The organism is Salicola sp. AFF1, assembly GCF_056783195.1.
On the sequence record NZ_JBXAYL010000009.1, the window covers coordinates 1 to 113,871 of the forward strand.

A 113,871-nucleotide genomic window follows, 5' to 3' on the forward strand; every position below is an offset into this window, starting at 1 on the left:
GGAAGCAATCCCGGCTGGATACTGACCCACTCGACTCAAACCGGGACCTAAAATCTTCTGCCGCGCAGACTCCTAGGTAAGGAAAATGACTCACCAGAGTGGCGCGCTATTGGCACCTTAGATACAGGGCCATTTATATCCTCAACAGGGGTTTCGTCATAAACTCCAGCGGGATCTTTTTGGCCTTGAGGTTTTTCTTGCAAGAACCCAGATACGATGACCAAATTCTCGTCATCAATAGCCTTTTGAGCCTCTTCATAAGTGTCAAATTTTTTGCCTTCAGAGCGCTTTACTCGGAGATCGCATTTGACGTGTTTATACGTCCGCAAATGGGCAAAGTAGGCATCGCGTCCATTTGAAAAGTAGTCGGTTTCCTTCGGAACCCGGATCAGATTGGTGAAACAACCCGGGCAAAATATCTTGCCCTCCATATCCTGCGTATATTCAGAAGGCAGAACCTTTTCGCCAGTTCGCTTCAACTCAGACTGACTACCACTCTCATACGACCAACCTTCTAATTTATATGCTAATTTTATTCTTTGGTTTGGTTCGTACTTTGCCATTTACCCCCCTATAGAAAGACGCAAGGTCTACATAACAGAGATTAGACCGAATTCCGCACGATTGAATATACAAGCGTTCTGAATAACACCATCGTTGCGGGCCTCTGCCTGTGACGCTTTTGGTCCTCAAAGCAACAGCCTAGCCGATGGCCGGAGTTCGGTCTATGGAATCTGTTGAATTCCCCTTTTTCGCACAGACAACGGTAGGGTCGAACTCGAGGTGCCAGCGGTATAGCGTCAGTCCTGTTACAGCAGGTCCGCGCTAACATGCTCCGTCACAGCATCAGCCAGCCGGTCCAGCTCTGCCAATCTGTGCTGCTGATAATCAGTGATTGCTTGATCGTTTTGTAGGCCGGCCCATATCAGCAGGGTGTCGCAGGCGTTTGCGTCATCGAACACGCCATGGATGTAGCAGCCAGCGATGGCCTGATCCTGGCTAACCGCCCCATCCGGCTGCCCATCCAGTGACACCAACGGCCACTCCAACGCACTCCCGGTCGTCACCCCGTCATGAATCTCATACCCACTCATTGGCGTCCCGCTTTCCGCAAACACTCCGGTCACCCGCCGCAGCTGGTTCCCTTGCACCAGACGCGTCTCAAGATCCAGCAGGTTCAGCCCTTTGGTTTCGCCGGGCTCACCTTCGATGCCGTCCGGGTCGGCGATGGTTCGGCCCTGCATCTGGAATCCCCCACAGATCCCGACCTCCTTTCCACCATAACGCAGATGCCGCTGGATGTGTTCGTCCCAGCCCTGGGCTTTGAGCCATTCGCGGTCGGCTCAGGTGCTTTCGCTGCCGGGGAGGATGATGAGGTCGGCGCCGGGTTTCGGTTGATCGGGGCCGAGTCCCCCCTGCTCCACTTGACATTGAGGGTCAATCGGAAAACAATCTCGCAACTTTTGTTTTTGGTAGGGTCAGCCCGCCGGACAAATTTCAGCTACTGATCGACACCCCAAGGAAGGTAGACAGGCATGAAGGACGTGCTCATCCCAATCGTATTCCCCGATTACAAGATTTCCGTCGAGACTCCCAGCGCCAGTATTGATGCACTGCCGTATTTCGAGTTCGATAACGTCAAGATCGAAAAAAGTAGGCGGAAGCTCTCCAACCTCGGCCATGCAGGCATCCTCCTGATCAACGGCCGGAACGGTCTCACGAAATATTACGAGTACGGTCGCTACGATGCGGCCAACCGGGGTATCGTACGTCGGATTCGTCTTCCCGATGCACAGGTTAACCAGAACGGGGTCATCCCGAAATCACTGGTAGCACCTCTTCGAAAAATCTCACGAACCACCGGCAAGGGTGGGCGCATTCAAGGCGTTTTTCTCGAAGCTGAAGACGTCTTTGAAAAAGTGCACAAAAAGCTACACGCCCGCAAGCAGAAAAACGGCAAGCCGGACCGCACCCCGTACAGTGTCACTTCGAACAGCTGCATCCACTTCGTCAAACGAGCCGTTGAGGCTGCGGGCAAGGAAACTCCATGGATGGTCGACCCACGGCCCAATTCCTATATCGGCGAGTTCAGGGATGATTACCGGGATCTGGACTATTCACCAGAGACCCAAACCCTGAAGATCGAGGGAATCGGGGAGATTCAGAGATGAGATTCTGGGCGCTGTTATTGGCAGTTCTACTCGCGGCGTGCGACGTCCAATCCAACGGTGAGGCAACTCAAGCACCCCAAAAACCAGATACGGTTTCTGAAGAAGCAATCTGGGTGGGCGGCGCGGATGGCGGTGTCTTCGTTGAGCTCTCCGAAACCGATAACGATGGCATCTATACCGGTTCGATCCGCTACGGGCATAACGGCGGCCTCTGGTATCAGGGGAGGTTCAAGTATACCGGAGACGAAGCTTTTACTCTCGACAAGCGCTCCAGTTTCAAGAGCTGGGACGGGACAACTCTCTACCTAAGCAACCAGGAACAACTGGTTGCTATAGAGTTGGATAACTAAGTCCGCTTGAAACTATTGGGCGCTCAAAGCCTCTGTCATAAGATGCTCCTCCACAGCCTCAGCCAAGCGATCCAACTCCGCTAAACGGTGCTCCTGGTAGTCCGCTTCCGCGTGCTGGTTGGGCATGCCTGCCCAAGACAGCAGCGTGTCGCAGGCCTTCGCTTCATCAAACAGTCCGTGGATGTAACAGCCGGCTATGGCCTGATCGTCACTCGCTGCCCCATCCGGCCTACCCTCAACCGAGAGCAGAGGCCGCTCCAACGCACTCCCCGTCGTCACCCCGTTATGAATCTCATACCCACTCATCGGCGTCCCGCTTTCCGCAAACACCCCGCTCACCCGCCGGAGCTGCTTCCCTTCGACCAGCCGCGTCTCAAGATCGAGTAGATTCAGCCCTTCGGTCTCGCCGGGCTCGCCTTCGATGCCGTCCGGGTCGGCAATGGTTTTGCCCAGCATCTGGAATCCCCCACAGATCCCGAGCACCTTTCCACCATAACGCAGATGCCACTGGATGTGTTCATCCCAGCTCTGGGCCTTGAGCCATTCGCGGTCGGCCCGGGTGCTCTTGCTGCCGGGGAGGATGATGAGGTCGGCGCCGGGTTTGGGTTGGTCGGGGCCGATGAACTGGAGATCCACCTTGGGGTGGAGGCGCAGGGGGTCGAAGTCGTTGTGGTTGCTCATTCTCGGGAGCGCGGGAATGACGACCTTGAGGGCGTCTTCGTCGGCCTCGGTGCCGGTGAGGCCGACGCTGTCTTCAGCGTCCAGGATGAGGCCCTGGAGGTAGGGGAAGACGCCGACGACGGGTTTGCCGGTGTGGTCTTCGAGCCATTTGAGGCCGTCTTCGAGCAGGGCCGGGTCGCCGCGGAAGCGGTTGATGAGCAGGCCGGTGACGCGGTCGCGTTCGGACTGGGACAGGAGCTGGAGGGTGCCGACGAGCTGGGCGAAGACGCCACCGCGGTCGATGTCGCCGACGAGCAGTACGGGCAGGTCGGCGGCTTCGGCGAAGCCCATGTTGGCGATGTCGTTTTCGCGCAGGTTGATTTCGGCGGGGCTGCCGGCGCCTTCGACGATGATGACGTCGTAGCGGGCCTTGAGCGCTTCCCAGGCGGCCATGACGCTCTTGCGGGCTTCTTTCTTGAAGCCGTGGTAGTCGACGGCGTCCATGTTGCCGTAGACCTGCCCTCTCAGGATGACCTGGGCGCCACGGTCGGTCTGGGGTTTGAGGAGCACGGGGTTCATGTCGCTGTGCGGTTCGATGCCGCAGGCCAGGGCCTGGAGGGCGGTGGAGCGGCCGATCTCGCCGCCGTCTTCGGTGACGGCGCTGTTCAGGGCCATGTTCTGGGGCTTGAACGGGGCCACGGAGACGCCCTGGCGGTGGAGCCAGCGGCAGAGGGCGGCGACGATGGTGCTTTTGCCGGAGTCCGAGGTGGTGCCCATGACCATCAGCGATTGCATGTTACAGCTCCACTCCTTTCTGGGCGCGGACGCCGAGGTCTTTGAAGGCGTGCTTGACGATCTGCATGTCGGTGACGGTGTCGGCCAGTTCGATGAGTTCCTTGGGGGCGTTGCGGCCGGTGATGACGACGTGCTGCATCTCGGGGCGGTTCTGGAGGTCGTCCAGGACCTGGTCGAGGTCGAGGTATTCGTTGCGCAGAACGATGTTGAGTTCGTCGAGCAGTACCAGGCCGTAGCTGTCGTCCTGGAGCATGCGCTGGACTTCTTTCCAGGCGTTTTCGGCAGCTTCGACGTCTTTCTCGCGGTCCTGGGTGTCCCAGGTGTAGCCCTGGCCCATGACGTGGTAGTCGACGTTGGGCAGATCGCGGAAGAAGCGTTCTTCGCCGGTTTGCATTTTGCCTTTGATGAACTGGACGATGCCGACTTTCATGCCGTGGCCGAGGGCTCTGGCGGCCATGCCGAAGCCGGAGGAGCTTTTGCCTTTGCCGTTGCCGGTGGTTACGAGTAGCACGCCCTGGTCTTTCTGGGCGTTGGCCATGCGTTCTTCCATGACCTGTTTCTTTTTGGCCATGCGTTTGGCGTGGCGTTCGGGGTCTTTTGCGTTCTCTCGCATTGTGTTCTCTCCTAGCCTTTTGAGTCAGTGCCAGGGCGGGAGCCGGTAGTCCTGATCGGGAACCGCTATAAATCCATCCATGGACGCTACGCGGTCGCCATCCATGGCGACCGAGTTTCCCGCTCAGGACTACCGGCTCCCACCCTCATACCGTTTGGGTTTATCCAGCTTTGAAAAAAGCTGCTACTAGTTTCGGGGCCGAAGGGAAGTAGCCGTGGAAGTAGCTCGCGGTCAGTGAGCCTTGTTTGAACACGCGCTCCCCTTCACTGCCGTTTTTCTTGGTCGTTCTCATGGCCGGTTCCAGTTCCGTTTCGAGTTCGGAGTGGTGGAAGGTGTGGCCTCTCAGTTCGCCATTGTCGGTGTTGAGGGATTGGATGCCCAGGGCTTTGCGTTTGGGGGCCATGGAGACCCGGCCGGGCATGAGGGCGTAGAGGCTGTGTTCGGTGCCGTCTTCAGGGTCCACCAGGGTTTCGGTGCAGGCCATGAGGCCGCCGCATTCGGCGTAGATGGGTTTGCCGGCCTGGTGGTGGGCCTGGATGGCGGCTTTCATGGCGGTGTTTGCGGCCAGTGCGCGGCCGTGGAGTTCAGGGTAGCCACCGGGGAGCCAGAGGGCGTCGGCGTCCGGGAGTTCCTGATCCGCGAGGGGGGAGAAGAACCTTAGGGTGGCGCCCATGGCTTCGAGGAGTTCGGTGTTGCCCCGGTAGATGAAGGCGAAGGCGGCGTCCTGGGCGATGGCGATGGTGGTGCCTTCGAGCAGTTTCGGGGGTTGCTCCGGGACCGTGGCTTCCAGGGTGACCTGGGCCGGGAGTTGGTCGAGGCCGGCTTCTTTGAGGACGTCGGCGGCGGCGTCGAGTTGTTGGTCGAGGTCGGTGATTTCGTCGGCCTGGACGATGCCGAGGTGGCGGTCGGGGATGTCGAAGGACTCATTTCTTGGGATGGCGCCGAGGAGGCTGATGTCTTCCGGGAGGCTCTCCTTGCACAGGTGGGCGTGGTAGCCGCTGCCGGTGCGGTTGGCGATGACTTCCTTCACTTCCAGATCATCGCGGTAGCGGGCGAGGCCGAGGGCGATGGCGCCGAAGGTTTGGCCCATGGCGTTGGCGCCGATGACGGGCAGCGCGGGGATGCCGCAGGCGACGGCCATGTCGGCGGTGCTGGGGTCGCCGTCGAACAGGCCCATGGAGCCTTCGACCAGGATCAGATCGGCGGTCTGGGCGGCTTCGGCGAGGCGCCAGCGGACTTCGTCCATGCCGGTCATCCAGCCGTGGATCTGGTAGACGGGGTTGCCGGAGGCTCTTTCGAGGACCATGGGGTCCAGGTAGTCGGGCCCGTGTTTGAACACGCGCACGGTGCGGCCTTCGTTTTTGTGGAGGCGTGCCAGAGCGGCGGTGACCATGGATTTGCCGTGGCCCGATCCCGGTGCTGTGATCATCGCTGCCGCTGTTGTGCCTTTTATCGTCTGATCTGGATTGGTCATCGGTTTAACTCCGTGCTTTGTGAGGGAGCGGGGACCTGCTCCCTCACGCTTTGAATTGGTTACTGGCTGATGTTTTCAAGCCTGGCCTAACTGCCCTTCCCTCTTTCAGCCGCTGTTTGAAGATGGCTGGCCTCTTCGGGGAGTCCCTCAAAAATGAATGGATTGAGGAATTGGCGTCCCATGAACCGGGTGCGCTCAGCGGTCGGCAGTGCCGCTTCTTCGCATGTGCTTTCCCAATGCTCGCTGATCACGCGGATCTGGTGCTCCATGATGTTGAGTGCGTCTTCCCGGGAGAGCAGGTATTGGTGTGCAACATTCAGGCACAGGTTCAGCTGACTTGCGCGCTCGCTGTTGCGGATCAGCATGGCCTGGGTGGCTTCATTGCCGGTTCGGGGTTGGGGGCAGATGTCGTAGGCCGGAGTCAGTTCGAAGGTTTCGCCATTCCAGAACGCTGCGTGATTCCGTGCGTGGTCATCCGTGTTGCCGGTGAGGATGTTGAACACCAGCCGTGAGAAAAGTTCGCGCAGCATCGGTTCCGGATCATGGAAACGGTGGCGGATACGCTCGGCCAGGTCTTCGTAACTGGCGTAGCGGGCCATGAGTTCGTCGAGTTCGAACAAGGTCAGTGCCGAGATCACTGCATGACGTTGCCAGCCTTGTTCGCTCCTTGTTCGGTCAAAGCGCTCCACCAGAAGCACGTCCTTTCCAGCGGCCTGGACGAGCGAGACCGGTGCGACGTTCAATCCCGCCTGAGCTGCAAGCCTCATAGCGATGAATTCCGCTTTCACGATGCTGTAGAGGTCGGTGGAGGATGAGAACTTGGCAACGAACTTGCGATCGCCGTCCTCTATCAGTGCCTTGGGTCGTGCGCCGCCAATGGAGGTTCCGTGAAACAGTGCCTGGTCCAGCTCAGGGTTAAAAGGAAGCCCTTGCTCGACCCTTTCCGCCGAAGCCACGAGTTCCTCAAGCGCCGCATTGCGTGGACCCCGTGGTACGTATTCGGTGGCCGAGGACTGGAAGTCCAGTGCGCCGATCCGGTCCGAACCGGAGGCTAGCAGGTAGCCGAGTTCGTTAGGCTCACTTGAAAAACGGTTGATAATGATGCGGCGACCCCAGGCGTCGGGCGCGGCGTCCCGGAGGCAACCCGGCATCATCAGGCCAGACAGCGGCAGTTGCGGGCCGCGCTGCAGGGGCAATTCCTCCGGGAAAAGCGGGATGGCATCGGTGCGTTCCAGATAGCTTCTGGCATAGGTGAAGACAAGCTGCTTGCCGTCCTGATCCAGACGGCCGGCGACCACCGGTTCTATTTGGCCCGGAAGCCAGAACCAGACAAACGCGGTCGTTGCCTGCAGGATCTCAGAAGTCATCGTCGATCGACCTTCTGGGTGGTCGGACCCGTGCCGGGAGCAGGTCCAGCTTGTCTTCGGTCTGTTTCAGATGGCGTTGCCGTTCGGTTGGATCCTCGCTGAAAAGCGGAACCCCGACGATATGGGCGACTTCGAGGACGGCGCCGATGCGGCAACGGAGGTCGCCTTTTTCCATGCGCTGAACAAGGCCCCTGGATACGCCGGCACGGGTGGCCACTTCGCCAGCGGTCATGCCCTTCTCGGTTCGATACAGGCGGATCTGACTGGCCAGGAGTGCCATGGTTTCGCGGGTGGCGCGTGAATAGGGGTGTTGTTCAGTCATGCTATGTCTTATGTGTTTTATATATGGATCATTAAACCAGATAATGATCTATGCGTGAACCACTATTCCGGGGCGGCGGTGGTGCCCTTGATGATCTCTTGCTGCTGGCCTGAATTTGTCATTTCAGTTCCTGAGCGAAAGGTATGGCTTCGTGTGACCGAAACGTCTTTAGGCCAAACACAGGGAACGCGGTGTCAGGGAGCAGGCGGAGGAAGATGCAGCGGGAAGGTGCTGAAGAGAGTCCACCGGCCCGTCGTTGCCCACCGCAACCCATGGCGTTCCTGCAGGCCGGTCTACGGGCTGATGAGCAGAGATCATGGTCCCTGGGCGACCGCCTTCCCATGCGTTTTCAGCACAGTGGCGTGTGAGCCGCCTTCACTCAATCACCGTTGCGGGGGCAGCGCCGGAATGACCCTGTTGCTTGGCTGGGCGCACCGGCTTCCCGTTTCACCCCGCCCGACACGTTGGCGGAGCACCTACAAGGGATCTGGACAGTATCAAGGGGAATGAATCCGGTCAATCTGGGCCGCTCTTTGCAGGGCTGATGGTTCCAGACCGATCTTCTTTGGCAATTTAGCCCTCCACCCCGTTTTATTCGCCGGCGCCAGTGCAGTTGCGCCGGATCTCACGCGAGACTGTGCGACTGCTGCATCCGATCTTTCTGGCTATGGCTCGAAGACTGCACTGGTACTGCAATCTGCCTGAATTCAGCTTTACTGCTGCTAAGCCGGAACAAAAACCGGCGCCCCCTCCACCTCTGCCCTTGTGAGGGGTTGGCCGTATAGGTTTTCGAGGGCGCCGGGTTGGAGCATGCTTTCAGCCTCGCCCCAGCAGGCTTCGCCGTCCGGGTACAGGAGCAGGAGGTGGTCGCACCAGCGGGCGGCTAGGTTGAGATCGTGGAGGCACATCACAACGGTGTGCCCTGCCCTGGCCTGCCCGGAGAGCAGTTCCATCACGGCCACCTGGTGGCGGAGGTCCAGGTGGTTGGTAGGCTCATCGGCGAGCCAGATGTCCGGGTTCTGAGTCAGGGCCGTGGCCAGGGCCACCCGCTGTCGTTCGCCGCCGGAGAGGGTGCTCACGGGGCGATCCGCCAGGTCACTGAGTTCCAGGCGCTCCAGGGCCTTTTCGGCCATTTCGAGGTCGTTGCCGCCTTCGAGCTGCCAGGGTGAGAGGAACGGGTGGCGGCCGATGAGGGCCGTCTCGAGGACGGTGGCAGGGAAGCCGTCCTGGCGTTCCTGGAAGACGAGGCCCAGCTGGCGGGCGATGGTCCTGCGCCGCAGTTGCTGCAGGGGTGTGTCGTCGATCCGCACTTCCCCGCTCCTCGGGCGGTTAAGGCCGCCGAGGGTGTGCAGCAGGGTGCTTTTGCCGGCGCCGTTGGGGCCGAGGATGCCCCAAGTCTGACCGGGTTCCATACGCAGGTCCAGCGGGCGGCCGTCGGCGCGCTCGGGAATGTCGATGATGAGGTCACGGGTCTCCAGCGTGCTCATCAGCGGCTCCGGTACAGCAGCACGAGGAAGGTCGGCACGCCCAGCAGCGCGGTGATCACGCCCACGGGGAGCTGTTCCGGTGCGATGACGATGCGCGCGAGCGTGTCCGCCAGCGTGAGCAGTGCGCCGCCGGCCAGGGCGCAGGCCGGCAGGATGAGGCGTTGGTCATTGCCGAGCACGAGCCGGAGCATGTGCGGCACGACCAGGCCCACGAAACCAATGCTGCCGGCGGTGGTGACGGCCAGCGCGGTCAGCAGGCTGGCGAGGATGTAGATGGTCCATTCCAGCGGGCGCACGGCCACGCCCAGGGCGGCGGCCTGGAGCGGGCCCCGGGCGAGGACGTTGAGGCTGCGGCCGAGGGGGATCACCAACAGACAGGCCAGGACCAGCAGAACCAGCGCCGGCCACGGGCTCTGGGCGTAAGTGAGATCGCCCATGAGCCAGTAGAGCATGCCCGGGAGCTTGTCCTTGGGGCCGATGGCCAGCATCAGAGTGACGACCGCGCCCCAGCCTGAGGCCACCACAATGCCGGTAAGCAGCAACCGGGCCGGCGTCCAGCTGCCGCTGCCGTGGGCCAGGCCGAAGACCAGGAAGGTGGACAGCAGCGCCCCAACGAAGGCGGAGCCGGACAGAACAGCGGTGCCCATGCCCGCGAGCATGGCCGCCAAAGCGCCCACGGAGGCACCGCCGGAGACGCCGAGCACATAGGGGTCCGCCAACGGGTTGCGCAGCAGGATCTGCATCAGGGCGCCGGCCACCGCCAGCAGGCCGCCCGTGGCGAAGCCGGCCAGGGCCCGCGGGGCGCGGAGTTCGAAAATCAGGGTGCGATGCAGTTCGCTACCCTCGCCTGTGACCACCGCCCAGAAATCCGATGGCGCAATCGCCACGCTGCCGATCGCCACCGCCAACCCCAACGCCAGCAGGCCCAGGAGCCCCAGCCAGACCAGCGGCAGGAAGGGGCGCAAGACGGAAACGGCCATGGAGGCGCTGGCACGGTGGGCGACGGCGTCAGCGGCGTTCACGCGCGGTCTCCAGTCTCTCGCACAGGGTCTGCCCGCCCTTGAGCAACCTCGGCGTGGGGCGCTGGAGGGTGGACGGGGGCACGAAGAAGAGGTTGTCGCGTTCCGTGGCCGTCAGCGAGTCGTACTGTTTCCATTCCTTGAGCCAGTCGCGGTTTTCTTCACCCATGCCACCGGCGACGATGGCTTCTGGGTTCTTGTTCAGGACGGACTCCCGGTCGATGCGCGGCACCAGCCGGTCCAAGCCAGCATAGACGTTCTCGCCGCCGCAGAGCTCGATCACTTCGTGGATGAAATGCTTGCCGTTGACCGTCATGAGGGGCTGGTCCCAGACCTGGTAGAAAACGCGCACCGGTTCGGCATCGCCGTATTCCGCGCGCAGGTCGGCAATCCCATCACGGAAGCGCTCGGCTTCGCGGCGCCCGGCCTTTTGCGTATCCGCCAGCACCGAGAGCCGTTCGATGGAGCGGGCAATGCCCTCGAAATCCCGTGGCTCCAGGTAGTAAAGGGTCAGGCCCAGTTCTTCCAGCTGTTCGGTCTGGCTCTTGGGGTTCCCGGTGACCCAGGCGATGACCAGGTCCGGGGAGAGACTGAGGATCTTCTCAACATCCAGCCGCTTGAGGCTGCCGATAATGGGCAGTTCCTTGGCGGCCTCCGGGTAGTCGCTGTAGTTGACCACACCCGCCACGTCGTCACCGGCACCGGCGGCAAAGAGCAGTTCCGTGGCGCCGGGGGAAAGGCTGATGATGCGTTCAGCGGGCTCATCCAGACAGACCTCCCGGCCCTTGTCGTCCGTGGCACAGACTTCCGCATGGGCCGCCGTGGTGGCGGCCAGAGCGAGAATCACGATAGCGGTGAGTCCATGCAGCGTCCGGGTCACTGGCTGTTTCCTTTGTCGATCATGATCATGCGTCCGGTTTCCGGGTCCTGGTAGACCTGGCCCATGGGCTGGAAGCCTTCGCCGGATTCGCCGGCGCCCTTGGGCAGCTCGGGCATTTCGCGGCCGGCTTCCACGTCCACGCCGCTTTCCATGGGGTTGTCGGCCCTTTCGGAGGCGGCCAGTGCGACCATCAGGCCGACGGCGAAGACGAGCATGATGTCGGCCATGTTGGCGAGCGGGCCCATGGGGTCTTCGTCGGTGATGTCGAAGCGGCTGCGCCGGTAGCTGGGGATGCTCATGGCTGGGCCTCCTCCAGTTCGGCCATGGCGCCATCATACCAGCGCCGGCGGGCGCGTCCGAGCATGAAGCCGATGATGCCGGCGAGCAGGCCGAGGACGGTGGTGTTGAAGGCGACGGTGACGGCTTCGGCAAGGAGGTCGAGTTCGCCGCGGCCCAGGGCCGCCAGGCCGGGGCCCAGTGGGATGAGGGTGCCCATGAGGCCCAGCATGGGGCCGATTCTGGCGATGAGGTCAGCTCGGTCGATGCGGCGTTGGGCTCTTGCGGCGATTGAGTTGGTGTCGCCGTTTTGGATCATGCGCTGAAGGCCGCCGGTACGTTCGCCGATGGCCAGGCCGGTTTCATAGAGGGCCAGGGCTATGAGGGCCAGCAGGGAGATGATAACGGGCTCCAGTAGGAAGCTGACTATGGAGTCCATGATGTCGAGTGTTGCGGATGTGAACATTGCTGAATCTCCGCTTAAACTTTGGATTCTGTTTGGTCCGGGAGTTTTGGTCCCAGACTGATGATTAGTGACGGAGGGTGTGGGGGTGTTCTCCGGGAACCGCCACAAGTACGTCCGTGTAGGCTACCCGTCGCCCGTCGCGCTGCGCTGTCCTGCTTCACGCGCCGGTCCAGGGTTGCCTTCCATGGCAACCCGTTAGGCCTTTCGGCCTAACTCATGGCGAAAGAGTTTCCCTACGAACACCCCCACACCCTCCTGCATGCGGGCAGAGCTTTAACGGGCTCGTCGGCCCCGCACTACCCCTCCAATGAGCAAGGCCAGTACGGCAGCGCCGATTAGCCACGGGAGGAGGACCTGGCCGCCTTCGGCGGAGGCCTTTTCCTTCTTGGCTTTCTTGGACTGTTGTTGGGCCTGTTTCTTGGCCTGCTGTTGCTTGGGTTTCTGTTTCATTTCGACTTCGCGCATGCTGGCCGGGTCCGTTTTCTTGGACTTTTGGGCTTTCATGCGGGCCGCTTCGAGGACGGCTTTGAAGTCTTTTTTGAGTTCGGCGTCGCTCAACTGTTCCGCTACCCACTTCATGGTGGGGTGGTCGGGCCTGGTGTGGCCGCTGCCGGGAAGGCCGTTTTCAACCACAAGCTTGGCGAAGTCTTTCCGCAGCTTCTTAAGGGTTTCCTCATCCGGCTTCCAGAAGCCGCGGTGGGCGGCGACCAGGGTGATGGCCTGCATGTGGGTTTTGACGTGGACGTTGTGGTCCTTTTCGAGGAACTTGTCCAGCCCCAGGTTGTGGCGGTCCTCGAAGTAGACCTCGTTGATGTCGTCCCACACGGCGGATTTGACCACGTCCGGGCTTGTGACCTGCCAGCCCCAGAGGTTGTCGAGGAAGTCGGCGGACATGGTTCTGGCGCCGGCATAGCCCTGTTCCATCAGGGGTTTGATCCACTGCGGGTTCAGGTTCTGGCCGCGGAGTTCGCTGAGCAGGGCCTGTTGCAGGGATTCGACCCTGGGGTTGTCGGGGTCGGCGTGCATGAGGACGCGGTTGTCCGGGGCCTTGCCGGTTTCGTGTTCCACGGCCATGGAGAGGCCGCCCTGGAAATCGAAGCCGTCGTCGTTGTCGAGCAGGCCGTAGACGTGGCTGGCGCGGCCGAGATAGGTGCGGCCGACGTCATCCAGACGATCCTTGAACGCATCGTGCGCGGGACGGCCGCCCTGCTTGTCGCCACCGAAGGCGTAGCCCATGCGGCGAGTGTAGGCGTCGGCGACCTTGCCACGATTGTCCCAGGCGCCGGAGCGGTCCGCGAGGCGGTTGACGCCGGCGCCATAGGAGCCGGGGGCGGTGCCGAAGACGCGCAGGGCGGCGTCGGTGCCGGCTTTTTCGGCGTTGGCGCCGTTGGCCATCATGGCCTTGGTGTCGGCCACCCAGCGGGCGGCGACGTCGTTCTTGGCCAGACTTTCATTGCCGGGATCTCGCATGTCCTCGGGAAGCGGTTCCATGGCCGTTTCCAGGGCGCGGTCCAGCTGAGGGTGCTTTTCCATGATGGTCTTGTAGGCGCCATCCAGCGCCAGGCGGGAGGCCTGGTCGAGCAGTACCAGCTGGTCCTCGTAGAGGTCCCGGAACAGGCCGGAGGTGGTGAAGAGCGCATCGCGGCGACGGTGGCGGTCTTCCAGCGGCATGCGCTCGAGGCCTTCGACGATGCCCCGGGAGTTCCACTTGGGCTTGATGCCGAGCATGTCCAGGCCGAAGGCGATCATCACGCCTTCATCACGGACGGTGTCCGAGGCCCAGAGGACGATGGCTTCGCTGCCCTCGGCCTTGGGATCGCCCTTGGTGCGGGCGTCCTTGGCCATTTCCGCGCCCAGGGACCAGGCGACGCGGGTCGGGACCAGGTCGCTGGACAGGGCGTGGAAGTTGCGGCCCGTGGGCAGTACCGCTGGCGTGCGCACGGGGTCGTTACCCTCTCCCGGTGGGACGAAGCGGCCATCGAGGCCGGCCATCAGGTGGTCCATCTCTTCGCCGGGCGAGGCCTTAAGCTTCTCGCGCCACTCCGGCTCGGGTTCTTCGTCGTCGCCGGCCATGGAGCTGAGCATGGTCTCGATGCCTTCCTGTTCCCAGTCACGCCCGAAGACGTGCAGGCCCAGGGGCATGAAGCTTTCCTGCATGGTGGTCAGGTAGTGGCCCACCTCGTGCACCAGGAGTTCGTCGTCCACGTCTTCCAGGTGGACTTCTTCCTCGTGCTCGTCGTGGTGGTGTTCGTGGCCGTGTTGATCGCCATCGTCGTGGGCATGCTGATGGGCGTGCTCACCCTCTTCCGGGTGTTCCGCTTCTTCATGCTCGTGATGGTGTTCCTGCTCCTTGTGAGCCACTTCGCCACCGGCTTCATGGTGATGCTCGTGCTCGTGGTGGTCACCATCCTCGTGGTCATGATCATGGGCATGCTCGCCCCCGCCTTCGGGTGTCTCGGCGGTTTCATGCTCGTGATGGTGTTCTTCGCCTTCCTCGTGCTCGCCCTCTTCCTCGTCATGCGCTTCGCCATGATGGTGGCCGTGGGCCAGTTCCTTCTCGATGTCCTGGACCATGTCCAGTTCCTTGAGGCGCTTGCGCAGTTCCTTAACGGCACGGTCGCGGGCGGAGGAATCCGGGTCGTTGGAGGATTCCCAGGTTTCAACGAGCTGGCGCAGTTCCAGCAGGTTGTCGTAGAGCTTGGTGGTCTCCAGCGGCGGCGTGAGGTGGCTGATCATCACGCCCATGGCGCGGCGCTTGGCCTGGATGCCCTCGCCCACCCCGTCAACGATGTAGGGGTAGATGAGCGGGAGGTCCTTGCCCAGCAGTTCCGGGTAGTCGTCCTCGGCCAGGCCGGCGCGGCGCCGTGGCAGGAACTCGCGCGTTGAGTGGCGGCCCAGGTAGACGAGCGCGTCCGCGTTAAAGTCCTTGCGCAGCCACTGGTAGAAGCCGACGTACTGGTGCGTGGGCGGGAAGGTGGTGTTGGCGTGCAGCAGTTCCTCGCTCACTTCCCAGCCACGCGGCGGCTGCGGGCCGATGAAGACGTTGCCGAAGTGGATGCCGGGGAACAGCATCTCGCCTTCGTACACCATGGAACGGCCCGGCGCCTCACCCCAGCCGGAGAGGCCGGGAATGCCGGTGCGGATCAGGGCATCGCGGATGCTGGTGACCTTTTCCGTGGAATCCGTCTCGTTGCGGAGCACGGCGCGCCAGCCGGTCTGGTACTGGTCGAGCAGGTCCAGGGCGCGCTGGGTGGCGTCGTGCTCGTAGTTGCGCAGCATGTGGCGCAGGTCCTTCACGCCGCTCTTGAGCAGGTCGTTGCCAAGCTTGGTGTGGCCGTTGTTGGCGGCGTTTTTCAGCTGGGCGTGGAGGTAGCCCACCGGGCCGTGCTGCATTTCGGCCTGGACGGCTTCCGGCAGCTTCTTGAACCGCTCCAGGTAGGTTTCCTTGCTGACTGATGGCACCTTGCCGGCCAAGTCTTTCAGGCCGGATTGCTGGTCCGGCAGGTTAACGCCCCGGTCCTGGATTTCATCCAGTAGCGCCTCGGGGGATTCGGGCAGCTTGCCGGTCTTGTAGCCTTCCGCTTTCAGGCGCTGCAGGATCTCGAACAGGGATTCGGGGACGTTGAGCTTGTCCGCCCCGATGTTCTGCCGGCCGGGCGGGTGGTTGTAGTAGACCAGCGCGATGCGCTTCTCCGAGTTGTCCTTCTCCTGCAGCGTTACCCACCGATCCATGCGGTTGGCCAGAGCGTTGACGCGTTCGTCCACCGGGGTGGTGAGCGTGAGCTCCACGCCCGTCAGCTCATCAATGCGCGGCGGCTCGGCCACGGACAGCACCATGGGCTGGCTGATGCCCTGGAGTTCGGGCATGGCGAGCTGGTAGTGCACCGAATCCCAGGGCAGCCCTTCATCGGAGAGCAGCCACTCGGGCTTGGTCAGCTTGGAAATGCGGATGCCCTTGATAACGGGCACGTCCAGGTTGTTGAACGCCTTGGTCACGGCTTCACGGCCATCGCCGCCGCCGACGGTGAAGTACTGGAGGCTGACGATGCCGGACAGGGTCGCGGGCTGGATGCGTTCTTCGAGCGTTTTCACCGCCTCAACGCTCGCCCCGCCCCAGCGCGCCAGGATGGTGAAGCACTGGATGCCGCGCTCTTCCATCTGTTCGCAGGCGTCGTCGAGCAACGCCTTGTCGCCCGGGCGGTCGCCGGAGTCCAGGTCGAGCAGGGCGACGGCGGGCCCTTCCTCAAGATTCAGTGAATCCGGGTCGGAACTGGCTTCGCCGTTGCGGTAATAGCGGATGGCTTCACGGGGCTTGGGTTCCGGCACTTCGATGTCGTAACCCGCCTGGGCGAGCAACCAGCGGAAAAGCCCGTCCATGTGCTCGGGGCTTCGGCCCTGGTAGAAGGCGCGGCCCTTCAGCCATTCGGACTGCTCGGGGTAGGCCTTACGCTGGTCCGCCAGGTGGGCAGAAGGGTCCTCCCCCGGCTCGGGGTTGGAGACCATCTCGTTGATGGTCTTGTCCGAAAGCTCATCCATGACCGGTTCGCCATCCAGCCGCGACAGGCGTGTAATCCCGCGCTTGCTGTTCATGGCCATGATGGGCACATCCGCGCCCGGCCCCTGGTTCCGCACCAGCCGCCGGATACGACCGGATTCTTCACCGAAAACAGCAGCCAGGACCATGGCATCGGCATCCGCCCAAAGACTGGCAATCTTCTCATCGGAATAGTCTTTGAGCTGCTCGGGCGTGCGCAGCACGATCTCATGCTCCGGGAATGCTTCCAGGTGCTTTTCCGCCCCAGCCGCCATTTCCACCGAGGAGCGGTCGGAGACAATGCCCACAATGGTGGCGGCGTGGAGCATGGGCGCCACCAGTACCAGGAAGAGGATCCATATTCCTTGTCGCATTACTTCACTCCATAACGAATGCTGGCGTATACCGCCCTGCCAGCAGCAAGATAATCAAAGGACGGTGCAAAACTCCGGCTGGTTGTGCTGTAACGCCGATCCAGGGCGTTGTCGACATTCAGGCTGACCGACAAAAGAGACGTCACATCCATGCCGGCGCTCAGATCAAGCCGGCCAAACCCTGCAAGCTTCTTGCTGTTGGCCTGGTCGTTGTAACGGTCACCCTCGGCGACAAATGACGCGCCCAGGTGGTAGTTGGCTGGTGTGTAATCAGCATCCAGCCTCATGGTGCGCTTGGCACGGCGGGGCAACCGGTTGCCGGTGGACCGGTCTTCCGGGTCCTGGAACGTAAACGAAGCGTTCATTTCAACGTCCGAAACCTCAAAACCACCAGCCAGCTCCACGCCTTCAATGCGTGAACGCCTGATGTTATCCGGCTGGGCGCTGATCAGGTCATCAATATCGGTTCGGAAAACAGCCACATCCCAGAACAGCGCGTCATGGTCGGCCCTGAATCCAACCTCGAGTGTGTCCGAGGTTTCGGGGTCCAGATCCGGGTTGCCAAAGCCAGGGTAATAGAGGTCATTGAAGGTGGGCGCACGAAAGGCCGTTCCATAACTGGCCCGGGCGCTGTAGACGGATCCCAGGTCGTACCCGAGGGCGATAGAGCCGGTGGTTTCTTCGCCAAATGCCTCATTGTCATCCCAGCGCCCGCTGACCTGAAGACTGGCTGGCCCGAACTCACTCAGAAGCTGGGCAAACGCGGCCGTATTGTCCCGGCTGTCCTCGGCGTAGGCCGTGCTGCTGTCCACATCGTCGACGCGGTATTCAGCCCCCGCGATAAGCTCATGATCAGCCCATGCAAAGGAATTCTCCCAGCGGGCCGTGCGGCTGCGGGTATCAAAGAAGCTGGCGCCGGAATCCCGCTCATTATCCTGTTCGTCACGCGCCTCGCTCAGCTGGACGGATGTGGACCAGTGATCCATCACGGGGGTGCTCGCCTTGAGGCCCAGGGTCCGCATGTCGAAATCCGTCTCACCACCGAAGAACTCGGTATTGCCGCTGCTGTGAAGCCCAACAACGCCTACTGAGGCCCCATTATTGAATTCGTGGCTTAGGTTGAAGGTGCCGGCGGCATTCCGGAAGCCTTTGTCCTCACCACCGGGACGCAGGTTGGTTCCGTCCGTGTCCATGTAATGACCCTGAACACTATAGCGGGTGCCGCCGGATTGGCCGCTGATGCCGCCACCATATTGCTGGGTTGCGAAACTACCACCGCCGACCTCCAGCCACTGTTTGTCCTGATCGTCCCGTGGCGTGGTGAATCCCTGGATAACGCCTCCCACAGCATCCGAACCGTAAAGGGAGCCTCTTGCCCCGCGCACGACTTCAATGCGCTGCAGCAGTTGCGGGGGGATGTATTGCCAGGGGGCGCTGCCCAGCGTTGCGGAGCGGATCCGGATCCCGTCAAGCAGCAGTATGGTGGACTCACTGCCCGTACCCCGGGTAAAGACACTGGTGGCCTTGCCGAAACTCCCGCTGGAGGTGACGTTGATCCCTGCCTGACCCTGCAGGATCTGGCTCAATTCCTTGGGGTTGCGTTGCTCAAGCTCCTCGGAATCGATCACCGTTACGGAGGAAAGGCTTTCTTCTGTTGTTTCCACACCCAGGGTCGAGGTGACGACCAGAGGGTCCAGCGTCAGTGCGGCCACTTGGGTTGTGTCGGAACCCTGCTGGGCTGTCGCGTAGAGCGGCGCAAGACTGGCCGCCGCCAGACAGGTAAACAGAGGTAGACGATTCATAACTGGGACTCCCTGGTGCCCGCTGCGCTTCCCCGCACAGCATGACTGAAAGCGTTACGGGAGCAAGCTCGGGAGGACAGGCGGCGGAGAGCTGGAGACTGCGCGGCGCGAGCCGCGGGGGAAGATCCGACCGGCCTGTCGTTGCCCACCGCAACGCATGGCGTTCTTTCCAGGCCGGTCTACGGGCTGATGAGCGGATGCGGGCTGCATCCTGAACGACCGCCTTCCCATGCTTCTCCGGCACAGTGGCGCGATGGCCGCTTTTGACTCAATCACCGTTGCGGGGGCAGCGCCGGACTCACTGCTTGGCACAGCTCACCGACTTCCCGTTTCATCCCTTTTCAATAAGGGAAACCTGAAAGCGGCTCGAACCGTACCAATCCCCCCCTGTGGGGTCAAATCGGCTTGAGCCGCAAGCCAGGCGCAAAGCCGTACAACTACGGATAAGAGCTGGGTTGGATCCCCGAAACCGATTGCCTATTATGAAGTGGCAGATTATGAATCCTGACTATGAGGAAGAGTGGTTTGCAGAAAACCGGACTTGAAAGCGTTGGGCAACGACTGAGCTGGTGCGGCTGGTTCCTGCTCATCAACGGGGCTGTGACACTTCTGATCGGACTGCGCTACCTGCCCTGGATAACCGTCCCGGATCAGACAACAGGGCTTTACCTGAGCGTTCTGTACCTGAGCCAGTTCCCCCTGCTTGCCCTGGTTGTGGGCATGCCCCTGTTCGTGGCCGGCCTGATCCCCAGCCGGCGCCTGCTCATCGCCACGGGCACGGTGTACGCCACCGCGGCCCTGAGCCTGCTCCTGATCGACACGGTAACCTATGCCCAGTTCCGCTTTCACCTGTCCGGCTTTGTACTGGATATGGCGCTGAAAGGGGGCACCCAGGTGTTCTCGTTTCCCTGGCAGATGTGGGCTGTGGCCAATACGGCTGCGCTGGGGGTCCTTGTCGTGGAGTTTCTGCTGGCCGTGGGCCTGACGCGCTGGCGTCCCCGCCCGCGATGGCTGGCTCTCGCCATTTCCGCCATCCTGGCGGGGCAGCTCACGGTGCACGGCTGGCACGCCTGGGCGGACGCCCACCACGACAGCCGGATCACCGGTATAACGCGGACCATACCGCTGTATTACGGCGCAACGGCCAAGCGCTTCATGGCCAACAATGGGCTTGTTGACCCGAAGGTTGTACAGCAGAACCGTGCCACAAGTGCGCTTTCGGATAATAACGGGAGCGGCCAGCTTGACTACCCGCTGGAGCCACTCAGCTGTAGCCCGCCGGAGCAACGGCCTAATGTGCTCGTAATAGCCATCGACGGGGCCCGTGGGGACATGCTGGATCCGCGCTGGATGCCGACTATTCACGCCTTTGCCAAACAGAACCTGCGATTCACCAACCACTACAGCAATGGCAATGCGACCAAGCCCGGCATTTTCACGCTTTTCTACTCATTGCCCGCGGGTTACTGGGACGCCTTCACCAGCGAACAGCGCCCGCCGGTTATGCTGACCCGGGCCCAGGCCCTGGATTACCAGCTCAAGGTTCTTGGTTCCGCGCCGTTGATCAGCCCTGCCTTTAACAAGAACGTCTTTTCGTCGGTCGAGGGCCTGCGGCTGGAAACGCCGGGAGAGGAGCCCTGGGACCGGGACAGGCGCATTACCACGGATTGGCTGCGGTTCACGGAACAAAGGCAAAACGCCAACCAGGATGCGCCATTTTTCGGTTTCCTTTTCTACGATACGCCCCACAACCACCGCGTTCCGGATGACTACCCCGTCAAGTTCCAGCCTTACTGGGATCCGGTGAACAAGCTTGCGTTGGGTCCGGACTTCAACCCGGAACTGATGCGCAACAACTACAAGTCCACACTGCACTTCGTGGATAACCAGGTTGAGCGTGTGCTTTCGGACCTCAAGAAGCGCGGGCTCCTCGCCTCCACCATCGTCATGATCACCGGCGATCACGGCCAGGAATTCAATGACTTCGGCAAGAACTACTGGGGGCATGGCAGCAACTTCGGTCAGTACCAGCTGCATGTGCCGATGATCGTTCACTGGCCCGGCCGGGGCAGCAAGCGCTTCCAATACAGAACGGAACACTTCGACGTTGCGCCCACCCTCATGGGCAAGGCCCTGGGCTGCGACGCCACCCCCGCCGAGCATTATGCAACGGGCAACGGCCTTTTCCAGAAACGCGAGCGCGACTGGAGCATCGCCCACAGTTACATGGATTACGCCGTGCTGCTTGAAGACCACCACATCGTTCAGTACGCCTCCGGTCATGTGGAAACACGGGACGACAACCTTGACCCGGCCCCGGCGTTCACGCCCGAGCCCGCCACTGTCCAGGCCGTGCTCAAGGAGATGTCCCGGTTCTACCGGTAGGCCCTAGTTGCCGCCCGTTGGCAGAACAGCGTCCAGAGCGTCGATCACCTGCTCCCGGCGGGCCTGGTCGGTTCGAATGGAGCGGTTCTGCTCCAGGTGCAGGAACTGGCCCGAAGCAGCCTCCGCCGGCTGCGTGCAGGCATCCGGAGAGCCATTACGCTGGCGCCCCTGCACATTGGTGGTGCCACACAGGTGATGGGTAGCCTCTGTATTGCCGTAGGCATTGCAGGTGGTGACGGAACGGTCCGGGAACCGCGCAGCCAGTTCACCGTGGAAGCGGGCGACAGTACTGGATTGCTCCGTCGCCCTCTGGGTGCCATTGGAAAGGCTGATTCCCTCCCGCGACATGCCATGCAGGTTCAACACCCAGGTGTCCGGATACAGGGCGCCAATCTCACGGTGGGCCACCTGGAAAAAGGCCTCTAGAGTATGGGCCATGTCCGACTCCCGGAACGGCTCGCTGCTGCCGCTACAGACCGAGGTCGTGCCATCACAGCCGGAAGGTGTGCCATTGGCGCAACGGTGGCCCGCGTTCACCAGCAAGGCCCGGGCGTTCAGCTCCCGGAAGATCTCCATGGCCTGCGTAAGGGTATCCGTCTCGAAGAAACCATGGGGCGACTCCACCACCAGTGGGCGGGCATCGGTCTGGGCGCGTATCGCCCAGCGGGCATGGCCTTCACCCGCGTTCACGGGATACCAGAACACCAGGGTCCCCGCGGCGCTGTCCGAGCGGCACAGCTCATAGGCAGCCGCACTGGCGCCGGCCAGTGCTGCTTTGTAGTCCGTGGTCGCGAACGACTGAAAGGCATCCTGGATGTGGGAGCGGCGGGTACTGGAGGGAACCACATAGGCTTCCGAATCCGCTGGTGGTGCGTCGATTCCGGTAGCCTGGACGCGTTGCCACGGGTCCCCGCTACAGGCCGGGATCACCTCAGCCAGGGTTTCCGGCTCGTTGGCGCCGTCACTGGCGCTGTCACTGGCGCTACCACCACCACAGCCCGTTAGCGCCAGAACCAGCCCCAGCACAATCAACCGGCACGTCATCATCGCCCCCTGTCCTGCCTAGCCCTATGGCATCAAGATAGTTCGTAAAGCGCGATATCTGCCAATCCAGTCGGGTTAAACCTTCAAAAAAGCGGGCAAGCGCGCCAGAGCGTTCTCCAGATGCTGCCATTCGGACGCCGGGCCGGGGAGCCCGAAGCGCAGTGCCGGCGGCGTATCGAACACCCGCACAAGCACGGCCTGTTCCGCCAGAGCCTCAGCCACCTGCCGCGGGCGTTCATGAGGGCAGTACATGAAAAGCGGGGTTCCGCCGCCAGGTGGCAGGCCCGCGTCCCGCAGCATGCTCGCGAGACGGCCACTGTCCACTCTGAGGCGATCGGCCGTGGCCTGCTGCCAGTCCGTATCCGCCAGCGCCCGACGCATCAGGAACCGGGCCGGATGGCTGACGGCCCAGGGGCCGAGGGCGTCACCGAGCCTGTCACAGAGACTGCCCGGACCGAACACCAACCCCGCCCGCAGCCCCGCCAGTCCAAAGAACTTGCCCAATGACCGATAGACCACCAACCCGGACCGCCCGGTCTCCGGAACCAGGCTCTGCTCCGGCTCCGCGTCAATGAAGGCTTCATCCACGACCAGCCAGCCGCCCTGGCGTGACAGGCGTTCATGGCAGGCCAGCAAGCGGCTCGCGGTAAGCGCCTCACCCGTTGGGTTGTTGGGATTGACCCAGACCAGCGCATCCAGCCCGGCAAGCGCCTCGTCACTGGGAAGCGCGTTGAATGGCACCACTTCGTGCCCGCCAGCCCGCCACCCCTCGGCGTGTTCCGCATAGGCGGGCTCCGGCACCCCGATACGCCCCGGCGCCCGCAAGCGGGGCAACGCCTGGATCGCGGCCTGGGTTCCAGCCACCGGAAGACAGCCGGCCGTCTCCGGCGCGCCAGCCCAGTGCCGGGCCAGCCCCGCAAGTCCATCATCATCTTCCGGTAGACGCTGCCACACCTGGGTTGGCAGCTCGGGCACAGGCCACGGCCAGGGGTTGATCCCCGTGGAGAGGTCCAGCCACTGTGCCAACGGGATGCCCCAGTGCCGCGCCGCTTCGTTCAGGCGACCGCCGTGTGATGCCACCACTTACAAGACTCCCCAATCCAGCGCTTCAACAAGCGCCATAATCACCATGACCACCACCAGCCACAACACCAGGCTGCGCTGGATCAGAGCGGCGGCCCGCGAAATGGTTCCAGCATCGGCGACAGCACCGCTACCCAGCACCGGGCGCTCACGCCAGCCCTCATGATAGGGCGCTCCTCCACCGAGCCGAACCCCCAGAGCGCCGGCGCCGGCTGCCATCACGGGTCCGGCATTGGGGCTCTCCCATACGGGGGCCTGGGTCCGCCAGCACCGTAATGCCAAACGCGTCTGGCCAGCCAGTGCATACCCCAGCGCGGTGAGCCGGGCAGGGATCCAGTTCAGCGCATCGTCCAGCCGCGCTGCCGCGCGCCCAAACCGGTTGTACCGTGGCGAGCGGTAGCCCCACATGGCGTCCAGGGTGTTCACCACGCGGTGCAGCACCAGCCCCGGAAGTCCGCCCACCAGGAACCAGAACAGGCTCGCGAACACGGCGTCCGCGCCGTTTTCCAGAAGGGATTCCGTCGTGGCCGTGGCAATACCTGCTTCATCCAGTGACCGGGTGTCGCGGCTGACCATCATGCCGGCACGTTCACGGGCCTCCCCCAGATCCGCCGCCACCAATGGCCGGTACACCGCCATGCCGTGCTCCACCAGACTCCGATGACCGATGGCCAACCAGAGCACAACCGTGCTGAGCCCCATCCAGGCCAGCAGCGGCAGCCAGGAAGCGGCAACGGCCAGTGCCACCAGGGGTGCCAGGAGGGTGAGCATCGCCAGCAGGCCGGTGCCAACACCCGCGCCTCCCTCGCGGTTGAATGCCTTTTCCAGTACGTCAACACACCAGCCCAGCCCCACCAGCGGGTGCCAGCGCCTGGGCTCGCCGAGCAGACGGTCCAGTACCAAGGCCATAACGAACACAGCAAAGACCCATTTCATGCATCAGCCTCATCGCCAAACAGCCGGAGGAGTTTACACTGGCTGTTCCGGCGGGTGCGAACCAAATGTCCTGTGTTAACCGGCTACTCCCAGCTCAGTCACTGCGCGGCCAACCGGGCCCAAGGTCACACTCTGGGTCATGAACGCAAACCTGATTACGGCCCGCCGCCTTGGCCCGATACAAGGCCTGGTCGGCCCTTTGGATCATGTCATCAGCGGTGGCGTCGGTACCCGGCCTGAGCGTGGCCACGCCAGCGCTGACGGTGAATGACAGGCAATGCCCACCATGGGCGATCCCGGTCTGGGCCAACTGCTCCCGCAAGCGCTCAAGGACACCCAGCGCGTCATCACCATCCGCATCCAGGAACACCAGCAGGAACTCCTCACCGCCGTAACGCACGGCGATATCCGGCGTGCGGACGTGATGCATCAGAATTTGTCCCAATTGCTGCAGGCAGGCGTCGCCCGCCTTATGCCCGTAGGTATCATTAAGACGTTTGAAATGGTCTATATCGACCATCACCACGCTCAGGGACCGATCGTTGCGTTCAGCTCGCGCGATTTCCCGGGGCAGGGCCTCCGACAGGTAACGGCGGTTCTTGAGGCCGGTCAGCCCATCGGTAACACTGAGTTCATTGAGCCGCTGGTTGACCTGCTCCAGCTCAGCGGTACGGGCCTGCACCCGGCTCTCCAGTTCCCGATTGTGACGCTCACTCTCGGCCAGCATGGCCGCCTGGGTCTGGAACCGAAGGCGGCGCTCAATATTGATGCGCTGCGCCAGCGCGAACGACAGCAGAAGCACCTCCAGGAACGACCCCACCTGGGCAGCCGAGTCCGTAATGGCGTTGGAGGGCAGTACGCCCCCTTTGCTGAGCGCCAGAATGAGCAGCCCAAGCAGCAGGAAGGACCAGGCAAGAACGTAATACGGCGCCGTGCGCTGCTTGCGGATCCATGCGTAGACGGCCACGGAAAAGCTGTAGAGCGTTGAAAAAACCGCAAGGGGGATGGCCAGCACAATGGCTGAGTAGTAGCTGAGAATCCCCGAAGCCAGCACCATCAATCCGCCAATCGCCGCCTGGAGCAACAGAATGGCATTGAGCCAGCGCGACAGGCGCCGTATTGCCAGAAAGGAACTGGTGAACAGCGCTGCAAAGGCCAGGGCTAACCCGAAGAACACGATGAGCGATTGCAGGTTCCAATCTGGCGCCTGGGGCCACAGGTAACGGAACGTATACCCATTAATGGTCGCCACAAGGATCACGATGCTGAACACCGTTCCCACATAGAGAATGTAGTTGCGGTCCCGCAACGCAATGAACAGAAGCAGATTGTAGAGCCCGATGGCGACCAGCGATCCCATGTAGCCCCCATCAAGGGTACTCCTGAATGTACTTTTGGCCTGGAACGACGACAGCTTTGACAGCGTCAGGGGGACCTGCAAGGCCGTATCCGTTTGCACACGCAGATAGAAGTGGCGCGTTTCCCCCGGTTTCCAGCGCACGGGCACCGCAAACCGGCGATTCTCATAGGGGCGCTCACTGAAAGGCAGGGAAGCGCCCATGCGCAGCAAGCGCCAGTCCGGGCCCTCACTAGTGCCGATATGGAGCCGGAGGTCCTGGAGTAACGGGTAGTCAATGGACAGGATGCGCCGGCGCTCATCCGCCGCCCTGTTGGTCAGGGACCAGCGTATCCACCAGGTGGTGTCCTCATAGCCCTTATTGAAGGTGGTATCCGGGTGCTGTGACCAGCGCTCGCTCCGGCGCACATCCTCAAGGGTCAGGCGGCCACTGGGATCTTCCAGAACTTGCGTCATGCCAGCAAGCTGTCCGTCATTGCCATCCAGGGTCCGCGTCGCGGCGCCCAGCGGCAATGCCTTCACCAGCAATACCAACAAGACGGCTAACTGCCAGCCCGACAGCCGGTCGGACGTCATCAATCTAACTCCATGGGGTTCCATCACAGCCAGGGCCTACGTCAGTCTAGTCCGGACTCAGCGCCTGTGCACTTATTGACCTGACACCAGCACTGCCCTGGCACTGAAGGCGCCTTCGGAGTAAGGTGCAACCATTTCACCAATGCGGTACCAAGCCATGACTGATCCCTTCTGGCAAAAGCCCCTTCCGCAGCCCTCCCAGTCCCACTACGACCGGGCGTTCGCCCGCCAGCAGCAGCTGACCAAGCCACCCGGCTCATTGGGTCAGCTGGAAGCGCTGGCTTGCCACCTGTGCGCCCAGCAGCAGCGGGACCGACCGTGTGTGGACCGGGTGCATATTGGCGTTTTTGCCGCCGATCATGGCATTGCGGCGGACGGCGTTTCCGCCTTCCCGCAGGAAGTCACAGCACAGATGGTGGCGAACTTTGCGGCCGGCGGCGCCGCCATCAGTGTTCTTGCGCGCCAGCTCGGAGCGGCACTGGAGGTAATCAACATGGGCGTGGCCCACCCCCTGCCCAATGATCAGGGCGTCACGAATGAATGGATTGCGGCGGGCACGGGCAACCTTATGCACGAGCCGGCCATGACGCCGCAACAGCTCGAACAGGCGCTTGAAGCGGGCGACCGCTCGGCGGCGCGTGCCGCGGAGACTGGTGCGGAGCTTTTCGTGGGAGGCGACATGGGCATCGGCAATACCACCAGTGCCTCGGCCCTGGCCAGCCTGTTGCTCGGGGCCCGGGTGGAAGAGCTTGTGGGCCCCGGCACCGGACTGGATGAGGTGGGTGTGGCCCGCAAGGCCCGCCGCATCCGGGCTGCCCTGCAGCGCCACGGTAGCGACACGGATCCCTTCCACGCCCTTGCCTCACTCGGTGGCTTCGAGATCGCGGCCCTGAGCGGCGCCATGATTGGTTCAGCCCATCGGGGAATCCCGGTGCTGGTCGACGGGTTCATCGCGAGCGCTGCCGCGCTGGCGGCAACCCACCTGAGCCCGAACCTGATGGCGTGGCTGCATTTCTCCCACCAGTCCCGCGAGCCCGGCCACCGTTACCTGCTCCATGCCATGGGAGCCACGCCAGTGCTGGAGCTGGCCATGCGCCTGGGTGAAGGCAGCGGTGCGGCCGTGGCCGTTCCAGTGCTACGCTCTGCCTGTGCGTTGCACAATGAGATGGCAACCTTCGCGGAAGCGGGAGTGAGCGATGGCTGACGGCCCTGAACAAGCACCTACATTCTTCGACCTGATTCGCCACGGTGAACCACAGGGCGGGCGCAAATACCGTGGCCTGATTGATGACCCGCTGAGTGAACAGGGCTGGCAGCAGATGCAGGCCCAGGTTTTTGCAACGGACCAATGGGATGCCGTGCTCACCTCACCGTTGAAACGCTGTGCCGATTTTGCCGCCTCCGAGGCCAGAGACCGGGGACTGCCCCTTTTCGAGGAACGCGACCTCCGGGAAATGAGCTTTGGCGACTGGGATGGCCAAACGCCGGATGCCATTGCCCGGGAAACCCCGGATGCCCTCAAGGCGTTCTGGCGGGACCCGGTGCACTGCCCGCCCCCCGGCGGCGAGAACATTGCAAACTTCTACCAGCGGGTGGAGGGTGCCATGCAGCACTGGCGCCAGGAGCTGGAAGGCCAGCGCACCCTGCTGGTGTGCCACGGCGGGGTTATACGCATGATCCTCGCGATGGTCATGAGCACGCCCCTGGAAAGCGCCATGGGAGCGGTCGCGGTGCCTTTTGCCTGCCGAACGCGCTTGCGGATGGACCGTATCGCGGAAACACGGGAGTGGCTCAGCTGCCTCGTTGCCCACCAGCCGGGGAGCCCTTGAGAACCTGGGGCAGGCCCGCAACGGACAGCAGAACCTGGTCGCAGCGTTGCGCCAATGCCTGATTGAGCCACCCCAGTTCATCACAGAAACGGCGGGTCAGCTTGTCCATGCCGATCACCCCCATCCCGGCCTCATTACTGACAATGACCAGGGGGCCGGGATAGCGCTCAACCTGGGCCAGAAACGCCTCACGCTCGCGTTCCAGTGCGCCTTCTTCCGCCCCCAGCAGGTTGCCAAGCCAGAGGCTCATGCAGTCGATCAGCAGACAAGGGGCCTCTTCGCGGTACCGTGCCAGCACGCCCCCCAGGGCCACGGGTTCCTCATCCAGCCCCCAGTCATCAGGGCGCCGCTTCTGGTGGCGGGCGATGCGCTCGGCCATTTCTTCATCATCGGGGGTGGCCGTAGCCACATACACCACAGGGGCTTCACAGGCCATGGCCTCGGTTTCCGCCAGGGCGCTCTTGCCAGAGCGAATGCCGCCCAGAATCAGTGTCCGGTTGTTGCTCATTGTTGCATCCGTTTCCTTTGCCCCAGGGGAACCCAGAAAGGGGTCTCTCCCGAACCGACGGCCTTGAGGGGCACGCCATAAAGATGTTCCAGCCGATCCTCGGTGAGCAATGCTGCCGCGTCACCGGCCTCCCAGGTGCCGTCAGGATACAGCATCAGCAGCCGGTCCGCGTACTGGCTCGCCAGGTTCACGTCATGCAGCGAGACCATAATCAGGCGCCCATCATCCGCATGGTCCCGGAAACGATCCATCAGGGCCACTTCGTGGCGCACGTCCAGATGGTTGACCGGCTCGTCCAGCAGTAGCGCACTGGGCTCCTGGGCCAGGAGCGTGGCAATGGCAACGCGGCGCTGTTCACCGCCCGATACCTGATCCGCCCGCAGCCCGGCCAGCTCCGAGAGGCCCGCCTCCTCAAGCGCCCACTCCACCACGGCATGGTCGCGCTGGCGCAGCGAGCGCCACGGCGGACGGTGCGCATAGCGGCCAGCGCTGACGGTCTCGCGCACCGAGTACGGAAAGGCCACATCCTGATGCTGGAGCAGCAGGCCCAGCCGGCGCGCCAGCACCTTACGCGGCATCCGCCTCAGGTTTACCCCGTCAACAGCCACCTGCCCCTGAACCGGCGGCAGCAACCCGGCCAACGTTGCCATGAGCGTACTCTTGCCACAGCCATTTTCGCCCAGCACGGCCCAGAACTCACCGGAACGCGCTTCAAGCGTGACCGGATCGGTTAATCCATGGCCCCGGCGCCCGAAGACAAGCCGATCCAGCTGCAGTGATGCCATCAGCTACCGACCTTTGTGCGTTGCAGCATGTACAGGAAAACCGGCACGCCTACGATGGCCGACAGGATGCCCACCGGAATGGTCCCCGGCACAAACACCAGCCCGGCAACCGCCTTCAGCCCCGTCAGGTAGACCCCTCCGAGCACAACGGAGACCGGCAGCAGAACCCGGTGGCGCGCCCCCACACCCAGGCGCACCATGTGCGGCACGACCAGCCCCACAAAGCCGATGGGGCCGGCCAGCGTCACCGCCAGCGCCGTGAGCACCGCCGCCAGCACATAACAGACAAGCCTCACCCGGTGCACCTCAACACCCAGCACGGCAGCCTGTTCATCGCCACGCACCAACAGGTCCAGTGCCGGCGCCATGATCCATCCGGCCACCAGTGCCAGAACCAGTGCCAGCAGTCCCCACCAGGCAGATATGGGTTGGGTCAGGTCGCCCATGAGCCAATAGAGCATATCGTGAACCGAGGCGCTGGACTCCAGCGCCAACAGGAAGCTGATCACCGTACTCCAGCCCGCAGCCAGTACCACGCCCGTTAACAACAGGCGCTCGCGGGGCACACGGCCGTCACCACCACCAACCAGAAAGACCACCGCCAGGGAAAAGAGGCTCATTACCAGCGCCGAACCGGAGATCCACCAACCTCCCAACCCGAGCAGCATGCACACCAGACCGGCGCTGGCGGCCCCACCCGAAACCCCGAGCACATAGGGCTCGGCCAGGGGCGTTCGCAACAGCACCTGCATGAGCACACCGGCCATGGCCAGCATGCCGCCAACCGCAAACCCGGTGAGCAGTTCCGCCAGCAGGGCGTTAGTCATCATCCTGAATGGACAGCCGATCCACCGAGCTGGACAGTTCTTCCGCGGTCGCCGCATCGGCACCCAGCTTGATCATCAGGCGCAGGTCGTTGGCCGAATCCGCATGGGCCAGCGCATCCTTGTAGGTGATGCGGCCTTCGGCATAGTGGTGGTAGAGGGCCTGATCGAAGGTCTGCATGCCGGATTCCCCGGACTTGGTCATCAGGTCCTTGAGCTTATCCACCTCCCCCTTGCGGACCATGTCCTGGGCCAGGGGTGTGTTGACCAGTACCTCAATCGCCGCGACCCGCCCGTTGCCATCCGGCGTGGGAATCAGCTGCTGGGCCACGATCGCCTTGAGGTTGAGCGACAGGTCCATCCAGATCTGGTTGTGCACTTCCGGAGAAAAGAAGTTGATGATCCGGTCCAGGGCCTGGTTGGCGTTGTTCGCGTGGAGCGTGGCCAGACACAGGTGGCCGGTCTCGGCGAAGGTAACGGCGTACTCCATGGTCTTGGCGGTACGCACCTCCCCGATCAGGATCACGTCCGGAGCCTGGCGCAGGGTGTTCTTCAGGGCGGTCTCGAACGAATCGGTATCCACTCCCACCTCGCGCTGGGTCACAATGCAGCCCCTGTGCTGGTGGATGAATTCGATCGGATCCTCCACCGAGACAATATGACCCCGGCTGTTCTGGTTGCGGTGGCCCAGCATGGCCGCCAGCGAGGTGGTCTTGCCGGCGCCGGTGGCCCCCACGAAAATGATGAGCCCGCGCTTGGTCATGGCCAGCTCACGGATGATATCCGGGAGCCCCAGATCGTCGAGTTCCGGGATGTCCGTCTCGATCCGGCGCAGCACCATGCCGCAGAGATTGCGCTGGAAGAAGGCGCTCACACGGAAGCGACCGATGCCCCGGGCGCTGAGTGCGTAGTTGCACTCATTATTGTCCTCGAACTCCCGGGCCTGTTTATCCGTCATTGAGCCATAGACCAGCTCCCGGGTCTTTTCCGGCGTCAGCGGCTCCTTGGTGATGGGCACGATGCGACCGTTGATCTTCACACTGGGCGGAACCCCAGTGGTGATGAACAGGTCCGAGCCGTTTTTGTCCACCACGACCTTAAGCAGCTTTTCAAGTTCCATGACCGTCTTTCCCGCCCGTTATCAGAAGTTGTCCGGCATTTTGGCCTTGGCCTGGGCCTCCTCACGGGAGATGGCGCCCTTTTGCAGCAGATTCTTGAGGTGCTGGTCGAGGGTCTGCATGCCCAGCTGGCCACCCGTCTGGATGGCGGAGTACATCTGCGCCACCTTGTCCTCACGGATCAGGTTCCGGATGGCCGAGTTGCCAATCATGATCTCGTGCGCGGCAATCCGTCCACCGCCGTTTTTCTTCAGCAGCGCCTGGGAGACCACCGCCTGCAGAGACTCCGAAAGCATGGAGCGTACCATGGCTTTTTCCTCGGCCGGGAATACGTCCACAACACGGTCGATCGTCTTGGCGGCAGAGGTGGTGTGCAGGGTGCCGAACACCAGGTGGCCGGTTTCAGCAGCCGTCAGGGCCAGGCGGATGGTTTCCAGGTCCCGCAGCTCGCCCACCAGGATGATGTCGGGGTCCTCACGCAGTGCCGAACGCAGCGATTCGTTAAAACCCAGGGTATCTCGATGCACTTCCCGCTGGTTCATCAGGCACTTCTTGGAGTCGTGCACAAACTCGATGGGGTCCTCAATGGTGAGGATGTGGTCATAGCGGGTTTCGTTGATGTAGTCGATCATCGCCGCGAGCGTGGTGGACTTACCTGAGCCGGTCGGCCCCGTGACCAGCACAAGCCCACGCGGGTTGGAGGCGATGTCCTTGAACACCTGCCCCATGCCCAGATCATCCATGGTCAGGACCTTGGAGGGGATGGTCCGGAAGACCGCGCCGGAACCACGGTTCTGGTTGAAGACGTTGACACGGAAACGCGCCACCCCGGGGACCTCAAAAGAGAAGTCGGTTTCCATGAACTCTTCGTAGTCCTTGCGCTGCTTATCGTTCATGATGTCGTAGATCAGCCCGTGGACTTCCTTGTGTTCCATGGGCGGAAGATTGATCCGCCGCACGTCACCGTCCACACGGATCATGGGCGGCAGGCCGGCGGAGAGGTGGAGGTCGGATGCGCCCTGTTTGGCGGAGAACGCAAGCAGTTCGGTTATATCCATGGTGCCCTCAGACAGAACATCGCAGAAAGACTTCAGTTTTTGTTGCAGCGATAAGGACTCCCGACCTCATCGCCTCTGGCCATCGCAAAACGCCCCAAAAACAACCAGGCGCCCGTCGCAGCTTGGTTTTTGCAGGGGCAGACGTTACTTTATGAGCCGTCACATTACCCGCGGGCAGAGCCAATGACCAGCATAGCAGAGAACCTCGATCAGGCAGTCAGCCGCCTCCATACCGCAGCCCATGAGGCTGGTCGGGACAAGGAAGACGTGCAGCTGCTGGCCGTATCCAAGACCAAGCCGGCCGCAATGATACGAGAGGCGGCCCTCGCCGGCCAGAAAGCCTTTGGCGAGAACTACCTCCAGGAGGCGCTGGATAAGATTGAAGCGCTTTCGGACCTCACGGATCTGGAGTGGCACTTCATTGGCCCCCTCCAGTCAAACAAGACACGCCCGGTGGCGGAACACTTCCACTGGGTGCACAGCATTGACCGCGCCAAGGTGGCCCACCGGCTGAGTGAGCAGCGGCCCGAGGGGATGGCACCTCTGAACCTCTGCATTCAGGTGAACATTGACGAGGAACCCAGCAAGGCCGGGGTACGGCCGGAGGAGGTTCCGGCGCTGGCTCAGACCCTGGCCGGGCTCAATGGCTGCCGGTTTCGGGGGCTGATGGCCATTCCGGACCCGGCCAACCCGCCGGCGGTGCAGCAGGAGCGGTTCCGGGAACTGGCCGGGCTGCTGGCTGAAGTGCGACGCGGCGTGGATAATGGGGACCTGGATACTCTGTCCATGGGCATGTCCGGCGACCTGGAGGCCGCCATCGCCGAGGGCGCGACCATGGTACGCCTGGGCACAGCCCTTTTCGGACCCCGCGACTACGAGGCTCAGTAATGCAACAGGACCCGCAGCAACCCGCCATCTCCTTCATCGGCGCCGGCAACATGGCCCGGGCCATTCTGGGCGGCCTGGTCGCCAACGGCTATGACCCATCACGCATCTGGGCCAGTGCTCCCGAAGACAGTCACCTTCAGGGTCTGCGCCATGACTTTGGCATCTACACAACAACCGACAATCGTCACTGCGCCAGCCAGGCGGACATCCTGATCCTCGCGGTCAAGCCCCAGATCATGGCGAATGCCTGCCAGGAGATTGCCAGCGTGGTCCAGAACACACGCCCCCTGGCCGTCTCCATCGCGGCGGGACTGGACACCGAAACCATCGGGAACTGGCTCGGCGGCGATGTGCCGATGGTCCGCTGCATGCCCAACACCCCCTCTCTGCTTGGCAAGGGCGCGGCCGCGCTCTATGCCACGGAGGGGGTGTCAGCCGAGCAGCGTGAGGCCGTCACCAATATCTTCAGCAGCGTCGGCCTGGCCGTCTGGCTGGAGGCGGAAGAGCAGATGCACGCGGTTACGGCCCTTTCAGGCAGTGGTCCCGCCTACTGCTACATGCTGATTGAAGCCATGGAAGCCACCGCTGTCGATGCGGGCCTGGCTGGCGATACAGCCCGCCAGCTTGCCATCCAGACCATGGCGGGCGCCGCCGAGATGAGTGCCCGTGGTGACGAGGAGCCTGCCCAGCTGCGGCGCAACGTCATGTCCCCGGGCGGCACCACGGAGCGCGCCGTGGACAGCCTTGAGAAGGGTGGCCTGCGGGAGGTGGTTGCCAGGGCGTTCAATGCGGCAAAAACACGTTCGGCGGAGCTGTCGGAACAGTTGAAAAAAGCTTTATAATCCGGACCAATTGACGCTTTACAAGCTGGGGTCCCGGCCCCCTTGTTCAGATCACGCGAAGGCCTCCGGGCCGGAATTCGCTTAAAGGAGCACAGTTCCCCATGGGCACCCAAATCCTGGTTGAATCCCTCCAGATGCTCACCACCGTCTACCTGACGCTGTTGATTCTCCGGTTCCTGTTCCAGCTTTGCCAGGTGGACTTCTACAACCCCATCAGCCAATTCATCGCCACGGCCACCAACCCTGTCACCAACCCGGTACGGAAGATGATTCCGCCCGTGCGCCGGTTTGATGCCGCTTCCCTGATCACGGCCGTCGTCATCCAGGCCATCATGTACCTGGTCATCCTCAGCCTCGCCGGCTATGGCTTCCAGCCCCTGGCGCTGTTGATCTGGGGTGTGCTCAAGGTGGTCAGCCTGGTTCTCACCATCTATTTTTTCGCCATTATCGGCATGATCGTGATCAGTTGGCTCGCGCCCGGGAACCCACACCCTGGCATCCAGATCATCCACCAGATCACCGAGCCGGTGATGGCACCGTTCCGCAACCTGCTGCCGCCCATGGGAGGGCTGGATCTATCGCCCATTCTGGTTTTTCTGGTACTGAACATGGTTCAGGTGGTCATGAGCCATCTCCAGCAGGCGGCGGGGATGCCGTTTTGAGCGTTTGGTGTTCTCAAACGGAAACATGAAGGCGCAGAGCCATCACAGGCTCTGATTCCAAGGATGTTCTACACTTCCGTCAATTCCCGTAAAACGGGAGCAGGAAGCCGGGAGCCCATGATGGCAGACGCAGTTACCCTCACGGATCACGTTGAGGCCTACCACCGCTGGAAAAAAGACCTGGTCCGGAATATCACGCGGTACCGGCGCTGGCTGCAGTTCAACGAACTGCTGGAAGAAGACATTGAGCGCCACCTTCAACACAGCATCCGGCTGCTGGTCGAGGACGAGCTGACAATCGCCTTTGTCGGCGAGTACTCCCGGGGCAAGACGGAACTGATCAACGCGCTCTTTTTCGCCACCCACGGCCAGCGGCTCCTGCCCTCGGAAGCGGGGCGCACGACCATGTGCCCCACGGAACTGTTCTACGACCGCCATACGCGCTCCAGTTACCTCATGCTGCTGCCCATCGAGACGCGGAACGGGCCGTCATCGCTGCAGCAACTGCGCCATCAGGAAGAGGCCTGGGAGCAGCTGGCACTTGACCCGACCGATCCCGGCGCCATGTCCGAAACCCTGGCCCGGGTTGCCGAGACCCGCAGTGTCACGCGCGCCCAGGCAGCGGATCTGGGGTTCAACGATGCCATGCTCGACGCCGATACGGACAACCCCGACCAGGTCCTCATCCCCGCATGGCGCCATGTCATGATCAGCATGCGCCACCCTGTACTGGAACGCGGCCTCCGGATCCTGGACACCCCAGGACTGAATGCCCTGGGCTCGGAGCCGGAACTGACCGTGTCCATGCTGCCCTCGGCCCAGGCGGTGCTGTTCCTCCTGGCCGCGGATGCCGGGGTCACAGCCAGTGACATGACCATCTGGCGGGAGCACATTGATACCCGGGATTCCGACCACCGCGCCGGCCGTTTCGCCATCCTCAATAAAATCGATACCCTGTGGGACGACCCGTCGGGCAACGACCACACCGGCAGCGCCATAGAGCGGGTACGCGAAACCACGGCGCGCCAACTCAGCCTGAGTATGGAGGATGTGCTACCGGTCTCCGCAAAACAGGGACTGCTGGCGCGCATCCGCGACGACGACGGGCTGCGCCGCGCCAGCGGCATGGCTCAGCTGGAGGAGCTGGTCAGTGAGCGCATCCTGGGACGCCGCGAGCAGCTGATCAGCGGCGAACTGGTAAGCGATCTCCGCGCCATGATCCGCGATAACCAGGCCGCCCTGGAAAGCCAGCAGGCCTCGCTGGATGCCGAGCTGCAACTGCTGGAGGCCCAGGGGACCGACCGCCAGGAGATCGCCGATCTTGCCGACCAGACCCGGCAGGATTATGACTTTTTCAACCGCCGGCTGATCACTCTCAAATCCAGCCGCCGCCTCATGACCTCGCAGCGGGACATGCTGCGCCGTATCCTCAACCCGGAACGGTTTGAACAGCACGCGGCGCATACCCGCGAGCGCCTGGAAACCAGTTGGACCACCCCTGGGCTGACCAGTGCCATGAACGCGCTGTTCGAGGCCCTGGAAAACGACTTCAACAACCTGATGGCGGAAGCCCGTCGCGCGGAAAAAATGGTGAGCTCCATCTACCGCCGCCATACCAGCAGTTCCGATGCGTGGGCCCCGCAACCGGTCCCCTTGCGCCTGGGGCGGCACCTGATCGCCCTGCGCGACCTGCGCTCCCGCGCTGACCGCTTCCGGCGCAACCCGCGTTCCCTGCTGACCCAGCAGAGCCGGCTGATCCAGCAGTTCCTGAGTACCATCGTCAGTGAGGCCCGCCAGATCATCCACCGCACCATGGAGGACATCGACCGCTGGCCCGGCGAAGCATTGATGCCGCTGCTGCAGCACACGCAACAGCAGAAGCAACGTCTGGAAACCCAGTTCCAGCGGCTGCGCCATATCGTGAGTGACGAAAAGGAACTCAAGGCCGAGGCGCAGAAGCTGCGCAAGCAGCGCGACACCCTGGATCAGCAGCTGCGTGTGGCGCGCAAACTGGCGGAGCGGATCGCCCCGCCGCCGGGAACCTAGTTGCCTTAAGGCTGCCCCCTCGATACACTGCCCTGCCTAACCGGAACCGTCCATCACCGAAGGATCCTTTTCGCATTCATGGCTGCTGAATCCCAGGCCGCCGACTCGGTGGGCATTGTCGAACCCCAGAGCCTGCACTTTCCGGAGCCGATCAGGCTGGAATCCGGCCATACGCTGCCGGAATTCGATCTGGTGTTCGAGACCTACGGCACCCTGAACGCGGATGCCAGCAACGCGGTGCTCATCTGCCATGCCCTGAGCGGCCATCACCACGCCGCCGGCTACCATTCCCGGGAAGACCGCAAGCCCGGCTGGTGGGATGCCTGCATCGGCCCCGGCAAGCCCATCGACACCAACAAGTTCTTCGTGGTCTGCCCCAACAACCTGGGCGGCTGCCACGGCAGTACCGGCCCCATGTCCGAGAATCCCGACACAGGGCGCCCCTATGGCCCGGACTTCCCCGTGGTCACGGTGCGCGACTGGGTCAAGAGTCAGGCGCGGCTGGCCGACCGTCTGGGCATCCAGCAGTGGGCCGCGGTGATCGGCGGCTCTCTCGGGGGCATGCAGGCCCTCGACTGGGCCATCCATTACCCGGAGCGCATCCGCCACGCCGGCGTGATCGCCGCCACGCCCAGGCTCACGGCCCAGAACATCGCCTTCAATGAAGTGGCCAGGCGCGCCATCACATCGGACCCCGAGTTCCACGAGGGCCGCTACCTCGAAAACGGCGTGATTCCCCGGCGCGGGCTGATGCTTGCACGCATGGTGGGCCACATCACCTACCTCTCGGATGTGTCCATGGGCGAAAAGTTCGGTCGTGAACTGCGCGATCACGCCTACCACTTCGGCTTTGATGTTGAGTTCCAGGTGGAGAGCTACCTGCAGTACCAGGGCGTCCGCTTCTCGGAGACCTTTGACGCCAACACCTATCTGCTGATGACACGGGCACTGGATTATTTCGATCCGGCCCGCGAGTTCGGCAACGACCTGACTCGCGCCATGGCCGAAGCGCGCTGCCGGTTCCTGGTGCTGTCGTTCAGCTCGGACTGGCGCTTCGCCCCGGAGCACTCGCACAAGCTGGTCAATGCCATGGTTGATGCCCGGCGTGACGTCAGTTATTCGGAAATCGATTCCGACTGGGGCCATGACGCCTTCCTGGTGCCGAACGAACGCTATGAGAGCCTGTTCCGGGCCTACATGAACCGGGTGGCAAAGGAGCACGGCGATGCGGGCTGACCTCAAGCTGATCGAACCCTGGGTCGCTCCCGGCTCGCGTGTACTCGACCTGGGCTGCGGCGACGGCACGCTCCTGGACTACCTCCAGCGCGAGAAAGGCATTGTGGGTTATGGGTTGGAGATCAACCCGGAATACATCGAGGAGTGCGTGCGCAAGGGCGTGAACGTCATTGAACAGGACCTGGACGAGAACCGGCTGAGCAGTTTCCGCGACCAGACCTTCGATACCGTGATCATGACCCAGGCCCTGCAGGCCGTGCGCCGTCCGGACCGGGCCCTGACGGAAATGCTGCGCCTCGGGCGCGAAGGCATCGTGACCTTCCCCAACTTTGGCTACTGGCGGTTGCGGCTGCACCAGCTGTGGAACGGGCGCATGCCCATGTCCAGCACCCTGCCGCACACATGGTACAATACACCCAATATTCACCTGTGCACGGTGCGCGACTTCGAGGCGTTGTGCCAGGAGCACCGGATCCGCATCAAGGACCGGACCGTGGTGGACAACGCCCACCGCTCGCGCTGGTACAACCGCCTCTGGCCCAACCTGCTCGGCCAGATCGCGGTGTATCGCGTCACCCGCTGACGGAGGTCACATGGTCAAGCGTCTATCGCTCCTGCTGATGCTGCTCACACTGGCATCAGGATCGGCCCTGGGTTCGGAAAGTCCCGCCGAGTTCGACGGCTATGAGGTCCACTATGCCGCGCTGCCGTCCACCTTCCTGGACGCGGAAACCGCGCGCCAATACGACCTGACCCGCAGCCGGTCCGTGGGATTACTGAACGTATCGGTGCACCGCACCACCGGTGAAGAGGCTCCCAAGCCGATCACGGCCCAGGTCCAGGGCACCATCACCAACGAAGCGCGCCAGGTTAAGGAACTCTCGTTCCGGCGGGTTCAGGAGGAAGACGCCATCTATTACCTTGCCCAGTTCCGCTACCGGGAAGGCAAGACCGTGACTTTCGAGCTGGAAGCCGCGCCGCTTGGCGACTCCGAGACCCTGCCAGTGCGTTTTTCCCGGGAGCTCTACCATGACGACTAATCGCCACTGGGTCCTGGCCAGCAATAACGGCGGCAAGATCGCCGAGTTCAACCGGCTGCTGGCGCCCTGGGGCATCGCGGTCAGCGCTCAGAAAGACCTGGGCGTGACCTCCCCGGAGGAAACCGCCACCACCTTCGTGGAAAACGCCCTGATCAAGGCGCGCCATGCCGCACGCATCAGCGGCCTGCCGGCGCTGGCGGATGATTCCGGCCTGGCCGTGGACGCCCTGGGCGGGGCCCCCGGCGTCTATTCCGCCCGCTACGCGGGTGAGCCCGCGGACGATGAGGCCAATAACCGCAAGCTGCTTGAGGCACTGGCCGATACACCAGACACGGAACGCGGCGCCTGCTTTCATTGCGTTCTGGTGCTGATGCGCTCCCCCGAGGACCCGATTCCCATGATCTGCCATGGCCAGTGGCCCGGTCGGATTGCCCGGGAACCGGCCGGAGGCGGTGGCTTCGGCTACGATCCCCTCTTCCTTGTGCCGGAGGAAGGCTGCACCGCCGCGGAACTGCCGGTCGAACGCAAGGCCCATCTCAGCCACCGCGGCCGCGCCATGGCCGAGCTCAGGGAGCACCTTGGTGACGCCGTCGCCTGAAGCCCTCGCGGCACCGCCACTAACGCTCTACGTGCACACGCCCTGGTGCGTGCGCAAGTGTCCGTACTGCGACTTCAACTCCCATACCGCTCCTCAGACCATCCCCGAGGACGACTACCTGGCCGCCCTCCTGGCGGACCTGGATGCGGATTTGATGACCCCGGAAACCCGCCCCATCGAGGCCATCTTCATTGGCGGGGGAACGCCATCGCTCATGTCACCGGGCTTTTATGAGCAACTCTTTGAGGCACTGGGACAACGCCTGGATCTGTCCCGGCTTGGCGAGATCACGATGGAGGCCAACCCGGGGACCGTGGAAGAAGCACGCTTCACCGGCTTCCGAAGGGCCGGCATCAACCGGTTATCGCTGGGCGTCCAGAGCTTCGATCCACAGCACCTGGAGCGCCTGGGGCGCATCCACGGCGGGGACGATGCCTCACGAGCGGTGACGGCGGCCCAGGCCGCGGGCTTCGAGCGCATCAACCTGGACCTGATGCACGGCCTGCCGCAACAGACGCCGGAACAGGCAGTGGCGGACCTCCAGACAGCACTCGCTTTCGGAACGGGCCATGTCTCCTGGTACCAGCTCACCATCGAGCCCAATACCGTGTTCCATTCGCACCCGCCCACACTGCCGGACGAGGACACACTGGCAGCGATCCAGGAGGCGGGAGAAGCTTGCCTGCACGAACATGGACTCCAGCGTTATGAGATCTCCGCCTGGTCGCGCCCTGGCGAGGAATGCCAGCATAACCTGAATTACTGGCGTTTCGGCGACTACCTGGCCATTGGGGCCGGCGGGCACGGCAAGCTGACCACCCCGGAGACGGACCGGATCCTGCGCTACTGGAAAACGCGCCGCCCCGAGGACTACCTGAACCGCATTGGCAGCCGTACCGCCGGCCGCGAGGCGCTGGAACACACTGAGCGGCCCCTGGAGTTCCTCCTCAACGCGCTGCGCCTGAGCTCGGGCGTTCCCAGCGCCGCCTTCACGGAGCGGACCGGCCTGCCCTTGGCCAGTATCCAGGGCGAGCTTCAGCAGCTGCGGCAACGGGGCCTGCTGGTCCCGGACGAGCAACGCCTGGCCGTCACCGACAAGGGCCAGCGCTTTCTCAATGAGGTGCTGGAGGTTTTTGTGCCCTGAGGCGCTGGCCGCTGCTGCTCACTGGCGCTCAAACAGCATATCCGCAACCCCGTGGCCCCGGGCCTCACCCCGCTTCTCGAACTTGGTCAGCGGCCGGTCCGCCGGGCGCGGGACCGTGGTTCCGTCTTCTGACAGGTTGCGGTAGCCGGCCGCGTCATTCATAACCTCAAGGATATGCTCGGCGTAGGGGTCCCAGTCCGTGGCAATGTGCAGCAGGCCACCCGGGCGGATGTAGCGATGCAGCGTGGCTACGAATTCCGGCTGGATCAGGCGGCGCTTGTGGTGTTTCTTCTTCGGCCAGGGGTCCGGGAACAGGATCAGCACCCGGTCCAGGCTGGCCTCAGGGACCGCCTCGCTGAGCACGTCCAGTGCGTCGGCCCGGTAGATCCGGATGTTGTCGAGACCGCGCGCCTCCATCTCCATCAGCAGCGCGCCACAGCCCGGCTTGTGCACTTCCACGCCAATGAAGTCCTGCTCTGGCGCCGCCTCGGCCATTTCCGCCAGCGACTGGCCCATGCCGAAACCAATCTCCAGGTTCAAGGGCGCCTGCCGGCCAAACAACTGCTGGCGCTCAACAGGGCCATCCGCCAGGCTGAGCCCATAACGCGGCCAGAGCCGGTCCCAGGCATTCTGCTGCCCCCGGGTCATGCGCCCGGCCCGCAGCACGAAACTGCGCACGGATCGCTCCTTACTGCGGGCGAGGTCGTCACTGGAATCGCTCATGGTGCCTCCGGCTCTGGAACTTGGGCCACGGATTATCCGGATTCGGCGCCGGACTGCAATCGGTAACCCAGTGCTTCCACCAGATGCGCCTTGTCCACCCGCTCGGCGCCCGCCAGATCCGCGATGGTTCGAGCCACCCGCAACACCCGGTGCAATGCCCGCGCGGACAGCCCCAGACGCGCCATGGCCTGCTCCAGAAGGCTCTCGCCCTCACCATCGATCGCGCAGGCATGGTGCAATGCCTCCCCGGCCAGTTCCGCGTTCAGTGCACCGCGCTGGTGCTGGATGGTACGAAGCGCTCTGACGCGCTCCCGGACTTCGGCACTGCTGATCTCTCCCTTTTCAGGACGCAGCAGGGTACGGCCATCCTGAACCGGTACGCCCACGTGCATATCAAACCGGTCCATCAGAGGGCCAGAAAGCCGGCTCTGGTAACGCAGCACCTGCTGGGCGGAACAGCGACAGGCAATGTCGGGATGGCCTTCATAGCCGCAGGGACAGGGATTCATGGCAGCCACCACCTGGAAGCGGGCGGGAAACGTTACGCGGGTATGGGCACGGGCGATGACGATCTCGCCGGATTCCATGGGCTCGCGCAACACCTCCAGCACCTTGCGGTCGAATTCCGGCAGTTCATCCAGAAAGAGCACACCCCGGTGGGCCAGCGAAATCTCACCGGGGCGCGGACTGCTGCCACCGCCAACCAGGGCTACGGCAGAAGCCGTGTGGTGCGGCGCCCGATAAGGCGGCGTGCGCCATCCCCTGGCCTGGCTGAAGGAGCCTGCCACCGAATGCACCGAGGCCACCTCCAGCGCGGCCTCCCTCGCCAGCGGCGGTAACAGCCCTGGCATGCGGCTGGCCAGCATGCTCTTGCCGGTACCGGGCGGACCATGGAACAGGAGATTATGGCCGCCCACAGCGGCGATCTCCAGGGCCCGCTTGGGGATGTGCTGGCCCTGAACGTCCGCCAGGTCCGGCACTGCCCCAGGACTGAGGTCCTCCGCCTCGCGCGGCGCAATCGCCGCCAGTCGCTGCTCCCCTTTCAGGTGGGCACAGACGTTGAGCAGATGATCCGCAGCGAAGGTATCCTCCTGGCTGGCCAGGGCCGCTTCCTCGGCATTGCCGGAGGGCACCATGATGGTGCGCGCCCTGGCCCGTGCCCCCATCACCGCGGGCAGGATGCCCTCCAGTGGCCTCAGGCTGCCATCCAGCGCCAGCTCGCCCATGAACTCCATGGCATCCACCGCACTGGGCTCAACCTGCCCCGAGGCGGCCAGGATGCCGAGCGCAATGGGCAGGTCAAAACGACTGCCTTCCTTGGGCAGATCGGCTGGCGCCAGGTTGATGGTGATGCGGCGGGCGGGAAAGTCAAAACCGCTGTTGAGCAGGGCGCTGCGCACCCGATCCTTGCTCTCGCGCACGCCCGCTTCGGGCATGCCCACGATGGACAGTGACGGCAGGCCGCCAGAAAGATGGGTTTCAACGGTTACGGCAGGGGCATCCACGCCCACCCGAGCCCGCGTGTGGATTACGGCAAAACTCATGGCAACATCCCTGTTGTTAATCGGATTCCGGGGTTACTGCTGGCTGTCGTCCAGGCGCTCTTCCAGCTCCGCGACGCGCTTCTCCAGCGCCTCAACCTTCTCCCGGGTGCGCGCCAGCACCGCGGCCTGGGCATCAAACTCTTCGCGGGTCACCAGATCCAGGCGGTCAATCACCGAACTCACCGCCATCCGCACGTGCTGTTCCACATCGTCACGGGCCACCCGGGCCATGTCCGGCATGGCCTGATCCAGCTGACCACGCAGTTCATTGAAAAGATCCTGGGGGCTACGGGGCATGGCGGCAACTCCTGGGTTCGTTATTCTGAGTATGCTAGCACAGCGCCTCCAGCGGGCCCAGCCGACCCTCAGATGCCCCGGATTGGGTCACGCCAGGGATGAATGCGCTACAATGGGGCAATGCAGCCGGGCCGCACCTCGGCCGCATAATGTAACTTATTGTTTTTAAGTTTATTTCAGCGTTGGCACAGGGCGTGCAAAGGTCTGCACAGAGTCCGCACAACCTGCTGCGGGCCAACGATGCACCCCGATTCAGGCCGCCATAACCCAGTTCGGCTGGGCCGGCAACGAAAGGAGAAACCCACATGAAACTTGTGACAGCGATTATTAAGCCGTTCAAGCTTGATGACGTGCGCGAAGCCCTGTCCGAAATCGGTGTCCAGGGTGTCACCGTCACGGAGGTCAAGGGATTCGGCCGCCAGAAAGGCCACACCGAACTCTACCGCGGTGCCGAGTACGTGGTTGATTTCCTGCCCAAGGTGAAGGTCGAGATCGCCATCAGCGAAAAGCTGCTGGACCAGGTCATCGAGTCCATCTCGAAAGCCGCCAACACCGGCAAGATCGGTGACGGCAAGATCTTCGTCAGCGAGCTGGAGCAGGCAATCCGGATCCGGACCAGTGAAACCGGCGAGGAAGCCGTCTGACGCTGACCCCGAGGCCATAGCGACATTCCTGAATTTGAAAAGCCTTGTGCGGAGGGCTTATTCCAATGGAAAACACAGTCAACGAACTGCAGTTTGCACTTGATACCTTTTACTTTCTGATCTGTGGTGCCTTCGTCATGTGGATGGCGGCAGGCTTCACCATGCTTGAGTCCGGCCTCGTCCGGGCCAAGAACACCACCGAGATCCTGACCAAGAACGTTGGTCTTTATGCCATCGCGTGCATCATGTACATGGTCTGCGGTTACTCCATCATGTACGGCGGTGGTACCTTCCTTTCCGGCATCATGGATCCGGGCGTTTCCGAAGGCTTCACCTATGAAGCAGTATCCACCTATGCCCCGGCCTCGGATTTCTTCTTCCAGGTCGTCTTCGTGGCAACCGCCATGTCGATCGTTTCCGGCGCCGTGGCTGAGCGGATGAGACTCTGGGCGTTCTTTACCTTCACGGTTGTGCTGACCGGCTTCATCTACCCGCTGGAAGGCGCGTGGACCTGGGGTGGCTCAGCAGTGTTCGGCCTTTACAATCTGGCGGATCTTGGCTTCAGTGACTTTGCCGGTTCCGGCATCGTGCACATGGCGGGCGCGGCAGCGGCCCTGGCCGGTGTTCTGCTCCTGGGTCCGCGCAAGGGCAAGTACGGACGCAACGGTGAAGTCCGCGCGATTCCGGGCGCCAACCTGCCGCTGGCCACACTGGGCACCTTCATCCTCTGGATGGGCTGGTTCGGATTTAACGGTGGTTCGGTGCTGGCAGCAGCCAGTGTTGAGACCGCCAACTCAGTGGCCATTGTCTTCCTGAACACCAATACCGCCGCTGCGGGTGGCGCCGTGGCCGCCCTGATTGTTGCCCGGCTGATGTTCGGCAAGGCCGACCTGACCATGCTGCTCAACGGGGCGCTCGCGGGGCTGGTGACCATCACCGCCGAGCCGTCCACGCCGACACCGCTGGCCGCAACGATCTTTGGCGCTCTTGGTGGTGTTCTGGTGGTCTTCTCGATCATCGCCCTGGATAAGCTGCGCATCGACGACCCGGTGGGGGCGATCTCGGTGCACGGTGTTGTCGGCATCCTGGGTCTGCTCCTGGTGCCGGTGACCAACGGTGGAGCCACCTTCATCGGCCAGATCGTCGGCATCCTGACCATCTTTGTCTGGGTCTTTGTCGCCAGCCTGATTGTCTGGGGCATCCTCAAGGCGGTCATGGGCATCCGCGTGAGCGAAGAACAGGAGTACGAAGGCCTGGATATCGCCGAGTGCGGTATGGAAGCCTATCCGGAGTTCGAAGGCAACGGCTGAGCCATTGCCTTACACCCCGAACGAAAAAAGGCGCCCCAGGGCGCCTTTTTTTATGGAACCTGCATTGGTGGGGCCTTCACTCCGCCAACTCAGGCCGATCCCGGAAATACGCCAGTGCTTCCGGGTTGGCAAGGGCATCCTGGTTCTTCACCGGCTCACCATGCACGACATTGCGCACCGCCAGCTCGACGGTCTTGCCGCTCAGGGTCCTGGGAATATCCGGCACTGCCAGTATTTTGGCGGGCACGTGCCGTGGCGTGGTGTTGTCACGGATCGTCTGGCGAATACGCCGACACAGCGCGTCGTCCAGTGATGCCTCATCGTGCAGCCGCACGAACAGGACCACGCGCACATCGTCCTGCCACTGCTGACCAATCGCCAACGACTCCACCACCTCATCCACCTTCTCGACCTGACGGTAGATTTCGGCCGTCCCGATCCGGACACCACCCGGGTTCAACACCGCATCGGAACGACCGTGGATGATGACGCCCGTCTGGGCCGGTGTGGTGTCGGTGGCTGGGTGGGGAACCAGCTCGCCATAGTCCCCATGGGCCCAGACACCCGCAAAGCGACTGAAGTAGGCGTTGTGGAAACGCTCATTGTCCTGGTCCTTCCAGAATCCCAGGGGCATCGACGGGAAGGCATTCCGGCAGATCAGCTCGCCCTTGCCGCTGGCAAGCGGCTGCCCCTGCTCATCGGCAAATGCCACATCCATGCCCAGCCCCAGGCACTGCAACTCACCCCGGTAGACCGGCAGTGTGGGGTTACCCAGCGCGAAGCAGGAGACAATGTCGGTGCCGCCCGAAATACTGGCAACACAGACGTCGTCCTTCACGTCCCGGTAGAGGTAATCAAAACTTTCATGGGTGAGTGGGCTCCCCGTTGCCAGCAGGGCATCCAGAACGGCAAGATCATGGCTTTCCCGGGGCTTGAGGCCAACCCTTTCGCAGGCGGCATAGTACTTGGCGCTCACCCCGAAGATCCGGACCTGCTCGCGCTCCGCCATGTCCCACAGCACGCTGGGCCCCGGGGAGAACGGCGAGCCGTCGAACAGCACCACCGTGGCGCCCAGCGCCAGGCTGCTGACCAGCCAGTTCCACATCATCCAGCCACAGGTGGTGTAATAGAACACCCGGTCACGCGCGCCCACATCTGTGTGCAGGCCCAGTTCCTTCAGGTGCTGGAGCAGCGTGCCGCCAATGCCATGCACAATGCACTTGGGCGCACCAGTGGTTCCCGAGGAGTAGAGAATGTACAGCGGCGCGTTGAATGCCAGCCGCGTATAGTGCGCCTCCGGCTCGGCCCTTAACGCTTGGTCCCAGTCCATACCGGGGGCATCCTCCGCCCAGGGCAGGTCCGCCCTGTTGTCGATCCGGATCAACCGGCTCAGCGAGGGCAGCTCATCGCAGATGGCCTGGACGCGTTCCCTCGTATCCATGAGCTTGCCGTTGTACTGATAGCCATTGATGGCGATGAGGACCTTGGGTTCGATCTGGCCGAAACGGTCAATCACCCCATTCAGACCGAAGTCCGGCGAACAGGAACTCCAGATCCCGCCCAGCTGGGCCGTGGCCAGCATACCGATGACCGCCTCCATGCCATTGGGAACGAAGGCGGCAACGCGATCCCCCGCTTGCACCCCTTGCTGTTGGAGACAGCCCGCCAGAGCCTGGGATTGGCGGCGCAGCTCCCGGAAGCTGAGGCTCCGGCGCCGCCCGTCCTCGCGGTGCTCAATCAGGGCGGTGTCGTCCGGGTTACCGGCCGCCAGCAGATTTTCCGCAAAATTGATGCGGGCTTGCGGAAAGAAGCGTTCGCCAACAACCGGGGCCCCCATTTCGCTCACCGGGCCCTGCCAATCGGCCTGCACCTGGAAGAAGCGGACGAGCGCGTCCCAGAACTCCCTGTGATTGGCCACTGTCCAGCGGTGGAAGGCGTCATAGTCGGCCTCCACGGGCGCCTCGTCGGTGGCCAGGTAGCGACGGAAGGCGGTCATACGGCTGTTCTCGATCCGTTCCGGGTCGGGTTGCCAGAGAATACGGTCGCTCATGATGATCGGTCACGCTCCAGTGGGTGGTCGTTCAGGATGCGGCGAGCGCGCGGCCCACCCGGGACGGGTTGGCCCGGGCCAACTGCTCGCAGATCGCATTGCCCAGAGCCGAGACGGCTTCAAGGTCAACGCCGGTCGCCATGCCTTCGCCCGCCAGCAGATAGAGCAGGTCCTCGGTGGCCACGTTGCCGGTGGCGCCCCTGGCATAGGGGCAGCCGCCGAGGCCGGCAACAGCACTGTCAAAGGTGCGGATGCCGCGCTCCAGGGCGGCGTGGATGTTCGCGATGGCCTGGCCGCGGGTGTCATGGCAATGGAGGGCGAGCCGCTGCGTCGCGACCAGGGGCATGACCGCGTCCAGCAGCCGGTGAATCTCCCGTGGGCGGGCGACGCCAATGGTATCGCCCAGCGACACCTCGTCGACGCCGATCCCCAGCAGCTTCTGGACCACGTCCGCCACCTGGCCCGGTTCGATAGCCCCTTCATAAGGGCAACCCACCACGCAGGAGACATACGCCCGAACCGGCTTGCCCGCTGCCCGGGCCCCTGCGACCACCGGCCGGAAGCGTTCAATGCTCTCATCAATGGAGCAATTGATGTTCTTCCGGTTGAACGCCTCCGAGGCTGCCGTGAACACGGCAACGACATCGGCATCGCTGGCCAGGGCGCACTCCAGCCCCTTGTCATTGGGCACCAGCACCTCGGCGGAAACATCCCCGGAACGCTGGATGGCGCTCAGGACCCGGTCGGTGTCGGCCATCTGGGGCACCCATTTGGGAGAGACAAAGCTGCCCGCCTCGATCCGGCGCAGGCCCGCCCCCGCCAGGCGGTTGAACCAGTCCGCCCGGGACTCGAACGGAACCGGTGTGGCCTCGTTCTGGAGTCCATCGCGCAGGCCCACTTCCACGATCTCGACCCGGTCATCACTCATGCGTCCGCCTCCTGATCCGGTTCAAAGGCAACCAGCTCCTGGCCGGAGCTGACGGCGTCGCCGGTACCGCAGTGGATGGCGGCGACAGTGCCGTTGGCGGGGGCACGCAGGGTGTGCTCCATTTTCATGGCTTCCATGATGACCAGGGCGGTGCCCGCTTCCACCCAGGCGCCAGCGGTGCCGGGCACATCGATGATGCGGCCGTGCATGGGCGCATACAGTGCGTCATCATGCCCCCCGGCCTCCTTCTGTTCCTCGGGGTGATTGACCAGTGCCGTCCAGTGGCAGGCGTCCGCGAAAACGCCAAGTCTCTCGCCATGGCGGCACGAAGCCAGGACCACTTCCCGCCGGCCCAGAGCAACAATGACCTCACCGGGCGAGGGGCCCGGACGCCAGCGCAGGGCCTGGCTGTCACTGCCGGTGCGCACCAGGGCGCGCCGGTCGTGGCTCAGCTCATAGCTCAGGTGGGCATCCGTCTGGCCGATCCGCAGCTCGCAGGGCTGTTCCCGGGGCCCTCCAAGACGGAAGGCATCACCCAAGGACCAGGGATCCCTGTCCGCGGCTGTGGCCTCGCGTTGATACCACGCCAGCCAGGTAAGCGCCTGTTGTTCCGCCGCATCGAAGCGCGTGGTGTGAAGGGCCTCCTCATACTGCTCGATGAAATGCGTAGTGAGATCACCAGCGATGAAGGCAGGATGCTCAAGCACCGCTCTCACAAAGCCTGTATTCAGGGTCACGCCCAGGGCCCGGTAACGGATCAGGGCGCTCGACAGGCGACGCCGCGCCGTCTCGCGGTCCGGCCCCCAGGCGATGACCTTGGCCAGCATGGGGTCGTACCAGGGCGTGACCGCCAGGCCTTCAGCAACACCGCTATCGATGCGCAGGTGATCGCTTTCGGGCGGTTCGTCAAGCCGATGGAGGGTGCCCGTGGCCGGAAGGAACCCATTGTCCGGATCTTCTGCATAGACCCGCGCCTCCATCGCATGCCCGCTGTGTGACAGCTCATCCTGGGCCCATGGCAGCGTCTCGTTGGCGGCGACCCGCAGCTGCCACTCCACCAGGTCCAGTCCGGTGATCATCTCGGTCACCGGGTGTTCCACCTGCAGCCGGGTGTTCATTTCCATGAAATAGAAATGGCCACCGGGTTCGTACAGGAACTCGACGGTGCCGGCCCCGGTATAACCGATGGCCTCGCCACAACGCACGGCCGCCTCGCCCATGGCCTGACGGACCGACTCCGGTACACCGGGTGCGGGCGCTTCTTCAACGATTTTCTGGTGCCGGCGCTGGACGGAACAGTCCCGGTCAAACAGGTAACGCCCTGCGCCGTGGCGATCGAACAGGACCTGGACTTCCACATGTCGCGGGTTCTCCAGGTACCGTTCCAGCAACAGGTGCGGATCGCCAAATCCGGATTCCGCCTCGCGGCGCGCGGATGCAATGGCCTCGTCCAGCTCTTCCGGCCCGCGAACCACCCGCATCCCCTTGCCGCCGCCACCGGCGCTGGCCTTGATGAGCAGTGGATAGCCCGTCTTTTCCGCTTCCGCCCGCAGGTGGTCGTCACTCTGCTCATCGCCGTGGTACCCCGGCACCAGCGGCACGTCGGCACTGGCGACCAGTGCCTTGGCGGCGCTCTTGGAACCCATGGCACGGATGGCCGATGCGGGCGGGCCAATGAAGTGGATGCCGTGCTCGGCACAGGCGGCGGCCATGTCGGTGTTCTCGGAAAGAAAACCGTAACCAGGATGAATGGCATCCGCCCCCGTCTCCCGGGCGGCGGCCATAACGGCATCAATGTTGAGATAGCTCTGGCTCGCCTCGGCCGGGCCGAGGTACACCGCCTCATCGGCCTCCAAAACGAAGGGCGCCTGCCGGTCCGGGTCCGCGTACACCGCCACTGACCGGATGCCCATCCGGCGGGCCGTGCGCATGATGCGGGCTGCGATCTCGCCCCGGTTGGCGACGAGCAGGGTGCGGATCGGGGTATCAGTCATTCCAGGCCTCCTTCCACCCAGCTGGCCGGGCGTTTTTCCAGAAAGGCCGCCAGCCCTTCCTGGGCTTCATCCCCCGTCCTCAGGCGGGCGATCTGGCGCGCCGTGAAATCCATCAATGCGTCATCAGGCTGGTCCTGGCCAATCCGGGCGATCAGCTCCTTGCAGGCGGCCTGGGCCTGTGGCCCATTCTTGAGCAGACGCGCCAGTAGGGTGTTAACCGCCTCATCCAGCCCCTCGCCAGGGACAACCTGATGGACCAGGTTGAGCTCCTGGGCGCGATGGCCATCAATTTCCTCGGCGCTGAGAAAGTAGCGGCGGGCCTGGCGTGCGCCCATGGCTCGGACCACATAAGGACCGATGGTGGACGGCGCCAGCCCCAGGCGGGTTTCGCTGAGGCAGAATCGGGCGTCCTCGGCCGCCAGCACCATGTCACAGCAGCACACCAGCCCCAGGGCGCCGCCGAAGGCGGCCCCCTGAACGCGGGCGATTGTGGGGGCGGGAAAGCGGTCGAGGCTGTCCATGAGCCGGGCCAGTGTCCGGGCATCGTCGATGTTCTCCGCCTCGGACAGCTCGGCGCTTTGGCGCATGTAGTCCAGGTCCGCACCAGCGGAAAAATGCTTGCCATTGCCGGCAACAACGAGGGCCCGGCATTCCGGTGCCTTGCGTGCCCGCTCAAGGGCGTCCAGCAGCTCGGCAATCACCGGGCCGCCGAAGGCGTTGCGCTTGTCGGGACGGTTGAGCGTGACCCAGGCCACGCCGTGATCGTCCAGGTGATAGAGAACGGTTTGGTCGGTCATGTCACATCCGGAAAATGCCGTAGTGGGTGTCCTCGATCGGGGCGTTGAGCGCGGCCGAAAGGCTCAGACCGAGCACGCGCCGGGTGTCCGCCGGATCGATAACGCCGTCGTCCCAGAGCCGGGCACTGGCGTATTGGGGCGACGACTGGCGCTCAAACTGCTCCACATAGGGTTGCTTGAAGGCTTGTTCCTCGGCCTCCGTCCAGGTCTCGCCCTTGCGTTCCATGCCGGCGCGCTTGACCTCCGCCAGCACGCCCGCTGCCTGCTCGCCGCCCATCACCGCGATGCGGGCGTTAGGCCACATCCACAGGAATCGGGGCTTATAGGCCCGGCCACACATGCCGTAATTGCCTGCGCCGTAGCTACCGCCGATGATGACCGTCAGGCAGGGAACCCGGGAGCAGGCCACGGCGGTGACCATCTTGGCGCCATGCTTGGCGATACCGCCGTGCTCGGCCTCCTTGCCGACCATGAAGCCGGTGATGTTCTGAAGGAATATCAATGGGATATGGCGCTGGTTGCACAACTCGATGAAGTGCGCGCCTTTCTGGGCGGACTCCGAGAACAGGATGCCGTTGTTGGCAACGATGCCCACCGGCATGCCATACAGGTGCGCGAAGCCGCACACCAGGGTGGTCCCGAAGGTAGCCTTGAACTCATCAAACTCGGAACCGTCCACGAGGCGGGCAATGACTTCGCGCACGTCATAGGGCGTGCGCAGGTCGGTGGGCACCACGCCGTAGAGTTCCTCGGCCGGATAGAGCGGCTCGTCCGGTTCCTTCAACGTGAGCCCTTCCGGCTTCTGGTGATTGATGTTGGCGATGCAGTGCCGGGCCCGCTCCAGAGCCTCGGTCTCCGAATCCGTGACATGATCCGCTACGCCGGAAATACCACAGTGAACGTCCGCCCCACCCAGCTCCTCGGCGCTCACCGACTCGCCGGTGGCCGCTTTCACCAGTGGCGGCCCTGCTAGAAAGATGGAGCTATTGTCCCGGACCATGATGCTTTCGTCGGCCATGGCCGGCACATAGGCGCCGCCGGCCGTGCACAGCCCCAGCACCACAGCGATCTGGGGAATGCCCTGGGCGGAGAGATTGGCCTGGCGGTAGAAGATGTGGCCAAAATCGTCCTCATCCGGGAAAACCTCGTCCTGGCGCGCCAGGTTAGCGCCGCCCGAATCCACCAGATAGATGCAGGGCAGACGGTTCTCCGCCGCTATGGCTTGGGCCCGCAGGTGCTTTTTAACGGTCAGGGGGTAGTAGGTGCCACCCTTAACGGTGGGATCGTTGGCCACGATCATGCATTCAACGCCTTCCACCCGACCGATACCGGCTACCGCACCAGCGGCCGGCACCTCTTCTTCATAAACGCCCTCGGCGGCAAAGGCCCCAATCTCCAGAAAGGGCGACCCCGGATCCAGCAGTCGCGCGATACGCTCGCGGGGCGGCATTTTGCCCTTGTCACGCTGGCGTTGCTGGGCCTTTTCGCCGCCCCCAAGGGCGATCCGTTCCCGCTGCGCGTTAAGCTCGTTGACCAGGGCATCCATGTCCGCGTGGCGATCGCGGAATTCAGCGCCGTTGCGGTCTATCCTGGTATGAAGCACGCTCATGACGATTCCTTGAACAGTTCACGACCAATCAGCATCCGCCGGATTTCCTGGGTGCCAGCACCGATTTCGTACAGCTTGGCATCCCGGAGCAGGCGGCCGGTTGGGTACTCGTTGATGTAGCCATTGCCTCCAAGGATCTGGATGGCCTCCAGTGCCATCTTGGTGGCGCGCTCGGAGGTGTAGAGGATGGCCCCCGCCGCGTCCTTGCGTGTGGTTTCGCCCCGGTCGCAGGCCTGGGCCACGGCGTAGAGGTAGGCCCGTGAGGCCGCCAGTTCGGTGTACATGTCGGCAAGCTTGGCCTGGATCATCTGGAACTCGCCGATGGGCTGGTCGAACTGCTTGCGCTCATGGACATAGGGCACCACCTGGTCCAGGCAGGCCTGCATAATGCCAACAGGCCCACCGGAAAGAACCACACGCTCGTAATCGAGGCCGGACATCAGCACCTTCACGCCCTGGTTTTCACCACCGAGGATGTTGTCCTCGGGCACCTCGACGTCCTCGAAGATCAGCTCGCAGGTGTTGGAACCGCGCATACCAAGCTTGTCGAGCTTGGGGCCACGGGAAAAGCCCTTCCAGTCCCGTTCCACAATGAAGGCGGTAATGCCGTGTGGCCCCTTGTCCGCGTCGGTCTTGGCGTAGATCACGTAGGTATCGGCGTCAGGGCCATTCGTGATCCACATCTTGCTGCCGTTGAGGATGAAGCGATCGCCCTTGCGGTCGGCCCGCAGCTTCATGCTGGCCACGTCCGACCCGGCATTGGGCTCGCTCATGGCCAGGGCGCCGACCTTCTCCCCTGACACCAGCCCGGGCAGATAGCGGGCTCGCTGCTCTGGCGTGGCGTGACGGGCGATCTGGTTGACGCAAAGATTGGAGTGGGCGCCGTAGCTGAGGCCGATACTGGCTGAGGCGCGGCTGATTTCCTCCATGGCCACTACATGGGCCAGATAACCCATGTCGCTGCCGCCATCCGCCTCGCTCACGGTCATGCCCAGCAGGCCCATCTCGCCGAGCCTGGGCCACAGCTCATTGGGAAAGGCGTTGTCCTCATCCGTTTTGGCCGCGATGGGCGCGATGAGGTCCGTCGCGAACTGGTTAACCTGGTCCCGCAGGATGTCCGTGGTTTCGCCCAGTCCAAAGTTCAGGGATGTGTATTGGCTTTTCATGGTGCTGATGGCCTCTGTTGATCAGGTGTCTTCGGAAGCGGGTCATTCGCCCAGACCCAGCTCCTCGATGCTGATTTCCCGCATGCGGTATTTCTGGATCTTGCCGGTCACGGTCATGGGGAAATCGTCCACCAGCTGGATATAGCGCGGTACCTTATTGTGGGCGATGCCGGACTGGCAGAACTGACGGATTTCGTCTTCACTGGCCTGCTGGCCCTCGACCAGCTTGATCCAGGCCATGACTTCCTCGCCGTAACGGGAATCGGGCACGCCGATCACCTGGGCGTCGGAGATGGCTGGATGGGTGTAGAGGAATTCCTCGATTTCCCGGGGGTAGATGTTCTCGCCACCACGGATGATCAGGTCCTTGATGCGTCCAACGATGGCCACGTAACCGGCGTCATCCATCGTTGCGAGATCGCCCGTGTGCATCCAGCCAGCGCGGTCGATGGCCTTGTGGGTGGCCTCCTCGTTGTCCCAATAACCGAGCATGACGCTGTAGCCACGGGTACAGAGTTCTCCTTTCTCGCCCCGGGGCACGACCTGGCCGGTGGCGGGATCGACCACCTTGACTTCCAGATGCGGATGGATGGAGCCAACGGTGCTGACGCGCTGCTCCAGCGATGCCTCCGGCCCGGTCTGAAGGCTGACGGGACTGGTTTCGGTCATGCCATAGCAGATGGTCACATCGCGCATGTGCATCCGGTCGATGACCTGCTTCATGACCTCGGCGGGACAGTTGGAACCAGCCATCACGCCGGTACGCAGGCTGGAGAGGTCGAACTGCTCAAAATCCGCGTGCTCCAGCTCGGCGATGAACATGGTAGGCACGCCGTAAAGGGCCGTCGCTTTCTCCTGCTCCACCGCGGCCAGCGTGGTGGCCGGCTCGAAGCCCTCGGAAGGATAGATCATGGTAGCGCCATGGGTAACGCAGCCCAGATTGCCCATGACCATGCCAAAGCAGTGATAGAGCGGCACCGGGATCACCAGCCGGTCCTCGTTGCTGAAGCCCATGCGCCGCGCAACGAACAGGCCATTGTTGAGGATATTGTGGTGGGACAGCGTGGCGCCCTTGGGCGACCCCGTCGTGCCGGAGGTGTACTGGATGTTGATCGGGTCATCGAACGCCAGGGCCGCCTGGCGCTGGCGATAGGCCTCACCACTGGTCTGGCTGGCGGCTTCCAGCAGCTCATTCCAGGTCTTCATGCCAGGGGAGCGGTGTGCGTCGTCCAGGCAGATGACGTGGTTCAGCTCGGGGAAAGAGGCATCGTGCAGGGCGCCATCCACCGGCTGGTTCAATGCCGGGACCAGCTCGGTCACCATCGCCACATAGTCGGAGGTCTTGAACCACCCCTGGATCACCAGTACCGAAATGCCGGAATGCTGTAGCGCGTAGTGCGCTTCGTGACTCCGGTAGCTGGGATTGATGTTGACCAGAATGGCGCCCACCTTCGCGGTGGCGAACTGCGTGATGCACCACTCGGCATTGTTGGGGGACCAGATGCCCACCCGGTCGCCTTTTTCAACACCCAGCGCCATCAGCCCGCGTGCGCACTCGTCCACGGCCGCCTGGAGCTCCCGGTAACTGTATTGGCGATTCTGGTGATGGACGATCAGCGCATCCGAGTCCGGATACTGTTCAACCGTGTCATCAAACTGCTCGCCGATGGTCTTGCCCAGCAGCGGCAGGCTGCTGGTACCGCTGAGGTAACTTTTGGTTGTTGTGGCCATAGCTCACCTGTTGTCGTTGTTCGGTGGCGAGTCATCCGGCTCAAGGGTCCCGAAGGATCCCTAGCCTGTTTCCCCGGTGATCGCACCCGAAGTGGATGATCCGTCCTGGGTATCGTTGTTTTTGGCCCTCAATGCCTCCAGACAGCGTTCTTCCGCGGCATCCAGCTCATTCTGCATGTCCTCGATGTCCATCAATTGTTGCCGCAGGGCCTCGCGGCGGTTCTGTATCTTGTCGCGCAGCGCCAGCAACTGGTGCGTGTTGTCAGACGTCGGGTCGTACATCTCAATCAGCTCCCGGGACTCGGCCAGGCTGAACCCGAGGCGCTTACCACGGAGGATCAGCTTGAGCTTCACCCGGTCCTGATCCGTATAGAGCCGGGTCTGTCCATCCCGCTGGGGCTGGAGCAGTCCGGCTTCCTCGTAGAACCGGATGGTCCGGCTGGTCACGTCGAACTCACTGGCCAGGTCACGGATGGTGTAATGAGCCGGTTTCTCAGGCATCGAATGCCTCCTTGATTACGTTTACGTTAAGGTAAACCCAAATCCACAAATTGTGCAAGGGACTCTGGAATGAACAGACAGAGCGCTTGCGCACGGGGTTCAGCGAAGCCGGGCCTCCCGGTTCAGAGGCCCGTCAGGGTGAGAGCGGGACCAGGCCTTCAGCCTTCCCCGCCAACGGGGTGATCCTCTCCGATGATATCCTGCAGGAACGGCGGGGTCGCGAGGGCGCCCCGATGCACGTCCGCACTGTAATAGTAAGTCGGAAACGGGCGGGCACCGGCATCCGCCTCCCGGAAATGCTCCAGCGGCGTTACCTTGCTGGCAATGGTGCAACTCCACCAGCCCGTGGGGTAAACCGGCTGCGGGAAGACCAGCGTCTTGCTGTTATGGTAGCCAGCCGCCTTCATGTCCTCATGCGCTTTCCGGATGATGGACCCTGGGCGCTTCATCAGCGGCGATTCGGTCTGCTGCACCATGAGCCCGTTGTCCGCCAGCGCCATGTAACAGTCCCGGTAGAAGTCCTTGGTGAACAGCCCTTCCGCCGGGCCAACGGGGTCCGTGCTGTCGATGATCACCACATCGAAATAGCCCGGATCCGCATCCTGGATCCATTTGATGCCGTCCCCGAAGAAGAAATTCGCCCGGGGGTCTTCATTGGCCTCGCACAGCTCGGGGAACCACTGCTCCGAAAGCCGCGTTACAGCCTCGTCAATCTCCGCCTGCCACACTTCCTCGACACTGTCGTGACGCAACACCTCGCGCAGGGTCCCGCAGTCCCCGCCTCCAATGACCGCCACCCGTTTCGGGTTGTGGTGGGTAAAAAGAACCGGATGGGCCATCATCTCGTGATACAGGAAATTATCCCGCGTGGAGAGCATCACGCAGCCGTCAATCGTCATCAGGTAACCGAAGGTCTCGGTCTCGTAGATACTGATGGTCTGGTAGTCGGAGACTTCCTCGTGAACCTTCTGCTTGGTCCGGAGCGAGAAGGCGGTGGACTCCTCCGGGTAGATCTCGGTGAACCAGTTGTCGTCGAGTCCGCTCATGGCTGTCTCCTGAGGCTGGGTGGAAGGCCTCATTGTACGGCCCGCCAGCACTGGACAGAAGCCTGTTGCCAAAACGCCAGTGGCCTTACAATCCCCGGAAAGTTACCGATGCGGAGCCCCCATGAGCAGCGACACCCCCGGCCAGACATGGAATATCGACCGTTGGAGCGAGGGCTACGTCACCGTCGGCGCCGGGGGCGAGCTGCGCATTACCCCCGACACCCGGGAGCCCGGCCTGGCCCTGGCCCGAGTCGTCAGTCAGGCCCAGGCCCAGGGGGCTCGCTTGCCACTACTGATCCGCTTCAGCGATGTACTGCACCACCGGGTCAACCGCCTGTGTCGCGCCTTCAACGACCCCATCCGTAACCTCGGCTACGCAGGCGGGTTCACCGCCGTCTACCCCATCAAGGTCAATCAGCAGCGCCGCGTTGTGGAGGAGATCCTGCGCAGCGAGCCGGCCGCCAGCCAGGGCCAGATTGGACTGGAAGCCGGCAGCAAGCCGGAGCTGTTCGCGGTACTGGCGCTGGCCCCCCGCAATGCCCGCATCATCTGTAACGGCTACAAGGACCGCGAAACCATCCGACTGGCACTACTGGGGCAGCGTCTCGGGCACCGGGTATTCATCGTGGTTGAGAAAGCATCGGAACTGCCGCTGATCCTCGACGAGTCCCAGCGCCTGGGCGTGCGGCCTCTGATCGGCGTTCGTGCCCGGCTGGCCACCATTGGCGAAGGCAACTGGCAGAACACCGGCGGCGAAAAGTCCAAGTTCGGGCTCTCTGCCAGCCAGATCCTGACAGTGGTCGACCAGCTGCGCGAAGCCGGTGCGCTGGAGTGCCTCCAGCTGCTGCACTTCCACCTGGGGTCCCAGATTGCCAACATCCGGGATATCCAGACCGGCCTGCGGGAAGCGGCCCGCTTCCACCATGCCCTGCGCGAGGCCGGTGCGCCCGTGGACACAGTGGATGTTGGCGGCGGCTTGGGCGTGGATTACGAAGGCACCCGCTCACGCAGCGCCTGCTCCATGAACTACAGCATGGAGGAATACGCGCGCCAGGTCGTCCAGGCGTTCCATGAATCCTGCAACCGCCACGACCTGCCCCACCCGCACCTGATCACCGAGTCCGGCCGTGCCATCACCGCGCATCACGCCGTACTGGTGACCAACATCATCGACCGGGAGGCGCCCGCAACCGTCGCGCCCAGCCCGGTTGCTGAACCCGAGCCCGCCCCCCTGCGAAGCCTGTGGGCGGATTTCCAGGCGTTAAGCGCCGACGGGCCAAGGCATTCGGCCGTGGAAGTCCACCACGACGCCGCCCAGGCCATGGCGGACGTGCAAACGGAGTTCGCCCATGGCATGCTGTCGCTGCAGCAGCGTGCCCACGCTGAACAGCTCTACCAGCAACTGGCCATGAGGCTGCGTGCCCGCCTTAACCCAGGCAACCGCGTCCAGCGCGACCTGCTGGACGAGCTCAACGAGCAGTGTGCCGAACGGCTTTTCCTGAACCTCTCAATCTTCCAGTCCCTGCCGGACATCTGGGGCATTGATCAGATTTTCCCGATCCTTCCGCTCCAGGGCCTGGACCAGCCCACATCACGCCGGGCGGTGCTGCGGGATATGACCTGTGATTCCGACGGGCGCATTGACCATTATGTGGAGGGAGACGGGATCGAAACCACACTGCCGCTGCCCGCGGACACGGATGTGGACCAGCTTGCCTTCTTCATGACCGGCGCCTACCAGGAAATCCTGGGGGACATGCACAACCTGTTCGGCGACACGGACGCGGTGGATGTGTGCCTCGATCCAGAGGGCGAGGCAAGAATCACCCACCTGGCGCATGGTGAAACGCTGGCCAACGTACTGCGACAGGTCAACCATGACCCTGACGCGCTTTTCCAGCAGCTGGCCTCCCGGCTTGAACAGAGCCCGCTTACGGCGGAGGAACGCAATAAACTGCTGGAACAGATCCGGAACGGTCTGGACAGCTATACCTATCTCACGGATGAGTGATCCAGCTTTCTACCCGTCGCGTAAACCTGATCACGTATGATTTCCCAACATGGCGACGGGCACCTACAATGGAACTCATAAGAGGCAGCCAAACGGCAGCAACGAAGAGTCGGAATGTGACTTCAGCCCCGGACAGCTCGCGCCCCGAGCGCAGCAAGGATCATTGGAGCCAGCTCCTGGAGCGTGTCGGCAGCCATCATGACAGGGCGGCCTTTCATGAGCTGTTCGAGCACTTCGGGCCGCAGATCAAGTATTACGCCATCTCCAATGGCATTGCCCACCAGGCGGAAGAGCTCGTCCAGGAAGTCATGATCTCCATCTGGCGGCGTGCCTCCACCTATGACTGGCGCAAGGCGGCCGCATCCACCTGGATCTTCACCATTGCCCGTAACCAGCGCATCGACATGCTGCGCAAGATCCAGCGTGGTAGTGCTGAAATGGCGATCGAAACGGAAGATCTGTGGCAGATCCCCGGGGACGACGAAAAGGACCCCGTGCCCTCGCTCCACCGTATCATCGCCGAGCGCCGCATCCGGGATTCCTTCGAAAGCCTGCCCCATGACCAGCTGACGGTTCTGAAACAGGTCTACCTGGAACACAAATCCCACCAGGCTGTTGCCGAAGAACTGGATATTCCGCTGGGAACCGTGAAAAGCCGTGTCCGTTTGGCGCTGAGCAAGTTAAAAGTGATTCTTCAGGATCAGGACCTATGAGTACCCACCATCCCGAGGACGTCCTGCTGATGGAGTACAGCGCAGGCACGCTGTCGGAGCCGATGGCTTTGTGCGTTCGCATGCACCTCGACAGCTGCTCCCAATGCCGGGGCCAGCTGGACATGCTGAACAGCCTGGGCGCGATCATGCTCGACCACAGCCGACAGGCCAGCAAGGTTTCCGATGACCTGTTCGATAACATCCTCACGCAGATCGATACCGAGCCGCAGGCGCCGCAACCCCCGGAACCGGCAAAGAACCATGACTCCCCGCTTGAGCGGCTGCTCGGCAGTGACCTTGATGAGCTGCCCTGGAAGCGCCAGCTGGCCGACGTCAGTGTGTATGACCTGAGCGACCGCTTCCCGGGCGACGAGCGGGTGACCCTGCAGAAGCTGTGCGCTGGCGGCCGGGCCCCGTCCCACAGCCATCACGGCTCCGAGGCGACCCTGGTCCTTACCGGGGCCTTTGCGGACGCCAATGGTGTCTTCAGCAGGGGAGACTTCGTGATCCTTGACCATCACCATGACCACCAGCCGGTGGCACTGCATGGCGAGGATTGCATCACCCTCTCTGTAATGGATGCGCCCGTTAAGCTCACTGGCCGGTTGACGCGGCTGCTCAACCCCTTCATCCGCTAGGCGCCGGGCCGATGGATACCCTGATTGCCGGCATCAGCGGTGGCATCGGCCTGGCCCTGGCAGCCCATGAACTCCAGCGCAACGCCGAGGCACGCGTATTCGGGCTGAGCCGGCAGGCATCCCAAAGCGAGGGCGCGTGCCAACTGGCAACCGCCTTTCCGGGTCGCCTTATCCTGGTGGATGCGGATGTGGCTGACAGGCACTCACTGGATACCGCCTTCTCCAGCCACCTGCCACCGGACGCCCGGATAAGGCGTATCCTGTATGCCATTGGCATTCTGCATGGTGAGAGCCTTTTCCCTGAAAAGCGCCTCGAAGACGTGGACCCGGAGGCCATGCTCCAGAGCTACCGCGTCAACACCCTGGGGTTTCTCACCACTGTCCAGGCTCTGATCCCTTGGCTACGCCATCGGGAACCGAAACACATCGCCGCCATCTCCGCGAAGGTGGGCTCGATCGGCGACAATGAGTTCGGGGGCTGGTACAGCTACCGCTGCAGCAAGGCAGCGCTCAACATGGCCGTCCGCAACCTGGCCATCGAGACCCGACGGCGCCTGCGCCCCGCCATTGTTGTAGCCCTGCATCCGGGCACCACTGAAACCCAACTGACCGCCCCTTTCCAGCAATCACTGGCGCGGCTCAAGGTCCATTCCCCCGCGGATACGGCCGCCAACCTCTGGCAGATCCTCGACCAGCTGGCGCCGGAGGACAGCGGTCGCTTCCTGAGCTGGGATGGCACTGAACTGCCCTGGTAGTCCCCTGAACCAGGCGCTCTATTGGCGCGTAAGAACCAGTGTATCCATGACCATCCATCCCACAAGGCGAGACACCGATGGCCTACAACGCGCCGATTACCGACTACCGTTTCATCCTGTACAACGTCCTCGGGGCTGACCGCCTCTGCGAGCTTGAGCCCTATTCCGAAGCCACGCCCGACCTGATCAACGCCATTCTTGAGGAAGGGGGGCGCTTCATGCGTGACATCATGGAACCGACCAACGTCCCCGGGGACCAGGAGGGCTGTCACTTCAACCCGGACGACGCCAGCGTGACCACACCCACGGGGTTCAAGGAGGCTTACCGGCAGTTCTCCGAGGGGGGCTGGACATCACTGGATGCGCCCGTGGAATACGGCGGCCAGGGCCTGCCTCACATCCTCAAGTTCATTGTTGATGAAATGGTATGCGCCACGAACCTGTCCCTGGGCATGTACCCGGGTCTGACCCACGGCGCCATCAGTGCCCTTTACGAACACGGCTCGCAGGCACTGAAAGACACCTATCTGGAGAAGCTCATCTCCGGTGAGTGGACCGGCACCATGTGCCTGACCGAGCCCCAGTGCGGGACAGACCTGGGCCTGATCCGGACCAAGGCCCAGCCGGACGCCGACGGCAGCTACCGCGTCAGCGGCACCAAAATCTGGATCACAGGCGGCGAACACGACCTGACGGACAATATCATGCACCTGGTGCTGGCCAAGCTGCCCGATGCGCCCGCCGGCACCAAAGGCATTTCCCTCTTTGTGGTCCCCAAGATCATCCCCGAAACAGGCGAGCGCAACAGCATTGTCTGCGGCGGTCTGGAGCACAAGATGGGCATCAAGGGCTCGGCCACCTGCGTCATGAACATGGACGAGGCGCGTGGCTGGCTCGTGGGTGAGCCCCATGACGGCATGCGCCAGATGTTCACCATGATGAATGAGGCGCGCCTGATGGTGGGCATGCAAGGGCTTGGCCTGGCGGAAGCGGCCTACCAGGTGAGCCTTGGCTTTGCCAGGGAGCGGCTCCAGAGCCGTTCGCTGGCCGGCCCGAAGAACCCGGATGAGGCAGCAGACCCCATCATTGTGCACCCGGACGTGCGCCGCATGCTGATGCGCCAGAAGGTGCTCAACGAGGGCATGCGCGCCATGGCGCTCTACGCCGGACACCAGCTCGACCTTTCCAAGGCTCACCCGGACCCGGAAACCCGCCAGAGCGCCGATGACATCGTCCAGCTCCTGACGCCGGTGGTTAAGGCGTTCCTTACCGATGAAGGCTTCGCCAACGCCAACACCGGGCTGCAGGTACTTGGTGGCTCCGGCTTCACCCAGGACTGGCCGATTGAGCAGTATGTACGCGATGGTCGTATTGCCCGCATTTACGAGGGCACCAACGGGATCCAGGCAATGGACCTGGTGGGGCGCAAGCTCAGCCTGCATAAAGGCCGCCTGGTACAGAGCCTGTTCGCGGACATAACCAACTACCTGAAAGCGCACCCGGATTGCGCCCACCGCGACCAGCTCAAGGCAGCTCTTTCAACGCTCGAACAGGCCGTGACCTGGCTGAATGACAATGCCAGGCAGGATCCGGAGCAGGCGGGTGCCGCGGCCACCCCCTTCCTGCGTCTGACAGGGCTGACCGTAATCGCCTACATGTGGGTACGCATGGCCGAGGCAGCCCGCCAGGCACAGGCCAACGGCGAGGGCAACCAGGACTTCAACGACGCCAAGCAGGTATCCGCGCGCTTCTTCTTCGACAAGCTTCTACCGGAGAAGGATGCCTTGCTGGCGGACATCAGGGACGGCAAGGACAGCCTCATGGCCCTTAACGACGACCAGTGGGCGCTCTGAGTCGAGCACAGCACTACGGCTGGACTGAGGCCGGGCCCCCGCGCCCGGCCGTTTTGTGTTCCTACCCCGCCTGGCGTAAACTTCCGCCATGCGGGCATTTGTGATGAGACTACCGATACTGGTCGCGTGCGGGCTGCTTGCCGCACCAGCGGCGGCGCATCCCCACAAGGACGACACTCCCGAAGCGACGACCGGATCCAGCTCGATTCCCCGTGAGCGCATGCTGGGAGATTCCAGCATTTTCCAGCCGCACCGGCGCAACTACCTGCTCCCATCACCTCGGCCAGCACCCCCAACCAGGTCCCACGGACACCAGCGCACCCACCGCGCCCTCATGATGAGACACTCGAAAAAGAAGAAGCGAAGTTCCAGCTCAGCTTCCGGCTGCCACTGCTGACCGGCGTGCTCGATGGCCCCAACCGGCTGTGGTTCGGCTACACCCAGCTTGCGTTCTGGCAGCTGTACAACACGGACGAATCCTCGCCGTTCCGGGAGATCAACTTTGAACCGGAAATCTTCCTGACCCACCAGTTGGGCTGGGCGTTCGGCCCCGGCTCACTGGAGATCATCTCGATCGGCTTCAACCACGAATCCAATGGCCGCGAGGAGCCGTTTTCACGCAGCTGGAACCGGCTTAAAGGGGGGCTGGTCTACAGCACCGACAACTGGACCTTCGCACTGGAGCCCTGGTATCGCCTGAAGCCCACGGCGTCGGAAGACGATAATCCGGACATTGAGTGCTATCTCGGCTACGGGGAACTTAACGCCATCTACAACCCGGCAGGCACCCACGCCCTGGGAATCACACTGATGAATAACCTGCGGGGCCACAACAACCGGACCTCAGTGGCAGTGAACTGGTCCTTCCCCATCAGTAGCTCCATCAAGGCCCATGTCCAGTATTACAACGGTTACGGGGAGTCGCTCATCGACTACAACGAGCGCACACACCGTATCGGTCTGGGCTTTTCCCTCAATGACTGGCTGTAATGGAAAAAGGGGCAGGCGGACGCCTGCCCCTGGAAGGGGCTTCCGGCCAGCCGAGGAGCCTGGCCGGTAACCGGCCGCACCACAGTGCACGGGCAAACCCGCTCTTCCCTGACCCTGCACCAAGATGCTGATCACACTTTACCCACAGCAATCCATGATGGAAAATGATTATTACTATTTGATCTGTGAGTTTCGTTCATGATTCAGCGTCACCATCTGGAAATTCTCCTGGCCCTGAACGAAAAAGGCACGCTTGGCGAAGCCGCCAACCACCTCTGCCTGACCCAATCAGCTCTCTCCCACGCCATGCACAAACTGGAGGAGCAAAGCGGTTCGCGCCTTTGGGCCAAACAGGGGCGGCGCCTGCAGCTGACCCAGGCGGGCCAGTACCTGCTGGAACTGGGCCAGCAGCTGCTGCCACGCCTGCAGGAGGCGGACGCCACGCTGCGCGCCTTCGGAGAGGGCCGGCGTGGCCGGCTGCGCATTGGCATGGAATGCCATCCCTGCTACGAGTGGCTGCTCACCGTTGTCCAGCCCTATCTCCAGCGGTGGCCCGATGTGGACCTGGATGTGATCCAGAAATTCCGCTTCAACGGCCTGGAAGCACTGACCCAGCACCGGATCGATGTGCTGATTACCAGTGACCCGGTTTTCAGCCATGAACTCTGCCATACACCGGTTTTCGATTATGAGCTGATGCTCGTGGCCGCCTCGCAGAACCCGCTCGCCAAAGGCGGCACCGTTACCCCCGAACGCCTGAGCCAAGCCCGGCTGATCCACTTTCCGGTGGCCCGGGAGCGGCTGGACGTCTTCACCCACTTCCTCTCGCCCGCCGGCCTTGAGCCGGCCCACCAACAGGAAGTGGAAGCCATGGAGATCATGCTCCAGCTCGTGGCGGCCAATCGCGGCGTCTGCACCCTTCCGGACTGGCTGGCCGAGCGCTATCGCGACAGCCACCCCATCACCACGCGCCGCCTTGGCGAGGAAGGCGTCCACAAGACCCTTTACCTGGTCTATCGCCAGGACGACGCCAGCATCGACTACCTGGCGGATTTCGTCGGTTATGGCCAGTAAACACCAAGCTTGGCCAGCGTGAAGCCTGTCAGTCCCCTTTAAGCCTGGCATCCAGGCCCGGAACCAGGATTTCAGCCATGGCGCCCATGAACTGGCGACGCAGGAAACGTTCCGTTTCCTGCTGGATGGCTTTCTGCTGCTCCGGATGCTCAATGTAGTCCATGCCCCGGAACAACATGAACCGGACCACGGTCCGGGCAATGTCCAGAACCGTGGTGCGGCTGACCTGCGGTACCAGTTCCCGCTCGGTGACGTCATCCGCCATTTCGCTTGCCGCCTCTTCCAGCTGCCGTGCCAGCGCCTGCCTCAGCACCAGGGACGGGCCATGGAGTTCACGAACCGCGACCATAACCACCGCGGGATTGGTGCGGAAGTATTCATAGACGAAATACACCGAATCATGGGCGGCCTGGTCTGATGTGGCCGCTGCCGTGCGCAAACGCCGGACCTGGCGCTTGACCTCGGAGGCAATGCACTCCAGCACGAAAAGGCCGAAATCATCCAGGTCCGAGAAGTGGCGGTAGAAGGTATTGGGGTTGAGACCCGCCTCACGGGCCAGCTCCCGGATCCCCAGCGAACTGATGCTCCGGCTGCTGGTCACCAGGCGCAATGACGCCTGGAGCAGTTTCATCTTCCCTTCTGGGATGGACTGGGTACCGGGTCCGATCATCGCCTTCATGTCCGCTGGTTGCGTCGGGTTCCCGGGCCCCTTCGGACGTGCTTCATGCACCACCTACCAGGTCAGCCCGGACCATCATCCCCCCGCCCTGAGTGCTCGCAGGCGGGAGTGACTTGATAGTTTACCAACCTCAACACCCCCAGCGAATGGGAATACGCATTCCAATACTGGGGAAAGCCGCGGCAGCGGACTCCGGATCAGATAGCGATTTCCCCACCATCATCACGGGTAATAACAACGGTGGCCGACCGGGGCCGACTGGAGCCATCGCCCGTATCCGTGGCATCCAGACTGGCATTCGGCCAGCTGCCGCTTGGGTGCTGCACGTTGATGAACAACGAACGGGCATCAGGCGTGATCACAACCCCGGTAATCTCACAGCCCTCCGGGCCCACGAGGAAGCGCTTCAGTTGCACCTCCTCGGCGGACTTGCCCACATAGGTGGTCACGGTCTGAGGCTGGAAGCCATCCTGTGTTGAAGTCACCTGGCGCGCTTCGCCATCGCCAACCCGACCGGGAATGGCCGCCAGCATCTGGTCGTTGGTTTTCTCGGAAAGCGCGCTGTCGTCCGTCTGGATCCAGGCGATCCCCCTTGGATCGATCAGCATGCCATCCGGGCTCGAGAACTCACTCTCCGACGACAGCTGCGAAAGATTGATGTTATCCGTATTCAGCGTTTCATCGGAACCGAACAGGAAGATGTCCCACTCGAACCGGTCGCCTCCCCGGGTTCCCAGCTCACTCCAGCGGATGATATGACCACTGGGGTTGCCCTCGTCCTTGTCGGGCGAGCCCGGGTCGCGGTAGAAACGTGGGTTGGCGGGATCCACCTGGGTTACGTTTTCCAGGCCCTGGTCATTGATTTCATTGTTGGTCAGGGTGAAATACACCTCTCCGGTCCGGGGATGAATGGTGCCCCATTCCGGACGGTCCATACGGGTGGCGCCCACGGCATCCGCTGCCAGCCGGGTCCGCAGCAGCACGTCCGCCTGGGTACCGAACTCGGAGGCGCTGCCCCCATTGGCCTGCACATTCGCCGGTGTCAGCGCCAACCATTCGCCCGTGCCGTCCTCCTTGAAGCGGGCGGCGTAGAGCGTGCCCTTGTTCAGGTACTTGTCGCCAGCCGCCAATCCACGACCGGCATCCGCGGGATCCCAGGGCTCGTCACTGACGAACTTATAGATGTACTCACCACGGGCGTCGTCACCGGAGTAGACCACAATCGGCTTGCCCGCCTCGGCGGGTGCGAAAGAGGCGGTTTCATGGGAGAAACGTCCCAATGCCGTGCGCGCACGCGGTGGTTGGCCGGGGCGGAATGGATCCGCCTCAATGACATAGCCGAACAGGTTTGGCTCATTGCGGAAATCGTCCAGCGGGCTGTTGCCATTGGCGCTGATATCAAACCGCTTGTAGAGGTCCCCCCCGCCTTCAACGGTGTCCCATTCCCGGTACGACCAGCCTGATGAGTCATTGCGGATCCCGTAGCGGGCCAACAGGGCGTTGTCGGATGCGGTTCGCACGCTTTCATCATTGCCCCGCGCGAAATAGGCGTACCAGTTTTCCTCACACGTTACCGCCGTGCCCCAGGGCGTCTTGCCCGTAGCGCAGTTATTCAGGGTGCCGAAGCGGCGCTTGCCATCCGGCGAAGCTTTGGTCCGGGTGCGTTCATGGCCCGCCACCGGCCCTTCCATCTCCATCTCGGTAAACGCGGTGAGACGACGGTTGAAGATCGAATCCTGGTTCACCGACCACTGGCCATTGCGGCGCTGGACCTCCAGGCACGAGACGCCATGGGCGTTCATTTCCCGGTCCACCTCCGTTTTCGGCCGGCTGCCGCCATTCTCCCCGGCCCCGGTACTGCCATTGTCGTGAAGCAGGTCCGCAACAATGTTTTCGTGGTTCAGCCACAGGATCATGCGGTCCGAGCGTTCCGGATCATGATTACCCGCATCACTGACACCAAAGGCACTCATGCCGTCATGCTGGTCGCCAGAGCGCTTGTCAAAGTCCGTGTTGGTGCCGTCGTTGCGATACGCCGCTACGCCGGGAAACAGGGCATCGCCGGTGGCGTAGAGCACTGCGGCGCTGTAGCCGGCGGGCACTACCACACGATCCGCCATGGAACGCCCGACCGGCTCAAAATTGAGACTGCTGGCCGCCGCCGGAGGTTGCCCCGGCTCTTTGCCCGGTTGCTCCGCTGCCGAACTGTCATCATCCCAGCAACCAGCCAGGCCCATGGAGGCCAGTGTCCCCACCGCTGCCATGGACGCACTGCCTCTCAGCATGCTGCGACGGGAAAAACGCGACTGCGTGACGGCACCCAGTGTCTCATTGTTACTCGGATTACTGTCCTCAACGTCATGCTGACCCATGATTGCTCCTTCATCCATCCTCTATGACTGGTTATCGGCGGACTCGCTCACGAGACGCCCTGATCCAGGCACAGGCTAGCCAGGGCACATGACAAAGGCGTGACGCTTGCATGGCATTCTGATGACAGCAAGATCCGGCGTTCCACACCACGAGACGCAGCTCGAGGCTCGATCATCACCAGACAGGCCACTGGTTATCCGGGGTTGTCCGGCCTTAGAATACGGCCTCCACAGACCCAGCAGACAGGCCAGCCGGATCATCATGCCCACCTCCTACGATGTCATCATCATCGGCGCCGGCGCCGCCGGGCTCATGTGCGCCGCCACGGCCGGCTACCGCGGCCGCCGGGTGCTGGTGATCGAGCACGCCCGCCGACCCGGGCGCAAGATCCTCATGTCCGGGGGCGGGCGATGCAATTTCACCAACCTCAACAGCACCCCGGCGAACTTCCTCTCCGACAACCCCGGTTTCTGCATCTCCGCGCTGAAACGCTACACGCCGGAACACTTTCTGGAGCTGGTGGAGCGCCACGGCATTGAGCACGAGGAAAAGGCCGCGGGCCAGCTGTTCTGCCGGGATTCCAGCCGGGAAATCGTGGATCTGTTGATGACCGAAGCCGACTGGGCGGGGGTTGAGGTCATGACCCGCACGAGCGTGGACAGCGTCTCGACGAACCCGGGCGGCTACAGCGTGAGCACCCCTTGCGGCGACTACAACTGCGAGAGCCTCGTGGTGGCCTGTGGCGGGTTGTCCATCCCCACCATGGGCGCAACGGGGCTGGGGTATGACCTGGCCCGCCAGTTCGGGCTCAACCTCATACCGACACGGGCGGGACTGGTGCCCTTCACCCTGGACCCCGGACTGAAGGAGCAATTGGCCCCCCTGGCGGGCATCAGCTGTCCGGTGGCGGTCTCATGCAACGGTGAGCGCTTTCAGGAGCCCATGCTTGTCACCCACAAGGGGCTGAGCGGCCCCGCCATGCTGCAGATCTCCAGCTTCTGGGAGCCCGGAGACGCGCTCGCCATCGACCTGCTGCCGGAGCAGGATGCGGCCCAGTGGCTGGCTGACCAACGCCAGGACCATCCCAACCGCTACCCCGCGCGGGCGCTGGGTGAAGCGTTGCCCCGGCGGTTCGCCCAGGCCTTTGCAACGCTTCAGGGCTGGGAGGAACCCCTTCAGCACTTCAGCAAGGCCGAATTGAGCGCCGCATCGGAAACCCTGAACGGCTGGCGCCTGACACCAGCGGGAACCGAGGGGTACCGGACCGCGGAAGTCACGCTCGGTGGCGTTGATACCCGGGAACTGTCCTCGAAAACCATGGAGGTTCATGATCAGCCCGGCCTGTTCTTCATCGGCGAGGTCGTGGACGTGACCGGTCATCTTGGCGGCCACAATTTCCAATGGGCCTGGGCCTCCGGCGTTGCCGCGGGCCAGGCTGTCTAGGAGCAACGCATGCTGATTCTTTCCCTTGTCACCCTCCTCTGGGCCTTTTCATTCAGCCTCATCGGGGTCTATCTCGCCGGGAATGTCGACAACGACTTCGCCGTACTCACCCGGGTTCTCTGTGGCGCCCTGGTCTTTCTGCCGTTGCTGCGCTGGCGGGATGTGCCGGTCGGCTTCCAGTTGCGGCTGACGCTGATCGGCGCCAGCCAGTTCGGCGTCACCTACCTGCTGCTGTACCGCTCGTTCGCGTTTCTCACCGTGCCCGAGGTCCTTCTTTTTACCGTCTTCACACCGATCTACATCACGCTGCTGGACGATGCCCTCCACCGCCGCTTCGCGCCGGTGGCCCTTCTGGCCGCCGCTCTGGCAACACTCGGGGCGGGCATCATCCGTTACGATGGGCTCAGTGGCTCCTACATTGTGGGCTTTCTGATACTTCAGGGCGCCAACCTCACCTTCGCCGCCGGGCAGGTGGGCTACCGGCGCCTGTATGAACGCTACTCCCCCCAGGCCCCAGCCTGGCGCCTGTTCGGCTATTTCTTCCTGGGCGCGCTCCTGGTGGCGCTGCCCTCTTTCCTGATTTTTGGCGACCGCTCCATGCTCCCGGCCACGCCCTGGCAATGGCTGGTCCTGGGCTGGCTGGGCTTTGCCGCCTCGGGAGCCGGGCTTTTCCTGTGGAACCAGGGAGCGCGCAAGGTGGATGCCGGCACCCTGGCCGTCATGAACAACGCCCTGGTACCCGCCGGCCTGCTGGTCAACCTGTTGATCTGGAACCGTGATGCGGACCTTCTGGGCCTGGCCCTGGGCGGCGGCCTGATTGCGCTGTCGTTATGGCTCAACCACGCTTGGCGAAGGGAACCGAGGGAGGCCCGGGCGTGACCACCGAGACGGACGCTCCGACGCGAATCCACACCCTTCAGACCCCGGATGACCGGCAGCTTGTCGGTATCGAAGCCGGTGCCCGTGAGGGCGTGCCCGTGGTCTACGCCCACGGCATGCCGGGTTCGGCCCTGGAAGCCCTGTTTTTCCATGAACAGGCCCTGATAGCCGGTTACCGGGTTCTCGCACTGGACCGCCCCGGGATCCGCAATTCCAGCTACCAGCCGGAGAGGACGCTTCTGGACTATCCCGATGACCTGAGACTGTTCCTGGACCACCTCGGGATTGGTGACTGCATCCACATGGGCTGGTCCAGTGGCGGCTCACGGACCCTGGCGGCCGCCCATGAACACCCCGGGCGCGTCAGGCTTGCCGTGCTGCTTTCCAGCTACACCCATTTTGAGGAAATGGCCGGTGCGCGCCGCCTGCTGCTGAGCACCCTCTGGCCCGGCCCTGTCATTGCTGCCATCAGTACGGCACTGTTCCGGGGACTGGTCACCCTCATCACCCGCATTGCCCAGCGCCGGCCTGACTTCTTCATGGCACGGGCGCGCAGCCTGTTCAGCGACGCGGATCACGCCATACTGGGGGATCCAGGCCAGGTCCGGCGCTTCCGCGCAGACCAGCTGGCCTGCCTGAACTCAGGCCCCCGCGCCATCGCCACCGACCTGCTTACGGAAATGGGCGATTGGGGGTTCCGGCTGGGCGATGTCGCCACACGGACCCTGATCTACCAGGGCGCGGAAGACCAGCTGCTGCCCCCGGCCTATGCCCACCACCTTGCCGCCACGTTGCCGAACGCTGAGCTGACCCTACTCCCCCATTCCGGCCACTTCTACCCATTAAGCCGGCCCTTCCAGGCCGACCTGTTCCAGCGCATCACGGAGGCAATCAGCCCGCCTCACGGTGACCGATGAACACATAATACGCCAGCGGTACCACGACCACCGTGAGCACGGTGGACAGGGCTAGGCCAAAGATCAGCGAAATCGCCAATCCGTTGAAGATGGGGTCCGTCAGGATGAAGAACGCCCCCAGCATGGCCGAGACCGCGGTGAGCGCTATGGGCTTGATGCGGACGGCACTGGCCAGCACCACGGCTTCCTCAAGCGGTTTCCCCGCCTGCAGCAGGTCCCGGATGAACACCACAAGCAGGATGGAGTTGCGCACAATAATGCCAGCCAGCGCAATCATGCCGATCATACTGGTGGCGGTGAACTCCTTACCCAACAGGGCATGGCCCGGCATGATCCCGATGAGTGTCAGCGGGATCGGCATCATCACAATCAACGGCAACCCGTAGGAGCCGAACTGCGCGACCAGCAACAGGAAGATGGCGATGATCCCGACCGCGTACGCCAGCCCCATATCGCGGAAGGTTTCGTAGGTGATCTGCCATTCCCCATCCCACTTGATCGCGGCACTATCGGGCCACTCCGGCTGCTGGATGTAGTACTGGGGCAGTGCCTCCAGATCACCAGCCATTCGGAACATGCCATACAGCGGTGAATCCACCTCACCGGCCATATCAGCGGTGACATAGGTCACCGGCATCAGGTTCTTGTGCTGGATGGCCCCGGGCCAGGTACTGGGCTCGATGGAAGCAACCTGTGCCAGCGGGATCAGTTCGCCGGAACGGCTCCGGACCTGAAGGGACAGCAGCGCCGCCTTCTGGGCCCGATCCCCTTCGTCCAGAATGACCCTTATGGGAACAGCGTATTTGGCGTTCGGATCATGGAAGTACTCAAGATGGCGCTTACCCAATGTGGCGGACAGCACATCCACCACCTGGGCCTGGGAAACGCCCAGAGTGGCGGCCCGCTTGCGGTCAACCACCACACGCCAGCGCTCAACCGGCGCCTCCACGGTGGTGTCGACGTCCACCAGCCCCTGGATGCCCTCCATACGCTCAGCCAGTGACTGCGCTTGCCGGGCACGCGTCTCCGGACTCGGACCATAGACTTCGGCTACCACTGGCGACAGCACCGGTGGGCCCGGCGGCACCTCCACCACCTTCACGGCCGCGCCGTACCGGTCCCCGATCGCGGTAAGCGGCCCGCGCATTGCCTGGGCAATGTCATGGGACGCCTTTTGCCGCTCATCTTTCAGGTTGATCTGCAGATCCCCCTGCCAGGGGCCCTGTCGCAGGTAGTACTGGCGGACCAGGCCATTGAAGTTGATCGGGGACGCGGTCCCCGCGTACGCCTGCCAGTTGGTCACAGCCTCGTGCGTCTCCAGGTACCCGCCCATCTCCGTCAGCACCTTCTGGGTGGTTTCCATGGGGGTATCCTCCGGCATATCCACCACCACCTGCAGCTCTGACTTATCATCGAAAGGCAGCATCTTGAGGATGACCAGCATGAACACAGGCAGGGCCGCGGCGATCAGTGTCATGGCAATCACCCCGGAGGCCAGTCCGTGCCGCCGCCAGCTGTGGTTTCCCAGGAAGGGCGTGAGCAGGTGGCTGAAGAGCCGGTAAAGGCTGGGGTTAACGGTTTCCGTCCTGCCGCCACTGTCCCCCGCCCCCGGACCACGGCGCCGGACCAGCCTCAATGCCAGCCAGGGCGTGAGGATGAACACCACCAGCTGGGACAGCACCATGCCGGCGGAGGCATTGATCGGAATAGGGCTCATGTAAGGCCCCATCAGCCCGGTTACGAAGGCCATGGGCAGCAGCGCGGCCATAATGGTCAGGCTTGCCATGATGGTCGGCGTGCCCACCTCATCCACAGCTGCCGGGATAACCCGGCCAGCCGGATGACCGGAGTCCTGGAGACGCCGGCTGATGTTCTCCACGACCACGATGGCGTCATCCACCAGGATCCCGATGGCAAAGATCAAGGCGAACAGCGATACCCGGTTCAGGGTGAAGCCCCAGGCCCAGGAGAAGACCAGCGTCAGCAGCAGTGTCAGCAGCACGGACACGCCCACCACCATGGCCTGGCGCCAGCCCATGAAGGCCAGCACCAGAAGCATCACGGAGACCGTGGCCATAACCAGGTCCGAGATGAGCTTGCGCGCCTTGTCACTGGCGGTCTGACCGTAATTGCGGGTGGTCAGGACCTCAATGGCGTCAGGAACCACCCGCCCGCGCAGGCGTTCCAGCCGCTCCAGAACGGCGGTGGTCACATCAATGGCATTCTCGCCGGCTTTTTTGGCCACCGCCAGTGTCACCGCTGGATAACGTTCCCCCGGATCACCGTCACCAGCAGGGCCAAATCCCAGCTGCACCGAGGCATCCGGCACAGTGGCACCACGGCTGACAGAGGCGACATCCGACAGGTGGACCGCAGCCTCATTATTCCTGGCAACCACGAGCGAGCGCAGGGACTCAAGCCGCTGGAGTGGTTGTCCCGGCTGGACGGGGACGGAGAGACCGGAACGCGTAACCCGGGTTTCCTGGCCGGTTGCATTGGCAGCACGGATTGCTTGCTGCAGATCGCTGACGCCGAGGCCATAACCGGCCAGCCTGGCCGGTTCAATCCGCACGTCAATGCGATCCGGAACACCGCCAACCGTGTCGATATCCCGGGTTCCCGGTACGCGCTTGAGCTCGGTTTCAAGCGTATGGGCAAGACGGGTCAGGTCCTCGGCACCATGGCGGCGCTGGGGATCATAGAGCGTCAGGGTCATGACCGGCACGTCGTCAATGCTCCTCGGCTTGACCACAGGCTCGCCCGCTCCCAGCTTCTCCGGGAACCAGTCGCGGTTGGACTGGACCTTGTTGTGGATGCGTACCAGCGCTTCGCGCCGGGGCAACCCAACCTCGAACTGGACGGTGATCACCGCGCGTCCCTGACGCGAGACCGAATAGATGTTTTCCACACCCTGGATCTCATCCAGAACCTGCTCACCGGGGGTGGCGATCAGGCTTTCGACCTCACGGGCACTGGCACCGGGAAACGGCACCATGACATCCACCATGGTGACGTCGATCTGCGGCTCTTCTTCCTTGGGTGTGATGATGACAGCCACAATGCCAAGCAGCAGACCGATCAGGGCCAGCAGCGGCGTGAGCCGATTGTTCTGGAAAAGCCGTGCAATCCGCCCGGACGGGCCCAGGCCACCCTTCTGTGCCATCAGTACAGGGCCTCGCGGAGCACGCTTTCACCCTGGCTCACACCGGCCAGAACCTCCACCATGCCATCCCGGCGGCTTCCCAGCCTTACCTGACGAAGCCGCGGCGCGTCATCCGGTCCGCGCACGAACACCGCCCGCAGCTCCCCCCGGCGATAGATGCTGGATTCGGGAACCCACAGAGCCTCGCGGCGGCCCACGGGAATGCCCACACGCACCAGCATACCGGGAAACAGGCGTGCCTCCGGATCCGCAAGGGACAGTCGTAGACGGAAGCTGTGGCTGTTTTGGTCCGCATAGGGGTAGAAGGTCATCCGGCCGGTTTCCAGACGCGCCCCGTTGGCCAGGGTGACAACCGCCTCGCGCTCGGCACGCACCTGCTCCGCATACTGCTGGGGCAGAGAAACCACCACCCGGAGTTCTTCCAGGGAGAGCCCGCGCATCAGTGGCTGCCCCGGCGAGACGGATTCCCCCACTTCCACCATGCGTTCGGTCACGATACCACTGTAGGGAGCCTGGACACGGGTATAGCCCAGCTGCTCACGCGCCTCGGCAAGTGCGCCCTCAGCACGCGACACACGGGCCTTGGCCGCATCAAACCGATTCCGCGCCTGATCCAGATCCTGTTGGGAGGCCACCCCCCGTTCGTGCAGCTGCTTAACGCGGTCCAGGTTCTGGCGGGCATCGGTCAGATCGGCACGGGCTTCCGCCAGGCTCGAGCGCGCCTGTTCCACCCGGGCCTGCTCATCACGATCCTCGAGCCGGACAATCAGTTCGCCGGAGTCAACGGCATCATCCACGTCGTAGGGGAGCTCAACGACCGTCCCCGCCGTCTGCGCGGACACCGTGCTTTCACGCACGGCTTCAATCATGCCATCCAGGCGGAGTGTCTCCGTCAGTGCCTGACGTTTGACCTGCGTCCATTGAGACGCCGCCGACGGTACACTGGCCCAGAGGCCAACCAGGAGAACGATCAGGGCCCGGCGCATGCCGCCTCCTCAAAAATTAGATTATACTAATATTTGAGTCTAGCAGCCGCATGGCCAGGTCGAAAGCCGCCCCAATGCCTCTTTAACCGGAAGCGCTCTCCAGGGAAGGGCTTTCGCGGTCGATCCAACCACCGCCCATGGCCTTGAACAGGGTCGCCGTGGCGTTGAGCCGGTCCCGGATCGCATTCGTCAGGGTCAGTTCTGCCTCCAGCAGAACCCGCTGGGTATCCTGCACTGTCAGGAAATCGGTCAAGCCCTCTTGATAGCGCAGCTTGGCCAGCTCCAGGGTCTGTTCCAGCGCCGACACCTGGTCCCTCAGCCGGCTCACGCGTTCATCCGTGGCCTCATACACAGCCAGGGCATCACGCACCTCACTGAACGCCTGCTGGAGGGTTACCCGGTACTGGGTCTCCGCCTGGTCACGCAGGCTGCGGGCGGTGTCCACCCGTGCCTTGTTACGGCCGAAGTCAAAGATCGGGCCGAGCACCGAAGCGCCAATCTCCCAGGTTTCAGCCGGGTTGGTGAGCAGATCCCCCGATTCAATGGCGGCGCTGCCGATGGACCCACGAAGGTTGAAGCTGGGCAGGCGCTGGGCCTGGGCCGCCCCGACCTCTTCGGTCGCGGCAATAATGGCCGCCTCAGCCGCCCGGATGTCCGGGCGGCGTTCCAGCAGGTCCGAGGGCAGCACTTCCGGGACTTCATCGGGCAGCGTGATCCCGCTGAGGCTGCCCTCGCCAAAGTCCAGCTCCTGGGTCAGCTCACGCGGTGTCATCCCCACCAGAACGCCCAGGGCCGTCTTGAGCTGGGCCACGCGCTGGCGCTGCTGGGGCACCATCGCCCGCGTTGCCTCAAGTTCCGACTCCGCCTGGCGCAGGGTCAGCTCATCCGTGTCACCCCCCTTATAACGGGCCCGCTCAATCCGTACCGTTTCCTCGCGGGTTTCCACGGTCCGCTCCGTGGTCGCCAAGGAGCGCTGGGCCGCCCGCAGCTCGGTATAGGTGGCGACGACGTCGGCAATGGTGCTGAGGCGCACCGAGTCATGGGTGAACACCGACTCCTTCAGGGCCGCCTCAGCCGCATTGCTCTGGCTTTCCAGCCGTCCCCAGAGGTCAACCTCATAGTTGAGCAACCCCGTTACCGAGAACCTATTGTTGGTGGTGCCGCCGCCCAGCGGGCTGGCAGCTCCGGACTCAAGCGCACGGGCCGCATCGGCCTGGCCCTCGATGGTGGGCATCTGCTCGGCATCCGCCAGCCCCAGCCGGGCGCGGGCTTCCTGCAGCCGCTGGTACTGCAGCTGCATATTCAGGTTATCGTCCAGCGCCCGCTCCACCAGCCGGTTGAGCACGGGGTCGTCAAACCGCTTCCACCAGTTGGACCAATCCTCGCGCTCCTCGCCGGTGAGCAGCACCTCATCCGGCCATTCTTCCGGCAGATCAACCTGGGGCTTTTCATAGTCCGGGCCAACCGCACAGCCCGCCAGGACCACCGGGAACATCAATGTTGCAAGCAGTGCTTTACGCATCGGAGACCTCCTGCGAGCCGTTGCCCTTGCGGGATGACAGCCAGATCGAGAACTCCTCGAACAGCCGATAGAACAGGGGCACGAAGAACAGGGCCAGGGTACTGGCCACGATCATGCCGCCCACGACCACGGTGCCGATTTCCTGGCGACTGGAGGCGCCAGCGCCGGTCGCCACCACCAGCGGCAGAGAGCCGATGATGAAGGTCAGCGCCGTCATCATGATGGCCCGGAAACGCTGCTGGGCTGCCGCAATCGCAGCATCCTTCGGTGACAGACCTTCGCTGCGGTTCTGGGCAGCAAACTCGACGATCAGTATGGCGTTCTTCGCGGCCAGCCCGATCAGCACCAAGAGTCCGACCTGGAAGTAGATGTCATTGGGGAAGCCACGCAGCAGCGAGGCCAGTGCCGCCCCGAAGACGCCGAAGGGAATGGCCGTGGCCACCGCCAGCGGCAGGGTCAGGCGCTCGTACTGGGCCGCCAGGATCAGGAACACCATCACCAGCCCGAGGCCGAATGCGATGGTGCCGGCCTGGCCGGCCGCCTGCAGCTGGAAGGCCTGGCCAATCCAGCCCAGGGGCGTATTGGTTCCCAGGTTCTCATCCGCCACTTCCTGGAGTGCAGTCATCGCATCCCCCGTGGTGTAGCCGGGAGCCGGATCCGCCGCGATATTGGCAGCAGGGTAGACATTGAACCGGTTGATGATGTCGGCCCCGGTTTTGCGCGTCAGCGTCACCAGGGAACTGACCGGGATCATCTGGCCGCTGTTGGAGCGCACGAAGACGCGCCGCAGGTCCTCAGGCCGGCTCCGGAATTCGCCTTCGGCCTGCATGTTCACCTGCCAGTTGCGGCCCTGCATGGTGAAGTCGTTGACGTAGTAGGTGCCAAAGGTACTCTGCATCGCCGAGAACACTTCGCTGACCGGCACATCCAGCGCCATGGCCTTCTTGCGGTCCACCTCCGCCTTATAGCGCGGAATGCTCACATCCAGGTCCGTGCGCGCGTTGGTCAGCGCCGGATGCTCGTTCGCCGCCTTCACCATCTTCTGCGCCAGGCCGTAGAGCTCCTTGGTGCTCATGCCCTTCTGGTCCTGAATGAACGCCTCAACACCACCAGTGAGTGACAGGCCCTGGATGGGCGGCGGCACAAAGGACATGACACCGGCCTCTTTCACGCCGGCGCCCATGCCCATGAGTTTCTTGGTCACGGCGGATGCGGACTGGCCCGGCCCCTGGCGCTTGTCCCAGTCCTTGAGGGTCACGAAGGCAATGCCGGCATGGGAACGCATGGCACCCGCCAGCATGTCGTACCCGGCGAAGGCCGTCACATGCTTGACCTCGGGCAGTTTCAGGGCCTGGCTCACCAGATCCTCGCGCACCGCCTCACTGCGGCCCAGGGACGAGGCCGGCGGCAGGTAGGAGGCCATCAGCACGTAGCCCCGGTCCTCCTGGGGTACAAGCCCGGACGGGAGCTGGTCGAGCATCCAGAGGGTACCGCCAATGAACAGGAAGAAGAGCGCGACACCGATGACCGCGTGGTTCAGGAGCCACCTGACGCCGCCCACAAAGACATTGGTGATCGCTTCAAAGCCGGCGTTGAACCACTGGAACGGCTTGGACACGTCCTTGGGCTCCCCGTCCAGAAGACGGGCGCACATGGCGGGCGTCAGCGTCAGCGCCACAATCCCCGAGATCACGATGGAGACAGCGATGGTTACCGCGAACTGACGGTAGAGCTCACCGGTCAGACCGCCCAGAAAGCCCACGGGCGCAAACACCGCCACCAGTACCAGGGTGGACGACACCACCGCTCCGGAAACCTGCCCCATCGTCTCAACCGAGGCACCGTAGGCGGTCATGCCTTGCTCCTGCATCAGGCGCTCCACGTTCTCCATAACGATGATGGCATTATCCACCACCACGCCGATGGCCAGGATGAGCCCGAACAGCGTCAGCAGGTTGACCGAGAAGCCCAGCACGGTCATGCCCGCGAAGGTGCCGATCAGCGCCACGGGAATGGCCATCAGTGGGATCAGCGCCGCACGCAGGTGCTGGAGGAAGACGAAGGTCACCAGCGACACCAGCACGAGGGCGATCACCAGGGTGATCAACACCTCCTGGATGGACACCTCGATAAAGGTGGTCGTGTCGTAGGGAATGTCGTACTGGATGTCCTCGGGGAAACGCTTCTCAAGATCCTTGAGAACGTTGCGCACATTTGTGGCGGTTTCCAGCGCATTGGCACCAGGCTGGAGGTAAACGCCCAGCGGCACCGCCGCCTGCCCGTCATAGCTGGCCGAGAAATCGTAGTTCTGGGCACCAAGCTCAACATTGGCCACATCCCCCAGGCGCAGCGACGCCCCGTCACTGGTGGTCCGCAGCATGATGTCCTCAAACTCCGAGGGATCGCTCATCTGCTGCGGTGTGGACACACTGAAGGTAAACGCCTGGTCCACGGGCGCCGGCTGCGAGCCCAACCGGCCGGCGGCAAACTGCGCGTTCTGGGAGCGAAGGGCCTTGGCAACGTCCAGCGGCGACACATTGTATTCCGCCATCTTGTCCGGCTGCAGCCAGACGCGCATGGAATAGTCCTTGGCCCCGAACAGCGAGGCATTGCCAACGCCCGGCGTGCGCACCAGCTCATCAATGACGTTCAGCAACGCGTAGTTGGAGATTTCAATGGTATCGGTGTTGCCGGATTTCGAGGACAGCGCCACCACCTGGAGAATCGAGGTGGAACGCGCCTCCACCGTTACCCCCTGGTCGCGCACCGCCTGGGGCAGGCTGGACATGGCCCGCTGTACCCGGTTGTTGACGTTGATCGTCGCCTGGTCCGGATCCGTGCCCACCTCAAAGGAGACAGTGATCTGGACACTGCCGGCATCGGTACTGCCGGACTCCATATAGATCATGTCGTCAACGCCGTTGATTTCCTGCTCCAGCGGGGCCGCCACGCTGTCAGCCAGGACCTCGGCACTGGCGCCAGGATAGCTCGCTTCAACGACAACTTCCGGGGGGACCACATCCGGATACTGTTTGACCGGGAGCCCCAGCAGCGAGGCCGCCCCTGCAATCACGATGATGATGGACAGGACCGCCGAAAAGATCGGGCGGTCGATGAAGAATCGAAACATCAGTTGCTCTCCCCATCGCTCTGGCTACCGACTTTGACCGTCATGCCGGGCTGACGGATGCCGGCCATGCCTTCAACCACGACCCGGTCGCCCTTCTCCAGGCCGTCCTTGATGATCCGGCGGCCGTCGACCACCTGGCCTGTTTCAACGGCGCGCGGATGGGCCTTGTTCTCGTCATCCACGACAAACACCTGCAGCCCACCGTTCTGACCATCGGAGACGGCCTTGGCGGGAACAGTGACAACATCCTCAAGGGTCTGAAGCGTCACCCGGATCCGCACGAACTGGCCGGGGACGATGCGCTGTTCCCCGTTGGGGAAGACGGCCCGAGCGGTCACTGTGCCGGTTTCCGGATCAATGGTGCTCGCCGTGAAATCGATGGTGCCCTTCTGATCATAGACCGTGCCGTCCGGCAGGATCAGCTTCGCCGTGCTGCGATAGTCACCATTGCCGCCGGATTGTCTCGCTTCACGCGCACGCCGCCGTGCGGTGGCATCGTCCTCTGGAAGCGCGAACCGGACGTGAACGGGATCCATCTGCGTGATGTGCGCCAGTTCGGTTCCCTTTTCCACCAGATTCCCCTCGGACTGGCTTTCCAGGGACGTCACACCGGTCACCGGCGCGGCCACGCCGGTATAACCCAGCTCAAGCTCCGCACGCTCAACCTCCGCCTCGGCCACGGCGACCTGCGCTTGCGCCAGTTCATAGGCCGATTTGGCGCTGTCACGCTTGCGCTCACTGACGGCGTTCTTTTCATAAAGGCTGGCTACCCGGTTCCACTCCCGCCGTGCCTTGTTCAAATCCGCTTGCGCGGACTGCAGCTCAGCCTTCGCCGCCTGCAGGGCAACCTCAAACGGCTCCGGATCAATCCGGAACAGGTTGTCGCCCTGCTGGACCACCTTGCCTTCCTCAAACAGGCGCTTTTCCAGAACGCCCTCAACACGTGGGCGCACAGTCACCTCCCGGGCACCGCGAACACGTCCGGCGTAATCCTCACGGATGGTCACATCCTCTGCCTGAACCTTGGTGACCGACACCGGCGGGGGTGGCATATCGCCCCCCTTCTGCCCCTGGCCACTCTTGTCACCACCGCAGGCCGTCAGGCCCAGCGCCAATGCCAATGCAATGCCGGCGCCTCCGATAAAACGGGCTCGGCTGCCCCCTTTGACGTCTGTCCGGGTCAACTGATTCATGGTTCCTTTCTCCGCAAAAGTGACAATCGGTGTGATGAAAAGCGTTGTTCTCAGCCAGCGTGGGCGTCGGGCCTGAGAATCCCCCTGAAAAGCAGATCGACAATCTCGTCTGCCCTGCGTGAACGGGACTCACGGTCACCCGCCAGACGCTGCGAAAAAACCGCGCCATAGAGCAGATCGCTGAAAACTTCCTGCGCCAGTCCCGGCGACATGTCTGCCCGCATGCGCCCCTGTTCGATCAGTACCTCAAAGCGCTTGCGCCACTTGTCCTTGTGGCTTTCCTGATAGACGAAATAAAGCGGCTTGCCGTTTCGAGGGAACTCCGCACGCTCCTGGATGAACAGTTCAACCGTCTCCGGGTTCTGCTCAAAGAACGCCAGGTAGCGGTGAACCCCGAGGCGGAGCTGCTCCAGCGGATCCTCCAGCGGATCCACCACATCGTTCACATATCGGGTGAGGTCCTCGAGCGCCTTTTCCACGGTTGCCATGAACAATGCTTCCTTACTGGGGAAGCAGCGATAGACCGTTCCCTTACCGGCGCCCGCGCGCTCAGCAATGCGATCCATCTCCGCACACCGGAACCCATCTTCCGAAAACACCACGGCAGCCGCCTGCAGCACCTCACTGCGGCGTTGCTCCGGTGTTTTATGCGTCCGGGGTGGGCGTTGCGAATCGTTCACGGAGACAACCTTTTACTTTTTGGACTGACTAGTCCGTCTAATCCTACGGTGTTTAATTTGGACTGACAAGTCCGTAATCCAGCTTCTCCTTTCTGATAGAATCCGTAAAACCCGCACCCATCATTCTGGAGCCACGATGACACCGGATTCTTTTACCCAGCGCTTCGGGGGTATGGAGCGCCTTTACGGCGAGGCAACCGCCCGCTCAATGGCTCGTGCGCATGTCGCCATTGCCGGACTCGGTGGTGTGGGTTCCTGGGCGGCAGAGGCGCTGGCCCGTAGCGGTGTCGGTGCCCTGACCCTGATTGATATGGATGACATCTGTGTGACCAACACCAACCGCCAGATCCATGCCCTGGCGAACACCATCGGGCGATCCAAGGTTGAGGCCATGACCGAACGGCTCCAGGCAATCAACCCGGAATGTCGGGTCACACCGGTAACGCAGTTTGTAACACTCCGGAACCTGGACCAGGTGCTGCCGGCTGACTGCGATGCCATGGTGGATGCCATAGACAGTGTTCATCACAAGGCGGCCCTTCTGGCGCATTGCCGCCGCCACAAGCAATGGATCATCAGCGCCGGAGGCGCGGGCGGCCAGATGGACCCGACACGCATCCGGGTGGCCGACCTCAGCCGCACCACCCAGGATCCGCTTCTGGCCAAGGTGCGCAACCAGCTGCGACGGGAATACGGTTTCTCCCGCAACCCGAAGCGACGGTTCGATATCCCGGCCATCTTTTCCGAGGAACAACTCACTTACCCCACACTGGAAGGCGGCACCACCCACGAAAAGCCCGGTGATGGCCCCACCCGTCTCGACTGCGGCACAGGCTTCGGAGCGGCCAGCTTCGTTACCGGGACTTTCGGTTTCGTGGCGGCCTCACGCGTCCTTGATCACCTGGCCCGCCGCCATGAAAGAATGGCCGCGCAGGCACAACACAGGGGCGAGTGACCATGGCAGGCATTCCGGACAGCCTTTCCCTCCAGCTCGACAGCACCATAACGTCCGTGCACCCGGTGGGTGGCGGCAGCATCAACGATGCGGCACGGCTGACCCTCGAAGACGGACGCCACCTCTTCCTCAAGACCCACGCGGCACCGCCAGCCGGCTTCTTTGAGGCTGAGGCGGCCGGTCTCAGGGCGCTGGCCGCGGCCGATGCGGTGCGCATCCCTTCGGTGATTGCCGTTGCGGAAGAAGGCTTGATCCTGGAATGGCTGGAGGGTCGCCCCGGCGGGAACTTCGCCCGTGAGCTCGGGGAGCAGCTGGCCCAGCTCCACGGCACAACAGCCCATGAGTTCGGTTTCGAGCGGGATAACTTCTGCGGCCTCACACTCCAGCCCAACCCGCGCATGCGCGACGGCTTCCGCTTTTTTGCCGAGGCCCGCCTCCTGCACCAGGGCCGCATGGCGCGGGACAGCGGCCGGCTTGGCCAGGGCGATATCCAGCAGCTGGAATGGCTCACGGGCCGACTCGATCGCTGGATCCCGGAACAGCCCGCCAGCCTGATCCACGGCGACCTGTGGTCCGGCAATATCCACTGTGGCCCCAAGGGCGACCCCGTCCTCATCGACCCTGCCACCCATTACGGCTGGCCCGAGGCGGAACTCGCCATGACCACGATGTTCGGCAGCCAGCCGCGCGACTTCTACACGGCCTACCTGGCCAACAGCCCTGTTGAAAAAGACTGGGAGGAACGGGCACCGCTGTACAACCTGTACCACGAACTCAACCACCTGAACCTGTTTGGTGGGCCCTGGGTGAGCGGTGTGAAACAGACACTCAAACGTTTTGTGTGACCCGGGGTAGACAGAGCACGCCGAGGATCAGGGCTGTAGCACCAGCTTGCCCCGCACATGCCCCTCCTCCTGGCGGCGATGAGCGGCGGCGGCATCGCCCAGGGGGAAGGCGGCGGCGATGTGCAGTTCGGCGTCGCCCCGGTTAAGCAGCGCCAGAATCTCCTCCAGCTGTTCCGTGTCGGGCTCAACCACGTAGCCGGTGGCCTGAATGCCCTTTTCAGCGGCAAGCTCCCTGATCGGCTGGGCCGTTACCGTGGGAACGGTGACCAGCTTGCCATGCTCGCCCAGGGTACTGAGCGCTGCCTTGCCGGTCTCTCCGCCCACAAGATCGAGCACGGCATCCAGTCCATAGCAGACGTCATGGACATCTTCGTTCTCGTAGTTGATCACGTCGTCCGCGCCCAGTTGATGGAGAAATTCCTCGTTGGCCCCCGAACCGGTCGCCACCACATGAGCGCCGTGCTGGGCCGCGAACTGAACGGCGAAGTGGCCCACGCCCCCGCCACCGCCCAGAATCAACAGCTTCTGGCCGGTCTGGAGCCCAAGATGGCTGAACAGCCCCTGCCAGGCCGTCAGGGCGGCCAGGGGAACAGCGCCAATCGCCTCCAGTTTCAGCCCCTCAGGCGCCCGGCAGAGTTCATCGGCCCTGACCAGCACCTGTTCCGCGTAACCGCCCCCGGCCCGCGGGAAGCCGATCATGCCCACAACGGGGTCGCCCACACGCCAGCCGTCAACGTCGGCGCCCAGTGCCTCAATGGTGCCGGCCACCTCAAACCCTGGCACCCAGGGCAGGTGATCCCGGATGGCGTTGGCCACGAAGCCCAGGCCGGAACGGGTCTTGAAATCAATCGGATTGACCCCGGCACTGGCCACACGGACCCGGACCTCGCCCGCCCCGGGCTCAGGCAACGCCGCATCACGTGCTTCGAGAACACTGGCATCACCGAATTCGGGAATGATGATCTGGCGCATGGTGGCTCCTCCGGAGTTATTGGTCGTGGCTGGCGTCCTTCAAACGCTCCGCCATGGGCGTGGGAATGCGCGCGGGACGCTGGGTAGCGGTATCGATGCACACATGCCAGGAAGCCGCTTCCACCAGGGTCCGGCCATCGCTTGGGCGCACCAGCTGGAAATGGCGGCCGGAGCGCAGCTTGCCATCGAACTCGGTCAGCCAGGTTCCCAGAACCAGTTCGTCGCCTGCCAGCGCGGCCGCCCTGTAATCAATCTCCGTGCGCACAATGGCCATGGCACGCCCAAGCTCTTCCTGCAGCTCCCAGCTCAGGCCAACGGACTCAATGTGTGCCCAGCTGATTTCCTCCATCCACTGCAGATAGATGACATTGTTGGCATGCCCGAGGCGATCCACGTCCTGATCGGTGACGCTGATGTCCATTGTGAACGGCTCGGGCATCCGCCACTGCCAATCACTCATCCGGTTGCTCCCTGAGCTGTTTCATCGCCCGCTCGTAATCCAGTCGACCAATACGGTCATTGTAGAGCGAGCCGAAATAGAGCGCACCATCTCGCGCCTTCACCGAGGTTACCATCTGCAAACGCCTGCCTGTTGGGTCATGCAGGCTGCCCAGCATCCGTCCCTGCTGATCAAAGGCCAGCACAAGACCATAAGGCTCGGGACCGGGCTGCAGGGTCTCCGGCAACTTGGCCAGTTGTTCCTTGAGCCATGGCATCGGGTGGAAAGCGTCCAGTCGGGAATTTCGCTGGGTCGGCAAGGCCACCCAGATGATGCCGTTATCATCCGTTGACAGGTTATCCGGAATGCCTGGCAGGTTCCGGGCAAATATTTCACGGGTGCCCGCCTTCTCTCCTTCCAGCCAGTACTGCTGGATGCGGTAGCGCGCCGTTTCATTGACCAGGACGGAATGCTCATCCTCGGTCAGTGCAACACCATTGGCGAAATAAAGATTATCCATGAGTGTCTCGGTCTTGCCCGTTGCCGGGTTGTAGCGCAGCAGCCGGCCATGGGGCCGTGCCTCAAGCATATCCAGGCGGTAGTCCGGCTGATGGAAACGGCTGCTGGCATCGGAGAAGTAGATGCGCCCATCCGATGCAATGGCCAGATCATCGGTGAAGGCAAACGGTTTGCCCCCGGCCCCAGTGGTCAACACCTCAACCGAGCCATCAGGGGCCACCGACAGCAGTCCCTTCCAGGCATCCGCCACGATCAGGTTGCCGTCCTCATCAAACGCCAACCCCAGCGGGCGGCCGCCTGTGTCCGCAAAGGTCGTCACCTCTCCACCAGGGCTCACGCGGATGATCCGACCATCCGCCAGCCCACCATAGACGTTGCCCTCGGCATCAACCTCGGTGTCTTCTGGTCCCTGGACCTGCCCTTTGGCCAGCACTTGCGCATCCTCCAGCGCCCGGTTGGGCTGCGCCGGGCCTTCCAGCGCCGGGGCTTGCGGCGGCTGCCAGGCCACTGCGTCAATCGGGGATGGCCAGAGCAGGAAGACACCGGTGAGCACCAGAACGACGATCAGTAGTGTAAAAAGAATCTTTTTCATGGTCATTACCAGTCGCAGGCGTCAGCGCCAGGTTCAGAATTCCCCGGCCAGAAAACGATGGCAGATGCGGGCGAACAGGTCAGGCTTTTCCGCATGCAGCCAGTGTCCAGCCTCCGGGATCACCTTCAGTTGGGCATTGGGAAAATAACCTTGAACCGCCTCCTGGTGGTGACTCTGGATATAGTCCGATGCCCCGCCGCGAACGAACAGCGTTGGGCCTGCAAAATCCCCGCTGGTCGAGGGCCCGGCCATGATCTGCTCATAGCAGCCGAGGATCCCTGCTACATTCATCCGCCACCGGAATCCGCCCTCCCCGGGCACCAGATTGGTCAGCAGGAACTGGCGCACCCCTTTGTCGTCAATGAATCGCGCCAGCACGGCATCGGCTTCGCGCCGGGAGGTCACGGTCGCCGGTTCCAGCGCCTCGAGAGCATCCTGAATCGCATCATGATGTGGTTCATAAGCCACCGGCGCAATGTCGGCAACGATCAGGCGATGCACCCGCTCCGGCGCCATAAGGGCCAGTTCCATGGCCGTCTTGCCCCCCATGGAATGGCCCAGCAGGTGGGCCTGATCCAGCCCAACCCGATCCATATAGGCCAGCACATCCGCAGCCATCTCCGGATAGCTCATACTGGCCACGTGCGGTGAATCGCCGTGGTTGCGCAGATCCAGACTATGGACCTCATACTCCGGCGCCAGACGCCGACGCACGCCACCCAGGGTATCGCCAGCGCCAAAGAGACCATGCATCAGAATCAGGGGCGGACCGTCGCCCTTCACCCCCGCGTTCAATTCTACTGTTTCACTCAAGACGATTTCTCCATGTCCGTACCGCTATCCCCCACTGGCGAACACGCAGTGACAGGCTTAGACTCGTGAGATCAAGCAGTGTAAGCCTAAATGGAACCCAGACCCATGGCCACAGCATCACCGGAACAGGACGAGCGCCGCCATCTGCGGCGCTATCCAGCCGCCGAGCTCGAAGTCCGGCTGAGACCCGGGCGACGCTTCCTGCGGCATGGCGAGATCGTGGAGGCGACCGACTTCACCCGCGAAGGGGTTGCCATCATTACCCCACAGAAACTGCGCATTGGTCAGAAGGTTTTCATTGACCTGACCCTGCGACTGGATCGCAGCGAAATCCGTCAGCAACGGGTTGTTGCAGTGGTTGCCAATGCCCGACCCGACGGGGACGGATACCGTTATGGCCTGAAATTCGACTTCCGGGCCAATGCATCAATGAGGGCCCTTGAAACCCAGGCCAGGCTGGGCCGTATGGAGGGGATTCTGGAAAGGGTTGAAAAAATGAAGGCCCGTCACCGTAGTGGTGAGGACCTCATCAGGGATTACGACGATAAGGCATGACGCTTAGTTGAAAACCGGGATCTGGCTGAGATACTCGGACAGCGCCTTGAGATTGGCTTTTTCTTCTTCGGTATGCGGAACGCAGATTTCGAGACTGGTATCCATATCCATAACACGACTCCTTGGGTTTGTCAGGAATTCAGGTATTATTCTATGCCGCAATGCCTGAACGGGCTTGACAAGCTCGCTCAACCTTTTGACAGGTGGTAACAGTCGATGACAGACAGTCCCACGGTGAGCGCTTCCGGAACCCTTGCCCTCGCCCATTACCTGACCAGCCGGGGATTCGCCACCCAGCAGCAGGTCGACGGCATCCTTGGTATCTCCTCCGACGAGCTGGAGGACCCGGACTGCCGCGTTGTTGTCCATGACCACAACCGGTTGTGGCAGCAGGCGCTGCTTCTGACCGGCGATCCGGCCCTGGGGTTGCGGCTGGGCGAGATCGTGGACCCCGACCGTATGGGGCTGATGAGCCACATCGTGTTCAACAGCGACACCATTGAACACGCCCTTGAGGAATACATGCGGCTGCACCAGCTGGTGAATGAAGCGGTTCACCTTTACCAGAGCCGGGAGGGCGACCGGATACGGGTGACCTGGCATGTACCGGATCCGGGGCTGTACTGCATCCCGGACATGGACCGCACCCTGTCAGCAGCCGTGACGCGGGCCCGCCATTTCATTCATCCCAAGCTGGCGCTGGAGCAGCTGAGCCTGGCGCACGAAGACCCCGGCTACCGCGCCCATTACGAACGGATCTTCCAGTGCCCGGTGACCTTCGGGGCTGGCGAGACAAGCCTGTGTTTTCCGGCCCGCTATCTGGACTCCCCGCTGCCCCACCGTAATCCCTATGTGCACTCGGCCCTGACCACGCACGTCAACCGTCTGCTGCGCCAGCTTCGCCCCCGCAAGACCATCTCCGAACGGGTCCGGCGCATCGTCCAGAAACAGCTTCCCCGTACCCCGGACGTCGACCGGGTAGCCTCAGCCATGCACATGAGCCGCCAGACCCTGTACCGGAAGCTGAAAAAGGAGGGAGAAAGTTTCCAGAGTCTGGCCGAGACGGTACGTCGGGAACGGGCTCTACAGTATGTTGCCGAGGGCGAATACGGATTGACGGAGGTAGCCTTCCTGCTGGGCTTTTCGGAACTCAGCGCCTTCAGCCGAGCCTTCAAGCGTTGGACAGGGGAAAGCCCTGGCCACTACCGCTCAAGGCACCGGGAAGCACAGGCCTCCGCCTCCCTGGAGTAAAGAGCAGCCCTAGTGCGCCTCCATCTCCAGGGACAGATTGTTCACCAGCCGCTGCAGGCGGGCCCGAACATGGCGGGCACTTGATGAGACCCGGTTTGCGGCCCCTGGCGCCTCCAGTACCTCCGGCGTCAGCTCCGGGTGAAAGAGCTCACAGGCGATCCCCAGCTCGGGGACCCTTCCGCCCAGTAACCAGGGGAGGCTGACCACCCCGCTCTGGTCAATCACCCGGCGTAAATGGTGAGGCAGACGCGCCACCAGACAATGGGCTGCCCTCGGGACCGGCACAGGCCGTCCCAGCTTTTCCGTACCGCTATGGGCGAACAGCAGCACAGGGACCTGGGCGCGAACCGCGGCCTCAATGAACCGTTCACTGCGAAATGGCTGGATATCGACGCCATTACCCATATTGCAGTACGCGCCCTCCGGCATCAGGCCACAATCATTGAAGGTGGTCCCCCGCAATTTCGTCACCAGGTCCTCCACGCCGGTTTCAGCCGTGGTCTGAACCAGACGCTCCGCCAGGGGCCCGACGCCGGGCAGGCGATAGAATCCACGCCAGGTCACGCCAAACGGAACCCGATCCCCCCCGCCATGACGCGCCATGGCCCGTACCAGAGCCGTCAGGGCAGGCGCCGGCCCGAGCATGGGACCATGGTTCATCACAATCATCAGCTTTGGGTGCGCCGCAAGGATGCCAGTGAGTGCCTCCATCCCCTCGCCCTCGATCTCTTCACGGTAGAACACCGGGGCCAGGCGCTCCGCAACGGGAAGCAGGTCCTGATAGGTCCGGGCCATGACTATTCCTTCCTCAGCGCGGCACGTACCGCTTCCAGCCGGCGCCGGTTCACTCCAAAGTCCGAATACCCGAGGCGAGAGGCCGAGCGCACCTCAATCGCGCCCTGTTCCCGGTCACGGACAAAATCAAGGTCATCCACGAACCGCAGGACCCTGGTCCGCGCCTCGGCCCGGATTGCGTCTGCCGTCTGCTCCACAATCCGCACCCCCGGCATCGCTTCAAGCACCCGGGGCAGCCGCTCCCACGTCTCCTCGCCCCCTGGAAAAGGAGCGATGTACTGCCTGCCACTACCCTGGCTGGAAACACAGTTGGGCTTGCGGGGGCAGGATTTCAGTTGCGGGCCTCCTTCATCAGTACTCATACGGACTCCATTCTGGGCGACAGGGCCGGGGTTAATCTGCTTCACTTACACTCAGTGTCAGACACTACCAGAGGCCACCCATGGATCACACCGCCTATCTTGAGGCGCTGCGCGACACTGCTGCGGGTACCGAGCAGAGTTTTGACGCCGATGAGTTCCAGGCACGCCGCCGGCGCGTCGCCAGCGCCATGCTCGAGGCCGGTATTGAGGCGCTTCTGGTGACCAACCCGGGCGAGATCAACTACCTGACCGGCTACCGGACCTTTGAGGTCTCGGTGCACGCGGCTCTGGTCTTCCGCCCGGCGCATTGCCTGCTCCAGGTTCCGTCCATTGAAACCGGCCCCGCCGCAGCAACCGCTCTAGTGGATGAGATCGCTGGGTACCGCTGGGAATCCGTCCAGTCCGTCATCGGACCACTGGTGGACCAGCTCCGCGACTGCCAGAGCATCGGCGTGAACCAGTGGGGCAATGGCCTGCGCCCGGGGCTGTTGGAAGCGCTACGGGCGCAACTTCCCCAGGCGACCTTCAGCGACTCCAGCGCCGTTCTGGACCCCGTAAGACGCGTCAAAACGGCAGCGGAGCTGGAACGTCTCCATGACAGCGCCAGCATGACCATGGCGGGGCTGGACGCTGCCATGGCCGTGGCCGAGCCAGGAACCACCGAGAATACCATTGCCGCCGAGGGGGCCCGGGCCATGCTGGCCGCGGGTAGCGAATTCATGAGCCTGCAACCCATCGTGGTCAGCGGCCCCCGCAGCAGCGTGATCCACCTTAACCACCAGAACCGCGTTGTCGCCCGGGATGACGCCGTTTTCCTGGAATTCGGCGCGGTGCGCCACCGCTATACGGCGCCGCAGATGCGCACGGTCATTGCGGGCCAGGCATCCGACCGTATGAAACGGCTCAACGATGTCTGCCACCAACTGCATGAGACACTGACTACTGCAATGCGACCAGGCCAGCGCTTCACCGATGCCGCCTCTGCAGCCCACCGTGTACTGGCGCACGCGGGCGTGGCGGACGAGGTCTTCTTCTCCGGTGTCTTCGGCTATACAGTGGGCGCCCAGTTTCCACCAAGCTGGGTGGAGGGCACCGGCTTTATTGCCGAGGGAGAGGAGGCACCGTTCGAGCCGGGTATGGTCTTCCACCTTCCCCTTTGCCTGCGGGTGCCCGGGGCATTCGGTATCGGCATGAGCAATACCGTCGTTGTGGGTGAGCAAGGGGCCACCCCCATCACGCATAATGACTGGCAGCTGCGGGAGTTAGCCTGATGAAAGCACTCGTTGTCGGCGCCGGCATCGTCGGTGTAACCACCGCCCGTATGCTGGCGCGTCGGGGTTATGAGGTCACGGTCGTCGATGCCCACGAAGGCCCGGGCCTGGAAACCAGCTATGCCAATGCCGGCCAGCGCTCCTACGGGCATGTCTCGCCGTGGGCGGCACCCAACCTCATCGGTGTCGGCCTGAAAGGGCTGGTGCGGCGGCAAGGTCCGTTGAAGATGCCGATGCCGCCGGCGCCCCGAACCATGGGGTTTCTGCTTCAGACATTGCGCTACGCCTGGGAAAAGGGTCGCTATGAGGCCAGCAATCGGGCCATGCTGCAGCTCGGCCAGCTCAGTCAGGACGCTTTCCACGCCATCGATCAGGAGCTGCCGGAAGGCTTCGATGGCCAGCATGCCGGGTTGCTGGAGATCAGCCGTGATCCGGCGGAGTATGCCGGGCTTCAGAGCAAGGCTCGAGCCCTGGCGGAACAGGCGATCGAGCATGAATGGTTGGCTCCCGACGCAGTCAGGCGCCAGGAACCCGCACTGGCTTCAACCGATGGCCTTCAACCATCGCTTCTGATCAATGGCGACGGCACCGGCGACTGCCACCGGCTGTCATGGTTGCTCATGGAGCAGTGCCGGGAGGCCGGGGTCCGGTTTTTATTTGGCACGAGCGTGACGCAATGGGCGCATAATGGCCACACCCTGGAAGGCGCCCATGTCTCGGACGCCGACAGCAGCTGGCTGGAAGCCGCTGATACAACCGTGATCTGTGCCGGCTGCGCTTCACGGGACCTGACCCGGCCACTGGGTCTGAAGCTGCCTGTTTACCCGGTCAAAGGCTATTCCCTGACAGCGCCGCTGGAGGACCCCGGGAAAGCGCCCCGCTCCACGGTCGTGGACCTGGATAACAACGTGGCCATCACGCGCCTCGGAGACCGGATGCGCGTCACCGGGTTCGCGGAGCTTAACGGCTTCAACCGCCGCATTCCCGAGTCACGTCTGCAGGTTCTGCAGGAAGCGGTCAACGAGCGTTTCCCGGGCGCGGCGGCATTCCATCATGCGGAACCCTGGACCGGCTTCCGCCCGATGCTGCCGGACGGCCCCCCCGCACTGGGCGCAGGCAACCTGGATAACCTCTGGATCAACACGGGCCATGGCACCTTTGGGTGGACCCTCTCCGCCGGCAGCGCCGAACTGCTGGGGCTGTTGATGCATGGCGAGACGCCACGGATCGCCACCCAGGCCTTCAATCCCAGGCGTTTTTGACAGGAGGTCAGCGCCTGGCAAACCGGCACCCGCCGTTGATCTCGCCAATCTACAAGGTCTGATAGACTCCGCTGTCTTGACCGAAAGCAGCCTCAAAACATAATGCGCTACGACCTACATTCCCTGAAAACCACCGCCTCCTGGTTCAGCCTCACCCTGATTGCCTACGCAGGCGCATGGCATCTCGCGCCCTCGTTGTACCAGGTGGCAGAAACCCTGCTGGTTTTACTGTTCCTGATCTGTTGTTGCCATCAATCCAACGCTCCCCTGCGTCAGGACACTGGGGTCCAGGTCGCATTTCTACTGTTGGCTTATATTCTTCTCAGCCACTTGTACCGCTCGCTCTCCCTTCCAGATGACCTTGCACAGAAGGTGCGGTTCTCGCGTTACTACGCCAAGCCAATGTTGGTGGTGATGGTGGGCTATGGCCTTGCCCGTTCAAAGTGGTTATCGCCCTGGACCTTTCTCGCCATTATCTGGATCGGACTACTGACGGCGATCATTGCTTACAACCATGACGCCATACGCGAGCTCATCAGCGCCCACCGCGCTTCACTCGGGTTTCTGAATGCTCAGCACACCGGTGCCGTTTTTGGTACGGCACTCATTGCTCTGGTCCTGTCTCTGCCAAGGTGCCTGCACCGGCCCCATAAGGCTGTCCGCCACTACCTGTGGCTGGTCTTTCACGCACTCTCCATCGCTGTTGCCGTTGCCATTGTAGCCCTCACACAGGTGCGGGCAGTATGGCTTGGACTGGCGGTATGCCTACCTGTCGGCACTATTGCTCACCTTTGGACGTCGAGAATGAGCTCCCCGGGACGGGGCATCGAACGTAAGGCGGCGATTATGGCCGTTGCGCTCGTATTCGGGGTTCTGGGAAGCCTGGCTGCGGTTGTTGATTCAACCAGCCTGGAAAACAGGGTTGTTGACCGCCTTGAAATCAACAAGCAGGCCATCACGAACCTGGAACACGCCATCAATCTGGAACCGTTCAAAGAAAGCAGTTCAGCCGTGCGCGTGGCGTCCTGGGCCGCCTCCTGGGAATGGTTCAGCGAAAGGCCCTTGCTCGGATGGGGACCTGGCGTTACCGATGACCTGATTGACCAGTCCGATTTTTTCTCGCCCCGTTTCAAGAAGCGTTTTGGCCACTTGCACAATACCTACCTTGAAACCCTGGTTGCTACCGGCGTCCTCGGGTTTTCACTGATCGCGGCCCTCGTCTTTGTGGTAGGCTGGCGAGCCGTTCAAGCGTTCAGATCGGGGGCCATGCCCGCTGATGCCCTGACGTTCGCCGCTACATTCACGGCTTTCTGGTTAACAGTGAACATGTTCGAGTCGTACATCATGTTCAATTCCGGGCACGTCATTCACGCCTGCATTGGCGGGTTTATCTATCATTTCCACTTAAGACAGCACATAGAACGCCCGACCCCATGAGCACAGACCCCATTCACATCGCATCCTGCTGTGACGAAGGTTATGCGCCTTTCGTCACCGTTATGATGACGTCTACGCTCTCCAATCATCACGGCTCAACACCAATCCACTTCCACTTTGTCAGTGACAACGTCAGTGAGGTCAGCCTGGAAGCAATGCGCCGCAACGTTGAGCACCGCGGCGGCACCCTTCACGTCTACCCGGCTGATAACCTGGTCTTCAGTGAGCTGCCCACCAGCCGCTTTGGCCTGGCCGCGTACCAGCGCATCATGCTGGCTCAATACCTTCCAGCAAGCCTGAGCAGGATTGTCTACATCGACGCAGACACGCTGGTCCTGGGCGATGTGGAAGCGCTCTGGCGGACAGACATCGGGACCGCCGCCCTGGCTGCCGTTGAGGACCTTTCCCGCTCGGCCTCGGAGACCATTGGTATTGCGCGCTCGGACTACTTCAACTCAGGCGTTCTGATCCAGGACCTCGACCAGTGGCGTCGTTATGGCCTGCACCACCAGGTCGCGGAATACGCTGCTAACCATGCCCACCAACTCAAGTTCATGGACCAGTGCAGCCTCAACGCTGTCTTTAACGGTGACTGGCACCGTTTACATCCCGGGTGGAACCAGCAGGCAACGATCCATAAAGTGATCCGCAAATACCAACAAGGCAGCGGCTACAGCCGCAACACACTGAAGCAGGCCATTGCCACACCGCAACTCATTCACTTCACAGGCCCGCAGAAGCCCTGGCATTACGGCAGTTTTCACCCTGAACGCAGGACTTACCAGTACTATCTGCAGCACATCGACTGGCCTACCCCCCTCACCCCCCAACCCTCTTTCACCCAGCGCCTCGCGTTTCTTCTCCGCCTGGGTAAGCACATCAAGCTGCTCCGAAATCATGTCCGCAAACGCTACTACCAGCTAACAACCCGATCACAGTCCGCTTAACCCCATTCTGCCCCAACGCTTTCCATAAGCGTCCGGGTCAGAACCGGCGCCCTCACCGCTGGAACACTGGACGGCACCGCTCCCGCCACTGGGTACCAATGATCACACCACCTGTATTGGAACGGGTGATCCGACGGGCCGTTCGTGAAAGACAGCCAATGACACAGCCTCTGTCTCCGGGAGACTGGGCCAACGCCAGCCTTACCGGAGCAGACCCATGCGAACACAGTCACTCAAACGTCCCCAGACAACCCTCCACATTGTGGAAGAGGGCGATCCCGCAAAGCCCGGCATCCTCTTCCTGCACGGCTTCCCGGACTGCCACGACCTGTGGCTGGCGACCATGACTGCTTTGAGCGAGGACTACCATGTCATCAGCTTCGACATGCGGGGCGCCGGCCAAAGTTCAGCGCCAGCACGGGCGCGAGGCTATCGCATTCCCTGCCTTATGGACGATATTGATGCGGTTCTAACAGCAACCCGTGGCGCGCAAGGGAACGCCCATTTGGTGGGCCATGACTGGGGCTCAATCATCGGCTGGAGCTTCATCGCCGATCCGGTCTATGGCCGGCGGGTTGAGTCCTGGACCAGCCTTTCCGGCCCCCACCTTGGGGCCGCTTCGGAATGGATCCGGGAAAGCATCCTGAAGCCTGGTCCGGCTCACAAGCCAGCACGGACCCAAGCATTACGCTCCTGGTACATGCTGGCCTTGACCATTCCCGGCGTTGGTGAGGCCGTTTTCAAAACCCTTGGTCAGACCCTGTACCGGATGGCCCTGAGGAAAGGTGGCATCCCCAAAGATCACCCTCACCAGGCACGCTCGCGCAGCGCGATTGCCAGCGTGACACACCACACCTTCCAGCTCTATCGAGAGAACACTCTCACGCCACCAGCGCCTCCGCGCCCTCAAAGCATCAGCACCCCGACCCAGATCCTGGCCCTAACCGAAGACGCCTTTGTGGCCCCCGCCCTCTGCGAAGCCATGGCCCGTTTATGCACACAGGTAACCTGTGAGCGATTGAGGGCCAACCACTGGGCGCCGGTTACGCACCCCGATGGCATTCAGCAACGCATCAGGGCCTTTATAGACAGTCTTGCCTGAAACACAAAACCCCCGACCGGAGGCACCGGACGGGGGTTAAAGCCAAGCCCTCCGAAAGGGCGTAGCGGGCCAGCTTACGCCTTATTGAGCTGCTCTTCGGCGTACTCGTAGTTGGCCAGGTTGTTCAGGAAGTTCATAACATAATCCGGACGACGGTTACGGAAGTCCAGATAGTAGCTGTGCTCCCAGACGTCCAGCGCCAGCAGAACCCTGCCTTCACCAGTGGCCAGCGGGTTAACAGCGTTCGGCGTCTTGGTAACCTTCAGCTTGCCGTCATTGCCAAGCACCAGCCAGCCCCAGCCAGAGCCGAACTGGCCAACCGCCGTGGTCTTGAACTGCTCCTTGAAATCATCCACTGACCCGAAGTCCTCAACGAGCTTTTGCTCCAGCTTGCCGGGGATGCCACCACCATTAGGGGACATGTTTTCCCAGAAGATGTTGTGGTTCCAGTGCTGCCCCGCCTGGTTGAACACCTTCTGCATATCCTCACGCCCGTAGGCAAACTTGACGATCTCTTCCAGCGCTTTGCCCTGCAGGTTGCTGTCCTGCTCGACCAGGCTGTTCAGGGTCGTGACATAGGTGTTGTGGTGCTTGCCGTGGTGGAGCTCAAGCGTTTCCTGGCACATCCCCTTTTCCGCCAGTGCGTTGTAGGAATAGGGAAGATTGGGGAGTTCAAAAGCCATAATGTTTCCTCCTTAACGGCCTTCAGTATTCGGTAAAGAGCCTCAGCCATGGACGTTAACACAAATTCGACCCCTCTGTGCTCATGCTTGAGCCGGTACTGAACGCCCATGCCAGGGTCCAAGGTCAGAGCTTGGGATCCATTTGGCAAAAATCAAGGGGCTACACGCCTTGCAGAGCCGCTGATCTGTGCAACGATTGAATGATACTATCCGGACAATAGCCTCAACCCGAGTCTCGGCAATGCAGTCGTTCAAGCCCCGCGAAACCCTGAGTGAACAGGTTGCCCGCCACCTGGAGAACATGATCGCCTTTGAACAGCTCCAATCAGGCGAGCGGGTCCATGAAAGCAGGATGGCCAAGGAACTCGACGTAAGCCATGGTGCCGTGCGCGAAGCGCTGTTGATGCTGGAAAAGCGCCATCTTGTGCGCAACGTACCGCGCAAGGGCGCATTCGTCACCACTCTGGATGAGGATTTCGTACGCAGCCTGTATGAGGCGATGAGCGTTTTCCTGAGCCATACAGGGCGCAAGCTTGTCCGCCAGTGGCAGCCCGAGGATATGGAACGGCTTGAGTCACTGTACCAAAGCATGCGCGAGTCCTACCGTGACGGCCAGCTCATGGAGTTCCTGGATACCGGCATGGCCTATACCCAGGCCTCGCTGGCCTATGCTGACAACTACTTCATCACGGCAGCGGTCAACGATCTGTGGCCCTCGGCCAAGCGCTGCGCCTTCGTCGCCCTGCGCCAGGGCAACCGCGTGCTGGAAGCCAACCTCAACCACATGCGGGAATCGCTTGACCTGCTGCGCGCCCGGGATGAGGAAGGACTGGTACAGAACGTTCATGATTACGCCATGACGCAATGCGAGCAGGTCATTGCCTGCCTGCCGGAAAACACTTCGAACGTCGGGAGACAGGGGAGCTCTACACCATGAAGCACCTCCGTCCACTACTGCTACTGGTGCTCATGACCCTGCTGGCCGGCTGCAGCGTATTCCAGCCCAATAGCAATACGACTTCCGGCGCCGAAAACAACCCGGACTGTGAATGGACGCCAGTGCGCGGCATTGCTGAGCTGGTGCGTTTCGAGGACAATACCGCTCTCATGGATTTCTTCCCTGGCGGAATCCGGTTCCAGACCGACGCATCGGACCACGACTGGACGCCGGGAGATGAATTCAAGGTCCTCCTGGAAACACCGGATCCGCCTGAATGCGGTGCCCCCAGGGTGCGCAAGCTGAGCCCACTCGAGCCTGACGCCTGAACGGAGTCAACATTGCCCCTTTCCGTCCCTCGCCTGATCGCCACTGCGACGGCAGGTCTTTGTGTTATCGCCATTGCCGGCTCACTGGTTATCGACAGCCTCCTTTCAACCCTGACCTATGGCGCTGCTCTTGCCGGCCTGGTGTTCATCGGCACTGCCCGGTTCCGTGGCACACGGGCACTCCCGACGGCTGACCGGGAAGTCAAGCTGATCGGTTTCGCTCTGGCCTTCTTCGCATTGGCGAGCCTTGCCAGCTGCGCCCTGAATGGTTTCGGGTACGAGGATGTCAAGAACCTGGGCAAGCACGGACGCATGCTGCTTTTCTGGCCGATTTTTGTAGTGCTGGCCTATTCCGCGGTGCGGGAAAGGGCTGTGTTTCTGGCCCTGGCAGGCTGTGCCACCCTGGCCGGCCTTGTCGCATTGGAACCGCTGCTGTGGAGCCAAGAGATCCAGCGGGCAGAGGGCGCGACCCACCCCATCCCCTTTGGCAACCTCGCCCTGCTCAGCAGCGTGATGCTGTTGCCCCTGGCGACCGCCCTGAAAAACAGGACACAATGGCCTCCCTGGCTCGTGGCATTACTGGCCGGGATCCTGGGCCTCACCGCCGCCTACCTGTCGGGTACCCGGAACAACCTGCTGGCCCTGCCGGTACTGGTTCTGTTTCTGATAGGTTTTGCCACTCCGCGCCAACGCGTTCTGCTGGGGGTCGCCGGGCTTCTGGTTCTGGTTTTCTTCCTGGCACTCGAGTCGCGGCTTGGTAACGGGCTGCTGTCGTTGCTGAACGGACACTATGGTCCCGCCATTGAGTACCGGTTCGATATCTGGCGCCACGCACTGGGCCTGTTCACCACCGCCCCTTTCACGGGCGTGGGCGTACCAGGCTACGCCCAGGCTCTCCAGTCCAGCATCGACGCTGGCGAGCTGCCCCCCGGGCTCGCAGACTGCTGCCTCGACCATGCCCACAATGACCTGATCCAGATCCTTGCCACGCGCGGCCTACTCGGAGCGCTGTCCTGGCTGCTTCTGCTTGCAATCCCATTCGCCCAGTTCCTGCGCTATGCCCGCCATGACAACGTCCGCGTCGCCTCACTCGCGAAGGCCGGTGCCATGGTGCCACTGGCCTACCTGGTATTCGGGTTGACCGAGGCCACACTGGAGCGTGGGATCTACATCACCTTCTACCTGTTGGCCGTAACAGCCCTGACCCATCTGCTACTGAGGGCCATTGATGAGAGCCTGACGCGGGAACGCGCCCAACGCATCAGTGCCACTATCATCACCTACAATGAAGCCGACAACATTGGCGCCTGCCTCGAATCCCTTCAGGGCCTTGCGGACGAGATCATTGTGCTGGACAGCGGCAGCACCGACGGCACTGTCGCCATTGCCCGGCAATACACGGACAGGGTCACGATCACCGACTGGCCCGGTTTTGGCCCCCAGAAACAACGGGCGCTCGAACAGGCAACCGGCGAGTGGGTCTTATCCATAGACGCCGATGAACGGGTCACCCCCTATCTGGCCCGCGAAATCAACCACCGCCTGGGCACCGAGCCCGACGCGGACGCCTTCAAGCTGCCCTGGGCCGTGACGATCTACGGCAAACGCCTGGACTTCGGCCGCAGCGCCCGCGCTCCCTTGCGGCTATTCCGAAGAGAGGGGGCCGCGTTCTCCAGTGCCCGGGTTCATGAAGCCATACTCCTTCCGGATGGCGCCCGTATCCGTACCCTGCGCGGTCGCCTGACCCATTACACCCACCGGGATTATGGTCATGCTCTGTCCAAGAGCGCGCAGTACGCCTGGCTCAGCGCCCAGCAGAAAGCGGCGAAAGGACAGCGTACCCGCACACTGCTTTACCCCAGCCTCAGGGCCATTACAACCTTTGTTCAGGTCTATATACTACGACTTGGATTTCTGGACGGGCCTGTTGGGTACCTGATGGCGGTGACCTATGCCCAGACCAGCTTCAATACCTACGCGGGACTCTGGACCATGCAACGGCAAAGTCACTCCACGCACTACTGAACGACGTATCGAACATGAAGCATTTCCTGGTCAATCGAGTTATCACGAGCTGGCGACCTTTCTACCGACGTTACCCCCTCAACAGCCAGGCCTCGGTCACGAGCATCAATGACCGCAACCTGGTGGATTTCGAGCTGGGCGTTTTCTGCAGCAGAATCCCCAAGGCTGCGAACTCTGCGGTCGTCACCAACCTCGCTTTCCTCAAGTTCGGGGAACACCTGCTCGATCGTGACGCCAAAAAGTGCTTCAAGAGCCCAGCCGAGCTTTCCCGGGATGAAGTCCAAGCACTCGATAACCTCTATAAATTCTCGATAGGCCGCAACCCCTATACCCGAGTGCTATCCGCCTACCTCGACAAGGTGGAGCGGGTCACCAAAAAGCACCGGCAATATCCCTCATTTCCGGATTTTATTCGTTACCTTGAAACCAAAGGCCTTTACAGCAATGCGCACTGGGTCCCGCAGACCGAACTGTTGACCCTCCCTGCTCACCAATACCATCTGCTTGGCAGGACTGAAGACCTGGAAAACACCCTGAGTATCGTGTTCAGCAACCTGCAACCAAAATACCAGCTTGATGCCCCAATCACAGCAAAACGTCAAACCATGGGGGCCAGCAAAAGGTTATCTGAATACTACAGCCCGGATCTTGCAGACAGGGTATACAGATTATACGAAAATGATTTCGAAACCTTTGACTACCCTAAAGAACTATCGCTGGGATAAGACGCGCCATCATGCAACTATCAGTCATCATAACGACCTATAACTCTCCGGTGTGGCTGGAGAAAGTCCTGTGGGGCTATACACAGCAATCCCACCATGACTTTGAGATCATCATTGGTGACGATGGCTCGGGCCAGGAAACCCAGGCATGCATCGACAGGTTCCGCAACGAGACCAATCTGGATATCAAGCACCTGTGGCAGGAAGACAACGGTTTCCGAAAATGTCACATTCTTAACCAGTGCATCCTTGAAGCCAGCGCTGAGTACCTCGTATTCACAGACGGCGACTGCATCCCACGCCATGATTTCCTTGAAACACATGCCCGGGAAGCCCGACAAGGCTGTTTCCTGTCCGGTGGTTACCACAAACTTCCCATGACAACCAGTGAAAAGATAGCCAAGGATGACATCCTTTCAGGTCGATGCTTCGACCTTGCATGGCTCAAGTCCAACGGACTCCAATCGAGCTATAAGAACAAAAAACTGACCGCCTCACCTCAAGCGGCAAAATTCTACAACGCCATCACGCCAACCAAGTGCAACTTCAAAGGGTCAAACGCTTCTGCCTGGAAGGAAGACATCATCAATGTCAACGGATTCGACGAGCGAATGGTTTGGGGTGGACTTGACCGGGAGTTAGGGGCAAGATTGAAGAATGCGGGTATAAAGCCTAAGCACGTTCGTTACAACGCCGTCGTGCTTCACCTGGACCACAAAAGGGGCTACAAGGATCCTGCCGCGGTTCAAGAGAACAAGAACATAAGGCTGAGAATTGAAAAGGAAGGCATAACCTGGACTGAGTGGGGAATCCGTAAAGCCTAACCCAAAATACGCTTCAAGAGGCTGGAGCCGTTTTCAGCGAAGGCCCTGTTAACAACTTCCGTTTCGTAGCGGTCTGAGCGGTACTTTTCATCATAGATTGAGTCCTCTGTTTCCTGTGAAGCCAGATAGCCGGCCTCATGACCCAGGTGCCAGATCGGGACATTGTGCGACCTGGCATAAACAGCGAACCAGATATCAGCCATATTCCTGGCCTCAAACGCCTCTATCGGCACCTGGAAGTAACGCGTATCAAACGCCATGACGCCAGTCCCGCCAAAATCAACCTTAAGCGTCTCGGGTTCATGCCTTGCATAACGGTACTTGTAGGACTTACTGCGATAAAAGCTCCTGACGGGATACTTCTTGAAGGTCCTTCCGTTATAGGTCACCACCCCCAGTTCATCCACTTTTGCGATGGTATCCCTAACGTAGGTGGGAGGGTAGATGATGTCATCATCGCATGAAAAATAGTAACCCTTGTTCTGCGCCTGAAACAGGAACTTCCCTGCGTCACCAAGGGAATTGTCAGAGATCAAGCCATTGATTTTACTGTCCTCGGCATAGGGGTCCGTTTCATACCCATTGAGGCACAGATTGATCACATCAACTTGATGGTAGAGACTCTCTATCGTCCTATCCAGCATCTTTTGCCTTGAAGGCACCGATGCAATATTAGCTGAAATGACCAACGGCCCTACCCCCATAGCTTGCGAAGCGACACTTCCAACTGACTGAGCAACTTTCGCCAACCGGTACCTGTCAGAGGGTTATATGCCCATGGCCTGGGCGGTGTTACCGGAACGCACTCCAGGTAATCCTCGGCGATGGCAATCCGCTCAGGCGTACGCTCCAGTAACTGCCTGCTTTCGGCCTCATCCATGATCCGGAATGGATAGAAACCACACTTCCTTTTCCTTTCCGCAAGCCGGAGACCAAGTGTCTTTTTCTTTCCTCTATAGGCCGGTACCTCCGGCAACCACATGGCGAAAGGGGCTTTCAGGAACCCCATCGGGGCGCTTAACGAGCTTGCCTTTCGTTCATTATCCGGCTCCGAACCTTCAAAGCGCCATCCGAGGCTCATAAGTCGATCCGGCTTCGCTATGAAAAGCGCGGAAAAATAGCGCCCAGCACTGCGTTCGTCTGGCTCGCGAAAGAAAAGCTGGCGTTTTTCGTCAAACTGATAGGAAGCCCCTTTAGCAACACTTCTGCCTCGAGCAAAACAGGGGCTCAAAAAAGCGATGTCCGGATTCGCGTCAAAGGTGGCTTTGATCTGCTCAACTTCAGCCTCATCTACCCTCCTGACCACCTGGGTATCATCCTGAAGAAAGCAAACCAGGCGTTCGTTCCGGCATGCGTCAAGTGCGGCCTGCATATTATTATAGAGGCCGCCAAGACGCCCCATGGAGGTTTTCCCGGACCTCTTTACCGGATACTTCTCTGAGAGCCGATCAAGTATTTCCACCGTTTCGGCATCATCACTATCATCATCAAAAATGAGAATATCAGCGCTGGGAACGCAACGCTCTATGGAATCCACACAGTTGGCGAGGAAACGGCCACGATTGAATGAAAAGATGCAGAAAAACACGAGCCACTCCCTAGAGGCAGGCCTTATGAAAGGCTATTTGCGTTCCCGGTACCATGACTGCAGCAGCCGCAACGCGGTTCGGAGCCGTTTATGGGTTTCTCCCCCGGAGTAGCGGCCTTTCTGGACATGCCGTATACGATAGACGCCCGGAATCTGGATAGGGCTCCCTTGAGTCCGAACCAGCCAACGAAACGCCCGGTCCTCATGGGCCTTCCTCCAACGGTCCGCCGGCGTCTGGTACAGCCGCAGGGAGCGGCAATACCCCACCGCCCGACAAACGTCGCCATGGGTAATCTGTAGCGGGCCGGTCGCACGAGAGGGATAATGGGCCGTAAAGGCATGATCATCGACATCCACGAGCGAGGGTTGCCCTGCGCCCTGCTGCAACATGGGATTATCTTCCCGCAAAAGCTCAGAACACCGTTCTTCCGCAGGGTACAACAAGGCATCGCGACGACCCTGCAACTGCTCAGCCAGGGCATCAAAGCACCCATCGCGAAACATCAGATCACAGTCCGTGAACCAGACCCAGTCCGCCTGTGTATTCAGCGCGGCCTGGTTACGACCGATGCCACGCCGAAACAGCTCTTCCTTACGGTAGGGAACCCAGTTCCAGGTCACATTGGGAACGTCCTGTTGCTCAAAGAACGCCAGTAGCCGCTTTGTCTGTTCATCCTCGGGGCTATAGCAAACCGTCATGGTGACATGAAGCCCGGAACCGGAAGGGGGATAATGAACCAGCGAACTCAGCTGATAGATCAAAAAATGGGCGTACTGCCAGCAATGGCTGACCACCTCCAGTTTGAGCGGCCCAGTCCGGGCAGCGCGCTGAGATGGTTCGGGGAGATTTGGTTCAAACCAGCGTGCCGGCACCCAGCCTTTGGCTGCCAGACGGTAGAACCAGAGTACAAAATAGGCGTAGAGGCCTTTTAATCGAGAGCCCATAGGAGACCGTTGCGCCACTCAGAGAGCGTTTTTAGCGAGGGCTGATGGTAGCACGCTGATTACCCGTGCGACAGCTTCCCCGTTGGCCGCCGTAATCCCCTCCAGGTCGTTGATGGTTCCCGATCAACCGGCATGCGCCTAGAATGGGACACCGTTGCACTGTCACTCATCGGCGAAACCCATCTTCAAGCGATGGTCCAGGGGGAATGCCAGCGTTGTTCACAAGAAAACACAACCGAACGCAATTCGGCTTGGTGAATTGCATGAATAACCGGGGCCTGGGAACCGAATCCCGTCTTTTGCGGGATTTTTTCAAGGCCCATTTCCCCGATGTCGATTTTCAGATCTACCAGATCCCGGCAGGACGCAAAGGGAAGGATTTTGACGCCACATGGCACACCAAGCGTTCATTCCTGAGATGGCTGAACAGCAAGGACGTGGTGATGACGATTGAGCAGTTCATGCCCAACCTCTTTCAGGCCTGCCGTGAACGTGGCATTCGTACCATATGGCGCCCCAACCACGAATGGATTCCCCCCCACTATGGGCAGGAAGACTTCCGCCAGGTGGACATCATCATGGCGCCACAGCATGCCTGCGCCGACTTGCTGGAACAGCACTTCGGGCTCAGGAACGTCGTCCGGAACCCCTGGATTACCGAGCTTCCGATCCAAGAGAAACAGGCTTCACGAGACAAAACCTTGTTCCTGTTCAATGCTGGTCGCGGCGGGCTTGGCGAACGGCGTAACCATCAGGTGGTAATAGACGCGTTCAGCAAGGTGCTCGCCGAGAGAGACGATATCCACTTCACCCTGAAAACCCAGACGGACCTTGATGTCTCTCCCTTGGCGCCATTTCGGGGGAAAAGCTTTACCTATAGCCACAGGAACACCTCCTACAGGAAGAACCTGGCCTATTACCGCTCCGCCGACTTTTCCGTGGCGCCTTCAAAATGGGAAGGGGTTGGCTTCGCCATCCTTGAAAGCCTTTATTGCGGTACCCCCGTGCTCACGACGGACGCCCCGCCCATGAACGAATGGGTGCGGCACCAGGAGACCGGTTACCTGGTGCCTGCAACCTACCCGGATCTGGCACTCCCCATTCCCCATGATCGGATTAACCTCAAAGGCGTCAACTGGGTCCGGGCAGCACTTTGCGAAGTGAATGACGTAGTCGAGGGGATTCACTGGCTCGCTGATAACAAAGACAGCGTTTATGAGCAATTCAATAGCATTAACGGCCGCGAGTTGAGGCAGCGCAAATCGGATTTCATTGCCTGTTTTCGGGCGTTGATTGATAACGGGTTTCAGCTAGATCGCGCTGAAGCCGGAACCAGATCCTCAACTTCCGCCATAGATTGAGCGGCTTGGAGGCAAGATGGCTGTGCTCCTTTGCAAGGAAACGGTCAACTGCTTCAAGAACCCGCTCACTTGAACAGCCATCCGCAAAACTGTGCAGTTCCCGGCAGTAGGCCCGCATAGCGGCGACGAGGTGTTCCGGTCGCTGCAGGGCCCGCTCCAGGGCAGGCTCAACCTCGGATGCCTCCCCCACGTCAATCAACCAGGGCCCCGGCATGCGGGTATTGAGGGTAACCACCGGGCGATCAAGGAACATGAATTCAAACATGATGGATGATGTATCACAGAGCATCACATCCGCCATGGGAAGGGTTGCGATCAGGTCTTCGTCACTTTCAATGAAGGTCAGGTTGGGGCCTGACAGAGCCCGGTAGCGCGCCACCCATTCCGGGTCCATCTTGGGGTGCAAGGTGACCAGGAAGTGCCAACGTCCGGAACGGGCCATGCGGGCAATCTCGTCATACAGCTCGGGTGCGGCTGTCACGCTCCGGCTGAAGGTGGAAGCGAAGAAAACCGTTGGCCTGTCATGCTCACCTGCCGCGCTCTTCTCCCTGCCCGCCTCTTTGAACAAGGGGTCCAGTTTGGGCCAACCGGTATGAGCCACGGAAAAGAACCCCTTTGCCCGTGCCAATTGCCGGAAGCGTTCGGTATCAGTCTCAGCATGGGTACAGTAGAGGTCAAACCAGCCACGAATCCGGTAATGGTCACTTTCCGCCTCGCTTTCATGCCCTCTTTTATTCCGCGCCAGGCCATGGAACACCTCCACTTTGATGCCGGGGAAGAACCAGGGCACCCAGTCCCCCGGCACAAAGGTCGCCACCGCCTGATACGCCATCACCTCCCGGATGGTTTCCAGGCGCAACTCCCCTTCCCCCAAGGCATCGGCACTGCACCCCGCGACAAACCAGGCCACTTCATCACCACGCGCCCAGATAGCTGCCTGCAGAGGCCGAAGAATGGCATAGGAATAGGGCTGGTTCACGAACAGCAGATAACGCGCCATCAGGCCTCAACCTTCTCGAAATAGCGCCTCATGACCAGCAGCGAGATCAGCCACTCACGGCGTGCGTCCATGAACCGGGCCACATGGGCCTGGGCGTTACGAATGATGGTCTCGGCCGCCTCGGGATGGGCATTATAGTAGCGGACCTGCTCTTCCAGGTCCGAATGGTCGTCCGCGAGACAGGCGTAATGCACATCGGGTACCAATGCCCCTTCCATGAACCAGGTCTCGTAACGGGGCCGACGCATGAGGCAGAGGGAGTTCGAGGCGAGAATCCATTTCAGGTTGGTAGCCACGTCGTTGCCTTCGATGCTCACCAGGTAGCGATAGTTCAGCTGTTGCGAAGCCGGCATGAACCCCGTGTGCCAGGGTTCGCCAACGGACTCCGGGTGGTTGCACCCCACATTACATACCGGATTGTCATGGTAACGTTCAAGGAATGCCCGCCGTTGCGGCTGGCTGCCCTTGCCGCGCCAGATGGCAATGGGCGCCTTGTCCCGGAAGCTCAGGTGATCCCGTACCATGAAGTAATGGCGGACCTGGTTAAGCTTGAGCAGCACCGAATTGGCATTCTCTCGCTCGGCGGCAACGGGGCGGCTTTTCACAAAGCTTGGGTATTCCGGCACCCAGGTCACATCCCCAAACTCATAGCGGAAGGGGCGATCTTCCGGGAGGCACCGGAGCAGGCGTTTAAAATCCAGATAGTAGGCGGAACGCTGACCGCGACGCGAGAACTGCTGTGGCCGTATGGCCTCTGGACCCGGATTGAACGGGGCCTCCAGGCGATTGTACCAAGCCACCCGCGCATCGACTTCCGCCCGCGCATCCGGGGCCAATGCGCCATATTCCGCCATCAGGCGCTGCCCCTGCCACAACCAGTAGGGACGGGGAACCGCCAGGTCGAAGACAGCGTTAAGGTAGTAGCCCAGCTTGTGGAGGTTCCGTTCATAACGGTTCATGAGCGTCATGGGCATGCCGTACTGTCTCTGTAACCCGCGAGAAGATGCCCCCAGGCGGTAGCCAGCCCCAACGGCGAGTCGCGCCAATCCAGTTTCCGCAATGACCGGTGAAGGCGGTCCAGGTTGCGGCGTTGCCAACGCGCCCCGGTTCTGCCCTGAGCCCGCTGGCGTCCCTTGTCAAAGTCAATCACGTAGACCGACCCATTGACCCAGAGGATATTGAAGCCATTGAGATCCGCGTGATCGATGCCCTCATCGTGGAACCTGCGCAGGGTTCGGCCTACCGTCTCCCAGTGGTTCGTTGTCAGTGCCCCAAGAACCGCTGGCAATGGCTCGGCGCCGTCAAGCCGCTCCACCAATATTGCGGCCCGGTAAAATACCCCCGCCACGGGCCAGAAGACGGCGGCCACCGGCGGCGGCACAGGAAGCCCTCTTGCACTCATGTACTGCAGAAGATCGAACTCCGCAAAGGCGCGGTTCCCACTCCCCGCCGTGCGAAGATACGCATCCTTGGAAAGGTGCGCCATAAGCCCGCCACGTTGATAGAAACGCAGCACCAGCTCGCCGCCCGGTGCTGTTACGAACCAGGCGCCACCACGCCCCCCCGCATCCACGGGTCGAGCAGCGCTTCCCCAGGACTCCGGGTAGAACCAGCTGGGATCAAATACATGCGACCAGGCGGCGCTTACCCGGCAACGGGCACGAGAGTTGCCGTAACGGACTGGGGCGTGGCTCATCAGGGGCTGCTCTGGTCAGGGTTGGTCGATTCGATTTGCAGAGGGATACGGGACGTCACAGGCATACTACGTTACTATACGTCCTCCTCCGGTGCAGGTGGGGCACAGGTTGCCCTCTGGCGGAGACATTCTAGCAAGCAACAATCAGACGACTCCAACCCGGGCCAGCCCAACTTAATCCATGCTGAATGATTCATCCAGCGCATCCGTCAACTCCATCTGCATCCTCCGCCTTTCCGCGATCGGTGACGTAACCCATGTGCTGCCGGTTATACAGAGTCTGAAGACGCAACTGCCCGATGTGCGCATCACCTGGGTGATCGGCAAGACGGAAGCTCGCCTGCTTGAAGGCCTGCCTGGCGTGGAATTTGTTGTGTTTGACAAAAACGCGGGTCTGCGTGGTTATCTCGACCTATGGCGCCAGCTGAAAGGTGAGCAATTTGACGTGCTGTTCCACATGCAGGTCGCACTGCGCGCCAACATAGCGGCCCTGCTCATTCCGGCCCGCACCCGGATCGGGTTCGACCGGGACCGCAGCAAGGACCTCCATGGCCTTTTCATCAACCAGCGGATCCCCCGGAAAAACGGCCAGCATGTGCTCGACTGCCTGGCCAGCTTTCCAACCGCCTTGGGGCTTGAGCCGGCGGAACCGGCGTGGCACATCCCATTGTTCGAGACGGACAAGGCCTTCGCCAAGCGCATCCTGGACCCTGACCGCTTTAACCTGGTCATCAGCCCTTCAGCCAGCCATGAACTCCGGAACTGGCCCCCAGAGCGCTATGCGGCCCTGGCCGATTACGCGGTCTGCCAATACGATGCCCATATCATTCTTGTCGGTGGCCCCTCGGACCGGGACCGCCAATGCTGCCAGGCCATCGCGGGCGCCATGCAAGAGCAGGCATCCAACATCTGCGGCCAGGACACCCTCAAACAGCTGGCCTCCCTCATGGCCAGGGCGGATCTCGTGATTGCACCGGACACCGGACCGGCACACATCGCCAACGCCATGGGCACCGATGTCCTGGGGCTTTTTGCCGGCTCCAACCCCTACCGTTCCGGGCCCTATAACTCACTCAAGTGGTGCGTGAACCGTTACCCTGAGGCCCTGGAGCGGTTTACCGGCAAGCGGGTTGAAAACGCCCGCTGGGGCACCAAGGCGGAATATGAGGGCGTCATGGAACTCATTACGGTGGCCGATGCCACGGACATGCTTGACCGCTGGGTGGCCAACCAGCGCCAGAGGGCCTGACCCAGGCTCAACGGCTGTAGTCGCGGTACGACTTCTCCTCCACGAATCGCGAGCCCAGGCTCAGGTTGACCCGTTTCTTGATCGCCGCCCGCTCATCGTTGGTGAAGTAGACCGAGCGCGCCAACCGGATGAAGCGCTCCCCAAAGCGCCCCGCGGCTTCCTCCTCACGGAGACTGTCCTCAATCTCCCAGAGCTGCTCGTTGACCGCTTTCAGTTTCCGGCGCTCCCCATCCACGCGGGAAGGCTCGGCCACCGCATCCCGCCAGTGCTGATTCAGGGTCTCCAGCTCAAGCTGGACGTTGCCCAGCTTTTCCGGATCGTCAATCCGTTCAGATTTGATCTCGAGAATGGTGATCTTGTCCAACACTTCACCGAAGGAAACCGGTATGCGGATGAAGTCAGTCATCGAGCTACTGTTTTACCTCTCATGGCCTGGCATTGAAGGCCGCAGTCTATCACCCGTTGCCGGTTTTTGGTTCGTCCGCCAATGACAGATGGGAAATGTCCGGCGCCGGCGGCTCGGGCTTTTCCTCCCTCGCCGCAAGGTCCTCCCCCGGCGGCGCCACAGACCATTCATCCAGATGCTCGAAAACCGGCTCCGGATCCGCCCTGAGCTCTTCCAAGCGTTCACCGGGAGCGCCCAGGCTCAGCCCGGAACCCGCCAGGATGCTGTCAACCTTATCGCCGGCTACCGGCAGTCGATCGCCTGGTTCCACAGCCACGCTCTCTGCAGGCGACGCGTCACCGTCAGCCGGCGATGCGGACCGCTCTCCTTGCTGCCCCCCATCGTCTGGCGGGGTCCGGGATCGCGGCGCCTCACTGTCCTGGCCCACAGCCTGCATGGGCTCAATGTGAGCCACTAACCCATTCTTCTTCATGGCCGCCTGGTATTTATAGGCCGTCGCCTCATCAAGGCGGTTCTTGATAACCACACGCTCACCAGAGAACATCTTCTCCAGCTGGGCGTCATTGGCCTTGAACAGATTGCGGGCCTTCTCCCGCGCCGACTGTTCATCCAGGCCGGCTTCCCATTCGCCGCTAAAGACCAGTTGATACATCGCGTTTGTCCGTTGTTGCCTGCGTATTAGTCACAGCATAGCGCAGATGCGGCCCCAGAGCCCTGGCGCACCGTGCGTCTATTCATGCTCGGGCAGGAAGGTCTCTCCCGCAAACTGCTCCATCAGCTGCTGCACCCGATCGAGCTCAAACCCATCAACGGCTTCCACCAGCTGATCAGCAAACGCAACCAGCTCTTCCACACCCTGCTCCCGGGCCAGCGACTGAAGCTCCATGGCGAACGCCTGCAACGCCTCCGGATCACCGCTATCCACCAGTGAAGTGGCCTGGGGGATCAGGGAATAGCGCAGGGCCCGCATGACCCGTTTGCGCTGCTCTTCGCCGAGGTCACACCAGGGCGTGAGGTCTGCCGTGTCCTCTTCCTGCTCACTCGCCTCCAGATCAATCCGCTCATGGGCGAGATAACCAGCCAGCTCACCCAGCAGAATCTCACGGCTTACTGGTTTATGCAGGTACCCATCAAAGCCGGCTTCCCGGATACGGGCCGCCTCGCTGGTCATAACCGACGCGGTAAGCGCCACAATGGGGATCCCGCTAAGCCGCCGGTCCTGGCCGAAGGCATGCAGCGCCTCAAAGCCGTCCATCTCCGGCATACGGATATCCATCAGCACCAGGTCCGGACGGAAATCACGGGCACGTTCCAGGGCCAGAACCCCGTTTTCCGCCTCATCCACCTCAAGCCCTTCCGGCTCAAGCACATCCCGCACAAGCTGCCGGTTCACGGGGTTGTCATCCACGATGAGGACCCGGCTGCGCTCAAACTGGTAACGCACCGCCACATTCTCGTCGTTCACATTCGGGGCCGCCAGGGCGGTTTCCACGTCCTTCAGGTGCACCCGGAAGGTGGTGCCTTCCCCGGGCTGACTGCGGACACTGAGCTCACCGTTCATCATCTCAACCAGTTTCCGACTGATCGCCAGTCCCAGCCCGGTACCGCCATAACGCCGACTGCTCTGCCCGGCCTGCTGCTCAAAGGCCTCGAAGATGCGCTGCTGCTGCTCCGGCGGGATCCCGATACCGCTGTCCATCACCTCAATGCACAGCTCTGGCGCCTCGCTTTCCTTCCAGACGACACGCACCCGGACCTCACCGTGGTCGGTAAACTTGATGGCATTGCCCACCAGGTTGAACAGCACCTGCCGCAAACGGGTCTCATCCAGAACCATCACCGGCGGCATGTTCTCGTCCATTTCAATCGCCAGCTCCAAGCCCTTTTCGCGCGCCCGGATCGCAAAGATATGGCGGACATCATCAAGCAGCCGGCCCAGATCCAGTGGCCCGTACTCGAGCCGCATCTTTCCGGCCTCCACGCGCGACAGGTCCAGAATGTCGTTGATCAGCGTCAGAAGGCTGCGACTACCCGCCTTGATGGACTCCAGGTAGCCCCGCTGGCGGTCATCGGTAATGGTGCGCTCAAGCAGCTCCGTATACCCGATAACGGCATTCATCGGGGTACGGATCTCATGGGACATGTTCGCCAGGAACTCGCTTTTGGCGCGATTGGCCTCCTCCGCCTTATCCGCCAGCTCCTCGGCCCGCTGCTTGGCGTTCAGCAACTCCTCCTCGCTGCGCCTGAGCGCCTGCTCGGAGCGTACGCGTTCGCTGACCTCCAGGGAGAGTTTACGGTTCCAGTAAAAGAAGGCGGCCAGCACCAGCAGCGCAATGATGGTAACCCGCCGGACCACGGTATAATCCGTCTGCTGTTCCACGTCGAGCTTGATCCAGCGGTTGTAGACCTTGTCCAGTGCCGAGCGGTCGATCCGGCTCAATGCCTTGCCGAGAATCCCCACGAGTTCTGGATGCTCGGAACGAACCGCCAGCCGGAGATCATACTGAAAGGGCGCAATGCTGGTGATGCGCAGATTCTCCAACCCAAGCCGGGAGATGGTGTAACTGACGCCGGGGATATGGGTGACCATAACGTCCAGCTCATCGTTGGCCACCTGCTGCAGCCCTTTGCTGATGGAAGCCAGTTGCGTCACGTTCAGGGCTGAATGGTGGCGATTGAGGTATTCTCCGGCCGCCATGCCCTGAACCACGCCAACCCGGTCACTGCCATCAAGCTCAGAGAGATCACCAACGAACCGGTGGTCATCCCGAACCACAATCGCCACCGGCAGGCTGAGATAGCTGCGCGTGAACAGATGCTCGTCCTGGCGGTTGGGCGTCCGCGGCAGGGCGGGGACCACGTCTACCCCTCCCTCACCAAGTCTCGCGTCCACATCCTCACCAGGGAGAACCGGCACCCGCTCAAACTCATAGTCGAGTTCCTGCTCAATCAAGGCGAGCAGGTCCGGGATCACGCCTTCCAGTTCTCCCCTCCCACTGCCACCACGGAACTCGACAGGCGGCCAGCCGGTGCGCATGGCCACTTTCAGCTCCGGATGATCGGCCAACCACTCGCGCTCATCCGCGGTCAGCACCACTTCCTCTTCCTGCTCACCGAAGATCACGTCATGCCCCATCCAGGCCCCCTGGATGTTGCGGTGCTCCAGCGTGGTCATCGAGTCAATGGCGGCATCCAGAACACCACGCAGGCGTCCCTCTTCAAAGGGGACGGCATAGGACAGGGGCAGAGGTTCCTCCTCCAGCACCTGCACCCGCTGGATGGAGCGCACGTCATTATCTTCGAGATAACGGTCACCCACCGGCACAGGAACAAGGAGTGCATCCGCCTCCTCGCTGCGCAACATGTCCATGGCCTCACTGAGGGTCAGTGCGGCCAGTGGGGTAAACGAGGGGACGCGATCCATAAGCTCGAAGGGATAGCGGTCGCCGTCCAGCAAAACGACGCGCTTGTCCTCCAGACTGCCGAGCCGGCTGATGCTGGCGTTATCCCGGCGGGCGTAAATGGCGTAACGCACCTGCATATAGGGGCGGGTGAACCGGTACTCGCCAGCGGACCGGTTGGCGAAACGCATGCTGATGGCATCAATCTGGCCCTGGGCCAGCATGCGCTCAAGCAGCAGGGGATTGCCGCCCACCATTTCCACGCGCTTACCCAGCTTGCGCTCGAGAAGGCGGGCATAACCAGATTCGGTCCCCAGCACCCGGCCAAACTCATTGCGGTAGGCCAGGGGTGGCCGTCCGGAAGGTATCCCCAGCCGGATACGCTCCTGATCCTTCAACCAGAGCTTCTGCTCCACACTGAGCTCCGGGAGGTTCTCAGTGGCCGGGAACGGGATGGCGTGCGCCGCCAATGGCAGCATCAACGCCCATGCTATGGCCAGAAGCGCCCCGATCAAGCGCATCAGTGTTTTTCTCCAGGACCCGCGGCCGGTTCGTCGCCCCGTAACACCTGGTTCCGGCCCTGTTCCTTGGCGCGATACAGGGCGCGGTCCGCCAGGTCCAGAAGCTGATGCGGACCATCCACTTCCATGAATCCGGTCACGCCACCGGAAAAGGTCACCTCAACGCGTTCATGCCG

102 protein-coding genes, 1 pseudogene and 2 riboswitches (1 of these 105 only partly in view) are annotated in these 113,871 nt (G+C 62.2%); of the genes and pseudogenes, 42 read left to right on the top strand and 61 right to left on the bottom strand.

Annotation, left to right across the window (positions count from 1 at the left end; genetic code table 11):
• Window positions 1-47: 47 nt before the first annotated feature.
• Together AC1RQI_RS07715 and AC1RQI_RS07720 are read right to left on the bottom strand one after the other, a co-directional pair.
• On the bottom strand, window positions 48-563 hold the full coding sequence (locus AC1RQI_RS07715; protein ID WP_481904284.1) for a hypothetical protein: 516 nt from the start codon (window positions 561-563) through the stop codon (window positions 48-50).
• Between the two features lie 246 nt (window positions 564-809).
• Window positions 810-1,328: pseudogene (locus AC1RQI_RS07720) on the bottom strand (cobyric acid synthase); the annotation flags it as partial.
• 207 nt (window positions 1,329-1,535) lie between these two features.
• Between AC1RQI_RS07720 and AC1RQI_RS07725 the strand changes: the two are divergent.
• Together AC1RQI_RS07725 and AC1RQI_RS07730 are read left to right on the top strand one after the other, a co-directional pair.
• The gene (locus AC1RQI_RS07725; protein WP_481904285.1) at window positions 1,536-2,171 is read left to right on the top strand and encodes a hypothetical protein; all 636 of its coding nucleotides are present in this window, start codon (window positions 1,536-1,538) and stop codon (window positions 2,169-2,171) included.
• Entirely contained in the window at window positions 2,168-2,521 is a 354-nt protein-coding gene (locus AC1RQI_RS07730; protein WP_481904286.1) for a hypothetical protein, read from the top strand. The genes AC1RQI_RS07725 and AC1RQI_RS07730 overlap by 4 nt, the downstream gene beginning before the upstream one ends.
• A 12-nt stretch (window positions 2,522-2,533) precedes the next feature.
• Here the strand turns inward: AC1RQI_RS07730 and AC1RQI_RS07735 are convergent, their stop codons facing one another.
• The 13 genes from AC1RQI_RS07735 to AC1RQI_RS07795 all read right to left on the bottom strand — a co-directional run bounded on the left by AC1RQI_RS07735 (window position 2,534) and on the right by AC1RQI_RS07795 (window position 18,590).
• Window positions 2,534-3,976, bottom strand: a complete 1,443-nt coding sequence (locus AC1RQI_RS07735) for a cobyric acid synthase (protein ID WP_481904287.1) — start codon at window positions 3,974-3,976, stop codon at window positions 2,534-2,536.
• A gap of 1 nt (window position 3,977) precedes the next feature.
• The gene (cobO, locus tag AC1RQI_RS07740) at window positions 3,978-4,589 is read right to left on the bottom strand and encodes a cob(I)yrinic acid a,c-diamide adenosyltransferase (RefSeq protein WP_481904288.1); all 612 of its coding nucleotides are present in this window, start codon (window positions 4,587-4,589) and stop codon (window positions 3,978-3,980) included.
• A gap of 160 nt (window positions 4,590-4,749) precedes the next feature.
• Entirely contained in the window at window positions 4,750-6,063 is a 1,314-nt protein-coding gene (locus AC1RQI_RS07745) for a cobyrinic acid a,c-diamide synthase CobB (RefSeq protein WP_481904289.1), read from the bottom strand.
• 86 nt (window positions 6,064-6,149) lie between these two features.
• Window positions 6,150-7,430 carry a type II toxin-antitoxin system HipA family toxin gene (locus AC1RQI_RS07750; RefSeq protein WP_481904290.1) on the bottom strand — a complete coding sequence of 427 codons (1,281 nt, stop codon included), beginning with the start codon at window positions 7,428-7,430 and terminating at the stop codon, window positions 6,150-6,152.
• The gene (locus AC1RQI_RS07755) at window positions 7,420-7,752 is read right to left on the bottom strand and encodes a helix-turn-helix transcriptional regulator (RefSeq protein WP_481904291.1); all 333 of its coding nucleotides are present in this window, start codon (window positions 7,750-7,752) and stop codon (window positions 7,420-7,422) included. Before AC1RQI_RS07755 ends, AC1RQI_RS07750 begins: the two co-directional genes overlap by 11 nt.
• A 269-nt stretch (window positions 7,753-8,021) precedes the next feature.
• Window positions 8,022-8,247: riboswitch (cobalamin riboswitch) on the bottom strand.
• A gap of 96 nt (window positions 8,248-8,343) precedes the next feature.
• Complete coding sequence (locus AC1RQI_RS07760) at window positions 8,344-8,448, bottom strand: helix-turn-helix domain-containing protein (RefSeq protein ID WP_481904292.1); 105 nt, start codon at window positions 8,446-8,448, stop codon at window positions 8,344-8,346.
• A 26-nt stretch (window positions 8,449-8,474) separates the two neighbouring features.
• Entirely contained in the window at window positions 8,475-9,239 is a 765-nt protein-coding gene (locus AC1RQI_RS07765) for an ABC transporter ATP-binding protein (protein WP_481904293.1), read from the bottom strand.
• Window positions 9,239-10,219 carry a FecCD family ABC transporter permease gene (locus AC1RQI_RS07770; RefSeq protein ID WP_481904396.1) on the bottom strand — a complete coding sequence of 327 codons (981 nt, stop codon included), beginning with the start codon at window positions 10,217-10,219 and terminating at the stop codon, window positions 9,239-9,241. Before AC1RQI_RS07770 ends, AC1RQI_RS07765 begins: the two co-directional genes overlap by 1 nt.
• Before the next feature lie 28 nt (window positions 10,220-10,247).
• Window positions 10,248-11,138, bottom strand: coding sequence for a cobalamin-binding protein (locus AC1RQI_RS07775; protein WP_481904294.1), 891 nt, complete (start codon window positions 11,136-11,138; stop codon window positions 10,248-10,250).
• The gene (locus AC1RQI_RS07780) at window positions 11,135-11,437 is read right to left on the bottom strand and encodes a DUF2149 domain-containing protein (RefSeq protein WP_416632465.1); all 303 of its coding nucleotides are present in this window, start codon (window positions 11,435-11,437) and stop codon (window positions 11,135-11,137) included. Before AC1RQI_RS07780 ends, AC1RQI_RS07775 begins: the two co-directional genes overlap by 4 nt.
• Window positions 11,434-11,880 carry a MotA/TolQ/ExbB proton channel family protein gene (locus AC1RQI_RS07785; RefSeq protein WP_481904295.1) on the bottom strand — a complete coding sequence of 149 codons (447 nt, stop codon included), beginning with the start codon at window positions 11,878-11,880 and terminating at the stop codon, window positions 11,434-11,436. Before AC1RQI_RS07785 ends, AC1RQI_RS07780 begins: the two co-directional genes overlap by 4 nt.
• A 273-nt stretch (window positions 11,881-12,153) precedes the next feature.
• Complete coding sequence (locus tag AC1RQI_RS07790; RefSeq protein ID WP_481904296.1) at window positions 12,154-16,788, bottom strand: cobaltochelatase subunit CobN; 4,635 nt, start codon at window positions 16,786-16,788, stop codon at window positions 12,154-12,156.
• Entirely contained in the window at window positions 16,788-18,590 is a 1,803-nt protein-coding gene (locus tag AC1RQI_RS07795) for a TonB-dependent receptor domain-containing protein (protein WP_481904297.1), read from the bottom strand. The genes AC1RQI_RS07790 and AC1RQI_RS07795 overlap by 1 nt, the downstream gene beginning before the upstream one ends.
• Window positions 18,591-18,745: 155 nt before the next feature.
• Window positions 18,746-18,964, bottom strand: a riboswitch (cobalamin riboswitch).
• Window positions 18,965-19,115: 151 nt separating this feature from the next.
• On the opposite strand from AC1RQI_RS07795, the gene AC1RQI_RS07800 reads away from it, so the two are divergent.
• Window positions 19,116-20,975: a DUF3413 domain-containing protein gene (locus AC1RQI_RS07800; RefSeq protein ID WP_481904298.1), complete on the top strand. Its 1,860-nt coding sequence runs from the start codon at window positions 19,116-19,118 to the stop codon at window positions 20,973-20,975.
• A gap of 3 nt (window positions 20,976-20,978) precedes the next feature.
• Here AC1RQI_RS07800 and AC1RQI_RS07805 read toward each other — a convergent pair whose 3' ends face one another.
• From AC1RQI_RS07805 to AC1RQI_RS07820, 4 genes are all read right to left on the bottom strand, one after another.
• Entirely contained in the window at window positions 20,979-22,022 is a 1,044-nt protein-coding gene (locus AC1RQI_RS07805; protein ID WP_481904299.1) for a hypothetical protein, read from the bottom strand.
• 72 nt (window positions 22,023-22,094) lie between these two features.
• Window positions 22,095-23,102, bottom strand: coding sequence for a threonine-phosphate decarboxylase CobD (gene cobD, locus AC1RQI_RS07810; RefSeq protein ID WP_481904300.1), 1,008 nt, complete (start codon window positions 23,100-23,102; stop codon window positions 22,095-22,097).
• On the bottom strand, window positions 23,103-24,038 hold the full coding sequence (gene cbiB, locus AC1RQI_RS07815) for an adenosylcobinamide-phosphate synthase CbiB (protein WP_481904301.1): 936 nt from the start codon (window positions 24,036-24,038) through the stop codon (window positions 23,103-23,105).
• Window positions 24,039-24,132: 94 nt separating this feature from the next.
• Window positions 24,133-25,971, bottom strand: a complete 1,839-nt coding sequence (locus AC1RQI_RS07820; RefSeq protein ID WP_481904302.1) for a sensor domain-containing diguanylate cyclase — start codon at window positions 25,969-25,971, stop codon at window positions 24,133-24,135.
• Between the two features lie 157 nt (window positions 25,972-26,128).
• On the opposite strand from AC1RQI_RS07820, the gene cobT reads away from it, so the two are divergent.
• Together cobT and AC1RQI_RS07830 are read left to right on the top strand one after the other, a co-directional pair.
• On the top strand, window positions 26,129-27,175 hold the full coding sequence (cobT, locus tag AC1RQI_RS07825) for a nicotinate-nucleotide--dimethylbenzimidazole phosphoribosyltransferase (protein ID WP_481904303.1): 1,047 nt from the start codon (window positions 26,129-26,131) through the stop codon (window positions 27,173-27,175).
• Complete coding sequence (locus tag AC1RQI_RS07830; RefSeq protein ID WP_481904304.1) at window positions 27,168-27,800, top strand: histidine phosphatase family protein; 633 nt, start codon at window positions 27,168-27,170, stop codon at window positions 27,798-27,800. Before cobT ends, AC1RQI_RS07830 begins: the two co-directional genes overlap by 8 nt.
• Here AC1RQI_RS07830 and cobU read toward each other — a convergent pair.
• The 5 genes from cobU to AC1RQI_RS07855 are packed head-to-tail and all read right to left on the bottom strand — an operon-like array spanning window position 27,763 to window position 32,093.
• Window positions 27,763-28,308, bottom strand: a complete 546-nt coding sequence (gene cobU / locus AC1RQI_RS07835; protein ID WP_481904305.1) for a bifunctional adenosylcobinamide kinase/adenosylcobinamide-phosphate guanylyltransferase — start codon at window positions 28,306-28,308, stop codon at window positions 27,763-27,765. The two genes, AC1RQI_RS07830 and cobU, sit on opposite strands and share 38 nt — an antisense overlap.
• Window positions 28,305-29,093 carry an ABC transporter ATP-binding protein gene (locus tag AC1RQI_RS07840; protein WP_481904306.1) on the bottom strand — a complete coding sequence of 263 codons (789 nt, stop codon included), beginning with the start codon at window positions 29,091-29,093 and terminating at the stop codon, window positions 28,305-28,307. The genes cobU and AC1RQI_RS07840 overlap by 4 nt, the downstream gene beginning before the upstream one ends.
• A complete protein-coding gene (locus AC1RQI_RS07845; protein WP_481904307.1) occupies window positions 29,093-29,923 on the bottom strand; it encodes a FecCD family ABC transporter permease in 831 nt (276 codons plus the stop codon). The genes AC1RQI_RS07840 and AC1RQI_RS07845 overlap by 1 nt, the downstream gene beginning before the upstream one ends.
• A complete protein-coding gene (locus tag AC1RQI_RS07850) occupies window positions 29,913-31,037 on the bottom strand; it encodes a PilT/PilU family type 4a pilus ATPase (protein ID WP_481904308.1) in 1,125 nt (374 codons plus the stop codon). The genes AC1RQI_RS07845 and AC1RQI_RS07850 overlap by 11 nt, the downstream gene beginning before the upstream one ends.
• A gap of 21 nt (window positions 31,038-31,058) precedes the next feature.
• Complete coding sequence (locus AC1RQI_RS07855) at window positions 31,059-32,093, bottom strand: type IV pilus twitching motility protein PilT (RefSeq protein WP_416632481.1); 1,035 nt, start codon at window positions 32,091-32,093, stop codon at window positions 31,059-31,061.
• A gap of 183 nt (window positions 32,094-32,276) precedes the next feature.
• Between AC1RQI_RS07855 and AC1RQI_RS07860 the strand changes: the two genes are divergently transcribed.
• From AC1RQI_RS07860 to hemW, 9 genes are all read left to right on the top strand, one after another.
• Window positions 32,277-32,981 (top strand): YggS family pyridoxal phosphate-dependent enzyme, encoded by a 705-nt coding sequence (locus tag AC1RQI_RS07860; RefSeq protein WP_481904309.1) that lies wholly within the window; start codon window positions 32,277-32,279, stop codon window positions 32,979-32,981.
• The gene (gene proC, locus AC1RQI_RS07865; protein WP_481904310.1) at window positions 32,981-33,823 is read left to right on the top strand and encodes a pyrroline-5-carboxylate reductase; all 843 of its coding nucleotides are present in this window, start codon (window positions 32,981-32,983) and stop codon (window positions 33,821-33,823) included. Before AC1RQI_RS07860 ends, proC begins: the two co-directional genes overlap by 1 nt.
• Before the next feature lie 101 nt (window positions 33,824-33,924).
• Window positions 33,925-34,485 (top strand): YggT family protein, encoded by a 561-nt coding sequence (locus AC1RQI_RS07870; RefSeq protein ID WP_416632484.1) that lies wholly within the window; start codon window positions 33,925-33,927, stop codon window positions 34,483-34,485.
• A gap of 117 nt (window positions 34,486-34,602) precedes the next feature.
• The gene (locus AC1RQI_RS07875) at window positions 34,603-36,531 is read left to right on the top strand and encodes a dynamin family protein (protein WP_416632485.1); all 1,929 of its coding nucleotides are present in this window, start codon (window positions 34,603-34,605) and stop codon (window positions 36,529-36,531) included.
• A 78-nt stretch (window positions 36,532-36,609) separates the two neighbouring features.
• Complete coding sequence (gene metX, locus AC1RQI_RS07880) at window positions 36,610-37,767, top strand: homoserine O-succinyltransferase MetX (protein WP_416632486.1); 1,158 nt, start codon at window positions 36,610-36,612, stop codon at window positions 37,765-37,767.
• Window positions 37,757-38,350: a methionine biosynthesis protein MetW gene (gene metW, locus AC1RQI_RS07885; protein ID WP_416632487.1), complete on the top strand. Its 594-nt coding sequence runs from the start codon at window positions 37,757-37,759 to the stop codon at window positions 38,348-38,350. Before metX ends, metW begins: the two co-directional genes overlap by 11 nt.
• Before the next feature lie 10 nt (window positions 38,351-38,360).
• Window positions 38,361-38,807 carry a DUF4426 domain-containing protein gene (locus AC1RQI_RS07890; protein ID WP_416632488.1) on the top strand — a complete coding sequence of 149 codons (447 nt, stop codon included), beginning with the start codon at window positions 38,361-38,363 and terminating at the stop codon, window positions 38,805-38,807.
• Window positions 38,797-39,405: an RdgB/HAM1 family non-canonical purine NTP pyrophosphatase gene (gene rdgB, locus AC1RQI_RS07895; protein WP_481904311.1), complete on the top strand. Its 609-nt coding sequence runs from the start codon at window positions 38,797-38,799 to the stop codon at window positions 39,403-39,405. The genes AC1RQI_RS07890 and rdgB overlap by 11 nt, the downstream gene beginning before the upstream one ends.
• The gene (gene hemW / locus AC1RQI_RS07900; protein ID WP_481904312.1) at window positions 39,389-40,549 is read left to right on the top strand and encodes a radical SAM family heme chaperone HemW; all 1,161 of its coding nucleotides are present in this window, start codon (window positions 39,389-39,391) and stop codon (window positions 40,547-40,549) included. The genes rdgB and hemW overlap by 17 nt, the downstream gene beginning before the upstream one ends.
• A gap of 18 nt (window positions 40,550-40,567) precedes the next feature.
• Here the strand turns inward: hemW and trmB are convergent, their stop codons facing one another.
• The 3 genes from trmB to AC1RQI_RS07915 are packed head-to-tail and all read right to left on the bottom strand — an operon-like array spanning window position 40,568 to window position 43,113.
• Entirely contained in the window at window positions 40,568-41,272 is a 705-nt protein-coding gene (gene trmB / locus AC1RQI_RS07905) for a tRNA (guanosine(46)-N7)-methyltransferase TrmB (RefSeq protein ID WP_481904313.1), read from the bottom strand.
• A gap of 32 nt (window positions 41,273-41,304) precedes the next feature.
• On the bottom strand, window positions 41,305-42,816 hold the full coding sequence (locus tag AC1RQI_RS07910) for a YifB family Mg chelatase-like AAA ATPase (RefSeq protein ID WP_481904314.1): 1,512 nt from the start codon (window positions 42,814-42,816) through the stop codon (window positions 41,305-41,307).
• A 33-nt stretch (window positions 42,817-42,849) separates the two neighbouring features.
• The gene (locus AC1RQI_RS07915) at window positions 42,850-43,113 is read right to left on the bottom strand and encodes an accessory factor UbiK family protein (RefSeq protein WP_416632493.1); all 264 of its coding nucleotides are present in this window, start codon (window positions 43,111-43,113) and stop codon (window positions 42,850-42,852) included.
• A gap of 305 nt (window positions 43,114-43,418) precedes the next feature.
• Here AC1RQI_RS07915 and glnK point away from each other — a divergent pair, with 305 nt between their 5' ends.
• Complete coding sequence (glnK, locus tag AC1RQI_RS07920; protein ID WP_416632494.1) at window positions 43,419-43,757, top strand: P-II family nitrogen regulator; 339 nt, start codon at window positions 43,419-43,421, stop codon at window positions 43,755-43,757.
• Between the two features lie 65 nt (window positions 43,758-43,822).
• Complete coding sequence (locus AC1RQI_RS07925; protein WP_481904315.1) at window positions 43,823-45,067, top strand: ammonium transporter; 1,245 nt, start codon at window positions 43,823-43,825, stop codon at window positions 45,065-45,067.
• Window positions 45,068-45,143: 76 nt separating this feature from the next.
• Here AC1RQI_RS07925 and AC1RQI_RS07930 read toward each other — a convergent pair whose 3' ends face one another.
• The 9 genes from AC1RQI_RS07930 to speE all read right to left on the bottom strand — a co-directional run bounded on the left by AC1RQI_RS07930 (window position 45,144) and on the right by speE (window position 56,889).
• Entirely contained in the window at window positions 45,144-47,117 is a 1,974-nt protein-coding gene (locus tag AC1RQI_RS07930; RefSeq protein ID WP_481904316.1) for an acetoacetate--CoA ligase, read from the bottom strand.
• 31 nt (window positions 47,118-47,148) lie between these two features.
• On the bottom strand, window positions 47,149-48,045 hold the full coding sequence (locus AC1RQI_RS07935; RefSeq protein ID WP_481904317.1) for a hydroxymethylglutaryl-CoA lyase: 897 nt from the start codon (window positions 48,043-48,045) through the stop codon (window positions 47,149-47,151).
• On the bottom strand, window positions 48,042-50,039 hold the full coding sequence (locus AC1RQI_RS07940; RefSeq protein ID WP_481904318.1) for an acetyl/propionyl/methylcrotonyl-CoA carboxylase subunit alpha: 1,998 nt from the start codon (window positions 50,037-50,039) through the stop codon (window positions 48,042-48,044). The genes AC1RQI_RS07935 and AC1RQI_RS07940 overlap by 4 nt, the downstream gene beginning before the upstream one ends.
• Window positions 50,036-50,836, bottom strand: a complete 801-nt coding sequence (locus AC1RQI_RS07945; RefSeq protein ID WP_416632499.1) for an enoyl-CoA hydratase/isomerase family protein — start codon at window positions 50,834-50,836, stop codon at window positions 50,036-50,038. The genes AC1RQI_RS07940 and AC1RQI_RS07945 overlap by 4 nt, the downstream gene beginning before the upstream one ends.
• Before the next feature lies 1 nt (window position 50,837).
• On the bottom strand, window positions 50,838-52,445 hold the full coding sequence (locus AC1RQI_RS07950) for a carboxyl transferase domain-containing protein (RefSeq protein ID WP_481904319.1): 1,608 nt from the start codon (window positions 52,443-52,445) through the stop codon (window positions 50,838-50,840).
• A complete protein-coding gene (locus tag AC1RQI_RS07955) occupies window positions 52,442-53,611 on the bottom strand; it encodes an isovaleryl-CoA dehydrogenase (RefSeq protein ID WP_416632501.1) in 1,170 nt (389 codons plus the stop codon). The genes AC1RQI_RS07950 and AC1RQI_RS07955 overlap by 4 nt, the downstream gene beginning before the upstream one ends.
• Window positions 53,612-53,653: 42 nt before the next feature.
• Complete coding sequence (locus AC1RQI_RS07960; protein WP_481904320.1) at window positions 53,654-55,342, bottom strand: AMP-binding protein; 1,689 nt, start codon at window positions 55,340-55,342, stop codon at window positions 53,654-53,656.
• 60 nt (window positions 55,343-55,402) lie between these two features.
• Window positions 55,403-55,843, bottom strand: coding sequence for a MerR family transcriptional regulator (locus AC1RQI_RS07965; protein WP_481904321.1), 441 nt, complete (start codon window positions 55,841-55,843; stop codon window positions 55,403-55,405).
• Window positions 55,844-56,001: 158 nt separating this feature from the next.
• The gene (gene speE / locus AC1RQI_RS07970) at window positions 56,002-56,889 is read right to left on the bottom strand and encodes a polyamine aminopropyltransferase (RefSeq protein WP_481904322.1); all 888 of its coding nucleotides are present in this window, start codon (window positions 56,887-56,889) and stop codon (window positions 56,002-56,004) included.
• Between the two features lie 121 nt (window positions 56,890-57,010).
• On the opposite strand from speE, the gene speA reads away from it, so the two are divergent.
• The 7 genes from speA (at window position 57,011) to AC1RQI_RS08005 (ending at window position 64,923) form a co-directional block, all read left to right on the top strand.
• Window positions 57,011-58,900 carry a biosynthetic arginine decarboxylase gene (speA, locus tag AC1RQI_RS07975; RefSeq protein WP_481904323.1) on the top strand — a complete coding sequence of 630 codons (1,890 nt, stop codon included), beginning with the start codon at window positions 57,011-57,013 and terminating at the stop codon, window positions 58,898-58,900.
• A 116-nt stretch (window positions 58,901-59,016) separates the two neighbouring features.
• A complete protein-coding gene (locus AC1RQI_RS07980) occupies window positions 59,017-59,613 on the top strand; it encodes a sigma-70 family RNA polymerase sigma factor (RefSeq protein ID WP_416632506.1) in 597 nt (198 codons plus the stop codon).
• Window positions 59,610-60,251 carry a ChrR family anti-sigma-E factor gene (locus AC1RQI_RS07985; RefSeq protein ID WP_481904324.1) on the top strand — a complete coding sequence of 214 codons (642 nt, stop codon included), beginning with the start codon at window positions 59,610-59,612 and terminating at the stop codon, window positions 60,249-60,251. Before AC1RQI_RS07980 ends, AC1RQI_RS07985 begins: the two co-directional genes overlap by 4 nt.
• Window positions 60,252-60,262: 11 nt before the next feature.
• On the top strand, window positions 60,263-61,006 hold the full coding sequence (locus tag AC1RQI_RS07990) for an SDR family NAD(P)-dependent oxidoreductase (protein ID WP_481904325.1): 744 nt from the start codon (window positions 60,263-60,265) through the stop codon (window positions 61,004-61,006).
• A 77-nt stretch (window positions 61,007-61,083) separates the two neighbouring features.
• Window positions 61,084-62,859 carry an acyl-CoA dehydrogenase C-terminal domain-containing protein gene (locus AC1RQI_RS07995; protein WP_481904326.1) on the top strand — a complete coding sequence of 592 codons (1,776 nt, stop codon included), beginning with the start codon at window positions 61,084-61,086 and terminating at the stop codon, window positions 62,857-62,859.
• A 273-nt stretch (window positions 62,860-63,132) separates the two neighbouring features.
• Window positions 63,133-63,849: a phospholipase A gene (locus AC1RQI_RS08000; protein ID WP_481904397.1), complete on the top strand. Its 717-nt coding sequence runs from the start codon at window positions 63,133-63,135 to the stop codon at window positions 63,847-63,849.
• Window positions 63,850-64,047: 198 nt separating this feature from the next.
• Window positions 64,048-64,923 carry a LysR family transcriptional regulator gene (locus tag AC1RQI_RS08005; protein ID WP_416632511.1) on the top strand — a complete coding sequence of 292 codons (876 nt, stop codon included), beginning with the start codon at window positions 64,048-64,050 and terminating at the stop codon, window positions 64,921-64,923.
• Window positions 64,924-64,951: 28 nt separating this feature from the next.
• Here AC1RQI_RS08005 and AC1RQI_RS08010 read toward each other — a convergent pair whose 3' ends face one another.
• Window positions 64,952-65,554 carry a TetR family transcriptional regulator gene (locus tag AC1RQI_RS08010; RefSeq protein WP_416632512.1) on the bottom strand — a complete coding sequence of 201 codons (603 nt, stop codon included), beginning with the start codon at window positions 65,552-65,554 and terminating at the stop codon, window positions 64,952-64,954.
• Window positions 65,555-65,799: 245 nt separating this feature from the next.
• Window positions 65,800-67,974: a PhoX family protein gene (locus AC1RQI_RS08015; RefSeq protein ID WP_481904327.1), complete on the bottom strand. Its 2,175-nt coding sequence runs from the start codon at window positions 67,972-67,974 to the stop codon at window positions 65,800-65,802.
• A 262-nt stretch (window positions 67,975-68,236) separates the two neighbouring features.
• Between AC1RQI_RS08015 and AC1RQI_RS08020 the strand changes: the two genes are divergently transcribed.
• Genes AC1RQI_RS08020 through AC1RQI_RS08030 form a run of 3 tightly spaced genes read left to right on the top strand, consistent with a single transcriptional unit; the run spans window position 68,237 to window position 71,214 of the window.
• Complete coding sequence (locus AC1RQI_RS08020; protein ID WP_481904328.1) at window positions 68,237-69,418, top strand: BaiN/RdsA family NAD(P)/FAD-dependent oxidoreductase; 1,182 nt, start codon at window positions 68,237-68,239, stop codon at window positions 69,416-69,418.
• Window positions 69,419-69,427: 9 nt separating this feature from the next.
• Window positions 69,428-70,297, top strand: coding sequence for an EamA family transporter (locus AC1RQI_RS08025; protein ID WP_481904329.1), 870 nt, complete (start codon window positions 69,428-69,430; stop codon window positions 70,295-70,297).
• Window positions 70,294-71,214: an alpha/beta fold hydrolase gene (locus tag AC1RQI_RS08030; RefSeq protein WP_481904330.1), complete on the top strand. Its 921-nt coding sequence runs from the start codon at window positions 70,294-70,296 to the stop codon at window positions 71,212-71,214. The genes AC1RQI_RS08025 and AC1RQI_RS08030 overlap by 4 nt, the downstream gene beginning before the upstream one ends.
• Here the strand turns inward: AC1RQI_RS08030 and AC1RQI_RS08035 are convergent.
• From AC1RQI_RS08035 to AC1RQI_RS08060, 6 genes are all read right to left on the bottom strand, one after another.
• Window positions 71,189-74,377 carry an efflux RND transporter permease subunit gene (locus tag AC1RQI_RS08035; protein WP_481904331.1) on the bottom strand — a complete coding sequence of 1,063 codons (3,189 nt, stop codon included), beginning with the start codon at window positions 74,375-74,377 and terminating at the stop codon, window positions 71,189-71,191. The genes AC1RQI_RS08030 and AC1RQI_RS08035 overlap by 26 nt on opposite strands.
• Window positions 74,377-75,363, bottom strand: coding sequence for an efflux RND transporter periplasmic adaptor subunit (locus tag AC1RQI_RS08040; protein WP_481904332.1), 987 nt, complete (start codon window positions 75,361-75,363; stop codon window positions 74,377-74,379). Before AC1RQI_RS08040 ends, AC1RQI_RS08035 begins: the two co-directional genes overlap by 1 nt.
• 82 nt (window positions 75,364-75,445) lie before the next feature.
• Window positions 75,446-76,885: an efflux transporter outer membrane subunit gene (locus tag AC1RQI_RS08045; RefSeq protein ID WP_481904333.1), complete on the bottom strand. Its 1,440-nt coding sequence runs from the start codon at window positions 76,883-76,885 to the stop codon at window positions 75,446-75,448.
• Entirely contained in the window at window positions 76,878-80,015 is a 3,138-nt protein-coding gene (locus AC1RQI_RS08050; protein ID WP_481904334.1) for an efflux RND transporter permease subunit, read from the bottom strand. Before AC1RQI_RS08050 ends, AC1RQI_RS08045 begins: the two co-directional genes overlap by 8 nt.
• Window positions 80,015-81,208 (bottom strand): efflux RND transporter periplasmic adaptor subunit, encoded by a 1,194-nt coding sequence (locus AC1RQI_RS08055; RefSeq protein WP_481904335.1) that lies wholly within the window; start codon window positions 81,206-81,208, stop codon window positions 80,015-80,017. Before AC1RQI_RS08055 ends, AC1RQI_RS08050 begins: the two co-directional genes overlap by 1 nt.
• A 50-nt stretch (window positions 81,209-81,258) precedes the next feature.
• Complete coding sequence (locus tag AC1RQI_RS08060; protein ID WP_481904336.1) at window positions 81,259-81,888, bottom strand: TetR/AcrR family transcriptional regulator; 630 nt, start codon at window positions 81,886-81,888, stop codon at window positions 81,259-81,261.
• Window positions 81,889-82,024: 136 nt separating this feature from the next.
• On the opposite strand from AC1RQI_RS08060, the gene tcdA reads away from it, so the two are divergent.
• Window positions 82,025-82,843, top strand: coding sequence for a tRNA cyclic N6-threonylcarbamoyladenosine(37) synthase TcdA (gene tcdA / locus AC1RQI_RS08065; RefSeq protein WP_481904337.1), 819 nt, complete (start codon window positions 82,025-82,027; stop codon window positions 82,841-82,843).
• Window positions 82,844-82,845: 2 nt separating this feature from the next.
• Window positions 82,846-83,688 carry a fructosamine kinase family protein gene (locus AC1RQI_RS08070; protein ID WP_481904338.1) on the top strand — a complete coding sequence of 281 codons (843 nt, stop codon included), beginning with the start codon at window positions 82,846-82,848 and terminating at the stop codon, window positions 83,686-83,688.
• Between the two features lie 27 nt (window positions 83,689-83,715).
• Here AC1RQI_RS08070 and AC1RQI_RS08075 read toward each other — a convergent pair whose 3' ends face one another.
• From AC1RQI_RS08075 to AC1RQI_RS08090, 4 genes are read right to left on the bottom strand one after another with little or no spacing between them, the layout of a single operon-like run.
• Window positions 83,716-84,660 (bottom strand): NADP-dependent oxidoreductase, encoded by a 945-nt coding sequence (locus AC1RQI_RS08075; protein ID WP_481904339.1) that lies wholly within the window; start codon window positions 84,658-84,660, stop codon window positions 83,716-83,718.
• Window positions 84,661-84,676: 16 nt separating this feature from the next.
• The gene (locus AC1RQI_RS08080) at window positions 84,677-85,120 is read right to left on the bottom strand and encodes an acyl-CoA thioesterase (protein WP_481904340.1); all 444 of its coding nucleotides are present in this window, start codon (window positions 85,118-85,120) and stop codon (window positions 84,677-84,679) included.
• Entirely contained in the window at window positions 85,113-86,210 is a 1,098-nt protein-coding gene (locus tag AC1RQI_RS08085) for an SMP-30/gluconolactonase/LRE family protein (RefSeq protein WP_481904341.1), read from the bottom strand. The genes AC1RQI_RS08080 and AC1RQI_RS08085 overlap by 8 nt, the downstream gene beginning before the upstream one ends.
• 33 nt (window positions 86,211-86,243) lie before the next feature.
• The gene (locus tag AC1RQI_RS08090; RefSeq protein ID WP_481904342.1) at window positions 86,244-87,023 is read right to left on the bottom strand and encodes an alpha/beta fold hydrolase; all 780 of its coding nucleotides are present in this window, start codon (window positions 87,021-87,023) and stop codon (window positions 86,244-86,246) included.
• Window positions 87,024-87,128: 105 nt separating this feature from the next.
• On the opposite strand from AC1RQI_RS08090, the gene AC1RQI_RS08095 reads away from it, so the two are divergent.
• Both AC1RQI_RS08095 and AC1RQI_RS08100 read left to right on the top strand, forming a co-directional pair.
• Window positions 87,129-87,578: a PilZ domain-containing protein gene (locus AC1RQI_RS08095; protein ID WP_481904343.1), complete on the top strand. Its 450-nt coding sequence runs from the start codon at window positions 87,129-87,131 to the stop codon at window positions 87,576-87,578.
• A 216-nt stretch (window positions 87,579-87,794) separates the two neighbouring features.
• Window positions 87,795-88,829, top strand: coding sequence for an AraC family transcriptional regulator (locus tag AC1RQI_RS08100; RefSeq protein ID WP_481904344.1), 1,035 nt, complete (start codon window positions 87,795-87,797; stop codon window positions 88,827-88,829).
• A 9-nt stretch (window positions 88,830-88,838) separates the two neighbouring features.
• Here AC1RQI_RS08100 and AC1RQI_RS08105 read toward each other — a convergent pair whose 3' ends face one another.
• Together AC1RQI_RS08105 and AC1RQI_RS08110 are read right to left on the bottom strand one after the other, a co-directional pair.
• Window positions 88,839-89,624, bottom strand: a complete 786-nt coding sequence (locus AC1RQI_RS08105; protein WP_416632534.1) for a hypothetical protein — start codon at window positions 89,622-89,624, stop codon at window positions 88,839-88,841.
• 2 nt (window positions 89,625-89,626) lie between these two features.
• On the bottom strand, window positions 89,627-89,986 hold the full coding sequence (locus tag AC1RQI_RS08110) for a DUF1499 domain-containing protein (RefSeq protein ID WP_416632535.1): 360 nt from the start codon (window positions 89,984-89,986) through the stop codon (window positions 89,627-89,629).
• Window positions 89,987-90,066: 80 nt separating this feature from the next.
• On the opposite strand from AC1RQI_RS08110, the gene AC1RQI_RS08115 reads away from it, so the two are divergent.
• The 5 genes from AC1RQI_RS08115 (at window position 90,067) to AC1RQI_RS08135 (ending at window position 96,005) form a co-directional block, all read left to right on the top strand.
• Window positions 90,067-91,257 (top strand): M24 family metallopeptidase, encoded by a 1,191-nt coding sequence (locus AC1RQI_RS08115; protein ID WP_481904345.1) that lies wholly within the window; start codon window positions 90,067-90,069, stop codon window positions 91,255-91,257.
• Window positions 91,257-92,519 (top strand): D-amino acid dehydrogenase, encoded by a 1,263-nt coding sequence (locus AC1RQI_RS08120; protein ID WP_481904346.1) that lies wholly within the window; start codon window positions 91,257-91,259, stop codon window positions 92,517-92,519. Before AC1RQI_RS08115 ends, AC1RQI_RS08120 begins: the two co-directional genes overlap by 1 nt.
• 204 nt (window positions 92,520-92,723) lie before the next feature.
• Window positions 92,724-93,956: an O-antigen ligase family protein gene (locus tag AC1RQI_RS08125; RefSeq protein ID WP_481904347.1), complete on the top strand. Its 1,233-nt coding sequence runs from the start codon at window positions 92,724-92,726 to the stop codon at window positions 93,954-93,956.
• Window positions 93,953-94,903 (top strand): glycosyltransferase family 8 protein, encoded by a 951-nt coding sequence (locus tag AC1RQI_RS08130; RefSeq protein ID WP_481904348.1) that lies wholly within the window; start codon window positions 93,953-93,955, stop codon window positions 94,901-94,903. The genes AC1RQI_RS08125 and AC1RQI_RS08130 overlap by 4 nt, the downstream gene beginning before the upstream one ends.
• A 217-nt stretch (window positions 94,904-95,120) precedes the next feature.
• Window positions 95,121-96,005, top strand: coding sequence for an alpha/beta fold hydrolase (locus AC1RQI_RS08135; protein WP_481904349.1), 885 nt, complete (start codon window positions 95,121-95,123; stop codon window positions 96,003-96,005).
• Window positions 96,006-96,079: 74 nt separating this feature from the next.
• Here AC1RQI_RS08135 and AC1RQI_RS08140 read toward each other — a convergent pair whose 3' ends face one another.
• Window positions 96,080-96,688, bottom strand: a complete 609-nt coding sequence (locus AC1RQI_RS08140) for a superoxide dismutase (protein WP_416632541.1) — start codon at window positions 96,686-96,688, stop codon at window positions 96,080-96,082.
• A 241-nt stretch (window positions 96,689-96,929) separates the two neighbouring features.
• Between AC1RQI_RS08140 and AC1RQI_RS08145 the strand changes: the two genes are divergently transcribed.
• From AC1RQI_RS08145 to AC1RQI_RS08165, 5 genes are read left to right on the top strand one after another with little or no spacing between them, the layout of a single operon-like run.
• Entirely contained in the window at window positions 96,930-97,625 is a 696-nt protein-coding gene (locus AC1RQI_RS08145; RefSeq protein WP_481904350.1) for a GntR family transcriptional regulator, read from the top strand.
• Entirely contained in the window at window positions 97,622-97,954 is a 333-nt protein-coding gene (locus AC1RQI_RS08150) for a hypothetical protein (protein WP_481904351.1), read from the top strand. The genes AC1RQI_RS08145 and AC1RQI_RS08150 overlap by 4 nt, the downstream gene beginning before the upstream one ends.
• Before the next feature lie 12 nt (window positions 97,955-97,966).
• A complete protein-coding gene (locus tag AC1RQI_RS08155) occupies window positions 97,967-99,979 on the top strand; it encodes a glycosyltransferase (protein ID WP_481904352.1) in 2,013 nt (670 codons plus the stop codon).
• A 14-nt stretch (window positions 99,980-99,993) separates the two neighbouring features.
• Window positions 99,994-100,704, top strand: coding sequence for a sulfotransferase family 2 domain-containing protein (locus AC1RQI_RS08160; RefSeq protein ID WP_481904353.1), 711 nt, complete (start codon window positions 99,994-99,996; stop codon window positions 100,702-100,704).
• 11 nt (window positions 100,705-100,715) lie between these two features.
• Window positions 100,716-101,528: a glycosyltransferase family 2 protein gene (locus AC1RQI_RS08165; RefSeq protein ID WP_481904354.1), complete on the top strand. Its 813-nt coding sequence runs from the start codon at window positions 100,716-100,718 to the stop codon at window positions 101,526-101,528.
• Here the strand turns inward: AC1RQI_RS08165 and AC1RQI_RS08170 are convergent.
• From AC1RQI_RS08170 to AC1RQI_RS08180, 3 genes are read right to left on the bottom strand one after another with little or no spacing between them, the layout of a single operon-like run.
• Window positions 101,525-102,217 (bottom strand): hypothetical protein, encoded by a 693-nt coding sequence (locus AC1RQI_RS08170; RefSeq protein WP_481904355.1) that lies wholly within the window; start codon window positions 102,215-102,217, stop codon window positions 101,525-101,527. The genes AC1RQI_RS08165 and AC1RQI_RS08170 overlap by 4 nt on opposite strands.
• 5 nt (window positions 102,218-102,222) lie before the next feature.
• On the bottom strand, window positions 102,223-103,116 hold the full coding sequence (locus AC1RQI_RS08175) for a glycosyltransferase family 2 protein (protein WP_349751836.1): 894 nt from the start codon (window positions 103,114-103,116) through the stop codon (window positions 102,223-102,225).
• A 33-nt stretch (window positions 103,117-103,149) separates the two neighbouring features.
• Window positions 103,150-103,815, bottom strand: a complete 666-nt coding sequence (locus tag AC1RQI_RS08180) for a glycosyltransferase family A protein (RefSeq protein ID WP_416632547.1) — start codon at window positions 103,813-103,815, stop codon at window positions 103,150-103,152.
• A 509-nt stretch (window positions 103,816-104,324) separates the two neighbouring features.
• Here AC1RQI_RS08180 and AC1RQI_RS08185 point away from each other — a divergent pair.
• Entirely contained in the window at window positions 104,325-105,422 is a 1,098-nt protein-coding gene (locus AC1RQI_RS08185) for a glycosyltransferase (RefSeq protein WP_481904356.1), read from the top strand.
• Here the strand turns inward: AC1RQI_RS08185 and AC1RQI_RS08190 are convergent.
• The 3 genes from AC1RQI_RS08190 to AC1RQI_RS08200 are packed head-to-tail and all read right to left on the bottom strand — an operon-like array spanning window position 105,331 to window position 108,118.
• Window positions 105,331-106,422 carry a CDP-glycerol glycerophosphotransferase family protein gene (locus tag AC1RQI_RS08190; protein WP_416632549.1) on the bottom strand — a complete coding sequence of 364 codons (1,092 nt, stop codon included), beginning with the start codon at window positions 106,420-106,422 and terminating at the stop codon, window positions 105,331-105,333. The genes AC1RQI_RS08185 and AC1RQI_RS08190 overlap by 92 nt on opposite strands.
• Complete coding sequence (locus AC1RQI_RS08195; RefSeq protein ID WP_481904357.1) at window positions 106,422-107,396, bottom strand: glycosyl transferase family 90; 975 nt, start codon at window positions 107,394-107,396, stop codon at window positions 106,422-106,424. Before AC1RQI_RS08195 ends, AC1RQI_RS08190 begins: the two co-directional genes overlap by 1 nt.
• A complete protein-coding gene (locus AC1RQI_RS08200) occupies window positions 107,387-108,118 on the bottom strand; it encodes a 3-deoxy-D-manno-octulosonic acid kinase (RefSeq protein ID WP_481904358.1) in 732 nt (243 codons plus the stop codon). Before AC1RQI_RS08200 ends, AC1RQI_RS08195 begins: the two co-directional genes overlap by 10 nt.
• A gap of 181 nt (window positions 108,119-108,299) precedes the next feature.
• Here AC1RQI_RS08200 and AC1RQI_RS08205 point away from each other — a divergent pair, with 181 nt between their 5' ends.
• Window positions 108,300-109,367, top strand: a complete 1,068-nt coding sequence (locus tag AC1RQI_RS08205) for a glycosyltransferase family 9 protein (protein ID WP_481904359.1) — start codon at window positions 108,300-108,302, stop codon at window positions 109,365-109,367.
• 7 nt (window positions 109,368-109,374) lie between these two features.
• Here the strand turns inward: AC1RQI_RS08205 and AC1RQI_RS08210 are convergent, their stop codons facing one another.
• The 4 genes from AC1RQI_RS08210 to AC1RQI_RS08225 form a co-directional block, all read right to left on the bottom strand.
• Window positions 109,375-109,773, bottom strand: coding sequence for a DUF6165 family protein (locus tag AC1RQI_RS08210; protein WP_416632553.1), 399 nt, complete (start codon window positions 109,771-109,773; stop codon window positions 109,375-109,377).
• A gap of 49 nt (window positions 109,774-109,822) precedes the next feature.
• The gene (locus AC1RQI_RS08215; protein ID WP_416632554.1) at window positions 109,823-110,425 is read right to left on the bottom strand and encodes a hypothetical protein; all 603 of its coding nucleotides are present in this window, start codon (window positions 110,423-110,425) and stop codon (window positions 109,823-109,825) included.
• Window positions 110,426-110,503: 78 nt separating this feature from the next.
• On the bottom strand, window positions 110,504-113,695 hold the full coding sequence (locus AC1RQI_RS08220; RefSeq protein ID WP_481904360.1) for an ATP-binding protein: 3,192 nt from the start codon (window positions 113,693-113,695) through the stop codon (window positions 110,504-110,506).
• Window positions 113,695-113,871 carry the end of a diguanylate cyclase gene (locus AC1RQI_RS08225; RefSeq protein WP_481904361.1) on the bottom strand. It continues 1,557 nt past the right edge of the window, so 177 of the gene's 1,734 nt are visible here — the last part of the coding sequence; its start codon lies off the right edge, out of view; its stop codon occupies window positions 113,695-113,697. The genes AC1RQI_RS08220 and AC1RQI_RS08225 overlap by 1 nt, the downstream gene beginning before the upstream one ends.

Bases quoted from the DNA above. Each gene is read 5' to 3' on its own strand.
- AC1RQI_RS07715 (WP_481904284.1), bottom strand. From the start codon at position 563: ATGGCAAAGTACGAACCAAACCAAAGAATAAAATTAGCATATAAATTA.
- AC1RQI_RS07725 (WP_481904285.1), top strand. From the start codon at position 1,536: ATGAAGGACGTGCTCATCCCAATCGTATTCCCCGATTACAAGATTTCC.
- AC1RQI_RS07730 (WP_481904286.1), top strand. From the start codon at position 2,168: ATGAGATTCTGGGCGCTGTTATTGGCAGTTCTACTCGCGGCGTGCGAC.
- AC1RQI_RS07735 (WP_481904287.1), bottom strand. From the start codon at position 3,976: ATGCAATCGCTGATGGTCATGGGCACCACCTCGGACTCCGGCAAAAGC.
- cobO (WP_481904288.1), bottom strand. From the start codon at position 4,589: ATGCGAGAGAACGCAAAAGACCCCGAACGCCACGCCAAACGCATGGCC.
- AC1RQI_RS07745 (WP_481904289.1), bottom strand. From the start codon at position 6,063: ATGACCAATCCAGATCAGACGATAAAAGGCACAACAGCGGCAGCGATG.
- AC1RQI_RS07750 (WP_481904290.1), bottom strand. From the start codon at position 7,430: ATGACTTCTGAGATCCTGCAGGCAACGACCGCGTTTGTCTGGTTCTGG.
- AC1RQI_RS07755 (WP_481904291.1), bottom strand. From the start codon at position 7,752: ATGACTGAACAACACCCCTATTCACGCGCCACCCGCGAAACCATGGCA.
- AC1RQI_RS07765 (WP_481904293.1), bottom strand. From the start codon at position 9,239: ATGAGCACGCTGGAGACCCGTGACCTCATCATCGACATTCCCGAGCGC.
- AC1RQI_RS07770 (WP_481904396.1), bottom strand. From the start codon at position 10,219: ATGGCCGTTTCCGTCTTGCGCCCCTTCCTGCCGCTGGTCTGGCTGGGG.
- AC1RQI_RS07780 (WP_416632465.1), bottom strand. From the start codon at position 11,437: ATGAGCATCCCCAGCTACCGGCGCAGCCGCTTCGACATCACCGACGAA.
- AC1RQI_RS07785 (WP_481904295.1), bottom strand. From the start codon at position 11,880: ATGTTCACATCCGCAACACTCGACATCATGGACTCCATAGTCAGCTTC.
- AC1RQI_RS07790 (WP_481904296.1), bottom strand. From the start codon at position 16,788: ATGCGACAAGGAATATGGATCCTCTTCCTGGTACTGGTGGCGCCCATG.
- AC1RQI_RS07795 (WP_481904297.1), bottom strand. From the start codon at position 18,590: ATGAATCGTCTACCTCTGTTTACCTGTCTGGCGGCGGCCAGTCTTGCG.
- AC1RQI_RS07805 (WP_481904299.1), bottom strand. From the start codon at position 22,022: ATGATGACGTGCCGGTTGATTGTGCTGGGGCTGGTTCTGGCGCTAACG.
- cbiB (WP_481904301.1), bottom strand. From the start codon at position 24,038: ATGAAATGGGTCTTTGCTGTGTTCGTTATGGCCTTGGTACTGGACCGT.
- AC1RQI_RS07820 (WP_481904302.1), bottom strand. From the start codon at position 25,971: ATGACGTCCGACCGGCTGTCGGGCTGGCAGTTAGCCGTCTTGTTGGTA.
- cobT (WP_481904303.1), top strand. From the start codon at position 26,129: ATGACTGATCCCTTCTGGCAAAAGCCCCTTCCGCAGCCCTCCCAGTCC.
- AC1RQI_RS07830 (WP_481904304.1), top strand. From the start codon at position 27,168: ATGGCTGACGGCCCTGAACAAGCACCTACATTCTTCGACCTGATTCGC.
- cobU (WP_481904305.1), bottom strand. From the start codon at position 28,308: ATGAGCAACAACCGGACACTGATTCTGGGCGGCATTCGCTCTGGCAAG.
- AC1RQI_RS07840 (WP_481904306.1), bottom strand. From the start codon at position 29,093: ATGGCATCACTGCAGCTGGATCGGCTTGTCTTCGGGCGCCGGGGCCAT.
- AC1RQI_RS07845 (WP_481904307.1), bottom strand. From the start codon at position 29,923: ATGATGACTAACGCCCTGCTGGCGGAACTGCTCACCGGGTTTGCGGTT.
- AC1RQI_RS07850 (WP_481904308.1), bottom strand. From the start codon at position 31,037: ATGGAACTTGAAAAGCTGCTTAAGGTCGTGGTGGACAAAAACGGCTCG.
- AC1RQI_RS07855 (WP_416632481.1), bottom strand. From the start codon at position 32,093: ATGGATATAACCGAACTGCTTGCGTTCTCCGCCAAACAGGGCGCATCC.
- AC1RQI_RS07860 (WP_481904309.1), top strand. From the start codon at position 32,277: ATGACCAGCATAGCAGAGAACCTCGATCAGGCAGTCAGCCGCCTCCAT.
- proC (WP_481904310.1), top strand. From the start codon at position 32,981: ATGCAACAGGACCCGCAGCAACCCGCCATCTCCTTCATCGGCGCCGGC.
- AC1RQI_RS07870 (WP_416632484.1), top strand. From the start codon at position 33,925: ATGGGCACCCAAATCCTGGTTGAATCCCTCCAGATGCTCACCACCGTC.
- AC1RQI_RS07875 (WP_416632485.1), top strand. From the start codon at position 34,603: ATGATGGCAGACGCAGTTACCCTCACGGATCACGTTGAGGCCTACCAC.
- metX (WP_416632486.1), top strand. From the start codon at position 36,610: ATGGCTGCTGAATCCCAGGCCGCCGACTCGGTGGGCATTGTCGAACCC.
- metW (WP_416632487.1), top strand. From the start codon at position 37,757: ATGCGGGCTGACCTCAAGCTGATCGAACCCTGGGTCGCTCCCGGCTCG.
- AC1RQI_RS07890 (WP_416632488.1), top strand. From the start codon at position 38,361: ATGGTCAAGCGTCTATCGCTCCTGCTGATGCTGCTCACACTGGCATCA.
- rdgB (WP_481904311.1), top strand. From the start codon at position 38,797: ATGACGACTAATCGCCACTGGGTCCTGGCCAGCAATAACGGCGGCAAG.
- trmB (WP_481904313.1), bottom strand. From the start codon at position 41,272: ATGAGCGATTCCAGTGACGACCTCGCCCGCAGTAAGGAGCGATCCGTG.
- AC1RQI_RS07910 (WP_481904314.1), bottom strand. From the start codon at position 42,816: ATGAGTTTTGCCGTAATCCACACGCGGGCTCGGGTGGGCGTGGATGCC.
- AC1RQI_RS07915 (WP_416632493.1), bottom strand. From the start codon at position 43,113: ATGCCCCGTAGCCCCCAGGATCTTTTCAATGAACTGCGTGGTCAGCTG.
- glnK (WP_416632494.1), top strand. From the start codon at position 43,419: ATGAAACTTGTGACAGCGATTATTAAGCCGTTCAAGCTTGATGACGTG.
- AC1RQI_RS07925 (WP_481904315.1), top strand. From the start codon at position 43,823: ATGGAAAACACAGTCAACGAACTGCAGTTTGCACTTGATACCTTTTAC.
- AC1RQI_RS07930 (WP_481904316.1), bottom strand. From the start codon at position 47,117: ATGAGCGACCGTATTCTCTGGCAACCCGACCCGGAACGGATCGAGAAC.
- AC1RQI_RS07935 (WP_481904317.1), bottom strand. From the start codon at position 48,045: ATGAGTGATGACCGGGTCGAGATCGTGGAAGTGGGCCTGCGCGATGGA.
- AC1RQI_RS07940 (WP_481904318.1), bottom strand. From the start codon at position 50,039: ATGACTGATACCCCGATCCGCACCCTGCTCGTCGCCAACCGGGGCGAG.
- AC1RQI_RS07945 (WP_416632499.1), bottom strand. From the start codon at position 50,836: ATGACCGACCAAACCGTTCTCTATCACCTGGACGATCACGGCGTGGCC.
- AC1RQI_RS07950 (WP_481904319.1), bottom strand. From the start codon at position 52,445: ATGAGCGTGCTTCATACCAGGATAGACCGCAACGGCGCTGAATTCCGC.
- AC1RQI_RS07955 (WP_416632501.1), bottom strand. From the start codon at position 53,611: ATGAAAAGCCAATACACATCCCTGAACTTTGGACTGGGCGAAACCACG.
- AC1RQI_RS07960 (WP_481904320.1), bottom strand. From the start codon at position 55,342: ATGGCCACAACAACCAAAAGTTACCTCAGCGGTACCAGCAGCCTGCCG.
- AC1RQI_RS07965 (WP_481904321.1), bottom strand. From the start codon at position 55,843: ATGCCTGAGAAACCGGCTCATTACACCATCCGTGACCTGGCCAGTGAG.
- speE (WP_481904322.1), bottom strand. From the start codon at position 56,889: ATGAGCGGACTCGACGACAACTGGTTCACCGAGATCTACCCGGAGGAG.
- speA (WP_481904323.1), top strand. From the start codon at position 57,011: ATGAGCAGCGACACCCCCGGCCAGACATGGAATATCGACCGTTGGAGC.
- AC1RQI_RS07985 (WP_481904324.1), top strand. From the start codon at position 59,610: ATGAGTACCCACCATCCCGAGGACGTCCTGCTGATGGAGTACAGCGCA.
- AC1RQI_RS07990 (WP_481904325.1), top strand. From the start codon at position 60,263: ATGGATACCCTGATTGCCGGCATCAGCGGTGGCATCGGCCTGGCCCTG.
- AC1RQI_RS07995 (WP_481904326.1), top strand. From the start codon at position 61,084: ATGGCCTACAACGCGCCGATTACCGACTACCGTTTCATCCTGTACAAC.
- AC1RQI_RS08005 (WP_416632511.1), top strand. From the start codon at position 64,048: ATGATTCAGCGTCACCATCTGGAAATTCTCCTGGCCCTGAACGAAAAA.
- AC1RQI_RS08010 (WP_416632512.1), bottom strand. From the start codon at position 65,554: ATGAAACTGCTCCAGGCGTCATTGCGCCTGGTGACCAGCAGCCGGAGC.
- AC1RQI_RS08015 (WP_481904327.1), bottom strand. From the start codon at position 67,974: ATGGGTCAGCATGACGTTGAGGACAGTAATCCGAGTAACAATGAGACA.
- AC1RQI_RS08020 (WP_481904328.1), top strand. From the start codon at position 68,237: ATGCCCACCTCCTACGATGTCATCATCATCGGCGCCGGCGCCGCCGGG.
- AC1RQI_RS08025 (WP_481904329.1), top strand. From the start codon at position 69,428: ATGCTGATTCTTTCCCTTGTCACCCTCCTCTGGGCCTTTTCATTCAGC.
- AC1RQI_RS08035 (WP_481904331.1), bottom strand. From the start codon at position 74,377: ATGGCACAGAAGGGTGGCCTGGGCCCGTCCGGGCGGATTGCACGGCTT.
- AC1RQI_RS08040 (WP_481904332.1), bottom strand. From the start codon at position 75,363: ATGCGCCGGGCCCTGATCGTTCTCCTGGTTGGCCTCTGGGCCAGTGTA.
- AC1RQI_RS08045 (WP_481904333.1), bottom strand. From the start codon at position 76,885: ATGCGTAAAGCACTGCTTGCAACATTGATGTTCCCGGTGGTCCTGGCG.
- AC1RQI_RS08050 (WP_481904334.1), bottom strand. From the start codon at position 80,015: ATGTTTCGATTCTTCATCGACCGCCCGATCTTTTCGGCGGTCCTGTCC.
- AC1RQI_RS08055 (WP_481904335.1), bottom strand. From the start codon at position 81,208: ATGAATCAGTTGACCCGGACAGACGTCAAAGGGGGCAGCCGAGCCCGT.
- tcdA (WP_481904337.1), top strand. From the start codon at position 82,025: ATGACACCGGATTCTTTTACCCAGCGCTTCGGGGGTATGGAGCGCCTT.
- AC1RQI_RS08070 (WP_481904338.1), top strand. From the start codon at position 82,846: ATGGCAGGCATTCCGGACAGCCTTTCCCTCCAGCTCGACAGCACCATA.
- AC1RQI_RS08075 (WP_481904339.1), bottom strand. From the start codon at position 84,660: ATGCGCCAGATCATCATTCCCGAATTCGGTGATGCCAGTGTTCTCGAA.
- AC1RQI_RS08080 (WP_481904340.1), bottom strand. From the start codon at position 85,120: ATGAGTGATTGGCAGTGGCGGATGCCCGAGCCGTTCACAATGGACATC.
- AC1RQI_RS08085 (WP_481904341.1), bottom strand. From the start codon at position 86,210: ATGAAAAAGATTCTTTTTACACTACTGATCGTCGTTCTGGTGCTCACC.
- AC1RQI_RS08095 (WP_481904343.1), top strand. From the start codon at position 87,129: ATGGCCACAGCATCACCGGAACAGGACGAGCGCCGCCATCTGCGGCGC.
- AC1RQI_RS08100 (WP_481904344.1), top strand. From the start codon at position 87,795: ATGACAGACAGTCCCACGGTGAGCGCTTCCGGAACCCTTGCCCTCGCC.
- AC1RQI_RS08105 (WP_416632534.1), bottom strand. From the start codon at position 89,624: ATGGCCCGGACCTATCAGGACCTGCTTCCCGTTGCGGAGCGCCTGGCC.
- AC1RQI_RS08110 (WP_416632535.1), bottom strand. From the start codon at position 89,986: ATGAGTACTGATGAAGGAGGCCCGCAACTGAAATCCTGCCCCCGCAAG.
- AC1RQI_RS08115 (WP_481904345.1), top strand. From the start codon at position 90,067: ATGGATCACACCGCCTATCTTGAGGCGCTGCGCGACACTGCTGCGGGT.
- AC1RQI_RS08120 (WP_481904346.1), top strand. From the start codon at position 91,257: ATGAAAGCACTCGTTGTCGGCGCCGGCATCGTCGGTGTAACCACCGCC.
- AC1RQI_RS08130 (WP_481904348.1), top strand. From the start codon at position 93,953: ATGAGCACAGACCCCATTCACATCGCATCCTGCTGTGACGAAGGTTAT.
- AC1RQI_RS08135 (WP_481904349.1), top strand. From the start codon at position 95,121: ATGCGAACACAGTCACTCAAACGTCCCCAGACAACCCTCCACATTGTG.
- AC1RQI_RS08140 (WP_416632541.1), bottom strand. From the start codon at position 96,688: ATGGCTTTTGAACTCCCCAATCTTCCCTATTCCTACAACGCACTGGCG.
- AC1RQI_RS08145 (WP_481904350.1), top strand. From the start codon at position 96,930: ATGCAGTCGTTCAAGCCCCGCGAAACCCTGAGTGAACAGGTTGCCCGC.
- AC1RQI_RS08150 (WP_481904351.1), top strand. From the start codon at position 97,622: ATGAAGCACCTCCGTCCACTACTGCTACTGGTGCTCATGACCCTGCTG.
- AC1RQI_RS08160 (WP_481904353.1), top strand. From the start codon at position 99,994: ATGAAGCATTTCCTGGTCAATCGAGTTATCACGAGCTGGCGACCTTTC.
- AC1RQI_RS08165 (WP_481904354.1), top strand. From the start codon at position 100,716: ATGCAACTATCAGTCATCATAACGACCTATAACTCTCCGGTGTGGCTG.
- AC1RQI_RS08180 (WP_416632547.1), bottom strand. From the start codon at position 103,815: ATGACGGTTTGCTATAGCCCCGAGGATGAACAGACAAAGCGGCTACTG.
- AC1RQI_RS08185 (WP_481904356.1), top strand. From the start codon at position 104,325: ATGAATAACCGGGGCCTGGGAACCGAATCCCGTCTTTTGCGGGATTTT.
- AC1RQI_RS08190 (WP_416632549.1), bottom strand. From the start codon at position 106,422: ATGGCGCGTTATCTGCTGTTCGTGAACCAGCCCTATTCCTATGCCATT.
- AC1RQI_RS08195 (WP_481904357.1), bottom strand. From the start codon at position 107,396: ATGCCCATGACGCTCATGAACCGTTATGAACGGAACCTCCACAAGCTG.
- AC1RQI_RS08200 (WP_481904358.1), bottom strand. From the start codon at position 108,118: ATGAGCCACGCCCCAGTCCGTTACGGCAACTCTCGTGCCCGTTGCCGG.
- AC1RQI_RS08205 (WP_481904359.1), top strand. From the start codon at position 108,300: ATGCTGAATGATTCATCCAGCGCATCCGTCAACTCCATCTGCATCCTC.
- AC1RQI_RS08210 (WP_416632553.1), bottom strand. From the start codon at position 109,773: ATGACTGACTTCATCCGCATACCGGTTTCCTTCGGTGAAGTGTTGGAC.
- AC1RQI_RS08215 (WP_416632554.1), bottom strand. From the start codon at position 110,425: ATGTATCAACTGGTCTTTAGCGGCGAATGGGAAGCCGGCCTGGATGAA.
- AC1RQI_RS08220 (WP_481904360.1), bottom strand. From the start codon at position 113,695: ATGCGCTTGATCGGGGCGCTTCTGGCCATAGCATGGGCGTTGATGCTG.